This is a genomic window from uncultured Bacteroides sp., from assembly GCF_947632445.1.
Lineage (GTDB): Bacteria > Bacteroidota > Bacteroidia > Bacteroidales > Bacteroidaceae > Bacteroides.
This window is the reverse complement of the sequence record NZ_CANRPM010000003.1, coordinates 1-92,522: the sequence shown is the minus strand read 5'-3', so window position 1 is coordinate 92,522 and position 92,522 is coordinate 1. Positions and strand designations below refer to the sequence as shown.

The window sequence follows — 92,522 nt, the reverse complement described above, 5'->3', positions numbered from 1 at the left end:
TATGGCACAACAATTTTTCCCACGCCGACCGAAGGCGGCCCCAATGATTTACGCCTATGAAGATGTATCGTACCCCGGATTGCTGAAAGTCGGCTATACGGCAATCGACGTGCAGAAGCGCGTCGCCCAGCAATATCCCGTCATCCGTCCGGGCGAACGTCCCTACCGCATTGTCTTCGCGGAATCAGCAATGCGCAACGACGGCACGTTTTTTACTGACGAAGAGTGCGGCGGCGTACACGATACCCTCGTAAGATGGGTGTCAAGCGTATCGCAGGCGAGTGGTTCCAATGCACGGCGCGCGAGGTGCGGGCAGCCGTGCGTGCTCTCCGTGAGCGGCGCGAAACCGAACTGTTCCGCACGGAGACTTTCGGCATGCGTCCCGAACAGCGGGCGGCGGTAGAAAAGACGAGCGCCTATTTCCGTACACGCCGTGCCGAAGAGCCGGACAAGACCTTCCACTTCCTGTGGAATTGCAAGATGCGTTTCGGCAAGACCTTCGCCGCCTATCAATTAGCCAAAGCGATGGGCTGGAAGCGGCTGCTGGTGCTGACCTTCAAGCCTGCCGTGCAGAGTGCATGGGAAACAGACCTGCGCACGCACGTCGATTTCGAGGGCTGGCAGTTTATCTCGCACGACGGCGTGCTGACCTACGACACGGCAGACCGCTCGCGCCCGATTGTCTGCTTCGGGTCGTTTCAGGATTATCTGGGACGCACCAAAGCCGGAGGCATCAAGGCCCGCAACGAGTGGGTGCATGCCATCAACTGGGACTGTGTGATTCTGGACGAATACCACTTCGGGGCGTGGCGGGAAAACGCGAAAGAACTCTTCGAGAACGAAGACCGCCGCGAACAGGCATTTGCCGAAGGCGGCGGGCTGGACTATTTCGACGAGGAACTGATGCCCATCACGACGGGGGCTTATCTCTATCTGTCGGGTACGCCGTTCCGCATTCTGAATCGCGGCGAATTTATCGAGGAACAGATTTATGCGTGGACTTATTCCGACGAACAGCGTGCCAAAGCGGCATGGAACGATGCCGACGGTACAAACCCATACACCGCCCTGCCGCGTATGGTGATGATGACTTACCAACTGCCCGACGCCTTGCAGGCGGTAGCGAAACAGGGCGAGTACAACGAGTTCGACCTCAATGTGTTCTTCGCAGCCGAGGGGCAGGGCGAGGCGGCCCGATTCCGTTACGAAGACGAAGTGCAAAAGTGGCTCGACCTGATTCGCGGTGCATACTCCGAGAATATTGTCAGCGACCTTAAACTCCGCAGCGAGCGTCCGCCGATGCCCTTTTCTCATGCCCCTTTGTTAGCGTCGCTGACCCACACGTTCTGGTTCCTGCCGACGGTCGCGGCGTGTCATGCCATGCGCAACCTGCTCGCGCAGCGGCAAAACCGCTTTTACCACGACTATAACGTCATCGTGGCTGCCGGCGCGCAGGCGGGAATCGGCATCGAAGCGTTGAAGCGGGTCGAACAGGCGATGGGCAATCCCCTCGAAACGAAAACTATCACGCTGTCGTGCGGCAAGCTGACTACGGGCGTATCGGTCAAGCCATGGTCGGGCATCTTCATGCTGCGCAACTCGTCGAGCCCCGAAACCTATTTTCAGGCGGCGTTTCGGGTGCAGACCCCGTGGACGGTGAGCAATCCCGACGGACTGTCGCCCGACAAGACGGAAATACTGAAACAGGAATGTTATGTGTTCGATTTCGCCCCCAACCGTGCCCTGCGGCAGTTGTCCGAATATTGCTGCCTGTTGAATGACGGGGCGCAGAGTTCCGAAAAGAAAGTCGCCGAATTTATCCATTTCCTGCCCGTGCTGGCATACGACGGCAGTTCGATGAAGCAGATAGATGCAGCCGGAATTCTCGACATCGCCACAAGCGGAACGACCGCGACACTGCTGGCAAAACGCTGGCACGATGCCGCACTGGTCAATGTCGATACCAACACGCTGCGCCGCCTGATGAACAACGCCGAAGCAATGGCCGCCCTGATGAACATCGAAGGCTTCCGCACGCTGAACAGCGACATCGCAACCATTATCAACAAGTCCGAAGCGGTCAAGAAGGCGAAGCGCGATACACCCGACGAAGCATGGACAAAGGAGCGCAAACGCGAACTGACGGACGAAGAGAAGGAGTACAAGAGCATACGCAAGAAGATACAGGAGAAGCTCATCAAGTTTGCAACGCGCATACCGATATTCATGTATCTGACCGACTACCGCGAACAATGCCTGCGCGACGTTATCACCAAGCTCGAACCCGCACTGTTCCGCAAGGTTACGGGACTGTCGATTCGGGATTTCGAGCTGCTGGTGTCGCTCGGACTGTTTAACTCGGCATTGATGAACGATGCCGTCGGCAAGTTCAAACGCTACGAGGACGCCTCGCTCGAATACATCGGCATAAACCGCCACGCCTCCGAAACCCGCATCGGACTGAATGACACCGTCATTACCAAAGACGAGTACCGACAGGTGTTTGTCAACCGGCCGTAAGTAAAAACAATCGGGGCGGGCATCTTCATACTCGCCCCCACCCACAAAAACCCGCCCGTCCGTTTGCCGCTCCGATACCTTTTTATATCTTTGCCGGAAACCTCAAAACAAACCGTTTATGGCAACATACAACAGAATTTTACTGAAGCTCAGCGGCGAGAGCCTCATGGGCGAAAAGCAGTATGGCATCGACGAGAAACGTCTGGCCGAATATGCTGCACAAATCAAGGAGATACACGCCACGGGCGTACAGATCGGAATCGTCATCGGCGGAGGAAACATCTTCCGGGGACTGAGCGGCGCTTCGAAAGGATTCGACCGCGTGAAGGGCGACCAGATGGGCATGCTGGCCACCGTCATCAACAGCCTCGCACTCAGTTCGGCACTGACGGCCGCAGGTGTCAGGGCGCGCGTGCTGACGGCCGTGCGCATGGAGCCTATCGGCGAATACTACAGCAAATGGCACGCCATCGAATGCCTGGAGGCGGGCGAAGTGGTCATCATGTCGGCCGGTACCGGCAATCCGTTCTTCACCACCGACACCGGCTCCAGTCTGCGCGGAATTGAAATCGAAGCCGACGTCATGCTGAAGGGCACCCGCGTGGACGGCATCTACACCGCCGACCCCGAAAAGGACCCGACGGCCACAAAGTTCCACGACATCACCTACGACGAAGTGCTGCGACGGGGCCTCAAGGTGATGGACCTCACCGCCACCTGCATGTGCAAGGAGAACAACCTGCCCATCATCGTCTTCGACATGGACACCGTAGGCAACCTAAGGAAGGTCGTCGAAGGAGAAGCGATAGGCACGCTGGTGCACAACTGAAGACCTGTCGTTGTGCACAAGCGTGTGCACAGTTGTGCATAAGCGTGTGCACAGTTGTGCATAAGCGCGTGCACAGGTTGTACCTAAACGTGAGCGAAGGTTGTGCATAAACGTGTGCACGGTTGTGCATAAGCGTGAGCGGAGGTTTTCCCTAACCGGACGAATATCTTCCGCTACTTTCTTGCAAAAGAAGGAATAATGCGCTACATTTGCTCTATCAATTTAAACAACAACCATTCCATCCACTAAAGAACGAAGTGATATGAAAGACGTAAAAGACATTCTGAACGAAGCGCAGGAGAAAATGGACATGGCCGTCATGTATTTAGACGACGCACTGGCACACATCCGTGCCGGCAAGGCCGACGTCCGCCTGCTGGACGGCATCCGTGTAGACTCTTACGGCAGCATGGTGCCCATCAACAACGTGGCTGCCGTGACGACTCCCGACGCACGCAGCATCGCCATCAAGCCCTGGGACAAATCCATGTTCCGCATCATCGAAAAGGCCATCATCGACTCTTCGCTGGGCATCATGCCCGAAAACAACGGCGAAATCATCCGCATCGGCATTCCGCCGCTTACCGAAGAGCGCCGCAAGCAGCTGGCCAAGCAGTGCCGGGGCGAGGGCGAAACAGCCAAAGTGAGCGTGCGCAACGCCCGTCGCGACGCCATCGACCGGCTGAAGAAAGCCGTCAAGGAAGGCCTTGCCGAAGATGCCCAAAAAGGCGGCGAGGAGAAGCTGCAAAAGGTACACGACAAGTACATCAAGCAAATCGACGACATGCTTGCCGCCAAGGACAAGGAAATCATGACCGTTTAACGAATGAAGAATGGGGAATGGAGGAAGCGCTCCATTCCCCGTTTTCCGATTTCCGACCAATGAAAGGGCTTGTCATCAAGAACACAGGCGACCGGTATCTCGTCAAGACCGAAGACGGACGCAGCATCGAGTGCAAAGTCAGGGGCACCTTCCGCCTGAAGGGCATCCGCAGCACCAATCCGGTGGCTGTGGGAGACTACGTGCAAATCATTCTCAACCGGGAAGGCACGGCTTTCATCAGCGAGATTGAAGACCGGCGTAACTACATCATCCGCCGTGCCTCCAACCTGTCGAAACAATCGCACATCATCGCCTCCAACCTCGACCAGTGCCTGCTCGTCGTCACCGTCAACTATCCCGAAACTTCGACCACCTTCATCGACCGTTTTCTGGCCACGGCCGAAGCCTATCGCATTCCGGTAAAGCTCGTATTCAACAAGGCGGACGCTTACGACGAGGCCGACCTCCGCTACCTGGACAGCCTCATCCGCCTCTACACCGCCATCGGCTACCCCTGCTTCAAGGTGTCGGCCACACAAGGCACGGGCATCGACCTCCTCAAGGCCGAACTTTGCGGGCGCGTCACCCTGCTTTCGGGCCATTCGGGCGTAGGCAAATCCACCCTCATCAACGTCATCCTGCCTGAAGCCTCGGCACGGACGGGCGAAATATCCGCCGCCCACAACAAGGGCATGCACACCACCACCTTCTCCGAGATGTTCGCTCTCGAAGGCGGGGGCTACCTTATCGACACTCCGGGCATCAAAGGCTTCGGCACCTTCGACATGGAAGCGGAAGAAATCGGCCACTACTTCCCGGAGATATTCGAGACGTCGGCCGGATGCCGCTACGGCAACTGCACCCACCGTCACGAGCCGGGCTGCGCCGTGCGCCGCGCTGTCGAGGAACACTGCATCAGCGAGTCGCGCTACCGGTCTTACCTCAGCATGCTCGAAGACAAGGAGGAGGGGAAGTATCGGACCGGATATTGACCGGCGGTTCCTGCACTCTCCCGACGAAGGTTCTTCTGTTAATAAAGCATAATCTCCACGTCCGGCATTAAACTATTCCCTATCTTAGCTCTCCAAACGAACGGTCGATTTTATACCGATACAACGAACAACTGAAAGAATGAAGAAGAGAGTCAAATGGGGGCTTGTCGCCGTCGTCGGTGCCGGGCTTATCGGTTGGGGCATCTATTCGCAAATGCCCAAACCCAATGAAGAACTGGCCGAAGCCGACAAAGTGATGGCCCATCAAAAACAAGGGGGAAAAGCGCTAAATATCAACGCAATCATTGTACAGCCGCAAGTGCTGACCGACGAAATCCCTATCATCGGCAGCCTGATACCCGACGAAGAAGTGAACCTTTCGTTCGAGACGTCGGGCAAAATCGTTGAAATCAATTTCGAGGAAGGAACCACCGTAAAGAAAGGCCAGCTGTTGGCCAAGGTGAACGACCGTCCTCTGCAGGCCCAGCTGCAACGCCTGGTTTCGCAACTGAAACTGGCCGAAGACCGCGTATTCCGTCAGGACGCCCTGCTGAAGCGCGATGCCGTCAGTCAGGAAGCCTACGAACAGGTAAAGACGGAACTGGCCACCCTGAATGCCGACATCGAAAGCGTCGAGGCACAAATCGCCCAGACCGAGCTGCGCGCGCCCTTCGACGGTATCATCGGTTTGCGTCAGGTGAGTATCGGTACCTATGCTTCGCCTGCCACCATCGTGGCCAAGCTCACCAAAATATCTCCCTTGAAGCTGGAGTTTGCCGTGTCCGAGCGCTATGCCCGCGACATTAAGGTAGGCACCAACCTGAGCTTCACGCTGGAAGGTTCGCTGGACACCTACCATGCACAAGTCTATGCCAGGGAGTCGAGCCTTGATATCAATACGCACACCCTGACCGTGCGCGCCCTCTATCCCAATCCCGGCGGCATCATGCCGGGCCGTTATGCTTCCATCACGCTGAAGAAGCAGGAATACAAGGATGCGCTGGCCATTCCCTCGCAGGCCATCGTACCCGAAATGGGTAAAGACAAAGTATTTGTCTACCGTTCGGGAAAGGCCGAACCGGTGGAGATAATCACCGGCATCCGCACCGATGCACAAGTACAGGTGGTCAAAGGTCTGGCGGCGGGAGACACGGTGATCATATCAGGTACCCAGCAGCTCCGTACAGGAATGGACGTAACCATCGACCATATTGAATAACTGAAATTTGCAGTTCCCAATCTCTAATCTTTCATTTAAATGAACATATCCGAACTAAGCATACGCCGCCCCGTATTGTCAACGGTATTGACCATCATCATCCTGCTCTTCGGAGTCATTGGTTATACCTACCTCGGCGTGCGCGAATATCCGTCGGTGGACAACCCCATTATCTCCGTGTCCTGCTCGTACACGGGCGCCAATGCCGACGTCATCGAAAACCAGATTACCGAACCGCTGGAACAGAACATCAACGGCATCCCCGGCATCCGCTCGCTGACCAGCGTCAGCCAGCAGGGGCAAAGCCGCATCACCGTCGAATTCGAGCTGTCCGTCGACCTGGAGACAGCCGCCAACGACGTGCGCGACAAGGTATCGCGTGCCCAGCGTTTCCTGCCCCGCGACTGCGACCCGCCTACCGTATCGAAAGCCGATGCCGACGCCGTGCCCATCCTGATGGTGGCCCTGCAAAGCAACAAACGCTCACTGCTGGAACTGAGCGAAATAGCCGACCTTACCGTAAAGGAACAGCTTCAGACCATCTCCAACGTAAGCAGCGTGAGCATCTGGGGTGAGAAGAAGTATTCGATGCGCCTTTGGCTCGACCCTACCAAGATGTCGGGCTACGGCATCACGCCCGTCGACGTGAAGAATGCCATCGACCAGGAAAACATCGAACTTCCGTCGGGCAGCATCGAAGGGAACACCACCGAACTGACCATCCGTACCTTGGGGCTGATGCACACGCCCGAAGAGTTCAACAACCTCATCATCAAGGAAGACGCCAACCGCATCATCCGCTTCAGCGACATCGGCCGTGCCGAATTGGGTGCCGCCGACATCAAGAGCTACATGAAGATGAACGGCGTGCCGATGGTGGGCGTAGTGGTTGTTCCCCAGCCGGGTGCCAACCACATCCAGATAGCCGACGCCGTGTACGAACGCATGGAGCGCATGAAGAAGGACCTGCCCGAAGACGTAACCTACAGTTACGGTTTCGACAATACCAAGTTTATCCGTGCCTCCATCAGCGAAGTGGAAAGTACCGTGTACGAAGCCTTCGTGCTGGTTATCATCATCATTTTCCTCTTTCTGCGCGACTGGCGCGTCACGCTGGTGCCCTGTATTGTAATCCCCGTATCGCTCATCGGCGCCTTCTTCGTGATGTACGTGGCGGGCTTCTCCATCAATGTGCTGACGATGCTGGCCGTCGTCCTCTCCGTAGGTCTGGTTGTGGACGACGCCATCGTGATGACCGAAAACATCTACGTCCGCATCGAGAAAGGCATGCCGCCCAAGGAGGCGGGCATCGAGGGAGCCAGGGAAATCTTCTTTGCCGTCATTTCCACCACCATCACGTTAGTGGCCGTATTCTTCCCCATCGTCTTCATGGAGGGAACGACGGGACGCCTGTTCCGCGAGTTCAGCTTCGTCATTTCGGGCTCCATCATCATATCCTCGTTTGCAGCCCTTACCTTCACGCCGATGCTGGCCACCAAGCTGTTGAAACGGCAGGAACATAAGAACTGGTTCTACCGCAAGACGGAACCTTTCTTTGAAGGGATGAACCGACTGTACAGCCGTTCGCTGGCCGCCTTCCTGCATAAGCGATGGATCGCCCTGGTATTCACACTGGCCACGTTCTGCGTCATCTTCGTCCTGTGGAACAGCATACCTGCCGAGATGGCCCCGTTGGAAGACCGCTCGCAAATCGCCATCAACACCATCGGAGCCGAAGGCGTGAGCTACGAATACATCCGCGACTATACCGAGCGCATCAACGACGTGGTCGACTCCATCATCCCCGATGCCGAAGCCGTCACGGCACGCGTATCGAGCGGAAGCGGCAACGTACAAATCACGCTGAAAGACATCCGCGAACGCGACTATAGCCAAATGGAGGTGGCCGCCAAACTGACCCGTGCCCTGAAGTCCGAAACAGAAGCCCGCGCCTTCCTGCGCCAGCAATCCTCGTTCGGCGGACACCGTGCCAGCATGCCCGTGCAATATGTACTGCAAGCTACCAACCTTGAAAAGCTACAGGAAGTACTGCCGAAGTTTATGGAACGTGTCTATGAAAACGATGTTTTCCAGATGGCCGACGTCGACTTGAAGTTCAGCAAGCCCGAAGCCCGCATCAGCATCAACCGCGACAAAGCCGGCGCCATGGGCGTAAGCACCAGGAACATAGCCCAAACCCTGCAATACGGCTTAAGCGGCCAGCGCATGGGTTACTTCTACATGAACGGCAAGCAATACGAGATATTGGGAGAAATCAACCGCCAACAGCGCAACAAGCCGACCTATCTGGTTGGGTTGTATATCCGTAACGATGCAGGCGACATGATTCAGCTCGACAATCTTGTGGAACTTGTCTACGGTACGGCCCCTCCGAAACTTTACCGCTACAACCGTTTCGTGTCGGCCACTGTCTCAGCCGGTCTGGCCGAAGGCAAGACCATCGGACAGGGACTGGAAGAAATGGACAAGATAGCCGACGAACTGCTGGACGAAACTTTCCGTACAGCACTGGCAGGTGACTCGAAAGACTATAGCGAGAGTGCGTCCAGCCTGATGTTTGCTTTCATTTTGGCCATCTTTCTCATCTATCTGATTCTGGCCGCCCAGTTCGAGAGTTTCAAGGATCCGCTCATCATCATGCTCACCGTGCCGCTGGCCATTGCCGGAGCACTGATATTCATGTATTTCGGTGATATTACGATGAACATTTTCAGTCAGATCGGCATCATTATGCTTATCGGTCTGGTGGCCAAGAACGGCATCCTGATTGTAGAGTTCGCCAACCAGAAGCAGGAAGCGGGTGAGGACAAGCTGCAAGCCATCAAGGATGCCGCCCTCCAACGTCTGCGTCCCATCCTGATGACCAGCGCTTCGACCGTCATCGGCCTTATCCCGCTGGCTTTCGCTACGGGCGAAGGTGCCAACCAGCGTATCGCTATGGGTACGGCCGTAGTAGGCGGCATGCTGGTATCTACGCTGCTCACGATGTACATCGTGCCCACTATCTACAGCTATGTGTCAACCAACCGAAGTAAAGTAAGAAAGATATGAAACGAATGACCTTGTCTATGATAGCCGTATTCTGTACTCTGTGCGCCATGCAGGCACAGCAGGCGGCCACCTATACCCTGAAGTCGTGCCTCGAACAGGGGCTGTTCAATAACTACTCCCTGCGCATCACACACAACGAGGAGCAGATCAGCAAAAACAACGCCACCCTGGCCAATGCAGGTGCCCTGCCCACCATCGACCTGACAGGCAGCTATCGGACCACCGTAGACAACACAAACAGCACGGTACGGAGCACGGGCGTTACGGAAAAGCAGCATAACGTGTTCGACCAGACTGTCGATGCAGGCATCGACCTGAACTGGACCATCTTCGACGGCTTCAACATCTCCACCACTTACCAACAACTGAAGTTGCTCCGCGAACAGGGAGAAACCAATACACGCATCGCGCTGGAAGACTTCATCGCTTCACTGACCGCCGAATACTACAACTTCATCCAGCAGAAAATCCGCATGAAGAACCTGCTCTATGCCGTGCAACTCTCTAAGGAGCGACTGCGTATCGTGGAGGCACGCTATCATGTGGGCGACTTTTCACGTCTCGACTACCAGCAGGCCAAAGTAGACTTCAACGCCGACAGTGCCCAATATATGAAGCAACAGGAGTTGCTGCACACCTCGCGCATCAATCTGAACGAGCTGATGGGCAATGAAGATGTGGATCAGCTTATCCAGACGCCCGACAGCATCATCGACGTGAACCAATCACTCGACTTCGAAGAGTTGTGGGAAGCTACCCTGAGCGTGAACTCTTCCCTCCTGAAAGCCGACCAAAACATCCAACTGGCACAGATGGACTACAAGAAAGTGAATTCGCGCAACTATCCCTACGTGCGGCTGAACGCCGGATACGGCTATACATTCAACAAGTATGACATCAATAACTACAGCCGCCGCAACAACTTCGGATTTAACGGAGGCATCACCGTGGGGTTCAACCTCTTCGACGGCAACCGTAAGCGCGAGCGGCGCAACGCCGGCATCACCGTGAAGAACGCACGCCTGCAACGCGATGAACTGGAACTGGCTTTACGGGCCGACCTGAGCAACCTGTGGCAAGCCTACCGCAACAACCTGGAAATGCTGAACCTGGAACGACAGAACCTCATCGCTGCCAAGGACAATCACGACATTGCCATGGAGCGCTATATGCTGGGCAACCTTTCGGGTATCGAAATGCGCGAAGCGCAGAAAAGCCTCCTTGACGCCGAAGAATGTATTCTGACGGCCGAGTACAACACTAAGCTCTGTGAAATATCGCTCCTGCAAATCAGCGGGAAAGTGACAAAATACCTGGAATAAAACCGCTTTTCGCCATCATAGTCCGAATAAACACTATTCAAGAAGCACGAGCAGTGGAAGAAAAAGCTGAAAGACTTAACCCAGCACCCACCGCGTCTTGCGACCGAATACCCGATAGGCTGACGCCACCAACAACCACGACACACCAAATGCCACGACCGAAGCACAAGGTATTTGAATGCAGATGGGAATATCCAACAGACGCATCAATGCAACAGAAGGGCCGGTGAAAAGATAGTGGATCATATAGACTCCAAAACCGCAAAGCGTCAAATTGGCCAGCATCCGCCGAAGATGCTCCGAGCGTACTTCTATCTTCTTACAACACATGAATACGGGAACCGTCATCAAGACTACATTCAGCGAACAATAGGTGAAGAACAGTTCCAGCATCTCGTCCGTATAATCCGGCAGGGCCGTCATGTGACGAAAACCTAAACGGAACTATCTACTTTAATCTTGTATGAATAGGGCTGGCATACGGGAAAAGAGGGGCAGAGTACCCTTGATACTCCGCCCCTCCAGGCAATCACTTGGTGGGAATATATTTACCGCCTGTAATCCGTTTAGGCGGTGCGATGACCGTCCAGCGGACGTGATTGCCTCTGACTCGGATTTTAATACGAATCTTTGCCATAACAAATGAATTAAAAATTTACAGTTCGTAATTCGGTCGCAAAGCGGCCGTGCGCATTACCGCTTGCGTGCTATGACAAAGAGAAAATAAAAACCTCGTCAGTTTTCCGTATGCCTTTTTATTATGTCAAAGTATTTCGCATAGACTTCTTGTATATGAGTTGTTTGATAATATGCCATCTGCAATACCTTTTTTCACGATATTGCATATAAATTCTTGAACGGTTGGATATTCACTAACATTTGCCCCGCCTATTATCCGGTTGATTCCATCGATTGTTGTGCTTCTTATTTTATCAAACGACAAATACCATTGCCCAACATCTTGAGACCATAAAAGTGTAAACGAACAAAAATCGACCGGATAGTCTCTATTGTAGTCAGTTAATAATGAGCAGTCAGAAGTCGCCTGCATATATTCTATCGCTAAATCTTGAATTACAAATACGATTTTCCTATTCCAACTTTCTACTATTTTACCTTTCTTGTAAGCCTGTTGCATCATCGTTTTTGTAAATTCATTTGCCCAATTAATTCCGTATGATGGCTTATTTGTATTGGTATATTTCCCATACTCTATCAAATCGTTTACATATGGGTATGGTGTTCCGGTAGTTCCTGCCGCTTGTATCTCAACGCATAAGAAATCAATAACTCTATCATATTCATCAACTTCGACGGCTACATAATCAACATTTCCTCCAACTCCGATATTCACTTCTTGAATCCATTTTACATTATTCCAATGTGTTAAATACTTTTGGCGAATTGTTTCAAACATAGATTCTTCTTTGAATCTTTGCGGGCATATTATGACAGGATGTATTTCCTTACTTTTATTTACCGTTGAGCCTAACGAACATATGCCTACCTTTCTCTGTGGCTCACTTTTTCGAGGTTTAACACAAGTCCCCTTTATATATTTGCAGTATTGTTGCTTACGTGCTAATTTACAAGATTCAGTGGTATTCTCATAATCAAACCCAAAAACTTCTATTGGGTATTTCCCTATTATTTTCATAACAAGATTCCTATATTGTTTAATCTTTCTTTCGATATATCAATGTATTTAGAACTTAAGTCTATCCCGACACCTCTACGTCCTAATTTTACGGATGCCGAAACTGTTGTTCCTGTCCCGCAAAAAGGATCCAAAACAATTCCGCCTGTCGGGCATGTCGCCAATATAGGTATTTTCAATAATTCCTCCGGATATACGGCACAATGGCTATCGGTTCTCCAAGTGTCTTCCGTTACAATATTCCATACATCATTTGGAAGATGCCCTTTTGCATACATCTTCATGATATAATAGCCCTTATTCGCTAATTCCTTTGCCCTGCCGCTGATTCTTTCATTATCGCTATGCCAAGCTCGTTGCACGCCTCTGATTGTCATTCTGAAATCATTGACTAAACCGGAACGTATTTCTGCAAGAACTTCATCAAGGGCATGTCTTGCATTCGCTTTTTCCTGTTCGGTCAATTCAGCACTTTCATCTATCAATTTTCGGTATTTTTTCCCGCTCACGCCGGTTGATGATATTGTTGCTCCACCTTTTGTAATCGGGAGTTTTGACGGCTTAATTAGTATCGCATTTGAATCGTAATAGTATTTTTTCGACTTCACAAAGTGAAAGAAATGCTCATAAGAATCTCGCAATCTATCTTTAACACTTTGAGTTCCTTTCATTTGATGCCATATCACATCATTACGGAGAATCCACCCATCGTCAATCAACGAAATTGCAACCCTCCATGGCATTCCGAGCAGACATTTGTCAGAATATTTATCGCCTAAATTCAACCACAAAGAGCCATCTTTTCTTAAGACGCGTTTCGCTTCTTTGAACACTTCCGTCAAAATTTCAACATATCTATTGAAATTTCCCTCATTACCAATTTCGTGTATATCATCTTGATTATCATACAATCGCATGCCCCAATAAGGAGGTGAAGTTATGATACTATTAACCGATCCATTGTCAATCTCTTTCAAAACTGACAAGCAATCTCCGAGATAGAATTTATATCTTTCCCCATTCTCTAAAGGCTTCATGACGCACTGATTGAGTGTTATTTCACTGCAAGATTCACGAGACAATTAAAGGCTTCATCCTCGTCCCTGTGGTTGAGGCGGAAGCAGAACTCGTCCACGTACCGCTGCATGTACTTGACCGAGACGTTGTGGAAGATGCCGTACACTCCGCGCTTCAGCACCGCCCAAAAGCTCTCGATGCCATTGGTGTGTATTCCGTCTCCGAGGGAATACGCGACGGAGTGGTCTATCTTGAGCCTGACGAAGTCGCCCTCGTTCTTCCCGTCGAGGATGTCGTACCCGGAGAATTGGTCGGTCATCACCGTCGTGTTCGGCTTGCACACCTTCTTGAGGACGGAGAAAAGTTGCTTCCCGCTCAACCGCTTGCCCTCGTCGTTGTAGTTTGCGACAACGGCATGCACCTTTCCGGTGTCGCGCTCCTTTACGCCTATTACTGGCGTCTTGGACGTTCCGCGGCCTCTTTTCGGCTTGTCCTCGTCATCATCATGCCTGTTGTCCTTGCGCGGCTTTCCGACAACGTAGGTCTCGTCTATCTCCACGATTGCTTCAAACGTCTCCTTGTATTCCTCGTTCTCCATGGCCTTGCGGATCTGGTGCAGCATACGCCACGCAGATCCGTAGGAACCCATGCCCGTTTCCCTTTGCAGCTGCTTGGCGGAAACGTCCTTGCGGGAGACGTTCACGAGGTTGATGGCATAGAGCCACATCCGCAGGTCAAGGTGCGTGTTCTCGAAGATTGTGCCTTTCAATGCGGAGAACTCGCTCTTGCAGTTGTCGCAGTAGAGCTTCCTCCGGTCGTAGTTCTGATGATATATCCTTTCGTGTACGCATCCGCACTTGGGGCAGACGTAGCCGTCCTTGTACTTTGCATCGACGATGAAGTCAATCGCGGCGTCCTCGTCGGGAAACCTTTTTGTAAACTCAAAATAGTTCATTATCTTTGTCTTGTATTTGATTACGATGCAAATATACAAACAAATTTTGAATTATACAAGCCTTAAACAGATAATTCCGAAAATTAAAAGGATCCGTACAATGGCAGCACACCACCATAAACATGGCTGCCAAACGGGCAATATCCAGCCATACGATGCGTCCAGACTCCTGCTTCGAAACCGCTTTTCCCATAAAGTCTATTCTTCAAAATTTGAGGACGTAAAGATAGAAAAGGATGGTGGTATTTCCTATAAAAAGGAGATATAAATTTGAAAGAGCAGAATCAACCGGCAAATCCTGACGCAGTTGTACACGGTCATTACCGGTAACGGCAAAATGTTACCGTCCAATCGAATGGAGACAATCTTTTTAAGCAATGCCTTGCTAAGAGCGTCGTTCAGTTTCTCAGGCTTCGTTCGACAGATATAAAGGCTTTTTTCATTCCAAAACAAATTTATTTGCCATATCATCATCTATTTCAACATTCCTTTTTTAACTTTGCCTGTGCAATATGTTACCTATGTATTGTCCATAAAAAAACAACGAATAAAGACAGATAAAACGATGCTTAACTCATTAAAAAATACCCTTTTCTTCCTCTGCATGGGATTGTTCAGCCTGCCGATCTACCCGCAGGGCACAGTAGAAGATTATAACCGCGCTTACAGCCTGCGTGAAAAATACGACCAGAAACACGTGCTGTACAGCAACGTTGTCCCCCATTGGGTGGAAGATACCGACGTGTTCTGGTATATCCGAAATACAGCCAAAGGCAAGGAATATATCAAAGTCGACGCGAAACAAGCCAAACGCTCCACCTTGTTCGACCAGGAGAAACTGGCCGCTCAGCTCTCCGAACGGACAGGGAAACAGATGGATGCTTACAATCTGCCCCTGAACCAGTGCCGTCTGAACAAGAAGGCAGACACCCTGCGTTTCGAGTCGACAGGCAAGTATTGGGCATACGCCATCAAGAAGAACACACTCGTGGCGGAAGGTGATGTGCGGCCGCCCGGACGACAGCCGCACTGGATGGAGGTGGACGACGAGAAAGGGCATGGGCCTGTTGCCTCGCCTGACGGGAAATATATCGCTTTCATCAAAAATGACAATATCTGCATGCGCGAGATAGGGAACGGAAAAGAAAAGCAACTGAGCATCGACGGCACGAAAGGCAATTACTATTCGTCCTACATCCAATGGTCACCCGACTCGAAATCATTGGCCGCCTGCCGCATTCGCCCTGCCGAGAAACGTCATGTCCATTACGTAGAGTCCTCACCCGCTGACCAACTTCAACCCAAACTCCATAAGCAGGAATATGCCAAACCGGGCGACGAACTGCGTTTCAAAGTGCCTTGCATCTTTGAAGTGGAGAGCGGACGCCGCCTGATACCCTCTACCGAATTGTTTAACCATCAGTACGACCTGTACGGACCTGTCTGGAACGCCGATAGCAAAGGCATCACCTTTGAATACAATGAACGTGGACATAAAGTCTATCGGGTGCTGGAAATGTCGGCAACCGATGGAAATGTACGCACGCTTATCGAGGAGCGGGAAGAGAAGTACGTCAATTATCCCCGCATCTACCGCCACTACCTGAGTGACGGGAAACGCATTCTCTGGTCGAGCGAGCGCGATAACTACAATCATCTCTACATGTACGACCGCGCGACCGGAAAACCGACCCACCAAATCACACGCGGTGAATGGTATGTACGCGAAGTGCAGTACGTGGACGAGCAGAACGGCCTCATCTATTTCTCGGCCAATGGCATGAACAAGAACGAAGATCCCTATCTCATCCACTATTATCGCATCGGCTTCGACGGTTCCGGTTTGACTTGCCTGACCCCTGAGGAAGGTATGCACGAAGGCCGGTATTCGTCCGACCACCGATACTTAGTCGACGTGTATAGCAAGGTAGATCAAGCACCTGTAGCCGTTTTGCGCGATGCGACCGACGGCAGCATACGTATGACATTGGAGCAGGCCGACATATCGGCACTGATACGGAACGGATGGAAAGCCCCCGAAGTGTTTACGGCCAAAGGGCGCGATGGAAAAACTGACATGTGGGGACTCATCTACCGTCCCACCAATTTCGATCCGAACAAGAAATATCCTGTTATCGAATATATCTACTCCGGTCCCGGTGACCAATACGTTCCCAAGACCTTCACTCCCTACAACTGGTGGATGACCTCGCTGTCCGAACTGGGCTTTATCGTGGTACAGGTGGACGGCATGACCACTTCCTTCCGCTCTAAAACGTTCGAAGAAGTCTGTTATAAGAACCTGAAGGATGCCGGCCTGCCCGACCACATCGCCTGGATCAAGGCTGCCGCTGAGAAGTATCCCTACATGGACATCGACCGCGTAGGCATCTTTGGCTGCTCGGCCGGTGGACAAGAGTCCATGGGTGCCGTCCTCTTCCACCCCGAATTCTACAAGGCGGCCTACTCGGCCTGCGGATGTCACGACAACCGGATGGACAAAATCTGGTGGAACGAACTGTGGATGGGCTATCCCGTAGACGAATCTTACAGTGCCTGTTCCAACGTGGACAACGCCTACAAGCTGACACGTCCCCTGATGCTGGTTGTAGGCGAAATGGACGATAATGTCGATCCGTCCTCAACCATGCAGGTAGCCAATGCTCTCATCAAGGCCGGAAAGGACTTCGACCTGGTGGTTATCCCCGGTGCACACCACACGATGGGCGAAGACTTCGGCGAGCACAAGCGGTATGACTTCTTCGTCCGTCATCTGCTGGGAGTGACGCCGCCGTCGTGGAATGAGGTACGCACCAGATAACAACTCCGTTTCATCTGTCGTGTTTCGGTATGTGTGCTACATTCCGTAGCTTCCTTAGTCGGCGAAACGAATAGACATTTGCGCTACCTCATTGCCGTCTTGGAAGATTTCATCGTACTCCTTTTGCAACCTGTCTATGATACTTTTTTGCTCAGGAAAGCGATGCCTTCTTAAGTATAAAACATCGTTTCTTTCGATGGAAAACGTAGGGTGTTTTGCCGGCTAAAGCCCATAATTACATTCGGGACGTAGGTATTTCAGGAATGGCATATAGCAATAAGGGATTGATTGTCTCGATTTGCTTTCAATCTTTCATCCGTATCGTAATCCGTTGGAAGAAAAGGATGCAGGTTGAAAGATGAAGTTTCACGACGTTATTCATCGTTTTTCTGTTTTTGGAAATTTCGGTTGTTTTTCCTAACTTTGCAGGACGTTTGGTGAAAAAACTAGGTTCGTATCTCATGGATTTCCCCATACGGGAAGTGATTTGTGTACGATAAACAGGCTGAGTCGGAAATTGAATGAAGCTATATCTCATTTACCGGAGACATATCGGAAGGCATTTGCCATCCACCGTTTTAAGGATATGACTTATAAAGAAATGGCAGAACGGCCGGATGTGTCTTTTATGCTAAATACTATATTATGTTTGGAAGGAATCACTATATTTGTACCTGAAAACTCACACTTGATTACAAGTACTATGAAATTACGATTGCCGATTGTTTTCTTTCTCTTATATATCATTGTTCTGACAGCCTTTCCACAGTCAGACGAACGCTTTTTCAATAAATACAATTATCATTATATAACAGGAGGTGAAAAGGCTCTTCATAGTTTTGTAGATGATATTCTCTGTGATTCAGAGGGTTTTATATGGATGGCGACTCATAATGGCATTGGAAGATATGACGGATACCAGGTTATGAGTATTAATACACAGACGCAGCCATTAAAATTGAAAAACGATTATGTACATACGCTTTGTGAGGATAATTTTCGCCGGCTGTGGATCGGATCTGAAGGAGGGCTTGAAGTTATTGATTTGAATGCCTATGCCATTATTGACTCCTATTCTTTATTAAATGATACGCTGCGAGAATTGGCTGATGGATATATTCATTCTCTTTATAAGGATAAAGCAGGGAATTTATGGATTTCTTGTGGAAATAGTTTGTGGTGTGTAGAGTGGGACGAAACAGGAAAAGTCGGTAATTATTATTGTTTGAAAGAGCCCTGTTCTTCTCCTGTTAAAGCCGTGATGGATGTTGGAAATCGTATTTGTGCAGGACTGGATAATCAGGTATATGTACTTGAAAAGAGACCGGGACATCTATTGGAGAAAAAAACTTTATCGGATGATTTGGTTCCTTTCAGCGAAGACTGGAGAATTTCTTGTATGCTTGAGGATGGTAATTTCTTGTGGATTGGAACGAATAGGGGCTTGTTTAAATATAATGAAACGACCCGTCAAATGCAGCGGTATCGTTATTCGACTCATCGCCCAGGCATGTTAAGTCAGGCATATATAACGGACATAAAAATGACGGGGCAAGGGCATATTGTTGTATCCACGTTGAATGGAATAAATGTTTATCATCGCGAAACGGATTCTTTCTCTTTTATTCGCCAAAATCGGACTCAAGGAAGTGGAACCATCAATTGTAATGCAATAGATTGTATTTATACGTCGGGCGAAACGATCTGGTTAGGAACAGAAACGGGAGGGCTTAATCTGCTTTCCCCCAAACGTCTTCAAACGGGATTATGGTGCCCGGTTCAGGACGTATCTGCCGTTGGAGAAAATTTCCCGGTTAATGCCATACGCGAAGATCGGGATGGACATTTATGGGTTTGTGTGTTGGAGAGAGGTTTGGTTCGTTGGAACCTGGAAACCGGAGCATGTGAACGTTATGTGTTTGTACCGAACGATCCAAGCTCACTCACCAATAATACAATAAATGGTCTTTTGATTGATTCGGATCATCATTTGTGGGCATATACATGGGGAGTCGGAATCAATGAGTTGGATTTGAATGTGAAAGGGAACCGGAATTTCCGACGTTATACGCGTGATGAGTTTGCAACATTGAATGGAGATTTTATCAGTAGTGCATGCGAAGATGTTATTAATGAAGGGATATGGTTTGGTTCTACACGGGGAGTATTGTTTTATGATAAACATACGAAAACGTTTGAACGGGTTCTTTTTGATGGCATCGACAATGAATTTGAGATGATATCGGCGCTTTACGTAGATAAAAAGAGACGTTTATGGATAGGTACAAGTCGTGGATTGTTGATGCTGGATCTATTTTCGTATGCCAAATCACATAAAAACGTTAGATATACCTATTTCAAATATAAATTGAATGAGCCGGAATCAATGACATTAGAGAAATTCAATAGTATTTTAGAAGACAAGGATGGTACTTTGTGGTTAGGCGGTAATGGTAGTGGATTGTATAAGGTTTCGGAGGATGAAAGAGGACATTTCGAGTTTACGAATTATACTGTTCGGAATGGATTGCCGGATAATACAATTATTGGTATGACACAGGACGGACAAGGCAATTTGTGGATGATGACTCATGAAGGGCTTTGTAAATTGGACATAATGACGATGTCGTTTACGAATTATACGGCAGGTGACGGCTTGCCGTTCACACAATATTCTTGGAATGGCATTCATTATTCGTCCAAATATGACCAAATTTATGTTGCGACTAATATGGGGATATTGATTATCAGGCCTGAAGAAATCACTCCATCTCATACGGACCGTATTGTTAAATTGACCTCTTTAACCGTAGCGGGTAACCTGATTTATCCATCAAGTGGCAACTATCTGGATCGCAGTATTACACAAGCTCCATTGATTACCTTGCATGAAAAAGAAAGTCGTTTTTCGATAAGGGTGACAACGGGAGATTATGCATGTAGCAATCGCATTCGTTTTTCGTATCGGATGAAGGGGTATGAAAGGGAATGGAACGAAACAAGACCGGGAGATTGTGTCATCAGATATACAGCTTTACCTCCTGGAGATTATGTATTGCAGGTTTGTGCCACCAATGAAATGGAACAATGGTCGGAACATGTGACCGAAGTTAAAGTACACATCATTCCTTATTTTTATAAAACGGTTTGGTTTTATTTAACCCTCTTACTGGCATCGGGAGCGTTGGTTTGGGCGTTTTATCACAGAAAAGTGAAGCGTTATCGTCAGCAACAGGCTGAACTCGAACAAAAAGTAGAAGAGCGCACCCAAGAATTGGCTGTGCAAAACAAACAATTGGAAGTGATGGCTGAACAGGTAAAAGAGGCAACGGAAGAGAAAATAACCTTCTTTACGAACATTACTCATGAATTCAGAACGCCTGTAACATTGATTCATGGCCCTATTGAGCATGCCCTAAAAGTTATTGAAGATGAAGATGTAAAGGCTCAGTTGCAGATTGCAGAACGCAATTCCGGTTATTTGCTTTCATTGGTGAACGAGTTGATGGACTTTCGGAAGCTGGATATGAATAAAGTAATTTTAGATCGGAAAACATGTAATTTTGTTGACTTTGTTTCAGAGCTGTTGTTACCGTTTAAGGTATTTGCGCAGGAGCGTGGCATTGAGATTTGTTTATATACCCATATTGCTCATCCTTATGTAATGATAGATGTGGCCTATATGCGTAAGGTCTTGGTTAATTTAGTGGCTAATGCCATTAAGTTTACACTGGAAAATGGACGAATTGATGTGTTCGTTGCTGCTATTCCGAAAGGTGGGAAAAGGGGCCGCAACTTTATATTAATGTATGCGATACAGGATCTGGAATTGTTGAAGCGGATATGGATAAGATCTTTGATCGTTTTTTTCAGTCTAAGGTTGGTGACAGACATTCGTCCTTTGGGCAAAGCGGTACAGGCATAGGACTCTTTTTGTGTAAGCGAATCATCGAACTGCACGGTGGAATCATTTTTGCCCGTAACAATCAGAGGCGTGGAGCTTCTTTTCGAATATTACTCCCCTTGTTGCAGGCTGGGCATGAAATTTCTTCTGCTAATGTTGATTCTGATGTCAAGAAGGAAACAACGCAGGAAGGTTTGGCTGGGAGCGCACATAAAGAAACTATTCTTGTTGTGGAAGACAATCGGGATATGCGTGCCTATGTCTGTTCTTTGCTGTCGAAGAATTATCGTTTTCTTGAGGCGGAGAATGGGGAAGAAGCGCTTCGGATTGTACAAAAGCATTCCGTGGATTTGATAGTGAGCGATCTGATGATGCCGGTTATGGATGGTATGGAGTTTTCACGCCGTATAAAAGATAATTTACTTACATCTCATATCCCTTTTTTGATGCTTACGGCTATTTCTTCGGATGTACAAGAAAAGAAGAGTTTTGAGATTGGAGTTGACGAATATATTTGCAAGCCTTTTGATGAAGAGGTCTTTTTGTTGCGTATTCGAAATATTCTTAATCTTAGGAACCGTTACAAGAAAAGATTCTCTGTCAGCGGTAATGTTAGTGAATTGCATATAAAGGAAGGATCTAGAGATCAACAGTTTGTTAATAAAGCGATTGAGCTGATGGGGAAACATTACGCAGATTCAGAATATAATTTGGAGTGTTTTGTACGTGATATGGGATACAGCAAAACACTGGTAAACAATAAAATGCAAGCATTGGTGGGACAACCTATCGGACAGTTTATGAAAAATTATCGATTAAATGTAGCCCATCGAATGCTCCAAGAAAGAAGAGGCGATATTAATGTCTCCGAAGCTGCTTATGCTGTAGGATTCAATGATCCTAAGTATTTCACTAAATGTTTTAAGGAGTTTTTTGGTTATTTGCCCAGTAGCGGATTTAAGAAGGATTAAAGGGATGTTTTCCCCTTAGGTTGCGGATTGGACTATATTCTTCCTAAACTTTTCTATTTTCTACTTATAGATAGACGAAAGCCTCTATATTTGTTGTATAAATAGAAATAGCATTATGAAGAAAAAAATTAGTATACTTATCCTGTTAATATCCGTGTGGAGTGTTCAAATGTTTGCCAACCCTATTGATGGATTGCTTGAAAGAATAGATAAGGGAGCATCGCACAAGTTTGTCATTGAATTGAAGAAGAGTGACAAAGATTTCTTTGAACTTGATCAGAAAGGTAAGAAAGTTGTGGTACGCGGTAATACTTACGTCAATATTGCTACGGGACTCAATTGGTATTTGAAATATTATGCGGGTATTCATCTTACCTGGAATGGCATGCAGGCCAAGTTGCCCGATGTGTTGCCACCCATTAAGGAAAAGCTACGCAAGGAGACGGATTTGAGCTTGCGTTACGATTTCAATTATTGCACCTATTCCTATTCCATGGCTTTCTGGGACTGGGAACGTTGGGAGAAGGAAATCGACTGGATGGCTCTGCATGGCATCAACCTACCCTTGGCGGCTGTTGGTATGGAATGCGTATGGCGTAACATGCTTCTGAAGCTGGGTTATCGCAGCGACGAGGTGAACCGCTTCATTGCCGGCCCGGCCTTCCTGGCTTGGTGGGCCATGAACAATCTGGAAGGCTGGGGAGGGCCCAATCCTGACAGTTGGTACGCCCAACGGGAGGATTTGCAGAAGAAAATCCTGAAGCGGATGAAGGAATACGGCATCAAGCCTGTTTTCCCTGGTTATAGTGGCATGATACCTCATAATGCTGATGAAAAGATGGGCCTTGATATTGAGAGACCGGAATTGTGGAACGGATTCACCCGCCCTGCATTCCTGCAACCTGCCGACTCCCGTTACAGTGAAATAGCTTCCCTCTATTATAGTGAACAGCAGAAACTTTTTGGCAAGGCAGACTATTATTCTATGGATCCTTTCCATGAATTGGAGAACGCTGACGAGGTAGATTTCGATGCGGCAGGAAAGGCTGTGATGTTCGAAATGAAGAAAGTAAATTCGAAGGCCGTCTGGGTGGTACAAGGATGGACGGAGAATCCCCGTCCCGAGATGATTAAGAACTTGAACAATGGAGACCTGCTTATCCTGGACCTTTTCAGCGAATGCCGTCCCATGTGGGGTATTCCTTCCATATGGAAGCGCGATAAAGGCTACGAGCAGCACGATTGGCTGTTCTGTATGCTCGAGAACTTTGGTGGTAACGTCGGTCTGCACGGGCGTATGGATCAGCTGCTCAATAACTTCTATCTGACCAAGAATAATCCGCTGGCGGCCCATCTGAAAGGTATCGGCCTGACGATGGAAGGTTCGGAAAACAATCCCGTGATGTTTGAGCTGATGTGTGAACTGCCTTGGCGACCTCAGAAATTCACCAAAGAAGAATGGCTGAAGGATTATGTCTTTGCCCGCTATGGCATACGCGACGACAAAATTGAGCAAACTTGGATGATTTTGGCCAACTCTATTTATAATTGTCCTTTCGGCAATAACCAGCAGGGGCCTCACGAGTCCATCTTCTGCGGACGTCCCACATTGAACAACTTCCAAGCCAGTAGCTGGTCGAAGATGCAGAATTATTATGACCCCACCGTAACGGTCGAAGCAGCCGCCCTGATGGTGGATGTGGCCGACAAATATCGTGGCAACAATAATTTTGAGTACGATCTGGTCGACATGGTGCGCCAGGCCGTTTCCGATGAGGCCCGTATCGTCTATAACCGTACTGTGGCCGACTTCGAGAGCTTCGACAAACGGAGCTTTGCCCGCGACTCCAAACGATTTCTCGCCTTGCTGCTGATGCAGGACAGCCTGCTGGGTACGCGCAGTGAGTTCCGTGTAGGTCGTTGGATTCAGCAAGCCCGCAAGCAGGGTAATACACCCGAAGAGAAAGACCTCTACGAATGGAATGCACGTGTGCAGATTACCACTTGGGGTAACCGTACCTGTGCTGACGACGGCGGCTTGCGCGACTATGCCCACAAGGAGTGGAACGGTATCCTGCGTGACTTCTACTACATGCGTTGGTCGGCCTATTGGAAGACCTTGCAAGATCAGCTGGACGGTAAGCCTGAAGTGAAACTGGACTATTATGCTATGGAGGAACCTTGGACGCTGGCTAAGAATCCCTATACGACCGAACCCGAAGGCGATTGCATTGAGTTGGCCAAGAAAGCCATCAAACTGGTACAGAACGATTAATTTGTAAAGAAAAAGACCATGACGGAGGTTTTGCCGGAAAAAAGATTGTTGTCGCTTGATGTGCTGCGAGGAATTACCGTGGCAGGGATGATTGTGGTGAACAATGCGGGAGGACGTCTGTCGTACGACTCATTGCGCCATTCAGCATGGAATGGTATGACACCCTGCGATTTGGTATTTCCTTTCTTCTTGTTCATCATGGGAATATCGGCCTACATAGCGCTTCGTAAATTCCAATTTAAGCCATCAGGGACTGTTGTGCGGAAGATACTGAAACGTACTTTGATCATCCTGTTGATCGGCATTGCCATCCATTGGCTTGAACATATCTGTGAGGGTGATTTTCTGCCCTTTGCCCACTTAAGGCTGACAGGCGTATTGCAACGCATTGCCATTTGCTATTGTGCCGCTTCTTTCTTGGCCTTGTATGTTCCCCATAAGTGGATGGGGTGGATAGCTGGGGTACTGTTAGTGGGATATGGTATCTTTTTGTTGACTGCTAATGGGTATGTATTCGATGAGACCAACCTGCTTTCTATGATCGATCGTGCTGTGTTGGGATCCGGTCATCTGTATCAAAAGAGCTTTATTGACCCTGAAGGATTGTTCAGTACCCTGCCCTCCATAGCCCATACTTTGATAGGCTTTTGTTGTGGGCGTCTGATTATGGAGGCCGATACACTGGGAAAGAAGTTTATCGGGCTTTTTGTGGTGGGTTTCCTGATGATGTCTGTCGGCTTTCTGCTGACCGAGGCTTTTCCGCTTAACAAGCGTATCTGGTCACCCACATTTGCTTTGACTACTTGCGGACTGGCAGCTATGCTCCAAGCCACGTTGATGTACTTTATTGACTATAAAGATAAACAGTGTTGGTGTCGCTTCTTCGAAGTATTCGGTGTCAACCCGCTGTTCCTGTATGTGCTGAGTGAAGTCCTTGCCATCGTGATTAGTGCTACGGGTGTCAAGCCGCCAGTCTATAATATCATCCACTCGCTGGTGGTCAATCCTTATTTGGCTTCTGCCGTCTATTCGTTGTTGTTCATGCTGCTGATGGCGGCGGCTGGTTATCCGTTGTATAAGAAGAAAATATATATCAAGTTATGAGAAAGTCCGTGATTACAGAGATAGGGGTGGTTGTGTTCTGCCTGTGTTTCCATGCAGGGTGTACCGATGTACCTGCCGGAATGTCGCGTCTGTCATACGTGGATACACGGGTGGGAACAGCTGCCAGTACAACGAAGACTGCTGGTATGTTTGGCAAGAATACTGAAGAGTACGGACAGACTTTGCCTGCTGTTCTCGAACCCAACGGTATGAATTTCTGGACACCTCAAACCCAAGACTTTGAAAAGAAGTGTATAGCTCCTTATTATTATAGGGATAGTCTTTTTCAGGGTTTTCGCAATTCTCATTGGATTGTGGGTGGCTGTACGCAGGACTATGGCTCCATGACATTGATGCCGCTGTATGGCATATTGCGTTGTGGGGCTGAAGCCCGCGCCACACGTTTTTCGCATGTTGATGAAGTGGCTACGCCAGCCTATTATGCCGTTGCCCTGCCCGATGAAGGTATTTGGGCGGAACTGACGGCCCGTTCGCATACGGCTCTTTTCCGTTTCACCTATCAGAAAGCAGGTAATGCCTATCTGATAGTGACTCCCAACAGTGATGAAGGGCAGGGCTTCGTGCGTATCGATACGGTGAACGGCCGTATTTATGGCTATAACCCTGTGCATCGCATTTATCAGGGTTGGGGAGAACCGACAGGCTTTAGCGGACACTTTGTGGTAGAGCTTCAGAAAAAGATAAGTGGTTATGGAACCTTTGCGGCAGATTCGTTGTTCGATGCCTCCTCGGAATTAGAGGGTCGCCCGGCAATTGGAGCCTATCTGGCTTTCGAGGTGAAAGCTGGAGAAGAGGTATTGGTGAAGGCCGCTTCTTCCTTTGTAGACGAGAACGGTGCGGAACTGAATTTACAGACGGAAATACCTCATTGGGACTTTGAACAGGTACGGCGTGAATTGACGGATATTTGGGAACGGCGTTTCAACCTCATTCAGGTGAAAACCAAGGACGAAGAAGCGCTGGCCAAGTTCTATGGTGCTTTCTATCGGGCCAGCTTCTTGCCACGCACGTTCAACGATGTAGACGGTCGCTATCCGGCTTTCGCAACCGGAAATTCAATCATGCAGACAGAGGAGGGACAGACCTATTACGATGACTACAGCTTGTGGGACACGTATCGAGCCTTGCATCCGCTGGTCAATCTGATTACTCCTCAGAAGGGCAGCGAGATGATGCAGTCATTGGTTTGCAAGTATGAACAAGGTGGCTGGATGCCCATTTTCCCCTGCTGGAACAGTTATACATCAGCTATGATTGGCGACCATGTGGCGTCGGTGGTAGCCGATGCATGGAGCAAAGGAGTCCGGGACTTTGATATTGGTAAGGCATACGAAGGGCTACGGAAGAACGCATTTGAGTGTCCTGCCTCTTTGGATGAATATCGTAACGGCATGGGACGACGTGCGCTCGACTCTTATCTAAAGTATGGCTATATTCCTCTGGAGGACAGTGTGCCCGATGCGTTCCATACGTGCGAGCAGGTGTCACGTACTTTGGAGTATGCCTATGACGATTTTGCGTTAGCACAGATTGCGGCTGTATTAGGGAAAACGGATGACTATAATGCTTTAATGGAACGTGCCCGTAATTATCGACACGTTATTGATTCTCGTACCGGTTATGTCCAAGGACGCCGGGCTGACGGATCCTTCTTGGATGAGAACAATGCATTCCGTTTTACACGCTTTATTACCGAAGGTGCTCCTTGTCACTATACGTGGTATGTACCTCAAGATCCATACGGCCTAATGGAACAAATGGGAGGCAAGGATAGTTATATTGCCAAGCTTGATTCTATGTTTTCTGAGGGCCGTTACTGGCATGGTAACGAACCTTGCCATCAGATTGCTTTCATGTTCAACTATGCTGGGCAGCCTTGGAAAACGCAACGGGCCGTCCGCCACATTATGGATACGGAATATCATAATACACTCGGCGGATTGGGCGGAAACGACGATGCCGGACAGATGTCAGCTTGGTATGTTTTTGCGGCTATGGGCTTCTATCCCGTTTGTCCGGGTACGCCCTACTATATGTTGGCCAGCCCTTCTTTTCCGTCCGTTACACTCCAACCGGAAGGAGGCCGGCTGTTTACCATTCAGGCTAAAGGGGCTTCAGAGCAGAATATCTATATCCAGCGTGCTACATTGAACGGACAGCCTTATTCCAAAAACTACATAGACCATGCCGACATTATGAAAGGCGGTACGTTGGAGCTGGAAATGGGGCCTAAACCCAATCGGGAATGGGGCAGTTTGTCAGAGGATTGCCCGCCAGAGGTGATAAGAAGATAATTGAAAATGGATCATTAATCATTGTTATAGGATATGGGAATTAAAAACATCTTTTTCGTTTTCTGTTATTTGTTGCTGACTGCCTGCGGAGGACAGAAACAGACGGACAACGTATTCAATATTATGGACTTTGGCGCGGTAGGCGACGGTCAGACGGATGATGCAACTGCTATTCAGGCTGCTATTGACGCCTGTACACAGGCTGGCGGCGGACAGGTACTGGTGCCTGCCGAGCATACTTTCTTGTGCAGTCCCTTCAAGCTGTCATCATTTGTGGAATTACACTTGGAGGCCAATTCACGCCTGCTGGCTAATCCCGATGAGTCTGTCTATACAGAAAGTGCTTTCCGCAAAAACCATGGAGAAGGCATGATGTGGATTAGTGGAAAGAATTTAGAGCAAGTTTCTATTACCGGAATGGGAACCATCGATGGCAATGGTGTCGCCTTTATGGGCAAGGAGCTGGACGATTCGTACGAACTGAAACCGGTGACAAATTTCGACCCACGTCCTCATGTGTTGACGCTGGAAGCTATCAATCGGCTGGTTATCCGCGATGTCACCCTTTGCAACAGTCCCTATTGGACGGTCCATCTCATCGGGTGTAAGGATGCGGTGATAGATGGCATCAGTATCCGAAACAATCTGAAGATACGCAACGGTGATGGCATCGATGTGGATCATTCGCGCCACGTGCGCATCGCTAATTGCCACATCGAGTCTGGCGATGACTGCATTTGCCTGAAAAACCGTCGTGAATTCGAGGAATACGGTTCTTGTGAAGATATTGTTGTGACCAACTGTACTATGACATCTCGTTCCTGCGCTATTAAAATCGGTTCCGAAAATATGGATGTTATCAATAATGTTCTATTTAATAATTGTATCATTCGTGACAGCAATCGTGGCATTGGCATTCAGAATCGTGATGAAGGTATTGTAACGAATGTGGTGTTTGACAATATGATTGTTGATTGTTATCTATGGTCAGATGTGTGGTGGGGTAAGGCTGAGCCGATTTATGTGACTTCCTATCCTCGTGCTGTGGGTGACCATAAGGATGCCGGTTGGCGGTTTCCTAAAGGAGCCACTGAAGGGCGTTGTGGTGAAGTAAGCCACATCTGGTTCTCCAATGTGAAGTGCATCAGCGAAAACGGTGTGTTTGTCGGTGGAGATGTGCCCAGTAAGGTAAATCATATCTATTTTGACAATATTGATATTCAATTATTGAAACGGACGGATTATCCGGGTGGTGTATATGACAAGCGACCCTGTGTGGGTGAAGGTTTTGTGAACGACAAAATTTATGGTTTCTATATTGATACGGCCAGTGATATCTTTATCAGTAACCCCCGCTTGATGTGGGGAGACACCCGGCCTGTGGCGGCTTCCGGTGAGTTGTTGAAACAGAAGGCTTCGACAAACGTCGTGGTAGTCAGATAAATAAACTTTAATTCCTGATATGTTTTGAACAGAATTGTTTCCTTTCTATATGTATGCGTATGTGCAGTGGGGATGGCCACTGCACAACTGAGGCCCACCAACGAAGAACTGGGGAGTATTTATTTCGCTTATCCGGCCCCGACTATTGCTCAGACACCGCCTCCTGCCGGTTTTGAGGCATTTTACATCTCACATTACGGACGACACGGCTCCCGCTGGCGCACCGACGACGTACATTACAAGCGAGTGGTCGATGTATTCGACTCGCTGGCCGCAATACGTGCACTTACGCCGCTGGGCAAAGATGTCTGCGGACGCCTACATCGGGTGTGGGAAGATGTTCGTGGACGCAGCGGTAACATTACGCCGCTGGGCGAACGTCAGCATCATGATATTGCCTGCCGTATGTTTACATCATTTCCATCGGTCTTTACCGACAGTGCAGTGGTCGATGCCCGTTCATCCACGTCACTACGTTGCGTTATGAGCATGAGTTATTTCACTGAAAGTTTAAAAGAGCAGAATCCGCAGTTGCGCGTCAGTCGTCGGGCCTATCAGCGTTACATGGATTACATAGCCTACACGTCGCCCGAAGCCGAGGCTTTCTGTTCCGATACGGCGGTGTGGCGGACTGATTTCAACCGTTTCGCGCGCGAGCAGATACAACCGGAACGTTTTGTGAAAGCTTTGGTCACTCCGTCCGTTCACATGTCCTATGCACAGGAGCGGGGACTGATGGAAGACCTTTATTGGATTGCCATTGACATGCAGAACTGCGACCACCTGAAAGATGTTGCTTTTTTTGACCTCTTCACCTATAATGAACTGATGAGCCTGTGGAAGGTGGTAAATGCCCGTATGTACGTGTGCAATGCTGCTGCTCCGCTCAACAAAGGACTGATGCCTCGTCAGGCAACAGCATTGTTGCGTAATATTATAGAGAGTGCCGATCGGGCTATTGCGGGAGGAAAACCTTGTGCAGATCTTCGTTTTGGGCACGATACCCATCTTATCCGTTTGCTTGCCCTGATGAGAGTAGAGGGGTGTGACGGTCGTGAAGCAGATATTGAGAGGTTCCACTTGGCATGGCAAGACTATCGCGTTTCGCCGATGGCCGCTAATCTGCAACTTATTTTCTTTCGCAATGCAGCGGGCGATGTGCTTGTGAAGCTGCTCCACAATGAATGCGAAGTGCACCTGCCTCTTGCTGCCGCCGAGGGCCCTTACTACGATTGGATCGTTTTGCGTCGTTACTTTATAGGATTACTAAATAAGGCTGACTGATATATTTAGGTACAGACTGTAAGAAGGCACGGAATAAGCACTTTCGTGTTTTTTCCGTTTTTCTTCACGGACAGACCCTTCCTGCCTGACGAAGTGCTTACTGACCCTCTGACGATGTGCTTCATCTCCTCCTCATAAAGCACTGCATGACACCCTCACGCAGCACTGCGTCAAGACTTCAGAAAGTGCTGCGTGACGGAGTAAGGGAATAGCGAGTGGAAATAGCAATAAATAGGGTAGGATTACTTGATTTTCAACTTCCGCAGTCCGTTCGATGACCGGCCCGATTTTTCTAAGGCCTGATACTGCCAGAAGGACAGGACAAATCGACAAAGCCTCTGAAAAAAGCAGCCGAATATTTGGAAACTATTTTCGGAACCTCTATCTTTGCACTGCTTTTTAACAGAAAGCACCCGATAGTTTGGACTATGGTGTAATGGTAGCACAACAGGTTTTGGTTCTGTTTGTCCAAGTTCGAATCTTGGTAGTCCAACGAATAAAAGCTCCGATTGTTCCCTCACGAACCGTCGGAGTTTTTGTTTTTCAGCGGCCGCCCTTTCAAACAAAGACGGAGCAAAAAGGAGTCAAACTCCCCAACGACATCGGCTCTTGTCATCAAAGTAAGCCAACACGAGAAATCCCTGAAAGTGCTATTTCAGAAAAACACGGATGGGCCTGCGATGATAATACGCCGTTCGGTTGTGAGAGTGAAGAAAGTTGCGTAACTTCGCAACCGAACAGCTGACAGTTTTTGTCCGATAGTAGACCTATTACAAATTCTTATGGCAAGAAGAAAAGCAAAGAAGAAAGGATCCAAAGGCCTTCTCTATCTCATCCTGCTGGTGTGTGCCGCTTTCATCGGTTACGGCCTACTGAATAACGTCCGGCAATCGAGGTTTGTCAGCCCCGACCTCCTGCCTCAAAGCATAAAGTCCGCCGCGCAGACAGAAAAACCCGAAGCACTGACAAGCCCGTCCGTCGCCCAAGGCCTCGAAATTCCCACCCCATTAAAAGGCGTAAACGAAACCATTTTGAAACGGAAAGGATATACGGTATCTTATAATCGTACATTGAACCTGCCCAACTGGGTAGCGTGGGAGCTGAACCGCGACAAGCTGGTGGAGCGCGAAAGCCGCACGGACAAGTTTCTGCCTGACCCCGACCTGCCCGAAAGCGAAGCCGTCTCTACCGACGACTACAAAGGTTCAGGCTGGGATCGCGGCCACATGTGTCCCGCCGCCGACAATCGTTGGCACTGGCGAGCCATGCAGGAGAGTTTCTACATGACCAACATCTGTCCCCAGCACCACAACCTGAACCGAGGCGACTGGAAAGAGCTGGAAGACCGCTGCCGCGTGTGGGCTGAACAGGAAGGACGCATCTACATCGCCTGCGGCCCCATTCTTTACAGTCAGAAATACCGCCTCATCGGAAAAGAACACAAGATAACTGTGCCGGAAGCCTTCTTTAAGGTCATTCTGTGTGCCGACAGTCGCCCTCCCCGTGCCATCGGCTTCATCTACAAGAATACTTCGGGCAACCATCCGCTGGACAGCTACATCAACTCTGTCGACCAGGTGGAACGCATCACAGGCATCGACTTCTTCCCTTCACTACCCGATGATGTGGAAAAACAGGTGGAAGCGGAATATGACTGGAAACAATGGAACTAAATCTCAAAAATACGTATAAAACCAATCAATGACATCACACATGAAAAATCTATCATGCCTATTTGCATTATTACTATGCACCACCGCATTCGGACAGTTTCAACCACTTGTTATCGGAGTTTCCGGAAACGGTTATGTAACCCACCAGCAAGACGGTGCCCGAATAACCCAGGATAGAGTTGCTCACTGGACTAATCCTAAAAGTGTCGTTAGCATTTACTTCTATCTGCATCAACCTACTACAACTGATTTGTCTCTTTATGCCAAAGGACATTCTGAAATCAAAGTCAGTTATGGGGAAAAAAGTTTCACAGTCAAACTGCAATCAGACGATTTCACCAATGTACCTGTAGGGAGCATTGATATACGCCAGGCAGGGTATGTGCGCATCGACTTGCAAGGTGTGACTAAAGAAGGCAAGAGCTTCGGAGAAATCAAGCATTTGATAGCAGACAATGTTACGGGCGAAAGTAATTATGTGAAAGACTTCTCGGACTATTGGGGACGCCGCGGTCCTTCCGTTCATATGGGATATACATTGCCCGAAGGCAACACCGAATGGTTCTACAATGAAATCACAGTACCCCGAGAAGGTGAAACGATGCACAGTTACTATATGGCAGCCGGCTTCGGTGAAGGTTATTTCGGAATGCAATACAACTCTACTACAGAACGCCGCATTCTTTTCTCCGTTTGGAGTCCTTTTGACACACAAGACCCTAAAAAGATTCCTGACGACCAAAAGATTAGATTGTTACGCCAGGGAAAGAATGTACATATCGGTGAATTTGGCAACGAAGGTTCGGGAGGACAAAGCTATTTGAAATATCCTTGGAAGGCCGGCAATACATACAAATTCCTGATGCAAGTCAAACCGGACGGAAAAGGGAACACCACTTACACCGCCTACTTCTATGCCACAGATGAAAAAGAATGGAAATTGATAGCCAGTTTCTTGCGCCCCATGACCGACACATGGTACAAACGTCCTCACAGCTTCCTCGAGAATTTCAATCCAGAACAAGGATACTTGTCGCGTGAAGTTTACTTCGGTAACCAATGGGCACGCAGCAAAGAGGGTAAATGGACCCGGCTCACTGATGCCGTATTCACACACGATGCAACGGCCAGTGCCAAAGTACGCCTTGACTATCAAGGTGGAAATACGAAAGATAACCGGTTTTACCTGAAAATGGGAGGCTTCTTCAACGAATCTGTTCCGATGAGAACAAAGTTCCATTGCAAGCCAACGGGTAATGAACCAGAAATTGACTGGGAAGCACTGGAGCAGCTATAACATCAATTTCTACTTTTCATATAGAGTACTCCTCCGTATAAAAGGCAGAGTTGTTCATCGCTTGGTCATGGCAATCATAAACGTGATGGCTGCCATCGAAATCAGAATGCCGATGACGATATTCGTCGTAAGTACTTCGCCGAAAGCGAATGTCCCCACCAAGATGGCCGTGACAGGTTCGAAAACACCAAGCACGGAAGCCTTAGTCGCCCCGATATTGCGGGTGGCAATAGCCAGCATGGCGGTAGACACAATGGTGGGCAGTACGGCGAGTCCCACCAAGTTCAACCAGACCGTGTGGCCCGTCAGCCCGGTTGTTACCCCTGTATCCGACATTGCAATCTTGCCCAAAAAGACGAAAGTACCTACCGAAAGAGCGTAAAAGGTAAGGAGGCTGTTCGAAATGTTACCGATGACCTTGCTCCGATTAATGATGACAATGAACAGCGCATACACCAAAGCCGAGGCAAAGGAAAGCAGAAGACCTGTCGGATCAACCGCCTGCGAAGCATCGTTCTGTGTCATAATGGCAACTCCCACAAACGTCAGGCCGATAGAGAGCCACACTGGCCACGAAGGAACTACCTTCAGAAAGACCATGATGATGGCCACCAAGACCGGATAGAGGAAGATGATAGTCGTGGCCAGCCCTGAAGCAATGTATTTGTATGCCTCGAACAGGGTAAGGCTGCTGGTCGTATAGAGCAGTCCCAGCGCAAGCAGCACGCCCGCCTGCTTCCATGAAACACGGAAACTGTGCTTGCGTAGCAGAAGAAATACTCCCAAGAACAGCACCGCGATGACATAGCGGAAAAAAAGAATGGATTCAATCGAAGCACCTTCCTTCATCAGAGGGACGGCGAACAGAGGGTTCAGTCCATACGTGATACCGGTAATGATACCGGCCGGATAACCGATAATGGCATTTTTGCTGAGTGTCTTTATCATTTCTATGTACCGTGTACTGTAAAGATTAATCGGAACGCAAAATTACAAAAATTCCCCGAAGAGCGTACATCGCACGGCCTGCGACAACATTTTTTTGCCTGCTCCGATGGTTTATCGGCGTATTTTTGTTATGTTTGTAAAATTATAAATTAATAACATCATCAAAATATGAAATTCATCTCCTGGAATGTTAACGGGCTCCGTGCCTGTAAAGATAAAGGCTTCATCGAAGCTTTTCACCGGCTTGACGCCGATTTCTTCTGTCTGCAAGAGACCAAAATGCAGGAAGGCCAACTGAACCTACCCTTCGAAGGCTATACCTCCTACTGGAATTATGCCGAAAAGAAAGGCTATTCGGGCACGGCTATCTACACACGCTGCCAACCGCTGAACGTCAGCTACGGCATTGACATCGAACACCACGACAAGGAAGGACGTGTCATCACGTTAGAAATGCCAGACTTCTACCTTGTCACCGTCTATACTCCCAACTCGCAAGACGAGTTACGCCGCTTGGACTACCGCATGACGTGGGAAGACGATTTCCGTGCCTACCTTCTGGCACTCGATGCGAAGAAACCAGTCATTGTGTGCGGCGACCTAAACGTAGCCCATCAGGAAATAGACTTGAAGAATCCCAAAACCAATCGCCGCAACGCAGGCTTCACCGATGAAGAACGCGCCAAGTTCACCACCCTGCTTGAGAGCGGCTTCACTGATACTTTCCGCTACTTCTACCCTGACCAGCGGGATATCTATTCATGGTGGTCCTACCGCTTTCGCGCCCGTGAAAAGAATGCAGGCTGGCGTATCGACTACTTCTTAGTGTCCAACCGCCTGTGTAAAAAACTCGCCGAGGCCAAGATACATACCGACATCTATGGTTCAGACCATTGCCCTGTAGAAGTAGACATCAACTTCTAAGTTTTGTACAATATTAAAATAATAAATACAAAAAAGTAAGTAGAGTCCGTTTTCTTTTGCTACATTTGTATCGTGTACGCAAACGGAGACTCGTACAACATAGATTTAAGGAAATAAAAGCAGTCAGTTCTATGAAGACAAACTATGAAATCCGCTATGCCGCGCATCCAGAAGATGCAAAGGACTATGATACCCGACGCATTCGCCGCGACTTTCTGATTGAAAGAGTTTTCTCTCCAAACGAAGTAAACATGGTGTATTCCATGTATGATCGGATGGTAGTGGGTGGTGCGATGCCGGCAGGTGAAGTATTGTCTTTGGAAACTATCGCCCCACTAAAAACTCCCTACTTTTTAACTCGCCGGGAAATAGGCATATTCAATGTAGGTGGCCCTGGTATAGTAAAAGCTAATAACACTGTATTTTCATTAGACTACAAAGAAGCTCTTTATTTGGGATCAGGCAATCGTGAAATAACGTTTGAAAGTCTCGACTCTTCCCGTCCTGCCAAATTTTACTTCAATTCTACCATTGCCCATTGCAATTATCCAGACCGTAAGGTGACAAAACAAGATGCCATTACGGCCGAAATGGGCTCGCTCGAAGGGGCCAATCACCGCTGCATTAACAAAATGCTTGTTAGTCAGATATTACCTACCTGTCAGTTACAGATGGGCATGACGGAACTAAAACCCGGCAGTGTATGGAATACCATGCCTGCTCACGTACATAGCCGCCGTATGGAAGCTTACTTCTATTTTGAAGTACCTGAAGAACATGCGGTATGTCATTTTATGGGAGAAATAGAAGAAACGCGACACTTGTGGATGCGAGGCGAACAAGCTGTCCTCTCACCTGAATGGTCCATTCACTCGGCAGCAGCTACCCATAACTATACTTTCATTTGGGGTATGGGTGGTGAAAACCTGGATTACGGTGACCAAGATCTCTCGAAAATAACAGATTTGAAATAAACTTAAGTTTAATAATTTAATATTTAAACGTTATGAATCCTTATTTGAATTTTTCTTTGGAAGGCAAGGTAGCCCTCGTAACGGGCGCTTCCTACGGTATTGGTTTTGCAATTGCTTCTGCCTTTGCAGAACAAGGTGCAACCATCTGCTTCAACGACATCAATCAGGAACTGGTAGACAAAGGTATGGCCGCTTACGCAGAAAAGGGTATCAAAGCTCATGGTTATGTATGTGATGTAACAGATGAACCTGCCGTACAAGCTTTGGTAGCTACCATTGCTAAGGAAATCGGCACTATCGACATCTTGGTAAACAATGCCGGTATTATTCGCCGCATCCCGATGCACGAGATGGCAGCATCTGAGTTCCGCAAGGTAATTGATATTGACCTGAACGCTCCGTTTATTGTATCTAAAGCCGTATTACCTGGCATGATGGAAAAGAAACATGGTAAGATTATTAATATCTGCTCCATGATGTCTGAGTTGGGTCGTGAGACTGTATCAGCATATGCTGCTGCCAAGGGTGGTCTGAAAATGTTAACCCGTAATATTTGCTCTGAATATGGCGAATATAATATCCAATGTAATGGCATTGGCCCTGGCTATATCGCTACTCCACAGACAGCTCCGTTGCGTGAAAAACAACCGGATGGCAGCCGTCACCCGTTTGATTCATTCATCTGTGCCAAGACTCCGGCTGGCCGTTGGCTGGATCCACAGGAACTGACAGGCCCTGCTGTATTCCTCGCTTCCGAAGCTTCTAATGCCGTAAATGGCCACATCCTCTATGTAGATGGCGGTATCTTGGCATACATTGGCAAACAACCTAAATAATTAATTTGATTTAGGAACACCCGTTAATGGATAATTGAATCTGGATTCTTTCCGTTTCAATTATCCATTTTCTTATTTATCATAACATTAATCTCTCTTCTTTATATGAAAAATTTATGCTTATCCTATATAACGGTTTGCATGTTATTGGCTTGTACAAACAATCAACCCATGACGGTAACTGTCAGTAATCCATTGGATATAGACCGCTCAGAAATGGTAGAAGTATCCATGGATGAAATTAGTAATTGGCTGAAATTGGCTGATACAGCACAAATTGTAGTACTCGATGCTGAAGGCACCGAAATACCCTATCAGATAACTTACGACGATAAAGTGATATTCCCTGCAACAGTAGTTGCCAAAGGTACATCTACCTATACCATTCAAGAAGGAGTGCCTCAACCTTTAGAGGCAAAAACCTGTGGGCGTCAATATCCAGAACGTCTGGACGACATGGCTTGGGAAAATGACTTAGTAGGCTTCCGCGCCTACGGGCCTGCTCTGCAGATTAGTGGTGAACGAGGTTTCGGCTATGACCTATTCCTAAAACGTAACACCTCCGAACCGATATTGGAAGATTTGTACACCAAAGAATTAGATAAAGAAGCACGTGCACGCGCTGCTGAATTGAGAAAAACAGATCCCCAAGCAGCTTCTGAACTGTTACAATCTATTTCCTACCACATTGATCACGGTTATGGTATGGACTGTTACGCTGTAGGTCCGACATTAGGTGCAGGTACAGCTGCTTTGATAGACAATGGTGAAATTGTTTATCCCTGGTGTTACAAAGATTTTGAGGTATTGGACAACGGCCCGCTACGTTTCACCGTAAAATTAGAATTCAATCCGCTAACTATAATGGGAGATAGCAATGTCATAGAGACACGTGTCATTACCCTCGATGCCGGTTCTCATCTAAACCGTACAGCGGTATCTTATACGGGACTTCAAGAATCTCTTCCTATAGTAACTGGCATCGTTTTACACGACGATGGTGCCGTAAAGACTGATGCAGCCAACGGTTACATGACTTATGTAGATCCGACCACCGGTACTGACAATGGCAAAGTATTTGTAGGAGCAGCCTTCCCTACCGATATTAAAGAGGCAAAAGTCGTGAAATATACCAATGACGAAAAGGAACAACATGGTAATGCCGAAGGACATATTCTGGCAATCAGTAATTATGAACCTAACGCAAATTATGTCTATTATTGGGGATTTGGTTGGGATCGCGCAGACATAAAAGATATCAACGCATGGAATAACTATATGGCTAATTTTGCACAAAAAATACGTAATCCATTGACGGTAAGTATAAACTAACGAATACTACCAAAACATTCTATTCCTAAAATAGAATGCCCAAATGCCCTGTATGGATGTCATTCATCAGACGCTTTACAGGGCATTTTGTATGTTTTCGGACATTCAAAGCGGACACCTGTCCGATAGCGGACAGAATGAGTCATTAAAGAGTTACTGATTATCAATCATTTAAAAGTTTGGCACACCATTTGAATAATATTAGGCAGATGGTTGTCCGAGAAAAAAGAAGCCCAACAGTCCAACTTTCCTCTCTGCGAACAACGTCTAACTGATAAAAATAGAACTGATAACAATAACTCTTTAAAACAAAACTGCATTATGAAAACTATGAATGTACTCAACGTATTGGCATTCGCCGCAATCTCATTGATCAACATCCTCAGCACTGAAGTAAAAGCGCAGGATAACTTCATCACTAACGAAGAAGTAAAAAACAACCTCGTCGTATCGAGAACCATCTACAAACAAGACGGTAACTACCTGCATAACCACATGCGCTACGAATTCTCTTACGACAAACAGAACCGTCTCATCAGCAAGACGGCGACTAAATGGGACGGTACTGTGGACAAATGGATTCCCTATTTCCAAATGACTTACCGCTACGAAGGCAACGAAGTCATTATGAGCTATGCCCGTTGGAACGAATCACGAAAAACGTTCAGTAAGGATAAGAAACAAACGGTATATGAACTAGATGAGAACAACATACCAGTAGCTTGTCGGCAGGCAACAGAAACCCTCGCCCTGATAGGCGAACATAATTGACAAACAACAAGATTGTTAAACTCATCACATAGTTTCCGAGGAGCGGCAAAATGGTCTACGTTGGTGCACAAACAGCCTTTAGGACCTGCACCAACATGCATATCGACAAACCAGTCAGGGGACTGTTCTTCGCGACAGCCACCGCCCTGACTGTGGGCGGCAGCTTCGCTATCGAACAAACGTTGTATCAATTAACATGAGTTCGACGAATTTATAGCAATTATAATTATTTGATAATCTTGTTGCTAAAAGAAAGCTGATTCAAATTTATTGTTAATATTCAGTATTCGGTATGTCATCTGTTGCATAGAAGCATTCATTTTGGGCAGAAGAGTCCCTTTGTTCTTCAAAAACATAGATTTACTACAATGAGTAGAAATCCAAATTCAACGTAATTGACTGATATTATAATGGTTATAATTCGTCGAACTCACGTTATTTTACTATCTCCACTTTCGAACCAAATATAATTTTTGTTTCCATTGTTATCAGAGTTCTCATAGAGGTGAAACATATGAATGATAAGCGGTTGGATAATTCAACTTTTTCAATAGGTAAGAAACTCTCACTTTTATAAAGCCAAACCCATTCGTTCTCACAAAAATTGTTGTTTAACAATGCTTATGACTGGTAGTGATAAAATAGTTCTTTAGAGATTTTTTATACATTATCAACGAGGGGAAATGCTATTATTTAGACAATGTCAACCTTAACGTCAATGCCAATTGCTGTGGCGATTGTTTCAATTTGCCGTTTTTTTGTAGCGGTATCGCTACACGTCATCAAGTACCATCCACTTCCGAGAGATTTCTGAGCAGTTTTGTATTTGGGGTCTATCGTGTTTGAAACGAGAGGCACCTTGTTTGCCTTCAATCCGACTGCTCTAACCCTATCTACACCTACTGACAAAATAAATTGGCGTAGTGTTTCCTGTGCTGTACTTTCTTCAATTTGACCATCAGGCATTGTGATTCGAAGACGAGTGCGAGGATTGAGTACCACTTTCTTACCACCTTTTTTCTTCTCAGTATGCTCTACTATGGGGTCAGGAGTAATCTCTTTGGCATCAGAAATTTGGGCAGTGATATTTACCTTTCTCGAAAGATTTACACGCAATGCGCCCTTAGGGGCGTATTCAACAACAAGCACAAGAGGACGTTTCACTTGTTTCAGTGTTGGTTCTATATTATCGTGGATAAGTGGCAAAACCTCGTCCTTTATTAGCTGTTCCTCCATTGCTGTGATTTGGTCAATCACACCATTCGGCAAATCAAGTCCCAGCTCTTCGCAGTTGGCAACTGTCTGGTAAAGTTTCTCAAGTTTATTTGTCTTTGCCATATCATTTTCAGATTTTGAAGTTATCATATTCTTCGCGAGTAATTGGTGTATTGGGGTCAACAATCAACACCTCATCATAAGTAATATTAACGTGAGTTCGACGAATTTATAGCAATTATAATTATTTGATAAGCTTGCTGTTAAAAGAAAGCTAATTCAAATTTATTGTTAATATTCAGTATTCAGTATGTCATCTGTTGCATAGAAGCATTCATTTTGGACAGAAGGGTCCCTTTGTTCTTCAAAAACATAGATATACTACAATGAGTAGAAATCCAAATTCAACGTAATTGACTGATATTATAATGGTTACAATTCGTCGAACTCACGTTATCAATTAGGGATTCCCCGCTATTTCTTCGGGAAACAAAGGCCTATTTACGACCTGCGACAAAAAACTTCCACACCAATGCACTACATGCAGCACCCACAAAAGGAGCTACAATGAAGAGCCACAGCTGCGAAAGTGCCTGTCCTCCTTCAAATAAAGCAGGGCCGATACTTCGAGCAGGATTGACCGACGTACCTGTAATAGGGATACAAACGATGTGAATCAGCGCCAGCGTCAAACCGATGGCCAAGCCAGCCAAATTACCTGCACCTTCCTTCTCGTCAGTGGAGCCGAGCACCACCAGCACAAAAATAAAGGTGAACACAGCCTCAGCAATGAACGCCTGTCCCATTTCGCCCGGATCAAATGTATTGGAACCAATGGCCGTAGGCCCATCGAAGAATCCTCCTGAAGCTACTAACAACATCAGTATGGCGGAACCGATAAAAGCACCTAACACCTGAAAAATCATATACATCGTGGCATCCTTACTATTCATACGCCCCGACATCCATACACCCAGCGTAATGGCAGGGTTAATATGGCATCCCGAAATGTTTCCAATCGTATAAGCCATAGCCACAACGGACAAGCCGAAGGCCAAAGCTACTCCCAAAGTGCCAACTCCAGCACCTACTGTTGCTGCACTACCTGCGAACACAGCACTGCCGCATCCCATTAAGACAAGCACCATCGTGCCTATCATCTCTGCCAAATACTTTCTCATACGCTTTGATTTTAGAAATTAGACATTTTTTCAATCATAAATTTTTCAAATGTAAACATTTTCTTTCATAAGTAGATCGCAAAAACGTATTTTAACACACAGGCGCTTTTCGATCATAACCTTAAAAGGAAAGACGGAAATGAACAAATTGAAAAGCTTTTGAAAAAGACATATTTCTATATTCGAAGCATAAGTTCCTGAGATTTAAATTCCATTTTTTCATGGTTTTAAAACAGCCGAACAGAAGAGCGTTATTCAGTCAAACGATTTCTTCACCCAGCAGTGTAGCCGAACTAAAACCCGTGATACGCACCGTCACCAAGTCGCCTACGCGATGCATGCCGCGATCGAACACCACCACGCGGTTCTGTTTCGTGCGGCCGAAAAGCTGGTTGTGGCTGCGCTTCGACACGCCCTCAACTAACACCTCGAAGGTTTTACCCACGCAACGGGCATTCGCTTCGGCCGAAAGCCGGTTCTGCAAAGCGATGATTTCGTTCAAACGGCGAATTTTTACTTCTTCGGGAATATCATCGGGTAAGTGCTTGGAGGCATAGGTACCGGGACGTTCGGAATATTTAAACATAAAAGCAGAATCATAGGCACATGCTTCCATCAGCGAAAGAGACATCCGATGGTCTTCTTCTGTCTCGCTATGGAAACCACTGAAAATATCGGTTGAGAGGCCGCAATCGGGGATAATACGCCGGATAGCGGCCACCCGCTCCAGGTACCACTCGCGGTCGTACTTGCGGTTCATCAGCTTCAGGATGCGGCTACTACCGCTCTGCACGGGCAAGTGGATATGTCGGCACACGTTGGGCTCCTCGGCAATGACGTGCAGCGTCTCATCGCTCATGTCCTTGGGATGCGAGGTGGTGAAGTGAATACGCATCGAAGGAGTCGCCTGGGCCACCGTGCGCAGCAATGTAGGAAAGGTAATGACTTCGCCATCAGGCCGTTCAAAGCGGTAGGAGTTAACATTCTGTCCCAGCAGGGTCACTTCCTTGTAGCCTTTCTGCTGCAAATCGGCTACTTCACGCAAAATACTCTCCACGTCGCGGCTGCGTTCACGGCCACGAGTATAAGGCACAATGCAATACGTACAGAAGTTGTTGCAGCCGCGCATGATGGATACGAAGCCCGAAATGTGATTGCCGCAGATGCGCGAAGGGATGATGTCGCGATAGGTTTCCATAGTCGAAAGCTCCACGTTGATGGCCTTCTCGCCTGCCTCGACGGAAGCAATCAGCTCAGGCAAGGTCAAGTAGGCGTCGGGGCCCACGACCAAATCCACGTGATGATGCTCGATAAGGTCGTCCTTCACACGCTCGGCCATACAGCCCAGGACACCGACAATGAGATGCGGACGTTTCTTTTTAAGCGAATGAAAGAACTCCAATCGGTTCAGTATCTTCTGCTCGGCGTTGTCGCGGATGGAGCAGGTGTTCATGAACACCGCGTCGGCCTCGTCGAGCGTCTCCGCCATGCTATATCCCGCCATCTGCATTACAGAGGCAATCACTTCACTATCGGCCACGTTCATCTGGCAGCCGTATGTCTCGATAAACAGTTTTTTTTCACTGCCGGCAGTTGCAGATTTAAAGTCTGCTCCCATCTTTTTCCCCATATAAATAAATGTATATTCGTTTACTCGGCTACAAAGATACGAAAATAGTCGGCATTCCCATTCCCGCCCTCCATCTTGATTGACAGGACATCTCTATGCTTTGCTTTCAAGAAAACATAGAAATCGCAGGAAGAAAACAATGCTTTCATCAGACAGCCTCGCAGCATATACACCCCGCTCCCATCTGCATACCCATCCCCTCACGCCCCGCAGAGCCTTCAAATCGTATCATTTATCCATACCGCCAAAATCAAATCCTGCTAAGATTTGATATGTTAATAATACATAAACATATGAACAAATTGAGAAGTATATTTGGTTGCTTTCGATAAATCTTACAATTTTGCAACATGAAGAAAAACATTAGATTTTTTCATAGTTAAGGTTTAGGTTAAAAAAATGAGGGGAGCTGTGAAGCTGCCCTTTTTTATTGCCGTTTTATTGGCAACAATCAGATAAATTAGTTACCTTTGGCGGTAAATTTAATACATCCTGAGTATGGAAGATATTTTAAAGTTTCTGATAATCCCAGGCATCCTCATTATCGGCTTTATCAAACAAGCCAGGAAGGAAGCACAAAACACTTCGGCCCCTCCAAGGGATGATAATGACATGCCACGCCCTCATGAAACCCATCCGCTTCCAGAAAGCTGGGAAGGCATTCCAATCCCTCCTCCCCGACAAACGGACAACACGCAGACAGAAAAACAAGCACGCAAGCAAAAGGCAAAACCTTTTATTCCCCAAAATTATCAAACTAAACAAACTGTGCTGCACAATCAATCTGTTGCACAAACACCACAAACCAACAGGCCGGAAATCCAAGATACCTCTCCTGCCATCGACATACAATCGGCAGAAGAAATACGTAAGGGTATCATCTGGTCGGAAATTTTACGGAAAAGATATTGAAAAATGAAAGACTTAAAACAACAATATAGTAATATATTAAAGTAAAGTAACAATATAAATATAAGGTTATGGCATTCAACTACATTTCGGCAGCCGAAGCTGCCAGCCTCATCAAACATGGTTATAATATCGGCCTGAGCGGATTTACACCCGCAGGAACAGCCAAGGCCGTAACGGCCGAACTGGCTAAAATCGCAGAAGCAGAGCATGCTAAAGGAAATCCTTTCCAAGTAGGTATCTTTACAGGTGCGTCGACAGGTGAATCGTGCGACGGTGTATTAGCATGCGCTAAAGCTATCCGCTACCGTGCTCCCTATACGACTAACGTTAACTTCCGCAAAGCTGTAAACAACGGCGAAATAGCCTATAACGATATTCAACTCTCACAAATGGCTCAAGAGTTGCGCTACGGCTTTATGGGCAAAGTAGACATAGCCATTATCGAGGCTTGCGAAGTAACTCCCGACGGCAAAATCTACCTGACTGCTGCCGGAGGTATCGCACCTACTGTCTGCCGCATGGCCGATAAAATCATTATCGAACTGAATGCTGCCCATAGCAAAGCGGCCATGGGGTTGCACGATGTATATGAAGTCCTTGACCCGCCTTATCGTCGCGAGATACCTATCTATAAGCCCAGCGACCGAATCGGAACTCCCTACATACAAGTAGACCCTAAAAAGATTGTAGGCGTGGTAGAGACCAACTGGCCTGACGAAGCCCGTTCGTTTTCCGCCGCCGACCCGCTGACCGACAAAATCGGACAGAATGTGGCCGACTTCCTTGTGGCTGACATGAAGCGGGGCATCATTCCCTCTACCTTCTTACCTCTGCAGAGTGGTGTAGGAAATATCGCCAATGCCGTACTTAGCGCTTTAGGACATGACAAAACAATTCCACCTTTCGAAATGTACACCGAGGTTATCCAGAATTCCGTCATCGGCCTCATCCGCGAAGGACATATCAAGTTCGGTAGCGCTTGTTCGCTTACTGTCACCAACGACTGCCTGCAGGAAATCTACAATGACATGAATTTCTTCCGCGACAAACTGGTACTCCGCCCGTCCGAAATATCTAACAGCCCCGAAGTGATACGCCGACTGGGTGTCATCTCTATCAATACCGCTATTGAAGCCGACCTTTATGGTAACGTCAACTCCACACACATCGGAGGCACCAAGATGATGAACGGAATCGGCGGCAGCGGTGACTTCACACGTAACGCCTACATTTCTATCTTTACTTGTCCCTCTGTGGCTAAAGAAGGAAAGATCAGTGCTATTGTACCGATGGTTTCACACCATGACCACACGGAACACGACGTCAATATCATCGTGACCGAACAAGGTGTGGCTGATCTGCGTGGCAAAAGCCCCAAAGAACGTGCACAAGCTATCATCGAAAACTGTGCACATCCCGATTACAAGAATCTGTTATGGGATTACCTGAGGCTGACCGACGGTAAGTCTCAGACTCCGCACGCCATCCGTGCTGCCCTATGTATGCACGCCGAACTGGCCAAGAGTGGTGATATGAGAAATACCGACTGGGCACAGTATCAATAACCCGCCTCTACAAAAGATAAAAAGAGAGCCATCCTTAGAAATCACTTCTGGGGATGGCTCATTTCATATTGGATAAAGTATAAAGAGAATTATATTATTCTTTTCCCCCCTCCCAATGCACAATAAAGAGTAATTACACTCTGTATTTCACTAAAGCGATTAGCCGTTTGGGTCAGTTGGGCCATAAGCAGATTCTGCTTCGCAGTAAGTACCTCCAAATAAGTTGTAGGCCCATGTTCCATAAGCAGCGAGATACTCTTTACGGCTTTCTGTAAAGAAGCTACTTGTTTATCCAACAACAAACTCTTGTCGCGACTGGTCTGCCAGGCAGTCAATGCATCATTTACTTCGCTGCCAGCATTCAGCAACGTCTGTTGGAAAGCAAGCGAAGCTTCTTCCTGCTGTGCCTTACTGATTTTAAGCTGGCCGAATAATTGTCCGCGGGCAAAAAGCGGCTGTGTAAGCGAACCCACAGCCGAAGCAAGAAATTTGCCGGGATTGACTATCATGGATCCGGCCGAATTTGTCCATCCGGCGCTTCCATTCAATGTGATAGAGGGATAAAAAGCCGAACGCGCAGCATTGACAGCATAAAAAGCCGACTCCAAGGTACGTTCGGCCATACGCACATCGGGACGGTTGGCAAGCATTTGCATGGGAACACCAGCGGATAGCTCGTCAGGCATTTTCATCTCAGCCAGCGTACCTCGTTTATAAGAATGAGGCGTTTCGGCCAGCAGTAAAGCAAGACTGTTTTCCGCCTGATTGATTTGTTCTTTCAAGCTAAGTACAGAAGCCTGTACCTCATAATAGGCAGCTTCCATCTGTGATACGGCAACCTCATCAGCTTTTCCGGCATTCATCAAGGCTTTAGTAGAGCGAACGGTTTCCTCCCATGCCTTAGCCGTCTCCTGCGAAAGGGAAAGCTGATCGTCAAGCATCAGCAATGTATAATAAATATTTGCAATGCCGGCTATGAGTTGGGTACGGACAGCCTGCTTGTAATCTAAGCTTTGAGCATAGAGAGCCTGCGCCTGCCGTCTATTGTTACGCATCTTCCCAAAAATATCTACCTCCCAACTGGCAATAACAGGCAGCGAATAGGTCTGTGCAGCCTTTCCACCGTCAAAGCTACTGACGGTTCCCTGCGGAGCCAAAGCAAATGACGGTAGGTAGGCCAACTTGGAAGAAAGCAGAGTAGCCTCTGCTTCCTTTATACGAAGCTGTGCAGACAGATAATCAGTGTTGCTCAACAACCCTTGTTCAATATAAGCTTGCAAATGCGGGTCAGTGAAGAGTTCGTGCCAATCTACACTGCCAAGACTGGTCGTATCTTCGACGGTGAATGTTTCTCCGTAAAGATTATCAGGTACAGTCTCGACCGGCTTATACTTGGTGTATATACCGCAACTGCTTAATAATGCAACAGCGGTTGATAATAAAATAAGTTTCTTCATATTTGTTGACGGATTGTTATTTTAAGAATTACGACTCTTTCTCGTTAAATCCACTACGTTCGGCCAAACTCCTTTCGCGCTCCAACAGCACTTGGGCATCGGCTTCCAGTGCCTGATGCGGACGGATCTTTTCCTGCATATATTCAAAGATGATATAGAACACCGGCACAACAAAGAGCAACGCAAGAGTTCCGACAAGCATACCACCCACGACGGTAGTACCCAACGACGAATTACCGTTAGCACCCGCACCTGTAGAGACCATCAAGGGGATCATACCGAAAATCATGGTAAGTACCGTCATCAGGATAGGACGGAAACGTACCTGTGCTGCTGCATAAGCCGACTCGATAAGTCCCATACCCTTACGCCGACGCTCAATGGCAAACTCCGTAATCAGGATGGCTGTCTTGGCCAACAGACCGATAAGCATAATCATACCCGTCTGCATGTAGATATTATTCTCTAGTCCGAAAAGCTTGGCAAACAGGAATGACCCAAACATTCCAAAAGGAACGGAAAGGATGACTGCGAACGGAACCAGAAAACTCTCATAAAGACAAGCCAATATCAGATAAATCAAAAAGACGCAAATCGTGTAGATGAATATCGTTTGTGCCTGACCGGTATTGGCCTCTTCACGCGAAATGCCTCCGTATTCGTAACTGTAACCAGAAGGAAGCATCTGCTCAGCCACTTCGGCTATTGCCTTCTGTACCTCACCAGTAGAATAACCTTCCGCCACATTTACATTGACTGAAATAGAGCTGAACAAGTTGAAACGTTCCTTGATTTCGGCCCCTTCGGTCTTGGTCAATGTAACGAACTGACTGAGAGGCGCCATCTCCGTACCATTACGGACGAACATATTGCTCAGATCCATCTGGTCAAGTCGGTATTTGGGGTCGGCCTGAAGCATCACACGATACATCTTGCCAAATTTGTTGTAGTTGGACACATATGAACCGCCGCAATAATTTCCCAATACAGTCAGTACATCGTTTGGCAAAATGCCTGCACGCATACATTTGGCTGCATCCACATCCACCGAAATTTGCGGGAAGTTTTCAGCATAAGTCGTATAGGCCATTGCTACTTCCGGTCGCTGGTTCAGTGCACCGAGATACTGCAATATAGTATGATAGAAGGTTGTCATATCACCTCCCGTCTTATCCTGCATATTCAGTTCCACCGAATTACCCATACCATAACCAGGAATCATAGGCGCCTGAAAACAGAAAATCTGTGCATCCTTTATTTGAGCGAACTGCGCATTAAGCCTGCCCATGACGGCTTCTGCCGAATGTTCACTCCCCTTGCGTTCGCTCCAATCTTTCAGTCTGACGATAATCATACCGTAGGAGGTACCCTCTCCGGAAAGGAAGCCATAACCGGCTACACGCTGATAATGGGCTATTTCGGGCGTATTGGCCAAAATGGCATCCATTTTATCCAATACCTGGGTAGTCTCTTTCAACGTACTACCCGGAGCCACACTGGCATTGGCCATGATAACACCCTGGTCTTCTTGCGGTACAAGCCCCGTTTTGGTAGTATTCATGAAGAATGCCAACAGTACAACAGCAGCGCCCAGTGCAGCCCAACACATCCAACGATGATGAATGGCAAACATTACTCCCCGTTTATATTTACCCAACAAAGCAGTGTACGACGTATTGTAGGCAGCACGTACACGACCATTAATGCTCTTGGCACCTTTCGTGCCCGACGCCGGACGCATCAATAAAGCACATAACGCCGGACATAGCGTCAAGGCACAAACCATAGAAATACCTACAGAAGTGGCCATAGTAATACCAAACTGTGTGTAGAAAATACCGGATGTACCACCCATGAAGGTCACAGGGATAAATACCGCCATAAATACACAAGTACAGGAAATAATGGCCATTGTCACATCGCCCATTGCATCTTTCGTAGCAAGGTAAGGCGACTTGTAGCCAGAGTCAAACTTTTCTTGTACAGCTTCGACCACTACAATAGCATCGTCCACTACCGTACCAATGGCCAGTACCAAAGCGAACATTGTCAGAATATTCAAACTGAATCCAGAGGCAATCAAACAGGCAAATGTACCTACCAGGGAAACTATGATAGAGATAGAGGGAATGAGCGTACTCTTGAAATCCTGCAGGAAGAAATATACAACCAAAATTACCAGAATGATGGCAATCACCAATGTTTCTACAATACTAAATATGGAGGCATACAAAAAGTCATTGGAACTCATCATGTTGACAAACTCCAGTCCTTCAGGCAGATCTTTCGACAATTCATCGAGCAAAGCGGCGATTTCAACGTTGACGGCGGTAGCATTCGATCCAGCCGTTTGAAAAGCCATGAAGGCAACGGCCGTCTTACCATCCATTTCACCTTCATAACTGTAACTCAACGCTCCCAATTCTACTTCAGCCACATCCTTCAGCCGAAGAATAGAACCATCTTTCTGTGCACGGACCACGATATTCTCAAAATCAGATACTTCCTTCAAACGACCCCGATATTTCATGGTGAGTTGGTACACATTATTCGAGTTCTCACCCAATGAACCGGTAGGTGCTTCCAAGTTCTGTGTGGCCAGTACGGCCCTGATGTCCGATGGTATCAAACCGTACTGCGCCATGCGGTCGGGCTTCATCCAGATACGGATGCTGTAAGGCTCGTTCATCGCCATCACGTCACCCACACCAGCAATACGTTTAATCTGAGGCACAACGTTGATGTCGAGATAGTTTCCGATAAATGACTGGTCGTAACGTCCGTTGGTGCAGACCAGTGAATTGATTTGCAGAAAGCTGGTCTGACGTTTTTGCGTGGTCACACCGATTTGTGTCACCTCGGCAGGCAGTAATCCCTGTGCTTGTGTCACACGGTTCTGTACGTTCACTGCCGCCATATCGGGGTCGGTGCCTTGCTTAAAGTAGACCTGTATGGTGGCCGAACCATTATTGGTGGCTGTTGAGGTCATATAAATCATGTTTTCCACACCGTTAATACTCTCCTCCAGTGGCATGATAACGCCGTTCATCACGGCATCTGCATCGGCACCCGTATAAGTAGCAGATACGTATACCGTAGGTGGTGCAATATCAGGATATTGTTCCACAGGCAACGTGAACAGTGAAATAAGGCCGATAGCAAAAATCAGGATGGAGATGGAGATGGCCATCACCGGCCGTTTAATGAATATGTTTCCTTTCATAATGTTCGTTGTTTATGGGAGTTAAGAAGTCTGGGAAGTTCCCTTTAACCCCTTCAACTCCTGCAGGTTCTGCCGAAAGCAAAACTTAAGTTATTTTATCTGCATTCCCTCTCTCAACAATCCAGCTCCTTTCGCCACGATTTCCTCGCCCGGCTTCAGACCGTCCATTACTACAAATTCACGACCGTTGTTTATCGGTGCTACCGAAACCAGTGCAGAAGTAGCCTTTCCATCCACCACCTTATATACCAAATACTTGTCTTGCATCTGTACAGCGGCTCCCTGTGGAATGATTATACAGTCTTTATAGACACTGGGAATAGAAACACTACCGGAGGCTCCACTATGTAGCAAGCGTGTTTCATTGGGGAACACGGCCCGTGCAATGACCGTACCCGTCTGCCGATCAATGACGCCACTAATAGATTCAATTTTGCCTTTTTCTCCGTAAACAGAATTATCATTCAGGGTCAGCGTTACCTCTGGCATATTTTTCAAAGCTTCGTCCATTGAACCGTATTGACGGGTGAGAGAAAGCAACTGATTCTCGGTCATAGAAAAATAGACATACATCGTACTGTTATCACTCACTGTAGTAAGAGGTTGTGCCATAACCGAACTTACCAACGTACCGATACGATAAGGTAAAGCACCAACTACACCGTTACTTGGACTTTTCACCTCGGTATACGAAAGGTTATTGCGAGCATTCACTTCCTGTGCTTCGGCCTGTGCCAGTTGCGCCTTGGCTGTGAGGAAATTGTTTTTGGCTGTATTCAAACTGAATTCCGACACAACCTTTTGTGCATACAGTTCCTTTTGGCTGTCATAATTCAGCTGAGCGGTAGCCAAAGAAGCACGGGCCGTTTCCACATTGGCCTCAGCTGTTTTCAAAGCTGCTTTATAGGGTACTTGATCAATAACAAAGAGTAACTGCCCTTGACGTACTACCTCACCTTCGGTCACGCAAAGCCGTACAATAGTACCCGATACCTGCGGATAGATGTCAATATCCTGCCGCCCGCGAATGGTAGCGGAATAAGAAGTAGATAGTTCTTTGTCAGTGGTACCCACCGTCATAGTCTCATAAGAAGAGGATTGTACTGCTGCATTCGGTGCCTGCTTGCACGATGCCAATCCCAAAATCGTACAACCGATAAGTGTCATCAGTCGCATCTGTCTGATTTTAAACTTTTTCATGTCAACTTATTGATTTAGAAATTGGCGCAAAGATAGAAGAATAGAACAAGCTATACGTTATCTAAATTTCCGTATCGATGTCCCATATTCCCTACATCCTACTTAAAAAATATTATAGAAATAACAAAGGAACAGCTTTTATGAAAAATAGAACAGCTTGGATTTACCAATATTCCCCAATTTTGTAATGGAAGAAAAGAACATTCTTCCAAATTATAAGGATTGTAAACTGGAGCACTTTACACATTTTGTCATTCTCAGAGCCGAATGAAATTACATAATTCTAATAAATATAATGTATGAAAGAAAAAACAATCATCACTGTTGACATCAATGATTTTAAGAAGTACAAGGAAGAAACGAAAGGAGAATATGTAGATTATGTAGATGATAACGTCATAATGGCAAGGAACATGGAGAAACTTCCTTATTCCAACCGGATGATAAGGCTGAATCTTTTCGTTATCGTTGCTTGTATTGAAGGAGAGATTCAACTGAATATCAATAAAAAAAATTATCAGTTACAGGCAGGGGAGGCTTTTGTTTGCCTGCCTACCATGATTATGAGTAACATGCAGTTTAGTCCCCAACACAAAGTTAGCTTGATAGGCTTTTCCACCAAATTTCTGCAACAAACGGTAAAACGAGAAAAAGCAGCAGAAAAAGCACTATACTATCTCTACAAAAATCCTGTATTCGCCCAATCATCGGAAGAAAAGACAAAAGACAATCAGATTTTCAATCTGTATTACCAGCTGATTATGGACAAGATTGATGATTCCTCCCACCGTTACCGACAGGAAATCTTGGGATACCTTTTCTCCGCCCTATTCCACGAAATGCTGGCAGGTATCCAAAAACATTTCAACGAGACCGAAGAGATCGGAACGGAAGCCACTCGAAGCAAACAGATTTTCCGACTGTTTATGGAAAAACTGGCAACAGATGGAGGAATACACCGTTCTGTAAGCTACTATGCTGACCGACTATGCTATTCGGCCAAGTACGTCTCAGCAGCCATTAAGGAAGTCAGCGGTCATACACCCACAGAATGGATTAATGAATATGCCATTGAACAAATAAAATACCAGTTGAAACATTCGGAGAAGTCCATCAAGGAAATAGCAGAGATGTTTAATTTCCCCAACCAGTCATTTTTTGGTAAGTATGTAAAAGCTCACATAGGCATGTCTCCAGCCCAATATCGTGTTCATTCAGACAACGAAGAGCAAGACTGCCTACAAACCAAATCATGATTCTGTCTCCACATCATAACTTTTTTCAAGAAAAAGTTTGTGTTTTCAATTAAAAAGCATACATTTGCCCCCGTTAAACATTAAAACGTAACAAGGAATGATAATTAACCTGCATAAATATTGGTGGTGGCAACCGTTACAACTCATACAAAGTCGTAAAGGAGGCAACACTCATATATGCAGTTGTTAATACACTGCTTTCCCTTTCCGAAAGGATAGGGATAGCCGGAAAAAACAAGCAAAAAAAGAAAAGAGCTTTGCCGCAACTTGCGACGGAGCTCTTTTCCTTTTTACCCCAATTTCAAAAACAATACTTCAAAATACATTGCAACAATGAACTATTCAATTGATTCAAACGGCTATTACGGTGAGTTCGGCGGAGCCTATATCCCCGAAATACTGCACCGATGCATCAGCCAGCTACAGGAGGCCTGCCACACCATCCTGCCCAGTGATGATTTCAAACAAGAATTCGAGAACCTGCTGCGACATTACGTAGGCCGCCCTTCGCCCCTTTATCATGCTCGCCGCCTGTCTGAGAAATACGGCTGCAAAATCTATCTAAAGCGAGAAGACTTGAACCACACCGGTGCCCACAAAATCAACAACGCCATAGGCCAGATGTTGCTGGCCCGCCGCATGAACAAGCGACGCATCATTGCCGAAACAGGTGCCGGGCAACACGGCGTGGCAGCCGCCACCGTCTGTGCCTTAGCCGGTATGGAATGCCTCGTGTTCATGGGGCAGACCGACATCGAACGCCAACGTGTCAATGTAGAGAAGATGAAGATGCTGGGTGCACAGGTAGTTCCTGTCACTTCGGGCAACGCCACATTGAAAGACGCCACAAACGAGGCCATTCGCTACTGGTGCTGCCATCCCAATGACACCTACTATCTGATAGGCTCTACTGTGGGGCCGCATCCCTATCCACAACTGGTAGCCCACCTGCAATCGGTCATCGGTGAAGAGATTGCCCGCCAGCTGTCAGAACTGGAAGGACGTGAGCATCCCGACCATCTGATAGCCTGCGTAGGTGGAGGAAGCAATGCCGCCGGTACCCTGTTGCACTTTCTGGACGACCCGCAGGTACACATCGTACTGGCCGAAGCAGGAGGACTGGGCGTAGATTCAGGAAAGACGGCAGCAACGCTGGCATTGGGACGCACAGGCATTCTGCACGGCGCACGCACCTACGTCATTCAGGACGAGGATGGACAAGTAACTGAGCCTTACTCCATCTCCGCTGGCTTGGACTATCCGGGCATCGGCCCCCTGCACGCCCACCTGGCCGCTACGAAGCGGGCCGACGTCATGGCTATCAACGATGACGAAGCTCTGCGTGCCGCCTACGAGCTGACCCGACTGGAAGGTATCATCCCCGCATTAGAGAGCGCACACGCATTGGCCGTACTGCCCCACCTTCAGACCCGCCACGACGAGGTAGTGGTTATCACGGTATCGGGACGCGGCGACAAAGACATGGATACATATCTGAGACATCAAAAAAATTATAGCTTATGATCTACCATTACACTACCCAAACACGTACCCTGCCCGGCGACATTCACACCCCAGTCAGTACGTACCTGAAACTGCGCGACCTCTTCCCACAAAGTGCACTCATGGAGAGTTCCGACTATCACGGAGGCGAAAACGGTCGCTCTTTCATCGGCCTTTGCCCCATCGCTTCCATCAGCATCGGGCATGGCATCATCGTAACCCGGATGCCCGACAGTTCGCGTCAGGAGAACACGCTGGAAGCCGAAGGAGGTATGGAATCGGCTCTGAACCACTTCCTATCCCGCTTTCAGGTTACAGGCGAAGGGAGCCGTTACTGCGGTCTCTACGGCTACACCTCGTTCAACGCCGTGCGCTACCTCGAAGGCATTGCCGTAAAGGACAGCCGACAGACGCTGAACGACGCCCCCGATGCCCTCTACATCCTCTACCGCTACATCATCGTCTTCAACGACTTCAGCCACGAACTGATGCTTGTCGAGATGTTAGGTGAAGGCGAGACCAGCAATCTCGACCAAGTACAGACCGCTATTATGAATCGTAACTTCCCTACCTACAGCTTTCGCCCTACGGGAGAAGTGACCTCCACCCTAACCGACGACGAACACCGCGCCAACATCCGCCGTGCCATCGCCCATTGTCTGCGGGGCGACGTGTTCCAGATGGTGCTGTCACGCCGCTTCGAGCAACAGTTCGAGGGTGACGACTTCAACCTCTACCGTGCCTTGCGCAGCGTCAACCCCTCGCCCTACCTCTTCTACTTCGACTTCGGAGGCCTCCGCATCTTCGGCTCCTCGCCCGAAACGCACTGCCGCATCGTCGACGGACGGGCCTACATCGACCCGATAGCAGGTACTACCCGACGCACAGGAAACCGGGAAGAAGATGAGGCAGCCACCCAACGTCTGCTGGAAGACCCCAAGGAAAACGCAGAACACGTGATGCTCGTTGACCTGGCACGAAACGACCTGGCACGAAACTGTACCGACGTGCGTGTGGACTTCTTCCGTGAGCCGCAGCTGTACAGCCACGTCATTCACCTCGTCAGCCGCGTCAGCGGCGATCTGCGACCGGGAACCAATGCCGTGAAGACCTTCCTCGACACTTTCCCTGCCGGAACGCTGAGCGGTGCGCCCAAAGTACGAGCCATGCAGCTCATCAGCGAACTGGAGCCTCACAATCGCGGAGCCTACGGCGGATGCATCGGCTTCATCGGACTGGACGGTTCGCTCAACCAGGCTATCACCATCCGCACTTTCGTAAGCCGCAACAGTGTATTGTGGTTTCAGGCCGGCGGCGGCATCGTAGCCAAAAGCAACGTAGAGAACGAATTGCAGGAAGTGAACAACAAGCTGGCGGCCCTGCGCCGCGCCATCGAATTGGCACAGAACTTTTAACCCAAGAATACATGACAATGGGAAAAGACATTCTGAAAGAGATTATCGCACACAAACGTGAGGAGGTGGAGACGCAGAAGCACCACCTATCAGCCGACGACTTGGCCGTAGCAGCCGACAGGACGGAACACCGGACCACATACAGCCTGAGGCAGGCTCTGGCAGCCTCGTCCACAGGCATCATCGCCGAGTTCAAACGCCGCTCACCGTCGAAAGGCTGGATCAACCGCGAGGCACGGCCTGACGAGGTAGTCCCCCAATACGAGGCCGCAGGGGCCGCCGCCCTTTCCATCCTGACGGACGAAGCTTTCTTTGCCGGCAGATTAGGCGACCTTACCGCCGCCCGTCCGCTTACGACCCTGCCCATCCTGCGCAAGGACTTCGTCATCGACCCTTACCAGTTGTTGCAGGCACGTGCGGCCGGAGCGGATGCCGTGCTGCTCATCGCCGCCTGCCTCGACCGAAGCCAGTGCGGCGAACTGACGCAACAGGCCCACGAACTGGGACTGGAGGTCTTGCTCGAACTGCACACTCCCGACGAGCTGGACTACTTAGATTGCCATCCCGACCTTGTAGGGGTGAACAACCGCAGTCTGGGCACCTTCCATACCGACGCCTCGCATGCCATCGACCTGGCCGAAGCCCTGACGCAGGCTACGGCAGACACAGACCCGTTGAAAGTGGCCGAAAGCGGCATCCACGACGCCGAGACGGCCTGCCTGCTGCGACATCACGGCTATCGCGGACTGCTCATCGGCGAGCGTTTCATGCGGAGCGAACGTCCGGGCGACGAACTGCGCACGTTCATCCAACAGATGTCCCACCTGTCAAATCCTGCCGCCTTATGAACCTGCTTGTCAAAGTATGCGGCATGACCGACGGCGAGAACATCCGTCAGGTCGAGGAGCTGGGCGTGGACTTCATCGGCTTCGTATTCTATCCACCCTCGCCCCGCTTCGTCCGTCAGATGCCCGACTACCTGCCCCGCCGGGCACAGCGCATCGGAGTGTTCGTCGACGAAACCCAAGAAACCGTGCTGGCGTATGCCGACCGTTTCGGATTGACTTATGTGCAGCTGCACGGCAAGGAGCTTCCCCCGTACTGCCGGGCCCTGCGCGAGAATCACGGGCTGAAGGTCGTCAAGGCCTTTCATCTGGCCACTCCGCACGACGTGGCCGCTACGGAAGCCTACCAAGATGCCTGCGACTACTTCCTCTTCGAGAGCAAGACGCCCCAACCGGGCGGCACGGGACAGCAGTTCGACTGGGACTTGCTCCACCGCTACGCCGGCCGCACACCGTTCTTCCTGAGCGGAGGCCTCAACGCCGGCAGTGCAAGTGCCATCCGCCGGTTCCACCACCCGCAGCTGGCAGGCATCGACCTCAACAGCTGCTTCGAGACGGCCCCCGGCCTGAAGGACGTGGAGCGGTTGCGCGGCTTCCTGCATGAATTAACTGAACAAAACGAATCACTTAAAAGACTTATATCCTAATGAACCACATCGCTATCATAGACAACTACGACTCGTTCACCTACAACCTGGTGCAACTGGTCGAACAGGCAGGCGCACGGGTCACCGTGCTGCGCAACGACCGCTTCGACCTGCCCGACCTGGCGGCCTGCGACAAGCTGCTGCTCTCACCCGGCCCCGGCATCCCGCAGGAAGCCGGACTGCTGATGTCTGTCATCGAGACCTATGCCACGACCAAACCCATCCTGGGCGTCTGCCTAGGAGAACAGGCCATCGGCGAAGCCTTCGGCGCACGGCTGCGCAACCTGACCGACGTATTTCACGGCGTACAGACCGAAATCAGCCTCTTCGGGCCCGACGTGGCCGACGACTACCTGTTCGACGGCCTGCCCCGACGTCTGGCCGTAGGCCGATACCATTCGTGGGTGGTAGACCGTACCGACCTGCCCGACGCACTGGCCGTCACCGCCGTGAGCGACGAGGGCCTCATCATGGGCCTGCGCCACCGCACGCTGGACGTGCACGGCATCCAGTTCCACCCCGAATCGGTACTGACGCCTTTGGGCGAACGCATCATCCGCAACTGGATAGACCATGTGTCATAAAATCGGAACGATGTAAAACAATTTCAAGATGCCTGCCGCATGTTTCCGTTCGCCTGCAAAACCGTCTTCGACCCCCGCTCAGAAGGTATTCTGGACGGGGGTGGCACGAGTCACGAACACTCGCATCAAAGGGTATTCGTGACCCTTCGTTACGAGTCACGAATACCCTTGACGATGGGTCACGAGTGAGGTGCAGTCACAGGTCACGGCAACCCTTTCAAAGCAATTTATATGTAACATTTATTTACCATTAATCACTAACCACTCATGAAACAGATACTTTCCCGACTCTTCAATCACGAGCACCTGAGCGAGGCCGAAGCCCGCCAACTGCTGCTCGACATCACGGCCGGCCGCTACCCCGACGCACAAGTAGCAGCCCTACTGACCGTCTTCTGCATGCGCGACATCACCGTAGACGAGCTGACCGGCTTCCGCGAGGCACTGATGCAGACGCGCGTGCCCATCGACTTCGCACCCTATCGTCCCATCGACATCGTGGGCACGGGGGGCGACGGCAAGAACACGTTCAACATCTCCACCTGTGCCTGCTTCGTCGTGGCAGGCGCGGGCTACAAGGTGGCCAAGCACGGCAACTACGGCGCCACGTCGGTGAGCGGCGCAAGCGACGTCATCGAGGAACACGGCATCCGCTTCACCGCCAACCCCGACACGCTGCGCCGCAGCATGGACGAATGCAACCTGGCCTACCTGCATGCCCAACTCTTCAACCCCGCCATGAAGTCGGTGGCCGCCGTGCGCAAGGCGTTGGGCGTGCGCACACTGTTCAACCTGCTGGGCCCGCTCGTCAACCCCTGCCGTCCGGCCTACCAGCTGCTGGGTGTCAGCAGGCTGCCGCTGATGCGCCTCTACACCTATGTCTTCAGCAAGGCGGGCGTAGAGTTTGCCGTAGTCAACAGCCTCGACAACTACGACGAAATCTCCCTGACCGACGAGTTCAAGGTGATGACGCGCCGCGACGAGCGCATCTACCGCCCGCAAGAACTGGGCTTTGAACCGGCCCGCCCCACCGAACTGCAAGGAGGCCGGAGCCGCGAGGACGCAAGCCGTATCTTCGACGCCGTACTTACCAACCGTGCCACCCCGGCACAGAAACACTGCGTGCTGGTGAATGCCGCCTTCGCCATCCAGCTCATGGAGCCGGAGAAGGAGATAGGCGAGTGCATCGACATCGCCCGCCGCTCGCTGGAAAGCGGGCAGGCATTGCAGACCCTGAAGAAATTCATTGAAATCAACCGATAAACAAGGAAACATGAACCGTATAGACCAACTTTTCCAGACCAAGCGCAGCCGCATCCTGTCCATTTACTTCTGTGCAGGCTGCCCCACCCTCGACGGCACCGCCGCCACCATCCAGGCCCTGCAAGACGCGGGCGTGGACATGATTGAGATAGGCATTCCTTTCAGCGACCCCTTAGCCGACGGCCCCGTCATCCAGCAGGCAGCCACCACCGCCCTGCGCAACGGCATGACCGTGCGCCGCCTCTTCGACCAACTGGCCGACATCCGCCGCACGGTGCATATTCCCCTGCTGCTGATGGGCTATCTCAACCCTATCCTCCAGTTCGGCTTCGAGGCTTTCTGCCAGCGTTGCCGGGCGTGCGGCATCGACGGCCTCATCATCCCCGACCTGCCCCTGCGCGAATACCGCGAGCACTACCAAGCCACAGCCGAACGCTACGGCCTGCACGTGGTCATACTCATCACGCCCGAAACGAGCGATGAACGGGTGCGCGAAATCGACCGGTACACGGGAGGCTTCATCTACATGGTGTCTTCGGCCGCCGTCACGGGAACCCAACGGTCGTTCGACGAGCAGAAGCAGGAGTACTTCCGCCGCATCGACGGCCTGGGGCTGAAGCATCCACGACTGGTAGGCTTCGGCATCTCCAACAAATCCACGTTCGAGGCAGCCTGCCAAGCCTCGTCGGGCGCCATCATCGGCAGCCGGTTCGTCACCCTGCTCAACGAAGCCGGAGGCGACGCAACCCGCGCCATCACCCAACTGAAAGAGGCACTGACGAAGGATTAGTCATTCCTGAACGGAAGTCTTCACGACCTCTAAGCACACGGCATCCTGAAAGGCACGCGCCTGGCGGGCCGAGAGGACATTCTGCGTCAGGATGGCAAAGGCCACCCAATGCTCGTTGGCCGTCTTCAGATAACCTGCCAGCGCATTGATGCCCGTGTAAGAGCCGGTCTTGGCATGCACCTGCCGGAAACCGGGCGTGCCGTAACCCATGCGATGCTTCAGCGTGCCGTCCACCCCGCTCACAGGCAGGGCTTTGTAGAGCGGTGAGAAGATGTCGCTACGCGAATAGGCATAACGGAGCATGGCCACTAACAATTCGGGCGAGAGGTAGTCGTAGTGCGACAGGCCGCAACCGTCAGCCAGGCTGTAATGCTTCGGGTTCAGTCCGATACGCTTTATCAAGGCACGCATGGCATCCAATCCATCCTTGGCCGCTATGCGCTTCTTTCCGCCCGTAGCCAGTACACCTGCCCGCCAGAGCATGGCTTCGGCGTTCAGATTGTCGCTTTCTTTAAGCATCTCGTCGAGCACGTCTTGCAGGGATGTTTCGTGTACGACCAGCTTCGTCCGTCCCTCAAGGGGCAGTTCGGCAAAACAATAAGCCGCCTCAATCCCCGCACGGGTGCTGTCTGCCACAGCCGTACAATGGATGCCCGCCTTCATCAGCCGCTCCACAAAAACGTGCATGAACATGCGGCCGGAATCGAACAGACTGAACGAACGGTTTTCCGTACCCCGCACATTACCCTCCAGGGTGATGCGGTTGCCGTTCTCCATCCAGTTGCGCGTCGCGCGTAAAGGTCCATCGGTCGATGAATAACTGCGCGTATAGTTCTCCAATATATAATAGGTAGAAGCAGGAGTACATTTCACCACTGCCGCCATTCCTTGTTCGGAAGGACGTATCGACAACTCCAATGCCCCTTTGTTCAGCATCAGGGGCGAGAGATAGGGCTGATAGGCAGCCGGAGCATCGTCCCACAGCCAGCCCGAACCCCAATAGAGCGAATCCTTCATCGACACGTCGCCCACGATAGCTCCGTCCACCACGCGGATGCCTTGCTTCGTCAGGCCGCCGATAAGCTCCTCCAAGTCGTCTTCATCGAATTCGGGGTCAAAGCCGCCCACCACATAGAGGTCGCCTTTCAACGTGTCGCCCACCACGCAGCCTGTAGTCCACAATTCGGTTCGGAAGGGTTCCATCACCCCCGGCTGCGACAAGGCCGTGATAGCCGTCATCATCTTCATGGTCGAGGCGGGTTTCGAAAGCTTGTCGGCCTGATATTCGTAAAGCATGCGTCCGGCTGTCAGGTCGAAGATGCAGATGCCTGTGTTGCTGCCCGGCGGCAGGTCATGCTTTACAATCGTGTCGATATGTGCCCGCAACAGGCTGTCGGCCTGCGCACAGACAAAAGAAAGCGGTTCCAACAGAACCGCCCATACCAATAATATCCGAACCATATTCATCCGTTTCATTCCCCTATTCCTTATTCTTTTCCTGCTGTGCCTCCGCCGCATCGGACACGGCTCCGCAATGCTGGCAGACGCACTCCCAATGATTTGTGCCGAACGAACCGCCCGAAAGCGACGAAAGCAGCACGGCAAAGAATGCCCGTATCCGATGCCGCCTCTGCAAACGGAACTTTACATCTGCCGAACCGCAACGGGGACAAAACATCCGACGGCTCTCCACCATCCCGTTCCTTTCGAGCAGACGCAGGGCTGCCTCGTAGTCGTCCTCGCATACCAAAATATCCACACCGGTAAAGTTGGTACTCATGCCACGATAGAGATTGGAGAAGTTCTCGTTGTGGAGTACCGACTCGATGCCTTCATTCTCCAAAGCCCCTTTGATGAGGTTGGCCTGAAAAGCATCCTTACAGGTTATCAACCGTACTGTTTTCATCATTCATTTCTTTTCTTCCTTATAACGCCTCGCGGAAGATCTCACCCACCGTAGGATGCGGAAAAACAATCTTCTTCCACTCCTCGGCCTTGAGTTTCAGCTCGACAGCCATACCGGCCAGTGTGATGATTTCACTGGCAGGATTGCCCAGTACATGTGCACCCAAAATGGTGTCATTCTCAGCCAAGATGAGCTTGCAGAGGCCATTCAAGCCCTCGTTTTCCGCCACGAAGCGGCCGCTATAGGCCATAGGAAGTTTGACTACGCGACAGGCGATACCTTTCCGCTGCAACGATTCTTCCGTCTCGCCCACGCCCGCAATCTCAGGATTGGTATATACCACGCCGGGAATAGCACGGTAACTCATCTTGTCTTCCTTGCCCGCAATGTGGTTCACGGCCACTTCGGCCTCACGCACAGCGGTATGAGCCAGAAGCGAGAAGCCCGTCAGATCGCCGCAAACATAGACACCGGGCAGGGAAGTCTGCATGTGTTCGTCTACCACGATGCTGCCTCGTTCGGTCTTTCTCAGGTCAAGGTTTTCCAATCCGAAGCCCTTCGTCACAGGACGGCGGCCCACGCTCATCAGCAGACGTTCAGCCACGACGGAGCCTGCGCCTTCGGCGTTCTCATAATTGACCTGTACCTGCCCGCCTTCGGCCGCAGCCAGGGAAACTACCTTTGTGCTAAGCATGAACTTCACGCCCCGCTTGGCATAGTCGGCCCGCAGAAGGGCAGAGAGTTCCTTGTCCATGCCGCCCAATATTTCGTCCACCATTTCGATGACCGTCACCTGCACGCCCAAGCTGTTGAAGAACGAAGCAAACTCCATCCCGATGACTCCGCCGCCGATAATGGCCAGCGAGTGAGGCAGCTCTTTGTTGTCGAGCGCATCGCGATGCGTCCAGTAGGGCACGGTATCCACACCTGCGATGGGTGGAATGAACGTTTCTGAGCCGGTGCAAAGCAACAGATTGTCACATTCATAGACTTCTTCTCCGCAACGTACATGGTTCTTATCCACCACTTCGGCCATGCCCGTCACGATCTTTACATTGTGGGCCGTCAGCTTGGCCTTAATACCCAACACCAGCTTGCGCACCACTTTCTGCTTGCGGGCGATGATTTTGGGCAGATCGAAACTCACGTTTTCGGCCGACACAGCATATTTCAAGGCATGGCACGCGCTGTCGTAGGTCTTGGCCGAATACAACAACGTCTTGGTGGGAATGCAGCCCTCGTTCAGGCAAACACCTCCCAAACTGTTTTTCTCGAAAAGTACAACACTCAGTCCTGCCCGTCCGGCAGCTTCGGCGGCGGTATAGCCCGCAGGGCCTCCGCCGATAATGGCAACTTGAGATCTTTCCATGGTATTATTCTTTATTTATATATAGGGTTATTCAATCATTTCCTTTGCCGGTGAGGCGGCCGGCCACATTGACACGACTACCATCAGAAAGGCAATTATATTGTGCACATATGGTTTCGATTTAATTGTGGCAACAAATATAAAGAATATTTGCTTGCCATACACATCGAAGGCCGATAAAAGAAAGCAAAAAAGGAGAGTAAAAGGCTAAAAGTATCTGTTTCTCCTCGCAAAGCAATACTTTACGAAGAGAAAACCGCCGCTTTTCCGAGAGAAAACAAACGCATTTACAAAGGGAAATACCGCCAAAAACCACGCAAACATACCTGAAAACAGGGGAAAAACGGCCTTAAAAGCCCTCTAAATCTTCTATTCCACACTTTTTGAAAAACATGGATGTCAGCGAAAAGAAAAGATTGTCAACATAAAGAAAGGGAATACACTGATAAACGAACAATCCGCCAAATCATGAAAAAAATCATTCTCCCGCCTGTTTCTTCCCCGCCAAATAAACTCCACACAACACACAGGCCGCACCCAACAGGGCTACGACTGTCAACGGTTCGCCCAAGAAAAGCAGGGCACCGATGGATGTGAAGATGGGATTCAGATAAATGTAATTGGAAGCCCGGACAGTACCCAGCTGTTTCAGGATGAAATTCCACACGACGAAGCACACCAACGAAGCCAATACACTGAGGAACAACAGGTTCATCCAAACGGAAGGCCGTGCAAACGCCTCCGTCGGAAATTGCCAGGGACGCACCGCGAAAGCTGGAAGAATGGTGAGCACGCCGTAGAAAAAGACCTTACGAGTAATGAAAATCGTGGAGTAACGGTCGGCCACCCGACGCATAATCAAGCTATAGAAAGCCCAGCAAAGGGCAGCCGTCAGCGAGAGCACGTCGCCCAACGGAGAGAGCTTCAATACGAAATTGCCATTGAAAATGACCAAGCCCACACCCAGCAGAGCCAGTAACGAACCGCATGCCAACCTCCATGTAGCCCGTTCGCTCCGATAGAAGAGCCGCGCCAGCAACATCGTGAGCAGGGGTGTGCTGCACACGATAAAGGCCACGTTTGTGGTAAGCGTCTTTTCGAGGGCCGTATTCTCCGTCAGGAAGTAGAGCGAACCGCCCGTTACGCCTGCCAGCAGCATCCAACCTTCGTCGTGCCACGTGCGGCAAAACAAGGTTCGGGGCGAAATAAACCAAATGCCTACATAGGCTATAAGAAAGCGCAACAGGAAAATCTCCTGCGGCGTAAGCCCGTTCTCTATCAGCACACGGGTCGAAATGAACGTCATGCCCCAAATACCTACTACCACGATGGCTGTCAGATGCCACTTGAAATTCTTGCCGTCCTTCATTGTTCCCTCTCCTGTTTCTACTTATTTATCCACGTTTTTCGCCTGTCTTTCCAATTCATCAGCTTCCATCTCGGCCCGGCTGCGACTGGAGGTCACCAGCCAGACGCCGCCGAAAATCATCACGACAGAAAGTATTTTCGTCAGGTTAAAGCTGTCCATGCCCCAACAGATGGCCACAATCGTGGCGACTAACGGCTGGATATAGTTATACATGCCTGCCACCGTCGGGCGCAGGTTTTTCTGACCTACGATAATCAAAATATAACTAAGGAACGTAGCGCCTGCCACCACGAAAAGGATGGAGGCTATGCGAGCTCCGTCGAGTGCCAGCCAATCGGTAGCCAGAAGGCTGTTATACGAGAAAGGCAGCAGACAGATGAAGGCGTAGGTGAACATCCATTTCATCACCGTCACTGCCGAATACTTAGTCACGAAATTCTTGAACAACACAAAATAGAAAGCATAACTGCACTGCGCCAAGAGCACAAACACGTCGCCCAGCACAGGATTGTCGCCCTTCACTGCCGCACCGGCCGCCGCTTGTGAACTTCCTAAAATGAGCAGTAACGCGCCCGATGCGCCCACAGCGATGCCCAATATCTTCCGCCCCGTAATAGGTTCTTTCAAGAATATAGCCGCCAATATCATGGCGATGAGCGGCATACTGGTCGTGATGATGGAAGCATCGACAGGCGAAGTCAGCCCTACACCGAAGATATAACTTCCCTGATTGAACACAATAGCCAGAAGCGAAGCTGCAAAGAGTTTCATCAAGTCCTTGTGATCCACATGCTCTGGTTTCTGGAAAAAGGAAAAAATCCAAAAGAGAACCATTGCTCCGAAGACGCGCAAGTCAGTCATTACCAGCGAACTGACCGCCCCTCCTATCATAACGAACTTGGCCAGCGGGGCCATCAGTCCCCACATACTGTTAGCCGCCAGCATCGCAGCATGGCCTTTCATCTTTGCTGTATCCATAAGTGAATATTCCTGTTTCGAGCGCAAAATTAGGAGAAAAGTAAGCAACGTATGCCCGCAACCCCATATTTTTTATCGGCTTGATGGGCAAATCTGAAAATAAACCTGTACATTTGCAACGTTTTATTAACCATCTTATAAACCGAAATAAGAAGATATAAACACGTTTTCAGTAAATTATTAACAGATATCAGTATGGAATACAATTTCAGGGAGATTGAAAAGAAATGGCAGAAACAATGGATAGACAATAAGACCTATCAGGTAACGGAAGACGATACGAAACAGAAATTCTATGTACTGAACATGTTCCCCTACCCTTCAGGCGCAGGTTTGCATGTGGGACATCCGCTGGGCTACATCGCTTCGGACATTTACGCCCGCTACAAACGACTGCAAGGCTTCAACGTACTGAACCCCATGGGCTACGATGCCTACGGTCTGCCTGCCGAACAATATGCCATCCAGACCGGTCAACACCCTGCAATTACCACCGTCAACAATATCAACCGCTATCGCGAACAGCTCGACAAGATAGGCTTCTCATTCGACTGGAACCGCGAGATACGCACCTGCGATCCTGAATACTACCACTGGACGCAATGGACTTTCCAGCAGATGTTCCAGAGCTACTACGACAACAAGCTGCAAAAGGCACAACCCATCGTCCAATTGGTGAAGGCTTTCGAAGCCAACGGCACCGAAGGTTTGGACGTGGCCTGCAGCGAGGAACTGAGTTTCACGGCCGACGAATGGAAGGCCATGAGTGAAAAGCGGCAGCAGGAAACATTGATGAACTACCGAATTGCCTACTTAGGCGAAACCATGGTGAACTGGTGTCCGCAACTGGGTACCGTATTGGCCAACGACGAAGTGGTGGACGGTGTATCGGAACGCGGCGGTTATCCCGTTGTTCAGAAGAAGATGCGCCAATGGTGTCTGCGCGTATCGGCCTACGCCCAGCGTCTTCTCGACGGATTAGAGACCATCGACTGGACCGACTCGCTGAAGGAAACACAGCGTAACTGGATAGGTCGCTCGGAAGGTACCGAAGTTCAGTTCAAAGTAAAGGACAGCGATTTGGAGTTCACTATCTTTACTACCCGTGCCGATACAATGTTTGGCGTAACGTTTATGGTGCTGGCGCCTGAAAGCGAGCTGGTTCTTCAGGTAACAACCGAAGCCCAAAAGGCCGAAGTGGAAGCCTATTTAGACCGCACCAAGAAGCGTACAGAGCGCGAACGCATCAGCGACCGCAGTGTGACGGGCGTCTTTTCGGGTTCGTATGCCATCAATCCTTTCACAGGAGAGGCCGTACCCATTTGGATCAGCGACTATGTACTGGCCGGATATGGTACGGGTGCCATCATGGCTGTGCCTGCCCACGACTCGCGTGACTACGCTTTTGCCAAGCATTTCGGCTTGGAAATCCGTCCGTTAGTCGAGGGTTGTGATGTGAGCGAAGAAAGCTTCGACGCCAAGGAAGGCATCGTCTGCAACTCACCGAAGGCCGGCACTACTCCCTATTGCAGCCTTTCGCTGAACGGACTTACCATTAAGGAAGCCATCGCCGCTACCAAGAAATACGTCAAAGAACACCATTTGGGCCGTGTCAAGGTAAACTATCGTCTGCGCGACGCCATCTTCAGCCGCCAACGTTATTGGGGCGAACCGTTCCCCGTTTACTATAAAGACAACATGCCCTACATGATTCCCGAAAGCAGTTTGCCGCTGGAACTGCCCGAAGTGGCCAAGTTCCTTCCTACCGAAACAGGTGAACCTCCATTGGGACATGCCACAAAGTGGGCTTGGGATACAGTAAACAACTGCGTAGTAGAAAACAGCAAGATTGATAACCAGACCGTTTTCCCCCTCGAACTGAACACTATGCCGGGATTTGCAGGCTCCAGCGCCTACTATTTACGCTACATGGATCCACGCAATCACACGGCATTGGTAGACCCGAAAGTGGATGCCTATTGGAAGAACGTAGACCTCTACGTAGGCGGTACGGAACATGCCACCGGCCATTTAATCTATTCCCGCTTCTGGAATAAGTTTCTGCACGACCTGAATATCTCCGCCGTAGAAGAACCTTTCCAAAAATTGGTGAACCAGGGCATGATCCAGGGACGAAGCAACTTCGTATATCGCATCAAAGATACCAACACCTTCGTATCGCTGGGTCTTAAAGATCAGTACGAAACTACTCCGCTCCACGTAGATGTAAATATCGTATCGAACGACGTCCTCGACGTGGAAGCCTTCAAAAACTGGCGTCCTGAATACGACACCGCAGAGTTTATCCTTGAAGACGGGAAGTACATCTGCGGTTGGGCGATAGAGAAAATGTCGAAATCTATGTTCAATGTCGTAAATCCCGACATGATTGTCGAGAAATATGGCGCCGATACGTTACGCATGTACGAGATGTTCCTCGGCCCGGTAGAGCAGTCCAAACCCTGGGACACGAACGGTATCGACGGCGTTCACCGCTTCTTTAAGAAATTCTGGTCGCTCTTCTACGACCGTTCAGGCCAGTATCTCGTGACCGACGAAGCGGCCACTAAGGATGAACTGAAGTCGCTTCACAAGCTCATTAAGAAGGTGACGAACGACATTGAAACTTTCTCATATAATACCAGCATCAGTGCCTTTATGATCTGCGTCAACGAGCTTTCGTCCCTGAAATGCAGCAAGAAGGAAATCCTGAACCAACTGATTGTAGTGCTGGCTCCTTTCGCTCCCCACGTCTGCGAGGAATTGTGGAAGCTACTGAATAATGCCGGTTCCGTATGCGACGCCCATTGGCCCACCTACAACGAGGAATACTTGGTGGAAAACACCGTGAACTACACCATCTCCTTCAATGGCAAGGCGCGCTTCAACAAGGAGTTTCCCGCTGATGCTGCTTCGGATGCCATCCAGGCAGAAGTACTGATCGACGAACGCTCAGCCAAGTGGATGGAGGGTAAATCAGTTGTGAAAGTCATCGTCGTGCCAAAGAAAATTGTGAATATCGTAGTAAAATAAAGCCGTAAACTATGCATCTTAGTAAACCGAACAAAGCCATACTGATGAGGGAACTGAAAGACTATTTCATGATTACTCTCGGACTTACCAGCTATTCACTGGCATGGGCAGCTTTCCTGCTTCCCTATCAGATTACGACAGGTGGAACTACAGGTATCGGGGCCATCATTTATTATGCCACCGGCTTCCCTATCCAGTACTCCTACTTCCTCATCAATGCCGTACTGATGACCTTTGCTATCAAAATACTGGGCCCAAAATTCAGCATTAAAACAACCTATGCCATCTTCATGCTGACCATTCTGCTGGAATTCTTCCAATGGTTAGTGAAGAACCCCGACGGTACATTTCCACAATTATTGGGGCCGGGACAGGACTCCATGGCCTGCCTCATCGGTGCGGTTATGTGCGGTTTAGGCCTCGGTATCGTGTTCAACTGCAACGGAAGTACGGGCGGAACGGATATTATCGCCGCCATCATCAACAAGTATCGCGACGTGACGTTAGGGCGTATGATTATGGCTTGCGACATCGTTATCATCAGCTCATGCTACTTCATCTTCCATGACTGGCGTCGTGTGATATTCGGTTTTGTGACGTTGTTCGTCATCGGCTTTGTACTCGACTACGTCGTGAACAGTGCCCGCCAATCGGTTCAATTCCTTATTTTCTCCAAAGAATACGAAAAAATAGCCGACCGCATCATCAAGGAAACCCACCGCGGCGTGACGGTACTCGACGGTATAGGCTGGTATAGCAAGGACCACGTCAAGGTACTGGTCGTTCTTGCCTACAAGCGTCAGTCTGTCGAAATCTTCCGTCTGGTCAAGGACATCGACCCAAATGCCTTTATCTCGCAAAGTTCAGTCATCGGTGTATATGGCGAAGGGTTCGATAAACTGAAAAAAAAATAATTTCTATCAAGAATATGAAGAAATATGTTTTTGCAACTAACAATGCCCACAAGCTGGAAGAAGTAAAAGACATCGTAGGTGACAAGATAGGAATTCTCAGTATGAAGGACATCAACTGCCAGACAGACATTCCCGAAACGGCTGACACCTTAGCAGGAAACGCCTTGATAAAGGCACGATATATTTACGAAAACTATCACATGGACTGCTTTGCCGATGATACCGGCCTCGAAGTAGAGGCGTTGAACGGTGCGCCAGGCATCTATTCGGCCCGTTATGCAGGCGATTCCCACAACTCCGAAGCCAATATGAAAAAGTTGCTTCAGGACTTGGAAGGCATAGAGAACCGCAAAGCTCAGTTCCACACTGTTTTCGCCCTGATTATCGACGGAAAAGAACATTTGTTCGAAGGCATAGTTCGAGGAAAGATTACTAAGACACGAAAAGGAACTTCCGGCTTCGGCTATGACCCCATCTTCGTGCCCGAAGGCTATACCCAGACCTTTGCAGAAATGGGTAATGCAGAAAAGAACAAAATCAGTCACCGAACCAAGGCTACACAGAAGCTTTGCAAATTCTTAAAGTCCATTTGATTTAACGTGGATTCGATGAATTATTAGCGAAAAAATGAAACCGGAGACGCCGTCACTAATATTGTTGAATTTACATAGTAAAAGCCATCCGTGTTTAATTTCACGGATGGCTCCTGTTATATGAAGTTCGGTGTACATGTCAGAAGTCACAAAATGGCCACTTCCGACAGGTGTCGAACTTTTCCTGATACGAATAACTATTCTTGTTACCCCCTGCTCGATTAACCTCCTCGTTCTGAGCTAATATTGAATTCATATTGAGAGACATTCAGAGTGATGGAGCCTGGTAACGTTCGCTGTTCACCGATTTCGTTGACATTTTCGCTGAGTGAATAGTTAAAAGTTCCCTCAAAACCCAAAATGATTTTTTTATCCTCGCGAGCGAATCCGGGTGTACGGAACGTGCCGCCCGAAGAGAAATAAGATGACGTGCGGTTGGAATACAGAAGGGATGTGTAACCATACCCCATACATCCGATAGTTCCCTGTTCGCAAAATCCACCGTTAAGCGGATATTCTTCATCAATTTTGTTGGTGTCTCTTGACCATATCATAATCTGTATATAGTCGGAACTCGTAAGATAAATCTGAAATCTCCATCCATTGCCGTATCCGCCGTAGAACATTGTACCATTATGGTCAATGCTAACGCTACCTTTTATAAAATTATCATTGGTGTATGTGTCGTTTTTAGAATCGTATGCATATTGGTGCGGCTTTTCGGTCCGCTTCCCGGAAAAGTTCACGATATAGGCGTTGGAACCGGCAATGAGTTTTGCAGTAACACCGTCTGAAGCAATGTCGACATCGCCATAAGAGATGGTTTCTTTTACATTTGTTTCGGCATCAATGAGATACGATAACGAGTTATAATAATTGAATTCACCATCTCCAGGAGTATATATACCATTGGGAATCGTCCCTTGCTGGCTATCACAGTAGAGTTTAAGAAATAATCCTTTTCCAGTACCTCCCCACTGCCCGCCATCGGTATAAGTGACATCATTTTCAGAAAGGGCCAGAACCGCAATATCGTATCCCGGATGTCCAAGCGCCGTACCGTCATAAAAATACGCCTCGCCTTTTCCAGCCTTTAAAGTATGTCCTTCATCGGTAACGCCGATGACAATATCCCGGCTTTGTCCGTCTTCAGTATGAATGCTGAGTCTGGAAATACCTCCCTCAACTGCTGAAATTTGAGATCCCGAGACCGAAACAGCATTCTCATTCCCACTCGTAATGGTGTACTGAGTGCTTTCTGGAACAATTTGCAAGGTCGGAACATTGCCCCTCGTACCCTTTTCCATGAATGCATAGTCATCTACTATGATGGAGGAGTGAATCGTGGCTGTGACCTTGTCGGTTAAATCGCCGGCTTTGGCTGTAAATTCGACGCTGCCGACTCCTACGGGAATAATTCTGTTATTCTCATCGACATAGGCAATTTCGGGATTACTCGACTCCCACTCGATTTTCGAAGAGACGGGTCGCACGGCCACAGTGAATTCCTCCTCATCGGTGAAAGCCAACTCGATGTTTCTCGGTGAAACATTCAACCGTGTAACGATCGGGTCGTCCGTTTCGGAATCCTTATAAATAATCTCGCTATTGTCGTCGCAGGAGCTGCCGAACCCACCTGTCATCAAGCCCAGCAACATCCATAATCCTGTTTTATGTATTCTCTTAATCATCTTTTTTAGTGTTTTAATACATTAGTCATGTACAAGAAAATAAACATCGGAAATACTGGTATAAAATATTCTGATTCTCACCCTATCCACTTTTTTGCTCGGGTCTATCCCAAAACTTGTTTTCATATTTACGGTATACACTACATTACTCGCACTCGCATAGAATCCTTTACTTTTGAAAGTAGTTTCTCCTTCCGCTTTCGCCAAAACATAGAAATAATAGCCACAATTCATTACAGATATGTGTGAGAGATATTGAGGTTCATTGAATTCTATTTCCACCGTGGAATCACCGTAAAAGTCCCACCACGTGTCCGGATTTTGGTCGAAAGCCAATTCGTATGTGGTGTCAGTCGGTTTGGTGCTGCCAGTAATGGGGATTACCTTATATTCGCCAGGTGTCAACAAACGACTTCCCTCATAGTATTCACCTGATGGCGGATTGATTTGAAAAACAAGACAGAGACTTGACTGATTTTCGCTCAGGCTGACCGGTGAGTCCGCATCCAGCGTAAAAGAGAGTGGCAATATGTATTTCCCCGGATCCCACAGGATATCCATATTGGGGACAAACCGAATCACGGCCTCTTTTTGACCGGCCGCGATAGTGGCATGACTACCCTCTAACGTGTACCACTCTGACGGAAGGAGTCTGTAACCAGTCTCTTCATCCAATTCACGTTCGCCATTGTACTGTTCTACAAACTTATCGGCATCGGTACTTAAGGCAAGAGTACCTGAGACCTGTGTTTTGACAGGAAAAGTCGTGCGGAAAAAGAAGTCGGTCTCTGCATTCGCACCACTTGAGATCTTCAGCTTTTTTTCACCATTGAATACTAACTTGCCATCTTGCTCCAACAATTCTCCGTATGACATTGAGAGTTTGAAGAGGGAACCGTTGGGATAACTCACGCCCGTGGTGATATATGCTTTTTGGTATTGATCCATATTGCCCACATATATCTCTTCCAGATCGTCGTTACAGGCACCAAGCGTGAACGCCAGCACTGCGATTCCCGCCCATGCGAGATATTTCTTGTTCTGTATCATAATTTTAGATTTCATAATGGGTAATTTCATCTATTGGTTCACATTCAAAAGGTCTGCGCCGTCGGTGGTGCGTAGCGAGATTAGCGCGTCGTCGTTCTTCGCCTTGCCCCATGAGAAAACGTTTACAATATTTGAATATTTGGATCCTTCTATGTCGTCGTACATGCGGAAGGAACTTTCATCGAGGTCGTGCCCGTTGCCAGTGGCATCGTGGAACACGTACCCTTCGCCTTCGTTAAGTTTATAGTAGGCGAAGAGACCTTTGGCTTTGGGATTGACGCTGTACTTGCTGCGCTTGATGTCACCGATGGAACGAGCGACCGTCCATATCCGGTATTCGCTGTACCCGATAGGCGAGGGGTGGTGTGTGGAAGCAAAATTGAAGCCGTCGAATTTAGTAGGCTCTTGCCACAGGGGGTTAACCACACTGGCCATTTCCACGCCGTCGAGATAGGAGGTAACTTTGTCATTGTTGCAGACATAGGCGAAATGATGCCACCGCCCATCGTTCACGGGATCGGACCACAGCCCTTTCTCTACACTGAATCCTGCGGCTTGGAACGAGCCGTGCAGGTGGATATCCATGGCATCTGAATACGCATAGGGACGTACATAAAGGCTGCTGGGATCTCCGTTAATCCATGCAATTTCTTCACCGTAAGCTTGATCCGTCTTTGTACGGTTGAGAGTAAAATGAAACTCCACCGTCCACGTATTCGTGGCAGGGAAATCATTTTTTGCCCAGCGCCATACGATGTCGTGGCTGCCCTTGATAATGAATACCGGCACTTCAAAATCTTGTTGAAATGCATAGAGCACTGTTTTTTGTTTTTCAAGTACCGGAATATTCTCCGAAACATTCACAATAGAGAGCGGCAAGGCATATTGCGTCATGTCATTAGCGGCTACGTTTTTGAGTTGCACGGGGAATACAACCGTATTCTGACCCGCAGGAATCGTAACCTCCATGCGTCCATCAAGCAGCTTGCCGTCCGAATCTACAAATGACCAGTTTTCAGGAGGCAGAACTTGCAGGGCTTCATCGAATTTGACATTATGGTCGGCAAGTACCTGCTCATCTACAGCCAGTGTGACCTTTACGGGATGCTCCAGGGGACTCGTCATCTTCAGGGCCACGTTGAACTGACGGTCACCCATCCGTGTGGTAATACAGTCGTAACTGTCACGATTTCCGGCATCCACCAGATAGATGGCATTGTCAAGTGCCGGATTTTCGGCATTGTCACAACCAATGATGCAGGTCAGTGACAAGCATTCGAAAAGCATATAAAAAATATTTTTTTTCATATTCCTCATTTTTTTCTTTTATTTTACTGCCGGATTCATAATCTGTATACAATCCCGCAGTTGGCCATAGAAGGAATTCCAACCTGGAGTATTGTATGCATTATTGATCAGATAGGCTCCAATACCTCCTTTGGGAACATATTTGCCGTTGACTATGGGCTGCCAGCGGGCCATACCCTCGAACGAACCGCCTATGTAATCCGGGTCGTTGACGGTGGTGACATTATTCGACGTGGAAATGGGTTTCGTTCCGTCACGCAGAGTCCAGTTGCCGAAACCGTAATAAGTCTTGCCCTCGTAAGTATAGCTTCTTTCGAAGGTTTCCAGAAGAATCGTGCGTTTGGCAATTTCCTCCTCTTCCATATAGGGAGAAAAAGCACTTACGGTCGCCTTATAACGTGAATCCATATTTGCTTCAGTAAGGCTGGTTCCGCCCGACCCATAGGCTTGGTGCGCGAAGTAATCGAAATAGATGCATGCTTCAGGAGCTTGCAGGCTCTGCGGCACGCCGTCAATAATAAAAATTTTGTCCCCTAATCCCTCGCGCATACGTTTGGCAAAGGCCAGTGTACGGTTATGTGCCTGTTCCTTCGTGATGTTACCCTGATCGCCGATGATATCGCCGACATTGTCTCCTACCGAATACCCGTATTCGAAATCCCAGTCGAAACCGTCGAGATGAAGCACCTCATTGATGATGTAGCAGAGCGAATCGGCATAGAGTTCTACAGCCTTGATGGCCCGTTCTTCCATGGCAGGGGTGTTATTCTTACCGTCATTGACATCCATGCCCCAAAAGGCCCGGCGTGCGGATTGCCAGTCGGTATAAGTTCCCACTTCACCTGTATAGCGATCTTTGATGAGTGCGGGAGTTTCTTCTGAGGCGTTCTTCACGAAGTCTGGAGAAATCTGTGTGCCTACGCTGTGGGCGATGAAGACCATCAGGCACTTCAACCCCTTTTTCTCTTGCGCCATTTTCAGGTCGGCTATCTGTTCCTCATTGTATTCGAAGCCTGCACCCCACATTGACACGATATCCATGCTGTCGGGCAGCCCCATCAGAGAGTGTGCATAGCTTGACGAAGCTCCTCCAAATCCCTGGTAGTAGCCAAACATAATCTCATGTTCCGTATTGCGATAGGCACGCAGGTTGGCGTAATAATCGTCTTTATTTACATTTGATGTCAGGTCGGTAGGGAATTTTTGCTCGATTTCCGTCCAGTCACTACACGAGACAGATACGATCACCGCTACTACTGTCCATATTACATGGTTTATAATCCTTTTCATTTATATATAATTTTATTACTTTCAATTGATTGCGTTATTTAGCCCACCAGAGTTTAGTCGCAAAGTCATCAGGTCCCGACAACATGGTCAAGGCCTCATTGAGATTGGCTGTATTATTCTTTGCCTCCTCCTTCGAGAATATTACCCGGTTCAAGACAACCAAACCGTTATATTCGCTGGGAACTTTGGAAAATACGGGCAAGAATACAGGAAATCCCGTGCGGCGATAGTCGCACCATGTTTCATGTCCCAGAGGATACATGGCGATATATTTCTGCGTGATGATACGTTGCAGCTCGTTGCCGTCTGCTTCCCATTTAACATCCACGTCAGTAGCAAGTGACGCATTCTCACTACCCACATAATCCTCGTATCTACTCGGTCCTTCACTGCACTCCAGGTATGTGTCGACACCCTGGACCTTCCACTGTTCGAATGACAGGCGGATGCCCTCTCTGTAAAAATCTTCAGCAGTCCTTTCTTCGAATCCGGGCCACATGTATGCGCACTCGGCACGCAGGAAGGCTACTTCGCTGGCAGTCAGTAGAGGATAGTCATCGTCGGTATTGACTTTGGGACGTGAAATCTTCGACTCGATGTCGGTTCGGCTCATTCCAGATCCGGCACGCAACCCGAAGTAGACGTCCTCTCCGTCAATCTCAACCTGATTGAAATAGGCGGCGCGGCGCGGATCATTGTAACCGTTCATGTAACACAGCAAATCTGCGGCAGCGAACGTATCAATATAGTTGTATGCCATTACATAAAGCTTGCTCGTCAGCTGTGTCATGCGACCGATGACCATGTGAAGGAACGCACTCTCCGCATTCGATTCGATTACACCACCCTGGACAGCCTTCTGTGCATACTCTTTGGCCTGTACAGGAGCGACATTGCTGATGCGCACGGCCAGACGTAACATCAGCGAATTGGCGTATTTGAGCCATTTCGTGTAATCGCCCCCGTAAATACGGTCGAAATTATCAATAGTGATCATACGGTCATTGTCGATGCAATCCTTTAAATCATCAATAGCTTCGCTCAATTCGCTAAGCATTGTTAAATAGACTACGTCGTCATCATCGTAAGGAATATAGAGGTCCAAGTCAGCGGGATCGATCTTCGAATAAGGAATCGGACCATACATATCGGCCAGTCGGTGCATGGTAGCCACCCGCAAAATGCGGGCGATGGCATATACGCTGTTGGTGGGATCCTGTTCCGTAAATTTCAGAACACTGATATAGGAGGTATAGAAACGGAGCGTACTGGAGAAGGGGTTGTTGAGCCATTGCGGACCGTCATACCTGAAGCACGAGAAGTCGCCCGTCCATTTTTGGGTGGAGGAGGGACCGCCCGCGTTGCTCATCAGCATACGACCGCAAACATCGCCCAATAGACTTTCACAGTGCTGGAAGCTGCCGTTATCGTCTTGCGGAACGACCATCATCTCCATGGCGGGAACCATCGAACCGTTCAGGTTGTTGTCCCGATTCAGTTCCTCTTCTGTAAGCCCTCCGTTGGGCCAGTTTATTTCTGAGAAGTTATCCGTGCAGGCAGCTGTCAAACATGCAATTACGGAAAACAACATCAAAATTTTTAAGTCTTTCATTTTTTTGTCTTGTTTAAAGGATTGCTATAATTCGACCTTCAGACTGAACCCAAGGTTGCGCAGGCTCGGAGTCATGAGATAGTCGATATTCTGGTTATACGTACCTGTAGAAAAGGCTACTTCGGGATCGAACGGAGCCTTGCAGTAAATCATCCACAGATTCCGGCCGATGAACGACACGGTCATTCTCATCTTGTCGCGGAACCACTTGCGCGGCAGCGTGTAGCCTAAGGATAACTCTTGCAGACGCACAGTCGTGGCATCATAGGTGTATGCCTGAGTCAAACCACTGTTGGGGTTTGCAACCACCCCGTAATAAGCCTCGGCATCAATATAACCGTCGTTGACTAAAATACCGCCGGCATCACGAACTTCAGCTGTAGTCTTCGATACACCGTATTGGTCCATAAACATTTGCGTATAGGATGTTGCCAAACCACCCAGACGTGCTGTGAAAAGGGCACTTAGCGTGAGACCTTTATAACTGAACGTGTTTGTCCATCCGAGGTTGCCCGACGGAAGAGTCGTACCCAATTTGCGGGCTTCCGCCAACTCCTCAAGTTCGACATTATTGGTCGACGGGTCAATGTAAATATGTCCCTCGTTGTCACGCCTGAAGTCACGTGATGCGTAAATATCTCCCATGGTACTGCCTTCCTTTATGGGGTTGTTTCCCGAATTTATACTTACATCGCTCGGATAATAGGTCTTGTCGGTCAACGGATCGTAATAGGAATCGAAAAGCTTGGTAATGCGGTTGCGATTCATGCTGTACGAAAGGTGGGTGCTGAACCCGAAATCATGCCATTGGTTTTCGTAGCCCACAGACAATTCGATTCCCTGGTTGCGGACATTACCCGTCTGCATGTACATGTAGGAGTAACCGCCGGACGCAGCCGAGAGAGAGACGGGGATTGTCTGTTTTTTGGTGTTGGACAGATACCAGGTCAGGTCAATGTTGATGTGCTTGAGAAGTTTTGCCGTAAAACCGACCTCCCACGAATCCGTTTTCTCTGGATAAAGTCTTGTCAAGGGGCGATACGCCGGAACATTGGCGGTCGAGCCGTTCCATGTATAGTACGTTTCTGTCAAATTGCGCGGCAAGGGCGAACCCACGTCGGCAAACGAACCGCGGACTTTCAGATAGTTTATCCATTCGGGCATGGGCAACAATTCTGAAAGGATGCCCGAAACTCCCACGGAGGGGAAAAAGTAAGAAAGTTGCGACGTATTCGAGAGTGTGGACGACCATTCGTTACGTGCGGTCACAGTCAGATAAATGGCATTCTTGAAACCCACTTCAAGGTTGCCAAACAGGGCGTATTCGCGTTGTCTCCAGCCATCGTAACCTGCACCGCTCATGTCCTTGTATAGATTGGAGAACATAAAGACATTGGGCAACATCCCCAAAGGACCGGAATAGGAATTCGACTCGTAGCTTTGGTGGTTAAAGCTGGTACCGATGTTGGCCGAAAGGGAGACCATGTCGCCGAAGTTCTTGTTGATATTCAACATGGCATCACCATATAACGTCTTGTCCTGCGAGGAAGAAAAGGCATAGTAACCTGTTCCGTTAGGATCGGTGATGTCCGAAGATACACTGGTCGCATTGACCTTACGTTCCGATTTCGTGACAGTGTTGTCCACCCGAATACGTCCCGTGATGTTAAGCCAGTCGAGAATGTCATACGACAAACTGGCATTGAACATATAACGGCTTTTGTCCGTCTCACGCAACTTACGGTACATTTCCCAATAGGGATTTTCGGCATAGGTCGTACCTACGGCATTTGCTCCCCACGGCCAACGCTGTTCATAAATATTGCGTGAGGAACTCCACTCCTCGTAAGCGCGGACTTCATTGAAATCTTCCCCGCGCGGCCACATATAAACCACAGCAATCGGATTCTGAAATCCTCCAGAAGCGACAGGATTTTTCTGGTTCTGAATAATGTAGTTTGCTCCCACATCAAGCGTCATCTTGTCCTTGAGGAACTTAGTGGTGTTTCGGAACGTGAAGTTATAACGGTTATAACCGCTGTTCGGTACGATGGCGGCAGAATTATCCGTGGCGACCGACAGATAAGTCTGGTTACGCTGATTGCCGGTGGACAGTGTAACGGCATTGCTGATATTTGTACCCGTCCGGAAAAAGTCGGCAGGATCGTAAGGCAGGGCAGTATCCTTGGCACCCCAGCTGGCAAACGTACCACGGGCATTGCCGTATGTATCCTGAAACTCCGGCATCATCAGTGGCGAACTGAAAGTGGTGTTGTGTGTATAGGTCACTTTCGTCACCCCTTCCGAACCTTTTTTCGTCGTGATGAGAACCACACCGTTTGCAGCACTCGAACCGTAAAGCGCCGCAGCGGACGGACCGCTCAGCACAGAGATACTCTCAATATCTTCAGGGTTAATGTCAGCAATCCCCTCAGTGTTGGGCTGGCCTACGGCGTTTAGCTCGGCAACACCTGCGGCTGTATTGGAACCCGAGGATGCATTATACATAGGGATACCATCTATTACATAGAGGGCATTGTTGCTGCCGGTCAGCGACTTTACACCGCGCATGACGACACGTGCGGGTCCACCAGCGCCGTTAGCCGCGCTGTTGATCTGTACGCCCGCAACCTTTCCAACCAGTGAATTCATGAAATTGGCATCCTTTACGGTTGTCAATTCATTTCCTTTCACTTCCTGAACATTGTAACTCAACGCCTTGGTTGCACGTTTGATTCCAAGTGCGGTAACGACCACTTCGTTCAGCATTTGCGAGTCCTCTGTAAGGACGATTTTCATCGGCTGGGTATCGGTGACTGTGACTGCCTGGGGAACATAACCGATATAGGATACTTCAAGTATGTCACCTGGGGCAGCCAAGATTTTGAAATGTCCGTCCAGATCGGTGACGGTACCGTTTGAGGTGCCTTTTACAAGGATGCTCACGCCGACCAACGGTTCGCCGTTCGCATCGGCCACTGTCCCGTTTGCCGTAACGGGAGTCTTTTTCTGCTGCTGGTTCTCTTTTGCTGAAGAAAGTACAGACATGGAAGTTTGTCTCTCTATTTCCAATGCAGTGCCTAAGGGTACTTCCAACAGGTCAAGAGTGCTACTCCTTTCTTCCCCGCGAGCCGAGGCCAGACAGGAGATTAGCAAAAGGAAAAATAACAAGTAAGTGAACTTGTGCTTCATAATTTCTTTATCTTATTTTATTCTTTTTCATTTAGAAACAGGTTTAACAGTTTAAGCTTGAAAAGGCATATATGATGCCGTTTTCATAATAAGGTGCGTCTCTGGTTTTCATTGCAATAAGATTTGGTAACGTTAAAAAATCTGACGACTTATATTCTGCAAGGACCGGACAATTTCTTTTCATCCCAAACGGTGCAGGCAATAATCTTCATACAAATATACTAAATAATGATTACTACATCAAACTTTAATCGCGTAAATTATCAAATTTTAACAACCTGCCGTGCTGTGGTGAAAATCTGCTGACTTGTATTCTGCAAGAACTGGGCGATTTCTTCTCATCTCAAACGGCAGGCAATAATCTCTATGCAAATATATTAAATTAATAACTATTATATCCAACTTTTACTATGCAAATTATCAAACTTTAACAATCTAACGATACTACGGAGAAAACTTATTCAGTGCCCTAAAAGGTTTACCACAAAACGGTACTGCGAAAGTATTTAACGTGAATTCGACGAAATTAGTGGAAACGCAAGTATTCCGTCAGTAAAGCAACCCTGCCCTATTTATTGCTATTTCCACTCACTATTCCCTTACTCCGCCACGCAGCACTTCCTGAAGTCCCGACACAGTGCTGCGTGAGGGTGTCATGCAGTGCTGTATGGGGAGGAGACGAAGCACTTCGTCAGAGGGTCGGTAAACACGGCGTCAGGACGGAAGGAATTGCCCATGAAAAAAGACGGAAGAAAAACGAGGTTTTGGCACGGGTAAAATAGTCCTGTCACACCAATTTGCTGATATACAGCCGGTTGCTGCGACACGTGACAGGGCCGTGCAAACTTTTTTGAAATATAATAAAAAATACCCTGCCTTTAAAGGAAAGGTATTTTTTATTTTTCGCGGAAATATTTACCAAAGGCCCTAAGGTGTCGCACTAATTTATTGATAATCTGTCACTTGGTGTGACAGGACTATTTTGGGCCTCCCGAATCTTTCCAAAATGATTAAAATTCGACGGGCCGTTAATTTATATCCACAGGTGCTGTCGATATATAACAATACTTTGGGCACGCAACTTAGTAGCCCATCATGGCGCATCCATACCTATATTTGAGTAAAATTAGCAGGATATTTGAGTAAATACGGAATAAGATTTGAGTAAAACGTTTTTTAGTTTTGAACATTTTGCATACCTTTGCAGTGAACAAATAAGTGAGTTATGTATAGGAGAGCGCAATTCGACGAGCTGGCAGCACGATTGGCAGAGCCGCGCAGGATGATTCAGGTAATATGCGGCCCGCGTCAGGTCGGAAAGTCGACAATGGTAAAACAGGTGTTGCAGAAAACCACCATCCCCCATACGGCGGTTTCGGCGGACAGTATATCCGAAGAGAACACGGCGTGGATTGGGGAGGTATGGGAGACGGCACGGGCGCGCATGCGTATCGGCAGACACGCGGAGCATCTGCTCGTCATCGACGAGGTACACAAGATAGATAACTGGAGCGAGGAGGTCAAACGGCAATGGGATACCGATACATTCAACGAAGTAAACTTGAAAGTCGTCCTGCTCGGCTCATCGCGCCTGCTGCTCAAAGACGGGCTTACGGAGTCGCTGGCCGGGCGCTACGAGATGATACGAATGCCCCATTGGAGTTATAGGGAAATGCACGACGCCTTCGGGCTGGACGTCGAGCACTACATCTTCTTCGGCGGCTATCCGGGCGGAGCCCCGCTGATGAAGAATGAGACCCGTTGGCGCAGGTATATAAAAGACAGCATCATCGCGCCTGCTGTCGAGCGCGATATACTGACGACAAAAACCGTCTATAAACCCGAATTGATGAAACAGCTCTTCGAGTTGGGCTGCACCTATTCGGGCGAGGAGATATCGCTGACCAAGTTGCTCGGGCAGTTGCAGGACGCGGGCAATGTTACCACGCTGGCAAACTACCTGACGACACTTGCCGAATCGCAGTTGTTGTGCGGTCTGCAAAAGTATGCCAACGACAACGCCCGCAAATACAACTCAGTCCCCAAACTGTATGTATATAATACCTCATTGTTGAGCGCTTTGTCGGGTGTTACGTTCGAGAAAGTATATACTGCGCCGAAAGAGTGGGGCCGCTGGGTGGAGAGTGCGGTCGGTGCGCATATACTTAATTACGCCGAGGAACAAGACTACAGGGTGTATTACTGGCGGGACAGAGACAAGGAGGTGGATTTCGTAATTGAGAGTAACCGGCAGTGTGTCGCCATTGAAGTCAAGAGCGGATGGCGGACAACGAATGCCGGCTTGCCGGAGTTCGTCAAGCGGTTCAATCCGGTGTATTCGCTTGTCGTCGGGTCGGGAGGGGTTCCCGTAGAGGAGTTTTTACAGTGGAATATCAGCGAACTGTTTTAGCGGCAGAATCGAATAGCGGCTTCGCGACCAAACATTCGGCAGGAATCGGTAACGACTATTTCGACGACTGACATTCAAAAGTTCGGACTGTTGAAACTTTTCCAAACTTTTCGTCTGCAACAAGGTATTATCCAACATTATTGACTACTTTTGTATGCCATAAATAGATTTTATTATGAAGCTTAACAGGATAAAGCCCGTATTGGAGGAGCGGGGCATCTCTCAGACATGGCTTGCCAAACGTCTGGGCAAGAGTTTCGGGATAGTGAACGCATACGCTTGCAACCGTATTCAGCCGAGTTTGGAAGTATTGTTGCAGATTGCCGAGATTTTGCAGGTCGATATAAAAGATCTTATAACCGACAAAAACGAACGTTAAAACGGCAGAGCACATGGATGTACAATTCATAACGAACAAGGAACTTGTATTGTCGGAGATTATCAATTCGATTCTGTCGAAATGCGATAATGCCTACTTTTTGGTGGGCTACTTCTATTTCTCCGGCTTTGGCGAACTGCATGAGAACTTGAGAAATGTCAATCTCAAAGTTCTTGTCGGTTTAGAGGTAGAGCGTAACATCATAAACGGCATCAAAGAGGTCGAAAATTTTACGACTCCGAATAAATCGCGTGATCAGGTACGCAACGATTTATACGAAGGTTTTGTCGATATATATAACAATACGGATTTCTTCGATTCCGAAGAGCAGACCGCCAAATTCCGTCTGTTCTTGGAAAAAATCGAAAACGGAACATTGGAAATACGCAAGACATTAGAACCGAATCATGCCAAACTCTACCTGTTTCAAAATCGGGAAGCCGACACCGTCTGCGGCACATTCCCGGGTACGTTGATTACCGGTTCGAGCAACTTGTCGCATGAAGGGTTAAAGAACCGCTTGGAGTTGAACGTCATATTGCGTGATAAGGCGAACTACACAGAGGGTAAGGCCGTATTTGACGAACTGTGGCAGACATCTGTTGCGATTGTCGATGCAGAACATCTCAATGAATTCAAAGACAAGGTTATCAAACATATCTGGTATGAAAAACTCTACTCCCCGTACAAGATGTTTATACGTGTACTGCACGAATACTTCAACATACCGACAGATGAGAATATCCTGACACCGAGCGATATCACCAACGGTGCATATATGAATCTGAAATATCAGGTCGATGCGGTACAACTGGCATTGAATTCCATCCGAAACCACGAAGGCGTCATTATCTCTGATGTGGTGGGGCTTGGCAAGAGTATCATCGCAGCGACCGTTGCACGCAATTTGCGGTTGCGTACCATTGTCATCAGCCCTCCGCACCTGAAGTCCCAATGGGAAGAGTATAAAGACCAGTTCGGACTTACAGCGACCGTGTTTAGTACCGGCAAGATAGAAGATGCCATCAACCATTACAAAATGATTGTCCAGCCGCAGAAGAAGTTCTTGATTATTGTCGATGAGGCGCACAAGTTCAGAAACGAATATACGCTGGATTACAGCCTGCTGCATGACCTCTGTATGGGCAACAAGGTGATGCTGCTGACCGCCACGCCGTTCAACAACCGACCGGATGATATTTATGCGATGCTTAAACTCTTTCAGATACCGAGTAAATCCACGCTTAAAACCGTTGAGAATTTGGGCATAACGTTCAAGGAGTTGATATCGCGTTACAAACAGTTGACAGATACCCGGCACAAGAAAACGTCGCCATCGCCTGACGACATCAAAGCAGAGGCAGATGACATTGCCAAAAGCATCCGTTCGATCATCTCGCCGTTAGTGGTGCGCCGGTCGCGTCTCGACCTCCAAGAGATACCGGAATATCGCGAGGATTTGAAGCGGCAGCATATTACGCCGACTATTCCCGAACCGCCCGTTCAATTGGAATACGATTTGGGCAACATTCGGGATTTGTATCTTCGGACGCTCAGTCAAATATCGCCAGACGAGGAGGAGATAAAGAAAAACAAAAACAAGCCGGATTTCTGCTACTATAAAGGAGCGCGATACAAGCCGACCGACTATGTTGTAAAGGACAAGGCGCTGCGCGACAAATTCAGCAAGGAATTGGAGGAGAAAATGGGCACGGACTTGGGTATGTTAATGGGTCGCCAAAGCAATGTATCCGACTTTATGCGCCGTATGTTGGTGCGCCGTTATGAAAGTTCGACAGCAGCTTTCCGCAAATCGCTCAATGCAATGATTGAATCGTCGGAGCACATATTGAAATGGATAGAAAAGAGCAATAAAGTACCCGTGTATAAAAAGGGTACCCTGCCCGATGTTGATGCGTTTTATAAATCGACCAACGACGAGGACCTTGAGGAAATATCCGAAATATTCGAGAAATACCAGGAGCGCGGATTCTTTGAAATCGACATGAAGTATATCCGGCGCGATGACTTTGTCAAGGATATCGAGACAGATTTGGCTCTGCTGAAAAAGATTCGCAGCGAATGGTTTACGGAAGTTACGACGGGAAAAAGCACCCGATACGACATTCAGTTCGACTACAAACTCGACACTTTCCGCCAGCTGCTGAAAAAGCTGCGCGAGGAAGACCCTGTGCGAAAGATTATCGTGTTCACGGAGTTCGCCGATACAGCCGACTATCTGGGTAAAGAGTTGGCGGATAATAATTTGGGCGTATTCAAATACACCTCCAAAGATGCTTCGCCGACGAACAAAGAGATTATCCGCACCAACTTCGATGCCGGCATAAAGCCGCAGTACCAGCGCAACGACTACCAGATATTGATAGCCACCGATGCCATATCCGAAGGGTATAATCTGCATCGGGCGGGCACCATTTTCAACTACGACATTCCGTATAATCCCACACGGGTAATACAGCGTATCGGGCGTATCAACCGCATCAATAAAAAGATGTTCGACAAGCTCTATATCTACAACTTCTTCCCGACGGATATAGGCGAAGCCGAGACGCACACGAAGCAGATTTCCACGCTAAAAATGAGGATGATTCATGCCATTATGGGCGAAGATACCCGGGTACTGACCGCCGACGAAGAACCGAATGCCTATTTCAAGAAGCAGTATATGGAGGAACTTGCCAAGAGCGAGGAACGTTCGTGGGACACGAAATACCGCAACCTGCTGAACCAACTAAAAGAGACGGAAGTGTGTAAGGAGGCACTCGCCATACCGCACCGTGCACGGATTGGCAGAGTGGTCGAAAAAACGCACAAGGGAATGCTGCTGTTCGGCAAAAAAGGCAACGACTTCGTATTCAAGATAGGTGCCGACACCGACGAACCGCCCGTCATGCTGACGGCAGAGCAGGCATTCAGTCTGTTCGAAGCCGAAGAGTCGGAAGAACCCGTAGCGATGGATAAGGGGTACGACAAAGTGTATCAGCACGTAAAGAGGCGGCTGTTCCAGAGCGGAAAGTCCGATGAATACGAAAAGTCGCAGATAAAGGCACGCGACAGAATCGACCTGTGGATAGAGAATAAGGTGCTGCCCCAAGATTATCTGGAAGATCTGTTGAAGGTGCTCGACGACGGCGGTCTGACCGGCGAGGAAATTCGCTTCATCAATAAGCAGACGACCAAGAGTGCCGACAAGGTGACGGAACGAATCTCGCAGGAGTATTTGAATCGTGTAAGAACAAAAATAAACAAAGTATCGGAGGGCGATGAAACGTTGATTCTCGCCGAACAACTCAAATAACAGGAATTATGATGGATTTTAGCAAAAAGTACAATCGGGACGAATTTATGAAGTTCCTGCAAAATGAATTTCTGCCGGAAGATGTTTCCTTTACAACCGACCCGGAAGTGGAAAAACAGGAGAAAACCAAATATATCAAAGCGATTACCAAACTGGGGACTTGTCCGTCGCTCAGACTTGCGGTGTACGAAGCCCGCCACACTTCCCCTAACGATGCCCGCGTCGGCTTGTCGAAAGAGATTTTCCGTTTCATGGATAATAAACGCGAACGCAGGGCGTTGGTGCTGTTCGTGCCGGAGGAGAACGGGGCAAATTATCGTTTCTCGCTCATTTCCATTGATTTGCGCGAAACGAAAGATGGAAAGATACAACACGGCTACTCCAATCCTCGCCGCTACTCCTACTATCTCGGAGAGGGCGTGGCACACCGCACGCCCGACGACTATCTGAAAAAGAGAAGCCGCGTAAAGGACGCCGATGATTTGACATCGCGTTTCGCCGTAGAGATTCTCAATAAAGCCTTTTTCGACGAATACAAAGGACAGTACCAGAAGTTCTGCAAGTTCCTTAATGAAAATCCCGAAATGCGCCGGAGTTTTCAGGATTTCTCGGACAACGGCAAGGCGATTCGTGATTACGTCAAGAAGATGCTGGGGCGCATCGTCTTTCTCTATTTCGTCCAACGCAAGGGATGGCTCGACGGCAACTACCGTTACATGAGCGACCTGTTCGCCCATGCGGCGGCAGACGTACAGTCCGATTTTCTCGACCGCGTACTGGAACCCATGTTCTTCGGGCTGTTGAATACGCCCAAAGCGGAGCGGATAGCCCACGCCGAGAAAAACGGTTGGGATTTCTCGCTGATTCCCGGTTGGGAAAATATCCCCTATCTGAATGGCGGCTTGTTCGAGCAGGACGAAATAGACAAATGTAAATCGGTATTTCCCAAAGAGTACTTTGCAGCTCTCTTCGACTTCTTCGACACCTATAACTTTACTATCGACGAGAACGACCCCGATGACAACGAGGTGGGTATCGACCCCGAGATGCTGGGGCATATCTTCGAGAACCTGCTCGAAGACAATAAGGACAAGGGCGCGTTCTATACGCCGAAGGAGATTGTGCAATATATGAGTCGCGAGAGCATCATACAGTATCTGAAAACACACGAGCCTGATGCCCGATATGCCGAAGTCATTGAACATCTGATTCGGAACGGCGAAGTGGATAAAGAGCTGCAAGACAAAGCGACCGCAGTGCAGTTCACCAAATGGCTGTCGGAGGTTAAGGTCTGCGACCCGGCTATCGGTTCGGGCGCATTTCCCATGGGCGTACTGAATGTGCTGTACCACTCCCGCCAACTGCTTTACGGTTTTACAAAGGCAAACACCGCATTCTCTCCCGCAGAGGTGAAGCGCGAGATTATTCAGAACAACATCTACGGCGTGGACATCGAACAGGGCGCGGTGGATATTGCCCGTCTGCGTTTCTGGCTGTCGCTGGTTGTCGATGAAGATAGACCGCAAGCCCTGCCCAACCTCGACTATAAGATTATGCAGGGCAATTCGCTACTGGAAAGTTTTATGGGTTATGATTTAAGCCGTCTCCTCCCTATAAACAAAGACGGCAAGACAAGCAAACGGGCAACCCAGCCTTCGGCGAACGACATACAGATACGACTTGTATTCGAGCTGGAGCAGGATTCCATTGCCGAAATTCAGCGGTTGATGCGGCTGTACTATTCGCCTGAAAAACACGAACAGAAGGAACAGTTGAAACGGGAGATTGACACGCTGGTCAAAGAGCATATCGTGATATGTAGCGGCAACACGCCGGCGGTGCGTGAAGCAGTCGATCGGATAGCCGACAACAACAAACCTTTCTTCCTGTGGCACCTCTATTTTGCCGACGTTTTTCAAAAAGGAGGTTTCGATATTGTTATCGGCAATCCACCGTATGGAGCTAATATCGACGCCTCCGCAGAAATTCTAAAAAAAACATATCCTCGTACATCTCATGGGTATATTGATGTATATAAGTTCTTTTTTGATAGGTCATTAAGTTTATTACAGAATAATGGAGCATTATGTTTCATTACTCCAAATACATTTTTGCGCCAACCTCGTTACCAGGATATCAGAGATTTATTACTTGAAAATAACATTTTGATATTGAACGATTTGGGTGAAGATGTTTTCGAGGCGGTAGTTCCAACCGCTATATCGCTTGTCCAAAAAGCAAGAAATAAAAACAATTGTGTATTTTTTGCTGATTTAACAAAGGAGGAGAATATTAAGACTGCCATTGAGCGTATTTCCTATACAATAATACAACAGCAAAATTTCCAATCGACAGCAAATCACATTTTTATTCGTGATATTAGAGAGAAACGAGATAATGAATTTCTACTGGAAGAAATCCTCAACATGAAAGATGCAGGAATTAATTATCAACGTGTTAAAGTAGGTTTGGCACAAAAGGGTAAATCTGATTTAAGTTCACGTTTGTTGTATGAAGGAACGAAAGAATCTGATGAACACATAATGTTCTGGAAAGGTGCTGATATTGATGAATTTTTTGTTGCAAACAAAATAGAAAGATATGTCAGACCAAATATTTCTCTCGCGTCTAACGAAAGGATTATATTAAATTCTGAATATTTCAGTATTTCTCCTAAATTGATATGGCGACAGACTGCTCCATATCCAATCTGCACTATTGATTATAGAGGGGTATGGTTCGGCAGAAGTATTCAAGGAGGAATAATTAAATCGGAATTCAAATCGATTGTTTCCTATGAATATCTATGTGCATTGCTGAATTCAAAGTATATACGCAAATTATATGAGAACAATGTAAAAGAGGAAGGACGGGTATTTCCACAAGTAAAACTGCAAAAGTTAAAGTCGTTACCAGTTATTATACCGGAAAACCAAAGTCCATATATTGATTTGGTTAAAACTATTATAGGTTTTAAACAAGAGAACCCAGATACTGATATTTCCGACTATAAAAGCAAAATAGATTTGATGGTTTATCGACTATATGGACTTACTTATGACGAAGTGAAAATCATCGACCCCGCCACCCCCATAACCCGTGAAGAATACGAAAACTTTAATTTATAACAACTATGAATAAAGAAACCATCAAAGGTGTGATTATTGGTGTAATTAGCAGTTTAATTGCATCTGGAATTTTTTATCCCATTACAAAAAAATGGTTATGGAACTACAATTGTCCTGTTTGGCTTTGGCTGTCAGTAACAGTCGGAGTATGTCTGATATATAAATTAATCAAGTGTTTGATTTTTAGAAGAAGATTGAATGACATCCTATCAGAATACAAAGAAGGGGTCTTCGGTGATTCCTTTCCATATACTTGGGAGTATAAAAAAAGTTATGGACCTTATAGTGTTTATGGATATGAGCCATACAACATCAAGATTAAAGAAGAAACCAAAGAAAAACGATCTAAGCCAGACATCTATTTATTCGGGCACGATGTTCCAGAAGACGCATTAAAGCGTTATATACAATTATATGTAACATATAAGATGAATAAAGGGCTACAAGCGTATATCCTACCAACTTTAAAGTACCTCGACTATACCCAAGATTCTCAAAAGCACCAAATTCTCTATTAAGACCAATCGGATAGAGTGAACCATATCGACCGATAATATGAACATGTAGGTATTTATATCGTGAAATTATCATTTTATGGATGATTATTTGTTGCAAAGCACATATTTTATACCGCAAATATAGGTTATTATATTGTTCTATGCAACATTTGTTGATAACAATATAGATACAAAAAAACTGCGCATCCAAAGTTCTTCATCTGACTTTAGAAGCGCAGTTTCTTTGTGAATTACAGCTTTTTCAGAAAATCATAATCCCAACTGTGCCGATATATCAAGCATGCGTTTAATGGGACGAACCGCCTTTTCGGCAATAGCAGGATCGACCGTAATTTCAGGAGTTTCATCCTTCAGACAATTATAAAGCTTTTCCAGCGTGTTCAGACGCATGAAGTTACATTCATTACATCCACAAGTGCTGTCCATAGGAGGAGCAGGAATAAAAGTGGTCTGCGGACACTTTTTGCGCATCTCGTGCAAGATACCTGATTCAGTAGCCACGATATATTCTTTTTCGGGAGAAGCTACAGCATACTTTAGCAGAGCAGCAGTCGAACCAATGACATCGGCCAGCTTCAGCACGGCGCCCTTACATTCAGGATGAGCCAATATAATAGCTTGGGGATGCTGTTTCTTGATTTCAATCATCTTTTCAACTGAGAATTGCTCGTGTACATGGCAGGCTCCATCCCATATCAACATATTGCGGCCAGTCACGGAATTGATATAGCTACCCAAGTTTCTATCGGGCCCAAAAATGATTTTCTCATCTTTAGGGAAGCTTTCTACAATCTGACGGGCATTGGTAGAAGTGACAACTACATCGGTCAATGCCTTGACGGCGGCTGTAGTATTGACGTAAGAAATAACCGTATAGCCCGGATGTTCTTTAACAAACTTTTCAAACGCATCGGCAGGACAGCTGTCAGCCAATGAACAGCCGGCAGCCATGTCGGGTACCAATACCTTCTTGTCAGGACAGAGCACCTTGGCCGTTTCGCCCATGAAATGAACACCGCACATCACAATGATGTCGGCTGTTGTCTTGGCGGCCTGTTGAGCCAACGCCAAGCTGTCGCCTATGTAGTCGGCGATCTCCTGTATTTCACTCCGTTGGTAGTAGTGCCCCATGATCAGGGCGTTCTTCTCTCTCTTCAGTCGATTGATAGCTTCTATGAGATGATTCATAATAAATATTTTATTATTCTTTTTTCTTAAAAGTCTCTATAATACTAATGATAAGCGGTTAATACTGTGGACAAATAAATACGATTTTTCTTGTTTATGAAGTTATTAGTCTCTTCTGTCCGTTTATCCCATGTTTATCAACGGGCAGGAAAGAGATTAGTTTTTGAAAATAAGCATTCTTTTGTTTTGTATTAACTTTCTGTTTATAGGTTGCAAAGTTAATAACTTTTGAGTGATTGCCCGTATGAGTGATGCTGAAAAATCTGTTTAAGATTGCTTTAAAAGTAAATGCTAACTTTTTTGTGATATTCATAATTCAGGGTGTATATGGTTTCTTTTGAATTATGCAAGGAAAAGTTTTCATTTTCTTTTCCTCCGGTTTCCACATGTTTTCAACGGTTATTAACTGCTATATGAACGGAAAGAAGTATCTTTGGCATGGAATATAAAACAAAATGGTATGGAGCATCGCAAATTGAAGATTACCGAACTGAACCGCATCAGTGCCGAAGAGTTCAAGAAGGCGGATAAATTGCCTTTGGTTGTAGTGCTTGACAATGTACGTAGTTTGCACAATATCGGTTCAGTCTTTCGCACATCCGATGCTTTTCGTGTAGAGTGTATCTATCTGTGTGGCATCGCGGCTGTTCCTCCTCATCCTGAAATACATAAGACAGCATTGGGTGCCGAATTTACAGTAGACTGGAAGTATGTTGATAATGCGATAGAAGCTGTTGATAACCTCCGTCAAAAAGGATATATTGTTTATTCAGTGGAGCAGACTGAAAATAGTATTATGTTGGAAAACATACGGTTGGAGCAGGGAAAAAGGTATGCCGTAGTATTGGGAAACGAGGTAAAAGGTGTTCAACAGGAAGTGATAGATCATAGTGATGGTTGTATTGAAATTCCTCAATACGGTACCAAGCATTCGCTGAACGTATCGGTGGCGGCAGGTATCATTATCTGGGATTTGTTCAAACAGCTCAAGAGGGTAGTGTAAAATAAACTGTGTCACGCATTATTTCTCAGTAGAGAACTCATCGGTCGGGGAACGGCCAGCGCCAAGGGGCGGGACCACCCGTTCCGACGAGCGTAAAATTACAATAATTTAAATCGCTCTCCAAACTTTATGGCTAATTGTTGCGAGATTGTAGCCCAGTTAGCCAGTGGCATGGTCCACTTCTTCCGTATATTGCGGTATGCAAGATAAACCAGTTTTTCAAGGGCTATAAAGGATGTAAATTAAACTGTGTCAGCAAAGAGAAGAAATAAAATATTAACTTTGCTAACACAGTTTTTTTGTATGAA

Annotated in this window: 63 protein-coding genes, 1 tRNA gene and 2 pseudogenes; 42 read left to right on the top strand and 24 right to left on the bottom strand. The window is 48.2% G+C overall.

The features are described from left to right. Nucleotides 1-255: 255 nt before the first annotated feature. The 7 genes from Q0Z70_RS01390 (at nucleotide 256) to Q0Z70_RS01360 (ending at nucleotide 10,777) form a co-directional block, all read left to right on the top strand. The gene (locus tag Q0Z70_RS01390) at nucleotides 256-2,520 is read left to right on the top strand and encodes a restriction endonuclease (RefSeq protein ID WP_298071919.1); all 2,265 of its coding nucleotides are present in this window, start codon (nucleotides 256-258) and stop codon (nucleotides 2,518-2,520) included. Nucleotides 2,521-2,638: 118 nt separating this feature from the next. Continuing rightward, nucleotides 2,639-3,349, top strand: coding sequence for a UMP kinase (gene pyrH, locus Q0Z70_RS01385; RefSeq protein WP_298071917.1), 711 nt, complete (start codon nucleotides 2,639-2,641; stop codon nucleotides 3,347-3,349). Nucleotides 3,350-3,611: 262 nt separating this feature from the next. Then, nucleotides 3,612-4,172: a ribosome recycling factor gene (gene frr, locus Q0Z70_RS01380; RefSeq protein WP_298071915.1), complete on the top strand. Its 561-nt coding sequence runs from the start codon at nucleotides 3,612-3,614 to the stop codon at nucleotides 4,170-4,172. A gap of 59 nt (nucleotides 4,173-4,231) precedes the next feature. Further along, entirely contained in the window at nucleotides 4,232-5,164 is a 933-nt protein-coding gene (gene rsgA / locus Q0Z70_RS01375) for a ribosome small subunit-dependent GTPase A (protein ID WP_298071926.1), read from the top strand. 139 nt (nucleotides 5,165-5,303) lie between these two features. Then, nucleotides 5,304-6,383, top strand: a complete 1,080-nt coding sequence (locus Q0Z70_RS01370) for an efflux RND transporter periplasmic adaptor subunit (RefSeq protein ID WP_298071913.1) — start codon at nucleotides 5,304-5,306, stop codon at nucleotides 6,381-6,383. A 39-nt stretch (nucleotides 6,384-6,422) separates the two neighbouring features. After that, nucleotides 6,423-9,455 carry an efflux RND transporter permease subunit gene (locus tag Q0Z70_RS01365; protein WP_298071911.1) on the top strand — a complete coding sequence of 1,011 codons (3,033 nt, stop codon included), beginning with the start codon at nucleotides 6,423-6,425 and terminating at the stop codon, nucleotides 9,453-9,455. Next, on the top strand, nucleotides 9,452-10,777 hold the full coding sequence (locus tag Q0Z70_RS01360) for a TolC family protein (protein ID WP_298071910.1): 1,326 nt from the start codon (nucleotides 9,452-9,454) through the stop codon (nucleotides 10,775-10,777). The genes Q0Z70_RS01365 and Q0Z70_RS01360 overlap by 4 nt, the downstream gene beginning before the upstream one ends. 75 nt (nucleotides 10,778-10,852) lie before the next feature. On the opposite strand, the pseudogene Q0Z70_RS01355 reads toward Q0Z70_RS01360, so the two are convergent. The 4 genes and pseudogenes from Q0Z70_RS01355 to Q0Z70_RS01340 all read right to left on the bottom strand — a co-directional run. Then, a pseudogene (locus Q0Z70_RS01355) lies at nucleotides 10,853-11,212 on the bottom strand (acyltransferase); the annotation flags it as partial. Between the two features lie 328 nt (nucleotides 11,213-11,540). After that, entirely contained in the window at nucleotides 11,541-12,434 is an 894-nt protein-coding gene (locus Q0Z70_RS01350; protein ID WP_298071909.1) for a NotI family restriction endonuclease, read from the bottom strand. After that, nucleotides 12,431-13,471, bottom strand: coding sequence for a site-specific DNA-methyltransferase (locus Q0Z70_RS01345; protein ID WP_298071907.1), 1,041 nt, complete (start codon nucleotides 13,469-13,471; stop codon nucleotides 12,431-12,433). The genes Q0Z70_RS01350 and Q0Z70_RS01345 overlap by 4 nt, the downstream gene beginning before the upstream one ends. Nucleotides 13,472-13,488: 17 nt before the next feature. Beyond that, entirely contained in the window at nucleotides 13,489-14,445 is a 957-nt protein-coding gene (locus tag Q0Z70_RS01340; RefSeq protein ID WP_298071905.1) for an IS1595 family transposase, read from the bottom strand. Between the two features lie 565 nt (nucleotides 14,446-15,010). On the opposite strand from Q0Z70_RS01340, the gene Q0Z70_RS01335 reads away from it, so the two are divergent. The 11 genes from Q0Z70_RS01335 to Q0Z70_RS01285 all read left to right on the top strand — a co-directional run bounded on the left by Q0Z70_RS01335 (nucleotide 15,011) and on the right by Q0Z70_RS01285 (nucleotide 33,493). Further along, on the top strand, nucleotides 15,011-17,227 hold the full coding sequence (locus Q0Z70_RS01335) for a S9 family peptidase (protein ID WP_298071924.1): 2,217 nt from the start codon (nucleotides 15,011-15,013) through the stop codon (nucleotides 17,225-17,227). Nucleotides 17,228-17,714: 487 nt separating this feature from the next. Further along, nucleotides 17,715-21,152, top strand: coding sequence for a two-component regulator propeller domain-containing protein (locus tag Q0Z70_RS01330; RefSeq protein WP_366807077.1), 3,438 nt, complete (start codon nucleotides 17,715-17,717; stop codon nucleotides 21,150-21,152). Beyond that, a complete protein-coding gene (locus Q0Z70_RS01325) occupies nucleotides 21,071-22,102 on the top strand; it encodes a response regulator (protein WP_298071901.1) in 1,032 nt (343 codons plus the stop codon). The genes Q0Z70_RS01330 and Q0Z70_RS01325 overlap by 82 nt, the downstream gene beginning before the upstream one ends. Before the next feature lie 115 nt (nucleotides 22,103-22,217). Next, a complete protein-coding gene (locus Q0Z70_RS01320) occupies nucleotides 22,218-24,377 on the top strand; it encodes an alpha-N-acetylglucosaminidase (RefSeq protein WP_298071899.1) in 2,160 nt (719 codons plus the stop codon). An 18-nt stretch (nucleotides 24,378-24,395) separates the two neighbouring features. Further along, nucleotides 24,396-25,481 (top strand): heparan-alpha-glucosaminide N-acetyltransferase domain-containing protein, encoded by a 1,086-nt coding sequence (locus Q0Z70_RS01315; protein WP_298071897.1) that lies wholly within the window; start codon nucleotides 24,396-24,398, stop codon nucleotides 25,479-25,481. After that, complete coding sequence (locus tag Q0Z70_RS01310) at nucleotides 25,478-27,796, top strand: GH92 family glycosyl hydrolase (protein WP_298071895.1); 2,319 nt, start codon at nucleotides 25,478-25,480, stop codon at nucleotides 27,794-27,796. The genes Q0Z70_RS01315 and Q0Z70_RS01310 overlap by 4 nt, the downstream gene beginning before the upstream one ends. Before the next feature lie 33 nt (nucleotides 27,797-27,829). Beyond that, on the top strand, nucleotides 27,830-29,239 hold the full coding sequence (locus tag Q0Z70_RS01305) for a glycoside hydrolase family 28 protein (protein ID WP_298071893.1): 1,410 nt from the start codon (nucleotides 27,830-27,832) through the stop codon (nucleotides 29,237-29,239). 24 nt (nucleotides 29,240-29,263) lie between these two features. After that, a complete protein-coding gene (locus Q0Z70_RS01300; RefSeq protein WP_298071891.1) occupies nucleotides 29,264-30,523 on the top strand; it encodes a histidine-type phosphatase in 1,260 nt (419 codons plus the stop codon). Between the two features lie 422 nt (nucleotides 30,524-30,945). After that, nucleotides 30,946-31,016 (top strand) — tRNA-Gln (locus Q0Z70_RS01295). A 289-nt stretch (nucleotides 31,017-31,305) separates the two neighbouring features. Further along, nucleotides 31,306-32,196 carry a DNA/RNA non-specific endonuclease gene (locus Q0Z70_RS01290; protein ID WP_298071889.1) on the top strand — a complete coding sequence of 297 codons (891 nt, stop codon included), beginning with the start codon at nucleotides 31,306-31,308 and terminating at the stop codon, nucleotides 32,194-32,196. Between the two features lie 40 nt (nucleotides 32,197-32,236). Beyond that, nucleotides 32,237-33,493, top strand: a complete 1,257-nt coding sequence (locus Q0Z70_RS01285) for a DUF3472 domain-containing protein (RefSeq protein ID WP_298071887.1) — start codon at nucleotides 32,237-32,239, stop codon at nucleotides 33,491-33,493. A 54-nt stretch (nucleotides 33,494-33,547) separates the two neighbouring features. Here the strand turns inward: Q0Z70_RS01285 and Q0Z70_RS01280 are convergent, their stop codons facing one another. Then, nucleotides 33,548-34,441 carry a DMT family transporter gene (locus Q0Z70_RS01280; protein ID WP_298071885.1) on the bottom strand — a complete coding sequence of 298 codons (894 nt, stop codon included), beginning with the start codon at nucleotides 34,439-34,441 and terminating at the stop codon, nucleotides 33,548-33,550. A 168-nt stretch (nucleotides 34,442-34,609) separates the two neighbouring features. On the opposite strand from Q0Z70_RS01280, the gene Q0Z70_RS01275 reads away from it, so the two are divergent. The 5 genes from Q0Z70_RS01275 (at nucleotide 34,610) to Q0Z70_RS01255 (ending at nucleotide 39,278) form a co-directional block, all read left to right on the top strand. Then, nucleotides 34,610-35,365 (top strand): exodeoxyribonuclease III, encoded by a 756-nt coding sequence (locus Q0Z70_RS01275; RefSeq protein WP_298071883.1) that lies wholly within the window; start codon nucleotides 34,610-34,612, stop codon nucleotides 35,363-35,365. A 131-nt stretch (nucleotides 35,366-35,496) separates the two neighbouring features. After that, complete coding sequence (kduI, locus tag Q0Z70_RS01270) at nucleotides 35,497-36,339, top strand: 5-dehydro-4-deoxy-D-glucuronate isomerase (RefSeq protein ID WP_298071881.1); 843 nt, start codon at nucleotides 35,497-35,499, stop codon at nucleotides 36,337-36,339. A 32-nt stretch (nucleotides 36,340-36,371) separates the two neighbouring features. Next, complete coding sequence (locus tag Q0Z70_RS01265; protein WP_298071879.1) at nucleotides 36,372-37,175, top strand: gluconate 5-dehydrogenase; 804 nt, start codon at nucleotides 36,372-36,374, stop codon at nucleotides 37,173-37,175. A gap of 105 nt (nucleotides 37,176-37,280) precedes the next feature. Further along, on the top strand, nucleotides 37,281-38,507 hold the full coding sequence (locus Q0Z70_RS01260; RefSeq protein ID WP_298071877.1) for a DUF4861 domain-containing protein: 1,227 nt from the start codon (nucleotides 37,281-37,283) through the stop codon (nucleotides 38,505-38,507). Nucleotides 38,508-38,828: 321 nt separating this feature from the next. Next, nucleotides 38,829-39,278, top strand: coding sequence for a DUF3836 domain-containing protein (locus Q0Z70_RS01255; RefSeq protein ID WP_298071875.1), 450 nt, complete (start codon nucleotides 38,829-38,831; stop codon nucleotides 39,276-39,278). Nucleotides 39,279-39,971: 693 nt separating this feature from the next. Here the strand turns inward: Q0Z70_RS01255 and Q0Z70_RS01250 are convergent. The 3 genes from Q0Z70_RS01250 to miaB all read right to left on the bottom strand — a co-directional run bounded on the left by Q0Z70_RS01250 (nucleotide 39,972) and on the right by miaB (nucleotide 43,304). Next, nucleotides 39,972-40,643: a hypothetical protein gene (locus Q0Z70_RS01250; RefSeq protein WP_298071873.1), complete on the bottom strand. Its 672-nt coding sequence runs from the start codon at nucleotides 40,641-40,643 to the stop codon at nucleotides 39,972-39,974. 347 nt (nucleotides 40,644-40,990) lie between these two features. Continuing rightward, entirely contained in the window at nucleotides 40,991-41,674 is a 684-nt protein-coding gene (locus Q0Z70_RS01245) for an MIP family channel protein (RefSeq protein ID WP_298071871.1), read from the bottom strand. Between the two features lie 259 nt (nucleotides 41,675-41,933). Beyond that, a complete protein-coding gene (miaB, locus tag Q0Z70_RS01240) occupies nucleotides 41,934-43,304 on the bottom strand; it encodes a tRNA (N6-isopentenyl adenosine(37)-C2)-methylthiotransferase MiaB (RefSeq protein WP_298071869.1) in 1,371 nt (456 codons plus the stop codon). Between the two features lie 498 nt (nucleotides 43,305-43,802). On the opposite strand from miaB, the gene Q0Z70_RS01235 reads away from it, so the two are divergent. Then, nucleotides 43,803-44,216 (top strand): hypothetical protein, encoded by a 414-nt coding sequence (locus Q0Z70_RS01235; protein WP_298071867.1) that lies wholly within the window; start codon nucleotides 43,803-43,805, stop codon nucleotides 44,214-44,216. 68 nt (nucleotides 44,217-44,284) lie between these two features. Continuing rightward, nucleotides 44,285-45,781 carry an acetyl-CoA hydrolase/transferase family protein gene (locus Q0Z70_RS01230; RefSeq protein ID WP_298071866.1) on the top strand — a complete coding sequence of 499 codons (1,497 nt, stop codon included), beginning with the start codon at nucleotides 44,285-44,287 and terminating at the stop codon, nucleotides 45,779-45,781. 89 nt (nucleotides 45,782-45,870) lie between these two features. Here Q0Z70_RS01230 and Q0Z70_RS01225 read toward each other — a convergent pair whose 3' ends face one another. The 3 genes from Q0Z70_RS01225 to Q0Z70_RS01215 form a co-directional block, all read right to left on the bottom strand. Continuing rightward, nucleotides 45,871-47,238, bottom strand: coding sequence for a TolC family protein (locus tag Q0Z70_RS01225; RefSeq protein WP_298071864.1), 1,368 nt, complete (start codon nucleotides 47,236-47,238; stop codon nucleotides 45,871-45,873). Nucleotides 47,239-47,266: 28 nt separating this feature from the next. Next, complete coding sequence (locus Q0Z70_RS01220) at nucleotides 47,267-50,461, bottom strand: efflux RND transporter permease subunit (RefSeq protein WP_298071862.1); 3,195 nt, start codon at nucleotides 50,459-50,461, stop codon at nucleotides 47,267-47,269. 90 nt (nucleotides 50,462-50,551) lie between these two features. After that, complete coding sequence (locus Q0Z70_RS01215) at nucleotides 50,552-51,661, bottom strand: efflux RND transporter periplasmic adaptor subunit (protein WP_298071861.1); 1,110 nt, start codon at nucleotides 51,659-51,661, stop codon at nucleotides 50,552-50,554. Between the two features lie 299 nt (nucleotides 51,662-51,960). On the opposite strand from Q0Z70_RS01215, the gene Q0Z70_RS01210 reads away from it, so the two are divergent. The 8 genes from Q0Z70_RS01210 to trpA all read left to right on the top strand — a co-directional run bounded on the left by Q0Z70_RS01210 (nucleotide 51,961) and on the right by trpA (nucleotide 59,964). Next, a complete protein-coding gene (locus tag Q0Z70_RS01210) occupies nucleotides 51,961-52,917 on the top strand; it encodes a helix-turn-helix domain-containing protein (protein WP_298071859.1) in 957 nt (318 codons plus the stop codon). Nucleotides 52,918-53,250: 333 nt separating this feature from the next. Further along, nucleotides 53,251-54,441: a tryptophan synthase subunit beta gene (trpB, locus tag Q0Z70_RS01205; RefSeq protein ID WP_298071858.1), complete on the top strand. Its 1,191-nt coding sequence runs from the start codon at nucleotides 53,251-53,253 to the stop codon at nucleotides 54,439-54,441. Beyond that, the gene (locus Q0Z70_RS01200) at nucleotides 54,438-55,835 is read left to right on the top strand and encodes an anthranilate synthase component I family protein (RefSeq protein WP_298071857.1); all 1,398 of its coding nucleotides are present in this window, start codon (nucleotides 54,438-54,440) and stop codon (nucleotides 55,833-55,835) included. Before trpB ends, Q0Z70_RS01200 begins: the two co-directional genes overlap by 4 nt. Before the next feature lie 17 nt (nucleotides 55,836-55,852). After that, on the top strand, nucleotides 55,853-56,683 hold the full coding sequence (gene trpC / locus Q0Z70_RS01195; RefSeq protein WP_298071855.1) for an indole-3-glycerol phosphate synthase TrpC: 831 nt from the start codon (nucleotides 55,853-55,855) through the stop codon (nucleotides 56,681-56,683). Beyond that, complete coding sequence (locus Q0Z70_RS01190) at nucleotides 56,680-57,327, top strand: phosphoribosylanthranilate isomerase (RefSeq protein ID WP_298071853.1); 648 nt, start codon at nucleotides 56,680-56,682, stop codon at nucleotides 57,325-57,327. Before trpC ends, Q0Z70_RS01190 begins: the two co-directional genes overlap by 4 nt. After that, nucleotides 57,327-57,911 carry an aminodeoxychorismate/anthranilate synthase component II gene (locus Q0Z70_RS01185; protein WP_298071851.1) on the top strand — a complete coding sequence of 195 codons (585 nt, stop codon included), beginning with the start codon at nucleotides 57,327-57,329 and terminating at the stop codon, nucleotides 57,909-57,911. Before Q0Z70_RS01190 ends, Q0Z70_RS01185 begins: the two co-directional genes overlap by 1 nt. Nucleotides 57,912-58,178: 267 nt before the next feature. Further along, nucleotides 58,179-59,174, top strand: a complete 996-nt coding sequence (trpD, locus tag Q0Z70_RS01180; RefSeq protein WP_298071849.1) for an anthranilate phosphoribosyltransferase — start codon at nucleotides 58,179-58,181, stop codon at nucleotides 59,172-59,174. A gap of 10 nt (nucleotides 59,175-59,184) precedes the next feature. Further along, nucleotides 59,185-59,964: a tryptophan synthase subunit alpha gene (gene trpA, locus Q0Z70_RS01175; protein ID WP_298071847.1), complete on the top strand. Its 780-nt coding sequence runs from the start codon at nucleotides 59,185-59,187 to the stop codon at nucleotides 59,962-59,964. Here trpA and dacB read toward each other — a convergent pair whose 3' ends face one another. The 5 genes from dacB to Q0Z70_RS01150 all read right to left on the bottom strand — a co-directional run bounded on the left by dacB (nucleotide 59,965) and on the right by Q0Z70_RS01150 (nucleotide 65,586). After that, entirely contained in the window at nucleotides 59,965-61,440 is a 1,476-nt protein-coding gene (gene dacB, locus Q0Z70_RS01170) for a D-alanyl-D-alanine carboxypeptidase/D-alanyl-D-alanine-endopeptidase (RefSeq protein WP_366807073.1), read from the bottom strand. It lies immediately after the preceding gene. Nucleotides 61,441-61,444: 4 nt separating this feature from the next. Continuing rightward, nucleotides 61,445-61,870 (bottom strand): DUF2007 domain-containing protein, encoded by a 426-nt coding sequence (locus Q0Z70_RS01165; protein WP_298071921.1) that lies wholly within the window; start codon nucleotides 61,868-61,870, stop codon nucleotides 61,445-61,447. A 19-nt stretch (nucleotides 61,871-61,889) separates the two neighbouring features. After that, nucleotides 61,890-63,239 (bottom strand): dihydrolipoyl dehydrogenase, encoded by a 1,350-nt coding sequence (gene lpdA, locus Q0Z70_RS01160; RefSeq protein WP_298071845.1) that lies wholly within the window; start codon nucleotides 63,237-63,239, stop codon nucleotides 61,890-61,892. Between the two features lie 478 nt (nucleotides 63,240-63,717). Then, nucleotides 63,718-64,608 carry a DMT family transporter gene (locus tag Q0Z70_RS01155; RefSeq protein ID WP_298071843.1) on the bottom strand — a complete coding sequence of 297 codons (891 nt, stop codon included), beginning with the start codon at nucleotides 64,606-64,608 and terminating at the stop codon, nucleotides 63,718-63,720. Between the two features lie 21 nt (nucleotides 64,609-64,629). Further along, nucleotides 64,630-65,586 carry a DMT family transporter gene (locus Q0Z70_RS01150; RefSeq protein WP_298071842.1) on the bottom strand — a complete coding sequence of 319 codons (957 nt, stop codon included), beginning with the start codon at nucleotides 65,584-65,586 and terminating at the stop codon, nucleotides 64,630-64,632. A gap of 195 nt (nucleotides 65,587-65,781) precedes the next feature. Between Q0Z70_RS01150 and leuS the strand changes: the two genes are divergently transcribed. Genes leuS through Q0Z70_RS01135 form a run of 3 tightly spaced genes read left to right on the top strand, consistent with a single transcriptional unit; the run spans nucleotide 65,782 to nucleotide 70,126 of the window. After that, nucleotides 65,782-68,619 carry a leucine--tRNA ligase gene (gene leuS, locus Q0Z70_RS01145; protein ID WP_298071840.1) on the top strand — a complete coding sequence of 946 codons (2,838 nt, stop codon included), beginning with the start codon at nucleotides 65,782-65,784 and terminating at the stop codon, nucleotides 68,617-68,619. An 11-nt stretch (nucleotides 68,620-68,630) separates the two neighbouring features. Next, the gene (locus Q0Z70_RS01140) at nucleotides 68,631-69,533 is read left to right on the top strand and encodes a YitT family protein (RefSeq protein WP_298071838.1); all 903 of its coding nucleotides are present in this window, start codon (nucleotides 68,631-68,633) and stop codon (nucleotides 69,531-69,533) included. A gap of 14 nt (nucleotides 69,534-69,547) precedes the next feature. After that, the gene (locus Q0Z70_RS01135; protein ID WP_298071836.1) at nucleotides 69,548-70,126 is read left to right on the top strand and encodes a non-canonical purine NTP diphosphatase; all 579 of its coding nucleotides are present in this window, start codon (nucleotides 69,548-69,550) and stop codon (nucleotides 70,124-70,126) included. Nucleotides 70,127-70,347: 221 nt separating this feature from the next. Here the strand turns inward: Q0Z70_RS01135 and Q0Z70_RS01130 are convergent, their stop codons facing one another. Genes Q0Z70_RS01130 through Q0Z70_RS01105 form a run of 6 tightly spaced genes read right to left on the bottom strand, consistent with a single transcriptional unit; the run spans nucleotide 70,348 to nucleotide 80,269 of the window. Next, nucleotides 70,348-71,817: an Ig-like domain-containing protein gene (locus Q0Z70_RS01130; RefSeq protein WP_298071834.1), complete on the bottom strand. Its 1,470-nt coding sequence runs from the start codon at nucleotides 71,815-71,817 to the stop codon at nucleotides 70,348-70,350. A 21-nt stretch (nucleotides 71,818-71,838) separates the two neighbouring features. After that, nucleotides 71,839-72,867 carry a DUF1735 domain-containing protein gene (locus Q0Z70_RS01125; RefSeq protein WP_298071832.1) on the bottom strand — a complete coding sequence of 343 codons (1,029 nt, stop codon included), beginning with the start codon at nucleotides 72,865-72,867 and terminating at the stop codon, nucleotides 71,839-71,841. A gap of 30 nt (nucleotides 72,868-72,897) precedes the next feature. Beyond that, nucleotides 72,898-74,175 carry a DUF1735 domain-containing protein gene (locus Q0Z70_RS01120; protein ID WP_298071830.1) on the bottom strand — a complete coding sequence of 426 codons (1,278 nt, stop codon included), beginning with the start codon at nucleotides 74,173-74,175 and terminating at the stop codon, nucleotides 72,898-72,900. A gap of 18 nt (nucleotides 74,176-74,193) precedes the next feature. Next, nucleotides 74,194-75,465: a glycoside hydrolase family 18 gene (locus tag Q0Z70_RS01115; protein WP_298071828.1), complete on the bottom strand. Its 1,272-nt coding sequence runs from the start codon at nucleotides 75,463-75,465 to the stop codon at nucleotides 74,194-74,196. A gap of 34 nt (nucleotides 75,466-75,499) precedes the next feature. Continuing rightward, nucleotides 75,500-77,077: a SusD/RagB family nutrient-binding outer membrane lipoprotein gene (locus tag Q0Z70_RS01110; protein WP_298071826.1), complete on the bottom strand. Its 1,578-nt coding sequence runs from the start codon at nucleotides 77,075-77,077 to the stop codon at nucleotides 75,500-75,502. 24 nt (nucleotides 77,078-77,101) lie between these two features. Continuing rightward, on the bottom strand, nucleotides 77,102-80,269 hold the full coding sequence (locus Q0Z70_RS01105; protein ID WP_298071824.1) for a SusC/RagA family TonB-linked outer membrane protein: 3,168 nt from the start codon (nucleotides 80,267-80,269) through the stop codon (nucleotides 77,102-77,104). Between the two features lie 1,225 nt (nucleotides 80,270-81,494). On the opposite strand from Q0Z70_RS01105, the gene Q0Z70_RS01100 reads away from it, so the two are divergent. The 5 genes from Q0Z70_RS01100 (at nucleotide 81,495) to Q0Z70_RS01080 (ending at nucleotide 90,023) form a co-directional block, all read left to right on the top strand. Beyond that, nucleotides 81,495-82,679, top strand: coding sequence for an ATP-binding protein (locus tag Q0Z70_RS01100; protein ID WP_298071822.1), 1,185 nt, complete (start codon nucleotides 81,495-81,497; stop codon nucleotides 82,677-82,679). Between the two features lie 175 nt (nucleotides 82,680-82,854). Further along, complete coding sequence (locus Q0Z70_RS01095) at nucleotides 82,855-83,058, top strand: helix-turn-helix transcriptional regulator (RefSeq protein WP_298071820.1); 204 nt, start codon at nucleotides 82,855-82,857, stop codon at nucleotides 83,056-83,058. A 13-nt stretch (nucleotides 83,059-83,071) separates the two neighbouring features. Beyond that, nucleotides 83,072-86,377 (top strand): helicase-related protein, encoded by a 3,306-nt coding sequence (locus Q0Z70_RS01090; RefSeq protein WP_298071818.1) that lies wholly within the window; start codon nucleotides 83,072-83,074, stop codon nucleotides 86,375-86,377. Between the two features lie 8 nt (nucleotides 86,378-86,385). Beyond that, complete coding sequence (locus Q0Z70_RS01085) at nucleotides 86,386-89,505, top strand: N-6 DNA methylase (RefSeq protein WP_298071816.1); 3,120 nt, start codon at nucleotides 86,386-86,388, stop codon at nucleotides 89,503-89,505. A gap of 5 nt (nucleotides 89,506-89,510) precedes the next feature. Continuing rightward, on the top strand, nucleotides 89,511-90,023 hold the full coding sequence (locus Q0Z70_RS01080; RefSeq protein ID WP_298071814.1) for a hypothetical protein: 513 nt from the start codon (nucleotides 89,511-89,513) through the stop codon (nucleotides 90,021-90,023). A gap of 249 nt (nucleotides 90,024-90,272) precedes the next feature. Here the strand turns inward: Q0Z70_RS01080 and nadA are convergent, their stop codons facing one another. Next, nucleotides 90,273-91,211 carry a quinolinate synthase NadA gene (gene nadA, locus Q0Z70_RS01075; RefSeq protein ID WP_298071811.1) on the bottom strand — a complete coding sequence of 313 codons (939 nt, stop codon included), beginning with the start codon at nucleotides 91,209-91,211 and terminating at the stop codon, nucleotides 90,273-90,275. Nucleotides 91,212-91,671: 460 nt separating this feature from the next. Between nadA and Q0Z70_RS01070 the strand changes: the two genes are divergently transcribed. Continuing rightward, nucleotides 91,672-92,214 (top strand): RNA methyltransferase, encoded by a 543-nt coding sequence (locus Q0Z70_RS01070; protein WP_298071809.1) that lies wholly within the window; start codon nucleotides 91,672-91,674, stop codon nucleotides 92,212-92,214. 98 nt (nucleotides 92,215-92,312) lie between these two features. Here the strand turns inward: Q0Z70_RS01070 and Q0Z70_RS01065 are convergent. Next, nucleotides 92,313-92,441: pseudogene (locus Q0Z70_RS01065) on the bottom strand (IS256 family transposase); the annotation flags it as partial. Nucleotides 92,442-92,522: the final 81 nt, after the last annotated feature.

Excerpts from the sequence above, each read along its gene's own strand:
- Q0Z70_RS01390 (WP_298071919.1), top strand. The coding sequence starts at position 256 with ATGGGTGTCAAGCGTATCGCAGGCGAGTGGTTCCAATGCACGGCGCGC.
- pyrH (WP_298071917.1), top strand. The coding sequence starts at position 2,639 with ATGGCAACATACAACAGAATTTTACTGAAGCTCAGCGGCGAGAGCCTC.
- frr (WP_298071915.1), top strand. The coding sequence starts at position 3,612 with ATGAAAGACGTAAAAGACATTCTGAACGAAGCGCAGGAGAAAATGGAC.
- rsgA (WP_298071926.1), top strand. The coding sequence starts at position 4,232 with ATGAAAGGGCTTGTCATCAAGAACACAGGCGACCGGTATCTCGTCAAG.
- Q0Z70_RS01370 (WP_298071913.1), top strand. The coding sequence starts at position 5,304 with ATGAAGAAGAGAGTCAAATGGGGGCTTGTCGCCGTCGTCGGTGCCGGG.
- Q0Z70_RS01365 (WP_298071911.1), top strand. The coding sequence starts at position 6,423 with ATGAACATATCCGAACTAAGCATACGCCGCCCCGTATTGTCAACGGTA.
- Q0Z70_RS01360 (WP_298071910.1), top strand. The coding sequence starts at position 9,452 with ATGAAACGAATGACCTTGTCTATGATAGCCGTATTCTGTACTCTGTGC.
- Q0Z70_RS01350 (WP_298071909.1), bottom strand. The coding sequence starts at position 12,434 with ATGAAAATAATAGGGAAATACCCAATAGAAGTTTTTGGGTTTGATTAT.
- Q0Z70_RS01345 (WP_298071907.1), bottom strand. The coding sequence starts at position 13,471 with ATGAAGCCTTTAGAGAATGGGGAAAGATATAAATTCTATCTCGGAGAT.
- Q0Z70_RS01335 (WP_298071924.1), top strand. The coding sequence starts at position 15,011 with ATGGGATTGTTCAGCCTGCCGATCTACCCGCAGGGCACAGTAGAAGAT.
- Q0Z70_RS01325 (WP_298071901.1), top strand. The coding sequence starts at position 21,071 with ATGGATAAGATCTTTGATCGTTTTTTTCAGTCTAAGGTTGGTGACAGA.
- Q0Z70_RS01320 (WP_298071899.1), top strand. The coding sequence starts at position 22,218 with ATGAAGAAAAAAATTAGTATACTTATCCTGTTAATATCCGTGTGGAGT.
- Q0Z70_RS01315 (WP_298071897.1), top strand. The coding sequence starts at position 24,396 with ATGACGGAGGTTTTGCCGGAAAAAAGATTGTTGTCGCTTGATGTGCTG.
- Q0Z70_RS01310 (WP_298071895.1), top strand. The coding sequence starts at position 25,478 with ATGAGAAAGTCCGTGATTACAGAGATAGGGGTGGTTGTGTTCTGCCTG.
- Q0Z70_RS01305 (WP_298071893.1), top strand. The coding sequence starts at position 27,830 with ATGGGAATTAAAAACATCTTTTTCGTTTTCTGTTATTTGTTGCTGACT.
- Q0Z70_RS01290 (WP_298071889.1), top strand. The coding sequence starts at position 31,306 with ATGGCAAGAAGAAAAGCAAAGAAGAAAGGATCCAAAGGCCTTCTCTAT.
- Q0Z70_RS01285 (WP_298071887.1), top strand. The coding sequence starts at position 32,237 with ATGAAAAATCTATCATGCCTATTTGCATTATTACTATGCACCACCGCA.
- Q0Z70_RS01280 (WP_298071885.1), bottom strand. The coding sequence starts at position 34,441 with ATGATAAAGACACTCAGCAAAAATGCCATTATCGGTTATCCGGCCGGT.
- Q0Z70_RS01275 (WP_298071883.1), top strand. The coding sequence starts at position 34,610 with ATGAAATTCATCTCCTGGAATGTTAACGGGCTCCGTGCCTGTAAAGAT.
- kduI (WP_298071881.1), top strand. The coding sequence starts at position 35,497 with ATGAAGACAAACTATGAAATCCGCTATGCCGCGCATCCAGAAGATGCA.
- Q0Z70_RS01265 (WP_298071879.1), top strand. The coding sequence starts at position 36,372 with ATGAATCCTTATTTGAATTTTTCTTTGGAAGGCAAGGTAGCCCTCGTA.
- Q0Z70_RS01260 (WP_298071877.1), top strand. The coding sequence starts at position 37,281 with ATGAAAAATTTATGCTTATCCTATATAACGGTTTGCATGTTATTGGCT.
- Q0Z70_RS01255 (WP_298071875.1), top strand. The coding sequence starts at position 38,829 with ATGAAAACTATGAATGTACTCAACGTATTGGCATTCGCCGCAATCTCA.
- Q0Z70_RS01250 (WP_298071873.1), bottom strand. The coding sequence starts at position 40,643 with ATGATAACTTCAAAATCTGAAAATGATATGGCAAAGACAAATAAACTT.
- Q0Z70_RS01245 (WP_298071871.1), bottom strand. The coding sequence starts at position 41,674 with ATGAGAAAGTATTTGGCAGAGATGATAGGCACGATGGTGCTTGTCTTA.
- miaB (WP_298071869.1), bottom strand. The coding sequence starts at position 43,304 with ATGGGGAAAAAGATGGGAGCAGACTTTAAATCTGCAACTGCCGGCAGT.
- Q0Z70_RS01235 (WP_298071867.1), top strand. The coding sequence starts at position 43,803 with ATGGAAGATATTTTAAAGTTTCTGATAATCCCAGGCATCCTCATTATC.
- Q0Z70_RS01230 (WP_298071866.1), top strand. The coding sequence starts at position 44,285 with ATGGCATTCAACTACATTTCGGCAGCCGAAGCTGCCAGCCTCATCAAA.
- Q0Z70_RS01225 (WP_298071864.1), bottom strand. The coding sequence starts at position 47,238 with ATGAAGAAACTTATTTTATTATCAACCGCTGTTGCATTATTAAGCAGT.
- Q0Z70_RS01220 (WP_298071862.1), bottom strand. The coding sequence starts at position 50,461 with ATGAAAGGAAACATATTCATTAAACGGCCGGTGATGGCCATCTCCATC.
- Q0Z70_RS01215 (WP_298071861.1), bottom strand. The coding sequence starts at position 51,661 with ATGAAAAAGTTTAAAATCAGACAGATGCGACTGATGACACTTATCGGT.
- Q0Z70_RS01210 (WP_298071859.1), top strand. The coding sequence starts at position 51,961 with ATGAAAGAAAAAACAATCATCACTGTTGACATCAATGATTTTAAGAAG.
- trpB (WP_298071858.1), top strand. The coding sequence starts at position 53,251 with ATGAACTATTCAATTGATTCAAACGGCTATTACGGTGAGTTCGGCGGA.
- Q0Z70_RS01200 (WP_298071857.1), top strand. The coding sequence starts at position 54,438 with ATGATCTACCATTACACTACCCAAACACGTACCCTGCCCGGCGACATT.
- trpC (WP_298071855.1), top strand. The coding sequence starts at position 55,853 with ATGGGAAAAGACATTCTGAAAGAGATTATCGCACACAAACGTGAGGAG.
- Q0Z70_RS01190 (WP_298071853.1), top strand. The coding sequence starts at position 56,680 with ATGAACCTGCTTGTCAAAGTATGCGGCATGACCGACGGCGAGAACATC.
- Q0Z70_RS01185 (WP_298071851.1), top strand. The coding sequence starts at position 57,327 with ATGAACCACATCGCTATCATAGACAACTACGACTCGTTCACCTACAAC.
- trpD (WP_298071849.1), top strand. The coding sequence starts at position 58,179 with ATGAAACAGATACTTTCCCGACTCTTCAATCACGAGCACCTGAGCGAG.
- trpA (WP_298071847.1), top strand. The coding sequence starts at position 59,185 with ATGAACCGTATAGACCAACTTTTCCAGACCAAGCGCAGCCGCATCCTG.
- dacB (WP_366807073.1), bottom strand. The coding sequence starts at position 61,440 with ATGAAACGGATGAATATGGTTCGGATATTATTGGTATGGGCGGTTCTG.
- Q0Z70_RS01165 (WP_298071921.1), bottom strand. The coding sequence starts at position 61,870 with ATGAAAACAGTACGGTTGATAACCTGTAAGGATGCTTTTCAGGCCAAC.
- lpdA (WP_298071845.1), bottom strand. The coding sequence starts at position 63,239 with ATGGAAAGATCTCAAGTTGCCATTATCGGCGGAGGCCCTGCGGGCTAT.
- Q0Z70_RS01155 (WP_298071843.1), bottom strand. The coding sequence starts at position 64,608 with ATGAAGGACGGCAAGAATTTCAAGTGGCATCTGACAGCCATCGTGGTA.
- Q0Z70_RS01150 (WP_298071842.1), bottom strand. The coding sequence starts at position 65,586 with ATGGATACAGCAAAGATGAAAGGCCATGCTGCGATGCTGGCGGCTAAC.
- leuS (WP_298071840.1), top strand. The coding sequence starts at position 65,782 with ATGGAATACAATTTCAGGGAGATTGAAAAGAAATGGCAGAAACAATGG.
- Q0Z70_RS01140 (WP_298071838.1), top strand. The coding sequence starts at position 68,631 with ATGCATCTTAGTAAACCGAACAAAGCCATACTGATGAGGGAACTGAAA.
- Q0Z70_RS01135 (WP_298071836.1), top strand. The coding sequence starts at position 69,548 with ATGAAGAAATATGTTTTTGCAACTAACAATGCCCACAAGCTGGAAGAA.
- Q0Z70_RS01130 (WP_298071834.1), bottom strand. The coding sequence starts at position 71,817 with ATGATTAAGAGAATACATAAAACAGGATTATGGATGTTGCTGGGCTTG.
- Q0Z70_RS01125 (WP_298071832.1), bottom strand. The coding sequence starts at position 72,867 with ATGATACAGAACAAGAAATATCTCGCATGGGCGGGAATCGCAGTGCTG.
- Q0Z70_RS01120 (WP_298071830.1), bottom strand. The coding sequence starts at position 74,175 with ATGAAAAAAAATATTTTTTATATGCTTTTCGAATGCTTGTCACTGACC.
- Q0Z70_RS01115 (WP_298071828.1), bottom strand. The coding sequence starts at position 75,465 with ATGAAAAGGATTATAAACCATGTAATATGGACAGTAGTAGCGGTGATC.
- Q0Z70_RS01110 (WP_298071826.1), bottom strand. The coding sequence starts at position 77,077 with ATGAAAGACTTAAAAATTTTGATGTTGTTTTCCGTAATTGCATGTTTG.
- Q0Z70_RS01105 (WP_298071824.1), bottom strand. The coding sequence starts at position 80,269 with ATGAAGCACAAGTTCACTTACTTGTTATTTTTCCTTTTGCTAATCTCC.
- Q0Z70_RS01100 (WP_298071822.1), top strand. The coding sequence starts at position 81,495 with ATGTATAGGAGAGCGCAATTCGACGAGCTGGCAGCACGATTGGCAGAG.
- Q0Z70_RS01095 (WP_298071820.1), top strand. The coding sequence starts at position 82,855 with ATGAAGCTTAACAGGATAAAGCCCGTATTGGAGGAGCGGGGCATCTCT.
- Q0Z70_RS01090 (WP_298071818.1), top strand. The coding sequence starts at position 83,072 with ATGGATGTACAATTCATAACGAACAAGGAACTTGTATTGTCGGAGATT.
- Q0Z70_RS01085 (WP_298071816.1), top strand. The coding sequence starts at position 86,386 with ATGATGGATTTTAGCAAAAAGTACAATCGGGACGAATTTATGAAGTTC.
- Q0Z70_RS01080 (WP_298071814.1), top strand. The coding sequence starts at position 89,511 with ATGAATAAAGAAACCATCAAAGGTGTGATTATTGGTGTAATTAGCAGT.
- nadA (WP_298071811.1), bottom strand. The coding sequence starts at position 91,211 with ATGAATCATCTCATAGAAGCTATCAATCGACTGAAGAGAGAGAAGAAC.
- Q0Z70_RS01070 (WP_298071809.1), top strand. The coding sequence starts at position 91,672 with ATGGAGCATCGCAAATTGAAGATTACCGAACTGAACCGCATCAGTGCC.